The organism is Bradyrhizobium sp. 23AC, assembly GCF_054863025.1.
This window is the reverse complement of sequence record NZ_JAVAYN010000015.1, coordinates 35,001-147,215: the sequence shown is the minus strand read 5'-3', so window position 1 is coordinate 147,215 and position 112,215 is coordinate 35,001. Positions and strand designations below refer to the sequence as shown.

At 64.9% G+C, this 112,215-nt stretch carries 107 protein-coding genes, 1 tRNA gene and 2 pseudogenes (2 of these 110 running past the window's edge); 48 read left to right on the top strand and 62 right to left on the bottom strand.

The genetic code is table 11. From position 1 onward, the window contains the following. Window positions 1-1,306: the 3' portion of an LLM class flavin-dependent oxidoreductase gene (locus RAD10_RS29030; protein WP_461620184.1), read on the top strand. The gene continues 74 nt to the left of window position 1, outside the view; the window shows 1,306 of its 1,380 coding nt (coding positions 75-1,380); the start codon falls outside the window, past its left edge; its stop codon occupies window positions 1,304-1,306. A gap of 164 nt (window positions 1,307-1,470) precedes the next feature. Here RAD10_RS29030 and RAD10_RS29025 read toward each other — a convergent pair whose 3' ends face one another. The 4 genes from RAD10_RS29025 to RAD10_RS29010 all read right to left on the bottom strand — a co-directional run bounded on the left by RAD10_RS29025 (window position 1,471) and on the right by RAD10_RS29010 (window position 6,760). After that, on the bottom strand, window positions 1,471-3,132 hold the full coding sequence (locus RAD10_RS29025) for a thiamine pyrophosphate-binding protein (RefSeq protein ID WP_461620183.1): 1,662 nt from the start codon (window positions 3,130-3,132) through the stop codon (window positions 1,471-1,473). 256 nt (window positions 3,133-3,388) lie between these two features. Beyond that, window positions 3,389-3,892, bottom strand: coding sequence for a GFA family protein (locus tag RAD10_RS29020; RefSeq protein ID WP_461620182.1), 504 nt, complete (start codon window positions 3,890-3,892; stop codon window positions 3,389-3,391). A gap of 125 nt (window positions 3,893-4,017) precedes the next feature. After that, window positions 4,018-5,145 (bottom strand): alkene reductase, encoded by a 1,128-nt coding sequence (locus tag RAD10_RS29015; RefSeq protein ID WP_461620181.1) that lies wholly within the window; start codon window positions 5,143-5,145, stop codon window positions 4,018-4,020. A 118-nt stretch (window positions 5,146-5,263) separates the two neighbouring features. After that, window positions 5,264-6,760, bottom strand: coding sequence for an aldehyde dehydrogenase family protein (locus RAD10_RS29010; protein WP_461620180.1), 1,497 nt, complete (start codon window positions 6,758-6,760; stop codon window positions 5,264-5,266). 182 nt (window positions 6,761-6,942) lie between these two features. Between RAD10_RS29010 and RAD10_RS29005 the strand changes: the two genes are divergently transcribed. Next, window positions 6,943-7,788 (top strand): SDR family NAD(P)-dependent oxidoreductase, encoded by an 846-nt coding sequence (locus RAD10_RS29005; protein WP_461620179.1) that lies wholly within the window; start codon window positions 6,943-6,945, stop codon window positions 7,786-7,788. A 162-nt stretch (window positions 7,789-7,950) separates the two neighbouring features. On the opposite strand, the gene RAD10_RS29000 is transcribed toward RAD10_RS29005, so the two are convergent. From RAD10_RS29000 to RAD10_RS28990, 3 genes are all read right to left on the bottom strand, one after another. After that, window positions 7,951-8,157 (bottom strand): hypothetical protein, encoded by a 207-nt coding sequence (locus tag RAD10_RS29000; protein ID WP_008145196.1) that lies wholly within the window; start codon window positions 8,155-8,157, stop codon window positions 7,951-7,953. Between the two features lie 181 nt (window positions 8,158-8,338). Then, complete coding sequence (locus tag RAD10_RS28995) at window positions 8,339-8,614, bottom strand: YiaA/YiaB family inner membrane protein (protein WP_014491840.1); 276 nt, start codon at window positions 8,612-8,614, stop codon at window positions 8,339-8,341. A gap of 40 nt (window positions 8,615-8,654) precedes the next feature. Further along, window positions 8,655-9,350 carry a PspA/IM30 family protein gene (locus RAD10_RS28990; protein ID WP_461620178.1) on the bottom strand — a complete coding sequence of 232 codons (696 nt, stop codon included), beginning with the start codon at window positions 9,348-9,350 and terminating at the stop codon, window positions 8,655-8,657. Window positions 9,351-9,453: 103 nt separating this feature from the next. On the opposite strand from RAD10_RS28990, the gene RAD10_RS28985 reads away from it, so the two are divergent. The 3 genes from RAD10_RS28985 (at window position 9,454) to RAD10_RS28975 (ending at window position 13,273) form a co-directional block, all read left to right on the top strand. Continuing rightward, entirely contained in the window at window positions 9,454-10,062 is a 609-nt protein-coding gene (locus RAD10_RS28985) for a TetR/AcrR family transcriptional regulator (protein WP_461620177.1), read from the top strand. Between the two features lie 169 nt (window positions 10,063-10,231). Then, window positions 10,232-11,503, top strand: coding sequence for a DUF892 family protein (locus tag RAD10_RS28980; protein WP_461620176.1), 1,272 nt, complete (start codon window positions 10,232-10,234; stop codon window positions 11,501-11,503). Between the two features lie 147 nt (window positions 11,504-11,650). Next, window positions 11,651-13,273 carry an ABC transporter substrate-binding protein gene (locus RAD10_RS28975; protein WP_461620175.1) on the top strand — a complete coding sequence of 541 codons (1,623 nt, stop codon included), beginning with the start codon at window positions 11,651-11,653 and terminating at the stop codon, window positions 13,271-13,273. Here the strand turns inward: RAD10_RS28975 and RAD10_RS28970 are convergent. After that, a complete protein-coding gene (locus RAD10_RS28970) occupies window positions 13,270-14,613 on the bottom strand; it encodes a glycoside hydrolase family 3 N-terminal domain-containing protein (protein WP_461620174.1) in 1,344 nt (447 codons plus the stop codon). The genes RAD10_RS28975 and RAD10_RS28970 overlap by 4 nt on opposite strands. 188 nt (window positions 14,614-14,801) lie before the next feature. Between RAD10_RS28970 and RAD10_RS28965 the strand changes: the two genes are divergently transcribed. From RAD10_RS28965 to RAD10_RS28955, 3 genes are read left to right on the top strand one after another with little or no spacing between them, the layout of a single operon-like run. Beyond that, window positions 14,802-16,307 (top strand): DUF4153 domain-containing protein, encoded by a 1,506-nt coding sequence (locus RAD10_RS28965; protein ID WP_461620173.1) that lies wholly within the window; start codon window positions 14,802-14,804, stop codon window positions 16,305-16,307. Between the two features lie 12 nt (window positions 16,308-16,319). Beyond that, entirely contained in the window at window positions 16,320-17,024 is a 705-nt protein-coding gene (locus RAD10_RS28960) for a response regulator (protein WP_461620172.1), read from the top strand. Further along, on the top strand, window positions 17,021-18,607 hold the full coding sequence (locus RAD10_RS28955; protein ID WP_461620171.1) for an ATP-binding protein: 1,587 nt from the start codon (window positions 17,021-17,023) through the stop codon (window positions 18,605-18,607). Before RAD10_RS28960 ends, RAD10_RS28955 begins: the two co-directional genes overlap by 4 nt. Before the next feature lie 83 nt (window positions 18,608-18,690). On the opposite strand, the gene RAD10_RS28950 is transcribed toward RAD10_RS28955, so the two are convergent. Further along, window positions 18,691-18,831, bottom strand: a complete 141-nt coding sequence (locus RAD10_RS28950; protein ID WP_018321489.1) for a hypothetical protein — start codon at window positions 18,829-18,831, stop codon at window positions 18,691-18,693. Between the two features lie 79 nt (window positions 18,832-18,910). On the opposite strand from RAD10_RS28950, the pseudogene RAD10_RS28945 reads away from it, so the two are divergent. The 4 genes and pseudogenes from RAD10_RS28945 to RAD10_RS28930 all read left to right on the top strand — a co-directional run bounded on the left by RAD10_RS28945 (window position 18,911) and on the right by RAD10_RS28930 (window position 22,640). Next, window positions 18,911-19,469: pseudogene (locus RAD10_RS28945) on the top strand (alpha-ketoglutarate-dependent dioxygenase AlkB). A gap of 205 nt (window positions 19,470-19,674) precedes the next feature. Continuing rightward, window positions 19,675-20,091, top strand: coding sequence for a DUF3606 domain-containing protein (locus RAD10_RS28940; protein WP_461620170.1), 417 nt, complete (start codon window positions 19,675-19,677; stop codon window positions 20,089-20,091). A 243-nt stretch (window positions 20,092-20,334) separates the two neighbouring features. Continuing rightward, window positions 20,335-21,264 carry an alpha/beta hydrolase gene (locus tag RAD10_RS28935; RefSeq protein ID WP_461620169.1) on the top strand — a complete coding sequence of 310 codons (930 nt, stop codon included), beginning with the start codon at window positions 20,335-20,337 and terminating at the stop codon, window positions 21,262-21,264. A gap of 152 nt (window positions 21,265-21,416) precedes the next feature. Continuing rightward, window positions 21,417-22,640, top strand: a complete 1,224-nt coding sequence (locus RAD10_RS28930) for an ABC transporter substrate-binding protein (protein ID WP_461620168.1) — start codon at window positions 21,417-21,419, stop codon at window positions 22,638-22,640. A 261-nt stretch (window positions 22,641-22,901) separates the two neighbouring features. Here RAD10_RS28930 and RAD10_RS28925 read toward each other — a convergent pair whose 3' ends face one another. Continuing rightward, on the bottom strand, window positions 22,902-24,464 hold the full coding sequence (locus tag RAD10_RS28925) for an adenylate/guanylate cyclase domain-containing protein (RefSeq protein WP_461620167.1): 1,563 nt from the start codon (window positions 24,462-24,464) through the stop codon (window positions 22,902-22,904). Between the two features lie 191 nt (window positions 24,465-24,655). Between RAD10_RS28925 and RAD10_RS28920 the strand changes: the two genes are divergently transcribed. Beyond that, on the top strand, window positions 24,656-25,747 hold the full coding sequence (locus RAD10_RS28920) for an enolase C-terminal domain-like protein (RefSeq protein WP_461620166.1): 1,092 nt from the start codon (window positions 24,656-24,658) through the stop codon (window positions 25,745-25,747). Window positions 25,748-25,754: 7 nt separating this feature from the next. On the opposite strand, the gene RAD10_RS28915 is transcribed toward RAD10_RS28920, so the two are convergent. Beyond that, entirely contained in the window at window positions 25,755-26,177 is a 423-nt protein-coding gene (locus RAD10_RS28915; RefSeq protein ID WP_461620165.1) for a RidA family protein, read from the bottom strand. A gap of 212 nt (window positions 26,178-26,389) precedes the next feature. Here RAD10_RS28915 and RAD10_RS28910 point away from each other — a divergent pair, with 212 nt between their 5' ends. Then, window positions 26,390-26,857: an NUDIX hydrolase gene (locus RAD10_RS28910; protein ID WP_461620164.1), complete on the top strand. Its 468-nt coding sequence runs from the start codon at window positions 26,390-26,392 to the stop codon at window positions 26,855-26,857. 12 nt (window positions 26,858-26,869) lie between these two features. Here the strand turns inward: RAD10_RS28910 and RAD10_RS28905 are convergent, their stop codons facing one another. From RAD10_RS28905 to RAD10_RS28895, 3 genes are all read right to left on the bottom strand, one after another. Next, entirely contained in the window at window positions 26,870-27,355 is a 486-nt protein-coding gene (locus RAD10_RS28905; RefSeq protein WP_461620163.1) for an L-2-amino-thiazoline-4-carboxylic acid hydrolase, read from the bottom strand. 73 nt (window positions 27,356-27,428) lie between these two features. Beyond that, window positions 27,429-27,965, bottom strand: coding sequence for a DUF488 domain-containing protein (locus RAD10_RS28900; protein ID WP_461620162.1), 537 nt, complete (start codon window positions 27,963-27,965; stop codon window positions 27,429-27,431). A gap of 32 nt (window positions 27,966-27,997) precedes the next feature. Further along, the gene (locus RAD10_RS28895; RefSeq protein ID WP_038972867.1) at window positions 27,998-28,225 is read right to left on the bottom strand and encodes a hypervirulence associated TUDOR domain-containing protein; all 228 of its coding nucleotides are present in this window, start codon (window positions 28,223-28,225) and stop codon (window positions 27,998-28,000) included. 179 nt (window positions 28,226-28,404) lie between these two features. On the opposite strand from RAD10_RS28895, the gene RAD10_RS28890 reads away from it, so the two are divergent. Beyond that, window positions 28,405-28,932, top strand: a complete 528-nt coding sequence (locus tag RAD10_RS28890; RefSeq protein WP_461620161.1) for a DUF4440 domain-containing protein — start codon at window positions 28,405-28,407, stop codon at window positions 28,930-28,932. A gap of 203 nt (window positions 28,933-29,135) precedes the next feature. Here the strand turns inward: RAD10_RS28890 and RAD10_RS28885 are convergent. Together RAD10_RS28885 and cpdR are read right to left on the bottom strand one after the other, a co-directional pair. Then, window positions 29,136-29,210 (bottom strand) — tRNA-Val (locus RAD10_RS28885). Between the two features lie 75 nt (window positions 29,211-29,285). Next, entirely contained in the window at window positions 29,286-29,645 is a 360-nt protein-coding gene (cpdR, locus tag RAD10_RS28880; protein WP_007597092.1) for a cell cycle two-component system response regulator CpdR, read from the bottom strand. Window positions 29,646-29,971: 326 nt separating this feature from the next. Between cpdR and RAD10_RS28875 the strand changes: the two genes are divergently transcribed. The 3 genes from RAD10_RS28875 to RAD10_RS28865 all read left to right on the top strand — a co-directional run bounded on the left by RAD10_RS28875 (window position 29,972) and on the right by RAD10_RS28865 (window position 33,165). Continuing rightward, window positions 29,972-30,862 carry an N-formylglutamate amidohydrolase gene (locus RAD10_RS28875; protein ID WP_018316156.1) on the top strand — a complete coding sequence of 297 codons (891 nt, stop codon included), beginning with the start codon at window positions 29,972-29,974 and terminating at the stop codon, window positions 30,860-30,862. Window positions 30,863-31,395: 533 nt separating this feature from the next. Then, window positions 31,396-32,178, top strand: coding sequence for a histidinol-phosphatase (gene hisN / locus RAD10_RS28870; protein WP_461620160.1), 783 nt, complete (start codon window positions 31,396-31,398; stop codon window positions 32,176-32,178). Between the two features lie 21 nt (window positions 32,179-32,199). Then, entirely contained in the window at window positions 32,200-33,165 is a 966-nt protein-coding gene (locus RAD10_RS28865; protein ID WP_461620159.1) for a Bug family tripartite tricarboxylate transporter substrate binding protein, read from the top strand. A gap of 19 nt (window positions 33,166-33,184) precedes the next feature. Here the strand turns inward: RAD10_RS28865 and RAD10_RS28860 are convergent, their stop codons facing one another. After that, window positions 33,185-34,075, bottom strand: a complete 891-nt coding sequence (locus RAD10_RS28860) for a LysR substrate-binding domain-containing protein (RefSeq protein ID WP_104464861.1) — start codon at window positions 34,073-34,075, stop codon at window positions 33,185-33,187. Between the two features lie 89 nt (window positions 34,076-34,164). On the opposite strand from RAD10_RS28860, the gene RAD10_RS28855 reads away from it, so the two are divergent. Continuing rightward, window positions 34,165-34,917, top strand: coding sequence for a sulfite exporter TauE/SafE family protein (locus RAD10_RS28855; RefSeq protein ID WP_091967279.1), 753 nt, complete (start codon window positions 34,165-34,167; stop codon window positions 34,915-34,917). An 81-nt stretch (window positions 34,918-34,998) separates the two neighbouring features. Here the strand turns inward: RAD10_RS28855 and RAD10_RS28850 are convergent, their stop codons facing one another. Continuing rightward, window positions 34,999-35,631, bottom strand: a complete 633-nt coding sequence (locus RAD10_RS28850; protein WP_461620158.1) for a LysE family translocator — start codon at window positions 35,629-35,631, stop codon at window positions 34,999-35,001. Window positions 35,632-35,880: 249 nt separating this feature from the next. Here RAD10_RS28850 and RAD10_RS28845 point away from each other — a divergent pair, with 249 nt between their 5' ends. Continuing rightward, window positions 35,881-37,677 carry an adenylate/guanylate cyclase domain-containing protein gene (locus RAD10_RS28845; protein WP_461620157.1) on the top strand — a complete coding sequence of 599 codons (1,797 nt, stop codon included), beginning with the start codon at window positions 35,881-35,883 and terminating at the stop codon, window positions 37,675-37,677. Window positions 37,678-37,870: 193 nt separating this feature from the next. Beyond that, on the top strand, window positions 37,871-40,633 hold the full coding sequence (locus tag RAD10_RS28840; protein ID WP_461620156.1) for a di-heme-cytochrome C peroxidase: 2,763 nt from the start codon (window positions 37,871-37,873) through the stop codon (window positions 40,631-40,633). 132 nt (window positions 40,634-40,765) lie between these two features. On the opposite strand, the gene RAD10_RS28835 is transcribed toward RAD10_RS28840, so the two are convergent. Continuing rightward, window positions 40,766-41,713 carry an alpha/beta fold hydrolase gene (locus RAD10_RS28835; RefSeq protein ID WP_028140009.1) on the bottom strand — a complete coding sequence of 316 codons (948 nt, stop codon included), beginning with the start codon at window positions 41,711-41,713 and terminating at the stop codon, window positions 40,766-40,768. A gap of 221 nt (window positions 41,714-41,934) precedes the next feature. Here RAD10_RS28835 and RAD10_RS28830 point away from each other — a divergent pair, with 221 nt between their 5' ends. Both RAD10_RS28830 and RAD10_RS28825 read left to right on the top strand, forming a co-directional pair. Beyond that, the gene (locus tag RAD10_RS28830; protein ID WP_165637930.1) at window positions 41,935-42,405 is read left to right on the top strand and encodes an Hsp20 family protein; all 471 of its coding nucleotides are present in this window, start codon (window positions 41,935-41,937) and stop codon (window positions 42,403-42,405) included. A gap of 152 nt (window positions 42,406-42,557) precedes the next feature. Beyond that, complete coding sequence (locus RAD10_RS28825; protein WP_461620155.1) at window positions 42,558-43,328, top strand: alpha/beta fold hydrolase; 771 nt, start codon at window positions 42,558-42,560, stop codon at window positions 43,326-43,328. Window positions 43,329-43,412: 84 nt separating this feature from the next. On the opposite strand, the pseudogene RAD10_RS28820 reads toward RAD10_RS28825, so the two are convergent. Beyond that, a pseudogene (locus tag RAD10_RS28820) lies at window positions 43,413-44,195 on the bottom strand (hypothetical protein). Between the two features lie 491 nt (window positions 44,196-44,686). Here RAD10_RS28820 and gltB point away from each other — a divergent pair. Next, entirely contained in the window at window positions 44,687-49,420 is a 4,734-nt protein-coding gene (gltB, locus tag RAD10_RS28815; protein ID WP_461620154.1) for a glutamate synthase large subunit, read from the top strand. Between the two features lie 160 nt (window positions 49,421-49,580). Beyond that, a complete protein-coding gene (locus RAD10_RS28810) occupies window positions 49,581-51,032 on the top strand; it encodes a glutamate synthase subunit beta (RefSeq protein ID WP_461620153.1) in 1,452 nt (483 codons plus the stop codon). 201 nt (window positions 51,033-51,233) lie between these two features. Here RAD10_RS28810 and RAD10_RS28805 read toward each other — a convergent pair whose 3' ends face one another. Next, window positions 51,234-52,991, bottom strand: coding sequence for an outer membrane beta-barrel protein (locus RAD10_RS28805; protein WP_461620152.1), 1,758 nt, complete (start codon window positions 52,989-52,991; stop codon window positions 51,234-51,236). Window positions 52,992-53,183: 192 nt separating this feature from the next. Between RAD10_RS28805 and RAD10_RS28800 the strand changes: the two genes are divergently transcribed. Next, entirely contained in the window at window positions 53,184-54,191 is a 1,008-nt protein-coding gene (locus RAD10_RS28800) for a KpsF/GutQ family sugar-phosphate isomerase (RefSeq protein ID WP_461620151.1), read from the top strand. A 139-nt stretch (window positions 54,192-54,330) separates the two neighbouring features. Here RAD10_RS28800 and RAD10_RS28795 read toward each other — a convergent pair whose 3' ends face one another. Next, window positions 54,331-54,888, bottom strand: a complete 558-nt coding sequence (locus tag RAD10_RS28795) for a carboxymuconolactone decarboxylase family protein (RefSeq protein WP_461620150.1) — start codon at window positions 54,886-54,888, stop codon at window positions 54,331-54,333. Between the two features lie 72 nt (window positions 54,889-54,960). On the opposite strand from RAD10_RS28795, the gene RAD10_RS28790 reads away from it, so the two are divergent. Further along, window positions 54,961-55,281, top strand: a complete 321-nt coding sequence (locus tag RAD10_RS28790) for a winged helix-turn-helix transcriptional regulator (protein WP_461620149.1) — start codon at window positions 54,961-54,963, stop codon at window positions 55,279-55,281. A gap of 198 nt (window positions 55,282-55,479) precedes the next feature. On the opposite strand, the gene RAD10_RS28785 is transcribed toward RAD10_RS28790, so the two are convergent. The 4 genes from RAD10_RS28785 to hemH all read right to left on the bottom strand — a co-directional run bounded on the left by RAD10_RS28785 (window position 55,480) and on the right by hemH (window position 59,231). Then, on the bottom strand, window positions 55,480-55,923 hold the full coding sequence (locus RAD10_RS28785) for an NfeD family protein (RefSeq protein WP_461620148.1): 444 nt from the start codon (window positions 55,921-55,923) through the stop codon (window positions 55,480-55,482). A 55-nt stretch (window positions 55,924-55,978) separates the two neighbouring features. Next, entirely contained in the window at window positions 55,979-56,983 is a 1,005-nt protein-coding gene (locus RAD10_RS28780; protein ID WP_091966789.1) for an SPFH domain-containing protein, read from the bottom strand. A 222-nt stretch (window positions 56,984-57,205) separates the two neighbouring features. Next, window positions 57,206-58,183, bottom strand: coding sequence for an ABC transporter substrate-binding protein (locus tag RAD10_RS28775; protein ID WP_461620147.1), 978 nt, complete (start codon window positions 58,181-58,183; stop codon window positions 57,206-57,208). Between the two features lie 10 nt (window positions 58,184-58,193). Then, a complete protein-coding gene (hemH, locus tag RAD10_RS28770; RefSeq protein ID WP_461620146.1) occupies window positions 58,194-59,231 on the bottom strand; it encodes a ferrochelatase in 1,038 nt (345 codons plus the stop codon). 83 nt (window positions 59,232-59,314) lie between these two features. Here hemH and RAD10_RS28765 point away from each other — a divergent pair, with 83 nt between their 5' ends. Beyond that, the gene (locus RAD10_RS28765) at window positions 59,315-59,713 is read left to right on the top strand and encodes an MAPEG family protein (RefSeq protein ID WP_018316180.1); all 399 of its coding nucleotides are present in this window, start codon (window positions 59,315-59,317) and stop codon (window positions 59,711-59,713) included. Between the two features lie 133 nt (window positions 59,714-59,846). Here RAD10_RS28765 and RAD10_RS28760 read toward each other — a convergent pair whose 3' ends face one another. The 3 genes from RAD10_RS28760 to RAD10_RS28750 are packed head-to-tail and all read right to left on the bottom strand — an operon-like array spanning window position 59,847 to window position 63,693. After that, complete coding sequence (locus RAD10_RS28760) at window positions 59,847-60,977, bottom strand: nickel/cobalt transporter (protein WP_461620145.1); 1,131 nt, start codon at window positions 60,975-60,977, stop codon at window positions 59,847-59,849. Beyond that, window positions 60,974-61,612 carry a DUF1007 family protein gene (locus RAD10_RS28755; protein ID WP_461620144.1) on the bottom strand — a complete coding sequence of 213 codons (639 nt, stop codon included), beginning with the start codon at window positions 61,610-61,612 and terminating at the stop codon, window positions 60,974-60,976. The genes RAD10_RS28760 and RAD10_RS28755 overlap by 4 nt, the downstream gene beginning before the upstream one ends. Next, window positions 61,612-63,693 (bottom strand): M3 family metallopeptidase, encoded by a 2,082-nt coding sequence (locus RAD10_RS28750; RefSeq protein WP_461620143.1) that lies wholly within the window; start codon window positions 63,691-63,693, stop codon window positions 61,612-61,614. The genes RAD10_RS28755 and RAD10_RS28750 overlap by 1 nt, the downstream gene beginning before the upstream one ends. A gap of 137 nt (window positions 63,694-63,830) precedes the next feature. Between RAD10_RS28750 and RAD10_RS28745 the strand changes: the two genes are divergently transcribed. From RAD10_RS28745 to RAD10_RS28725, 5 genes are all read left to right on the top strand, one after another. Then, window positions 63,831-64,085 carry a hypothetical protein gene (locus RAD10_RS28745; protein ID WP_018316184.1) on the top strand — a complete coding sequence of 85 codons (255 nt, stop codon included), beginning with the start codon at window positions 63,831-63,833 and terminating at the stop codon, window positions 64,083-64,085. A 690-nt stretch (window positions 64,086-64,775) separates the two neighbouring features. After that, window positions 64,776-65,918, top strand: coding sequence for a type III PLP-dependent enzyme (locus RAD10_RS28740; RefSeq protein WP_028139993.1), 1,143 nt, complete (start codon window positions 64,776-64,778; stop codon window positions 65,916-65,918). Between the two features lie 129 nt (window positions 65,919-66,047). Continuing rightward, window positions 66,048-66,635 carry a GNAT family N-acetyltransferase gene (locus tag RAD10_RS28735; RefSeq protein ID WP_461620142.1) on the top strand — a complete coding sequence of 196 codons (588 nt, stop codon included), beginning with the start codon at window positions 66,048-66,050 and terminating at the stop codon, window positions 66,633-66,635. Window positions 66,636-66,783: 148 nt separating this feature from the next. Continuing rightward, the gene (locus RAD10_RS28730; RefSeq protein ID WP_461620141.1) at window positions 66,784-67,173 is read left to right on the top strand and encodes a RidA family protein; all 390 of its coding nucleotides are present in this window, start codon (window positions 66,784-66,786) and stop codon (window positions 67,171-67,173) included. A gap of 67 nt (window positions 67,174-67,240) precedes the next feature. Beyond that, window positions 67,241-68,683, top strand: a complete 1,443-nt coding sequence (locus tag RAD10_RS28725; RefSeq protein WP_461620140.1) for a homospermidine synthase — start codon at window positions 67,241-67,243, stop codon at window positions 68,681-68,683. A 152-nt stretch (window positions 68,684-68,835) separates the two neighbouring features. Here the strand turns inward: RAD10_RS28725 and RAD10_RS28720 are convergent, their stop codons facing one another. The 11 genes from RAD10_RS28720 to RAD10_RS28670 form a co-directional block, all read right to left on the bottom strand. Next, entirely contained in the window at window positions 68,836-69,165 is a 330-nt protein-coding gene (locus tag RAD10_RS28720) for a hypothetical protein (protein WP_028139989.1), read from the bottom strand. Window positions 69,166-69,265: 100 nt separating this feature from the next. Beyond that, the gene (locus RAD10_RS28715) at window positions 69,266-69,982 is read right to left on the bottom strand and encodes an MgtC/SapB family protein (protein ID WP_104462706.1); all 717 of its coding nucleotides are present in this window, start codon (window positions 69,980-69,982) and stop codon (window positions 69,266-69,268) included. 121 nt (window positions 69,983-70,103) lie between these two features. Next, the gene (locus tag RAD10_RS28710) at window positions 70,104-71,123 is read right to left on the bottom strand and encodes a WD40 repeat domain-containing protein (protein WP_461620139.1); all 1,020 of its coding nucleotides are present in this window, start codon (window positions 71,121-71,123) and stop codon (window positions 70,104-70,106) included. Beyond that, the gene (locus tag RAD10_RS28705; protein ID WP_461620138.1) at window positions 71,123-72,169 is read right to left on the bottom strand and encodes a CobW family GTP-binding protein; all 1,047 of its coding nucleotides are present in this window, start codon (window positions 72,167-72,169) and stop codon (window positions 71,123-71,125) included. Before RAD10_RS28705 ends, RAD10_RS28710 begins: the two co-directional genes overlap by 1 nt. A 54-nt stretch (window positions 72,170-72,223) precedes the next feature. Beyond that, window positions 72,224-73,087 (bottom strand): metal ABC transporter solute-binding protein, Zn/Mn family, encoded by an 864-nt coding sequence (locus RAD10_RS28700; RefSeq protein ID WP_461620137.1) that lies wholly within the window; start codon window positions 73,085-73,087, stop codon window positions 72,224-72,226. A gap of 5 nt (window positions 73,088-73,092) precedes the next feature. Next, a complete protein-coding gene (locus RAD10_RS28695) occupies window positions 73,093-73,962 on the bottom strand; it encodes a metal ABC transporter permease (protein ID WP_461620136.1) in 870 nt (289 codons plus the stop codon). 6 nt (window positions 73,963-73,968) lie between these two features. Next, on the bottom strand, window positions 73,969-74,724 hold the full coding sequence (locus RAD10_RS28690) for a metal ABC transporter ATP-binding protein (protein ID WP_461620135.1): 756 nt from the start codon (window positions 74,722-74,724) through the stop codon (window positions 73,969-73,971). Window positions 74,725-74,726: 2 nt separating this feature from the next. Further along, window positions 74,727-74,975, bottom strand: a complete 249-nt coding sequence (locus RAD10_RS28685; RefSeq protein WP_461620134.1) for a hypothetical protein — start codon at window positions 74,973-74,975, stop codon at window positions 74,727-74,729. Window positions 74,976-75,019: 44 nt separating this feature from the next. Next, a complete protein-coding gene (locus RAD10_RS28680; protein WP_018316197.1) occupies window positions 75,020-75,520 on the bottom strand; it encodes a hypothetical protein in 501 nt (166 codons plus the stop codon). Beyond that, complete coding sequence (locus RAD10_RS28675; protein WP_461620133.1) at window positions 75,517-76,128, bottom strand: permease; 612 nt, start codon at window positions 76,126-76,128, stop codon at window positions 75,517-75,519. Before RAD10_RS28675 ends, RAD10_RS28680 begins: the two co-directional genes overlap by 4 nt. A 260-nt stretch (window positions 76,129-76,388) precedes the next feature. After that, window positions 76,389-76,985: a superoxide dismutase gene (locus RAD10_RS28670; RefSeq protein WP_007597204.1), complete on the bottom strand. Its 597-nt coding sequence runs from the start codon at window positions 76,983-76,985 to the stop codon at window positions 76,389-76,391. A gap of 243 nt (window positions 76,986-77,228) precedes the next feature. Here RAD10_RS28670 and RAD10_RS28665 point away from each other — a divergent pair, with 243 nt between their 5' ends. The 3 genes from RAD10_RS28665 to RAD10_RS28655 all read left to right on the top strand — a co-directional run bounded on the left by RAD10_RS28665 (window position 77,229) and on the right by RAD10_RS28655 (window position 79,766). Continuing rightward, window positions 77,229-77,756: a GNAT family N-acetyltransferase gene (locus tag RAD10_RS28665; RefSeq protein ID WP_461620132.1), complete on the top strand. Its 528-nt coding sequence runs from the start codon at window positions 77,229-77,231 to the stop codon at window positions 77,754-77,756. 82 nt (window positions 77,757-77,838) lie between these two features. Beyond that, a complete protein-coding gene (locus tag RAD10_RS28660) occupies window positions 77,839-79,224 on the top strand; it encodes an MATE family efflux transporter (protein ID WP_461620131.1) in 1,386 nt (461 codons plus the stop codon). 107 nt (window positions 79,225-79,331) lie between these two features. After that, window positions 79,332-79,766, top strand: a complete 435-nt coding sequence (locus RAD10_RS28655) for a DUF2147 domain-containing protein (RefSeq protein WP_461620130.1) — start codon at window positions 79,332-79,334, stop codon at window positions 79,764-79,766. A 71-nt stretch (window positions 79,767-79,837) separates the two neighbouring features. Here the strand turns inward: RAD10_RS28655 and RAD10_RS28650 are convergent, their stop codons facing one another. Further along, window positions 79,838-80,983, bottom strand: coding sequence for a DUF3095 domain-containing protein (locus RAD10_RS28650; RefSeq protein ID WP_461620129.1), 1,146 nt, complete (start codon window positions 80,981-80,983; stop codon window positions 79,838-79,840). A gap of 225 nt (window positions 80,984-81,208) precedes the next feature. Between RAD10_RS28650 and RAD10_RS28645 the strand changes: the two genes are divergently transcribed. Further along, complete coding sequence (locus RAD10_RS28645; RefSeq protein WP_461620128.1) at window positions 81,209-81,595, top strand: hypothetical protein; 387 nt, start codon at window positions 81,209-81,211, stop codon at window positions 81,593-81,595. Between the two features lie 4 nt (window positions 81,596-81,599). On the opposite strand, the gene RAD10_RS28640 is transcribed toward RAD10_RS28645, so the two are convergent. The 11 genes from RAD10_RS28640 to RAD10_RS28590 all read right to left on the bottom strand — a co-directional run bounded on the left by RAD10_RS28640 (window position 81,600) and on the right by RAD10_RS28590 (window position 91,363). Continuing rightward, entirely contained in the window at window positions 81,600-81,809 is a 210-nt protein-coding gene (locus tag RAD10_RS28640; protein WP_461620127.1) for a hypothetical protein, read from the bottom strand. 126 nt (window positions 81,810-81,935) lie between these two features. After that, complete coding sequence (locus RAD10_RS28635; RefSeq protein ID WP_461620126.1) at window positions 81,936-82,658, bottom strand: SDR family NAD(P)-dependent oxidoreductase; 723 nt, start codon at window positions 82,656-82,658, stop codon at window positions 81,936-81,938. Further along, a complete protein-coding gene (locus RAD10_RS28630) occupies window positions 82,651-84,033 on the bottom strand; it encodes a class I adenylate-forming enzyme family protein (RefSeq protein WP_461620125.1) in 1,383 nt (460 codons plus the stop codon). The genes RAD10_RS28635 and RAD10_RS28630 overlap by 8 nt, the downstream gene beginning before the upstream one ends. Beyond that, on the bottom strand, window positions 84,020-84,265 hold the full coding sequence (locus tag RAD10_RS28625) for an acyl carrier protein (protein WP_008543699.1): 246 nt from the start codon (window positions 84,263-84,265) through the stop codon (window positions 84,020-84,022). The genes RAD10_RS28630 and RAD10_RS28625 overlap by 14 nt, the downstream gene beginning before the upstream one ends. A 141-nt stretch (window positions 84,266-84,406) precedes the next feature. Next, window positions 84,407-86,221: a long-chain-acyl-CoA synthetase gene (locus tag RAD10_RS28620; protein ID WP_461620231.1), complete on the bottom strand. Its 1,815-nt coding sequence runs from the start codon at window positions 86,219-86,221 to the stop codon at window positions 84,407-84,409. A 229-nt stretch (window positions 86,222-86,450) separates the two neighbouring features. After that, window positions 86,451-86,720 carry a DUF3551 domain-containing protein gene (locus RAD10_RS28615; RefSeq protein WP_461620124.1) on the bottom strand — a complete coding sequence of 90 codons (270 nt, stop codon included), beginning with the start codon at window positions 86,718-86,720 and terminating at the stop codon, window positions 86,451-86,453. A gap of 31 nt (window positions 86,721-86,751) precedes the next feature. Next, a complete protein-coding gene (locus RAD10_RS28610; protein ID WP_104462753.1) occupies window positions 86,752-87,036 on the bottom strand; it encodes a DUF3551 domain-containing protein in 285 nt (94 codons plus the stop codon). A gap of 128 nt (window positions 87,037-87,164) precedes the next feature. After that, complete coding sequence (gene htpG / locus RAD10_RS28605; RefSeq protein ID WP_461620123.1) at window positions 87,165-89,042, bottom strand: molecular chaperone HtpG; 1,878 nt, start codon at window positions 89,040-89,042, stop codon at window positions 87,165-87,167. 123 nt (window positions 89,043-89,165) lie between these two features. Continuing rightward, window positions 89,166-89,573: a hypothetical protein gene (locus RAD10_RS28600; RefSeq protein ID WP_461620122.1), complete on the bottom strand. Its 408-nt coding sequence runs from the start codon at window positions 89,571-89,573 to the stop codon at window positions 89,166-89,168. Window positions 89,574-89,823: 250 nt separating this feature from the next. After that, window positions 89,824-90,417 (bottom strand): nuclear transport factor 2 family protein, encoded by a 594-nt coding sequence (locus RAD10_RS28595; protein ID WP_461620121.1) that lies wholly within the window; start codon window positions 90,415-90,417, stop codon window positions 89,824-89,826. A 139-nt stretch (window positions 90,418-90,556) separates the two neighbouring features. Beyond that, a complete protein-coding gene (locus tag RAD10_RS28590) occupies window positions 90,557-91,363 on the bottom strand; it encodes a response regulator (protein WP_177237073.1) in 807 nt (268 codons plus the stop codon). Between the two features lie 219 nt (window positions 91,364-91,582). Here RAD10_RS28590 and RAD10_RS28585 point away from each other — a divergent pair, with 219 nt between their 5' ends. After that, entirely contained in the window at window positions 91,583-91,813 is a 231-nt protein-coding gene (locus tag RAD10_RS28585; RefSeq protein ID WP_026201628.1) for a NepR family anti-sigma factor, read from the top strand. Beyond that, the gene (locus RAD10_RS28580) at window positions 91,813-92,361 is read left to right on the top strand and encodes a sigma-70 family RNA polymerase sigma factor (protein WP_018316216.1); all 549 of its coding nucleotides are present in this window, start codon (window positions 91,813-91,815) and stop codon (window positions 92,359-92,361) included. The genes RAD10_RS28585 and RAD10_RS28580 overlap by 1 nt, the downstream gene beginning before the upstream one ends. Before the next feature lie 101 nt (window positions 92,362-92,462). Here RAD10_RS28580 and RAD10_RS28575 read toward each other — a convergent pair whose 3' ends face one another. The 8 genes from RAD10_RS28575 to RAD10_RS28540 form a co-directional block, all read right to left on the bottom strand. Further along, the gene (locus RAD10_RS28575) at window positions 92,463-93,161 is read right to left on the bottom strand and encodes a nitroreductase (protein WP_461620120.1); all 699 of its coding nucleotides are present in this window, start codon (window positions 93,159-93,161) and stop codon (window positions 92,463-92,465) included. A 137-nt stretch (window positions 93,162-93,298) separates the two neighbouring features. After that, window positions 93,299-94,543 carry an acyl-CoA dehydrogenase gene (locus tag RAD10_RS28570; protein ID WP_461620119.1) on the bottom strand — a complete coding sequence of 415 codons (1,245 nt, stop codon included), beginning with the start codon at window positions 94,541-94,543 and terminating at the stop codon, window positions 93,299-93,301. A 148-nt stretch (window positions 94,544-94,691) separates the two neighbouring features. Then, on the bottom strand, window positions 94,692-95,936 hold the full coding sequence (locus RAD10_RS28565) for an acyl-CoA dehydrogenase (RefSeq protein ID WP_461620230.1): 1,245 nt from the start codon (window positions 95,934-95,936) through the stop codon (window positions 94,692-94,694). A 143-nt stretch (window positions 95,937-96,079) separates the two neighbouring features. Continuing rightward, entirely contained in the window at window positions 96,080-97,207 is a 1,128-nt protein-coding gene (locus RAD10_RS28560; protein ID WP_461620118.1) for an acyl-CoA dehydrogenase family protein, read from the bottom strand. Between the two features lie 112 nt (window positions 97,208-97,319). Further along, window positions 97,320-99,191 carry an AMP-binding protein gene (locus RAD10_RS28555; RefSeq protein ID WP_461620117.1) on the bottom strand — a complete coding sequence of 624 codons (1,872 nt, stop codon included), beginning with the start codon at window positions 99,189-99,191 and terminating at the stop codon, window positions 97,320-97,322. Window positions 99,192-99,234: 43 nt separating this feature from the next. After that, complete coding sequence (locus RAD10_RS28550) at window positions 99,235-100,041, bottom strand: enoyl-CoA hydratase/isomerase family protein (protein WP_461620116.1); 807 nt, start codon at window positions 100,039-100,041, stop codon at window positions 99,235-99,237. A gap of 189 nt (window positions 100,042-100,230) precedes the next feature. Continuing rightward, on the bottom strand, window positions 100,231-100,989 hold the full coding sequence (locus tag RAD10_RS28545; protein WP_461620115.1) for an SDR family NAD(P)-dependent oxidoreductase: 759 nt from the start codon (window positions 100,987-100,989) through the stop codon (window positions 100,231-100,233). A gap of 55 nt (window positions 100,990-101,044) precedes the next feature. After that, window positions 101,045-101,623: a TetR family transcriptional regulator gene (locus tag RAD10_RS28540; RefSeq protein ID WP_461620114.1), complete on the bottom strand. Its 579-nt coding sequence runs from the start codon at window positions 101,621-101,623 to the stop codon at window positions 101,045-101,047. A 230-nt stretch (window positions 101,624-101,853) separates the two neighbouring features. Between RAD10_RS28540 and RAD10_RS28535 the strand changes: the two genes are divergently transcribed. Then, window positions 101,854-103,026, top strand: coding sequence for an acetyl-CoA C-acetyltransferase (locus tag RAD10_RS28535; protein ID WP_461620113.1), 1,173 nt, complete (start codon window positions 101,854-101,856; stop codon window positions 103,024-103,026). A 116-nt stretch (window positions 103,027-103,142) separates the two neighbouring features. After that, window positions 103,143-104,687: an acyl-CoA synthetase gene (locus tag RAD10_RS28530; protein ID WP_461620112.1), complete on the top strand. Its 1,545-nt coding sequence runs from the start codon at window positions 103,143-103,145 to the stop codon at window positions 104,685-104,687. A gap of 119 nt (window positions 104,688-104,806) precedes the next feature. On the opposite strand, the gene RAD10_RS28525 is transcribed toward RAD10_RS28530, so the two are convergent. Further along, window positions 104,807-105,349 carry a methylated-DNA--[protein]-cysteine S-methyltransferase gene (locus RAD10_RS28525; RefSeq protein ID WP_461620111.1) on the bottom strand — a complete coding sequence of 181 codons (543 nt, stop codon included), beginning with the start codon at window positions 105,347-105,349 and terminating at the stop codon, window positions 104,807-104,809. Window positions 105,350-105,485: 136 nt separating this feature from the next. Here RAD10_RS28525 and RAD10_RS28520 point away from each other — a divergent pair, with 136 nt between their 5' ends. Together RAD10_RS28520 and RAD10_RS28515 are read left to right on the top strand one after the other, a co-directional pair. Continuing rightward, window positions 105,486-106,304 (top strand): alpha/beta fold hydrolase, encoded by an 819-nt coding sequence (locus RAD10_RS28520; protein WP_461620110.1) that lies wholly within the window; start codon window positions 105,486-105,488, stop codon window positions 106,302-106,304. 2 nt (window positions 106,305-106,306) lie between these two features. Then, window positions 106,307-107,119 carry an alpha/beta fold hydrolase gene (locus RAD10_RS28515; protein WP_461620109.1) on the top strand — a complete coding sequence of 271 codons (813 nt, stop codon included), beginning with the start codon at window positions 106,307-106,309 and terminating at the stop codon, window positions 107,117-107,119. A gap of 38 nt (window positions 107,120-107,157) precedes the next feature. Here the strand turns inward: RAD10_RS28515 and RAD10_RS28510 are convergent, their stop codons facing one another. Beyond that, window positions 107,158-107,613, bottom strand: coding sequence for a carboxymuconolactone decarboxylase family protein (locus RAD10_RS28510; RefSeq protein ID WP_461620108.1), 456 nt, complete (start codon window positions 107,611-107,613; stop codon window positions 107,158-107,160). Between the two features lie 99 nt (window positions 107,614-107,712). Between RAD10_RS28510 and RAD10_RS28505 the strand changes: the two genes are divergently transcribed. The 5 genes from RAD10_RS28505 to RAD10_RS28485 all read left to right on the top strand — a co-directional run. Continuing rightward, on the top strand, window positions 107,713-108,582 hold the full coding sequence (locus tag RAD10_RS28505) for a sigma-70 family RNA polymerase sigma factor (RefSeq protein WP_461620107.1): 870 nt from the start codon (window positions 107,713-107,715) through the stop codon (window positions 108,580-108,582). 180 nt (window positions 108,583-108,762) lie between these two features. Then, complete coding sequence (locus RAD10_RS28500; protein ID WP_461620106.1) at window positions 108,763-109,440, top strand: GntR family transcriptional regulator; 678 nt, start codon at window positions 108,763-108,765, stop codon at window positions 109,438-109,440. Window positions 109,441-109,606: 166 nt separating this feature from the next. Next, the gene (locus RAD10_RS28495) at window positions 109,607-110,407 is read left to right on the top strand and encodes a phytanoyl-CoA dioxygenase family protein (RefSeq protein ID WP_461620105.1); all 801 of its coding nucleotides are present in this window, start codon (window positions 109,607-109,609) and stop codon (window positions 110,405-110,407) included. A 159-nt stretch (window positions 110,408-110,566) separates the two neighbouring features. Beyond that, complete coding sequence (locus RAD10_RS28490) at window positions 110,567-111,880, top strand: NAD(P)H-dependent oxidoreductase (RefSeq protein WP_461620104.1); 1,314 nt, start codon at window positions 110,567-110,569, stop codon at window positions 111,878-111,880. A gap of 183 nt (window positions 111,881-112,063) precedes the next feature. Beyond that, on the top strand, window positions 112,064-112,215 hold the 5' portion of the coding sequence (locus RAD10_RS28485) for a TRAP transporter substrate-binding protein (RefSeq protein ID WP_461620103.1). Its footprint extends 937 nt past the window's final position; 152 of the gene's 1,089 nt are visible here — the first part of the coding sequence; its start codon is at window positions 112,064-112,066; the stop codon falls past the right edge of the window.

Below are 112,215 nucleotides of genomic sequence, written 5' to 3'. Positions count from 1 at the left end.
TCCGCGCGATCGCACCGCCGAGTATAACCGCCTGCCCTATTGGATCGATCTTGCCAGGACGCTGGAGCGCGGCCGTTTCGACGGATTGTTCCTCGCCGACGTGCTCGGCGTCTACGACGTCTACGGCAACAGCCCTGACGCGGCCTTGCGCAACGCAGCACAGACGCCGTCGAACGAGCCGCTGCTGCTGCTCTCGGCGATGGCCGCGGTGACGAAAGACCTCGGCTTCGGCGTCACCAGCAATCTGTCGTTCGAGCCGCCCTACCCGTTCGCGCGGCGGATGTCGACGCTGGATCATCTCACCGAGGGCCGGATCGGCTGGAATGTCGTCACCGGCTATCTCGACAGTGCCGCGCGTGGCGCCGGCAAGGACAAGCAGACCGGGCATGACGACCGCTACGACATCGCGGACGAATATATGGAGGTGGTCTACAAGTTATGGGAAGGGAGCTGGGAGGACGACGCCGTGCTGCGCGACCGCAAGCGCGGCATCTTCACCGATCCCGCCAAAGTCCATCGCGTCAACCATGAGGGCGCGAACTATCGCATCAACAACACCATTCACCTCAGCGAGCCGTCGCCCCAGCGCACGCCCGTGCTCTACCAGGCCGGCACCTCGCCGCGCGGCCGGCAGTTCGCGGCACGTCATGCCGAATGCGTGTTCATGTCGGGACCGTCGGCCAAGATCATCGAGCCGCGCGTTTCGGCGATCCGCCAGGAGGCCGCCGCGGTCGGCCGCAATCCGGCTGAGATCCTGATGTTCAACATGATGACGATCATCCTCGGCAACACGGAAGCAGAAGCTGCGGCGAAATATGCCGACTACCGATCCCACATCAATCCGGAAGGCGCGCTGGCCCTGATGTCGGGATGGACCGGCATCGACTTCTCCGGCTACGAGCTCGACCAGCAAGTGCGTCACGTCCAGAACGATGCCGGTCGCAGCGCACTCGACAATGTCACCCGGGGCGATCCGGACCGCGTCTGGACCGTGCGCGACGTCATCGAGCATGTCGGCATCGGCGGCGCTGGCCCTGTCGTGGTCGGCACGCCGGAGATGGTCGCGGATAAGATCGAGGACTGGTTCGAGAAGACCGATGTCGACGGCCTCAACGTTGCGTTTGCGGTCTCGCCCGGCGATTTCGAGGATATCGCCGACATGCTGGTGCCGGAGCTGACCAAGCGTGGCCGGTACAAGCCGGAATATGCGAAGGGCACCCTGCGGGAGAAACTGTTCGGCGAAGGCCGCGCAAGGCTCGATGCGCCGCATCCGGCGGCCGCGTATCGCGTGGGGAGGATGGGGTAGTTGCCACACAGTTGCTGTCATACCCCGGCTTGACCGGGGCATCCAGTACGCCGCAGCCTCTCGGCTCAATCGCTGCCGTCTCTGGAATACTGGATCGCCCGATCAAGTCGGGCGATGACAGCGGAGTGCCTGGTGAGCACCAATCACGGTGGACAGAGCCTGCCCTACACCTTCCCGTCCACCATCACCTCGATCAGCTTCGTCCCCGGCCGGCCAAACGCCGATGCCAGCGTCGCCTTCAGTTCGCGGGGATCGCTCACCTTGATCGCCTCGCAGCCGAGCGCCTTGGCGACGCCGGCGAAATCCACGGGCGGATCGACGAAATCCATGCCGACATAATTGTCGTCGCCATGGAAGGCGAGCAGTCGCTGCTTGATGATGCGGTAGCCGCCATTGTTGGCGATGACGACGTTGAGCGGCAGCTTGTGATGCGCCGCGGTCCATAGCGACTGGATCGAATACATCGCACTGCCGTCGCCCGAGAAGCACACGACCGGGCGGTCCGGATTGGCGATGCTGGCGCCGACCGAGGCCGGCAGGCCCCAGCCGATGCCGCCTGAGGCAAGACCGTGATAACCGTAGCGATCGCGATGCGGCCGCAGCGCCGTCACTTGACGGCTGGAGGTGAGGCCTTCGTCGACGAGAATGGCGTTTTCCGGCATGGCCTCGACCATCTGCAGCACTAGAAAATCCGGATCGATCGGCGCACGTCCCCCGCTCTTGCCGATCTGCTCGACAAGCGCCGCGCGGCGTGCGGTCCAGTTCTTCGGCGCGATCTCGGCGAGGCGCTGCTTGGCGCGGCTCGCCAGTGTCGCGCCACCCATCTCCTTCAGCACCGGGATCAGCGCGCGCAGCGTTTCCTTCAGATCCGCCTTCAGGGCGATCTCGACGCCGTAATTCTTGGCGATCTCCCAATCGGCGAGGCCGATCTGCACGATGCCGAGTCCGTCAGGCAGCGCATCGACCTCGCTATAAACAGACATCCGCAACGGATCGCCGCCAAGCGCAATCAGGAGATCGTATGGCGCGAGCGTATCGCGCGCGACCTTCTGCACGCGTGCCAGCGTGCCGACAAAGCTCGGGCTCTCCGACAGGAAGTGCGAGCCATAGGGCGTCGAGGACTGGTAAGCCGCCGCGCCGAGCAGTTCGGCAAGTTCGGCGGCCTCCTTCAGTGCATCGCTCTTGACCACCTCGTCCATGGTGACGATGACGGGGCGCTCCGCCCTCAGCAGCCGCGCGGCAAAAGCCCTGAGCGCTTCGTCCGACGGCCTTGTCCGCGCGTCGATGCGGGTGGAGCGGCCGAGATCGATCCCCGCTTCGCTGTTCAGGATGTCGCCGGGCAGCGAGATGAACACCGGACCGGTCGGCGGCGTCGTCGCGATCTTGGCGGCACGGCGCATGATGCGCGGCAAATCCTCCAGCCGCGTCACCTCCACCGCCCACTTCACCAGCGGCTCGGCCATGCGCACCAGCGGCCCATACAGCACCGGCTCCATCAGGCCGTGGCCCTGCTCCTGCTGGCCGGCGGTCAGGATCATCGGCGTGCCCGTGAAATGGGCGTTGTAGAGCGAGCCCATCGCGTTGCCGAGGCCGGGCGCGACATGAACGTTGCAGGCGACGAGTTTTCCCGAGGCGCGGCTATAGCCATCGGCGATCGCGACCACCAGGCTCTCCTGCATCGCCATCACATAGGTGAGATCGGGATGATCCTTCAGCGCATGCATGATCGGTAGCTCGGTGGTGCCGGGGTTGCCGAACAGATGCGTGATGCCCTCGTCCTTGAGCAGCGCGAGAAAGGCGGAGCGGCCGGTGATCTTGTTCTTCATGTTTCCTCCAGGAGCGGACGTTGCCGCAAGGACGACGCCATGATGGCCGAAGTCGCGGGAGGCGCGCAAGGAAGCGTGGTCATGGCTGCGTTGCGCGGGCGCACAAACCGCGCTCTCGTGTCCCGGACGCGACGCAGCGCGCAGCGGTGCGGCGTGGAGCCGGGACCCAGTTGCTCACCGCATTCTCCGCCGCATGGGCCCCGGCTCAGCAGCGCGGCACTCCGCGCCGCACTGCGTCCGGGGCATGAGAGTGGAGCTACATTTCCTCCCGCCCCAGCTCGAACGGGTCCTCGCCACCTGCCCGCTTCTTCTTTTTCGAGCGCTGCCAGACCACGCCGGGGAAGCCTTTCAGCGGCACCAGCGGCTCGCCGGTATAGGCCCATTCCTGCAGCTCCTCGATCGCGATGTGATAGAGCGGCTGGCGGCCGGTGCGCTCCATGAAGAGCGCACGCGGGATGTTGACCATGTGCGGACCGCGCGGACGTTCATAGGCAATCGGCGTGCCGCAATGCGAGCAGAAGCTGCGTGCGGTCTTGGTGGCCTTGTCCTCGTAGCGCGTGAGCGCCGCCTTGCCTGACGTGATGCGAAAGCGCTTCTTCCAGCTGCCGACATAGGTCGCGTAGGCCGCGCCATGGGCGCGACGGCTGGCGGCGGAGTGATCGTGCCAGGCCCAGCGCGCGGGGATATCGATCTCGAAGGTGACCTTGCCGCAGAGGCATTGGCCGGTGGCGATCCCTGCGGCGGCTGCGGCTTTGGCCATTTGTGTTTTCCCTGCTGTCATTCCGGGATGGTGCGAAGCACCAGACCCGGAATCTCGAGATTCTCCGGTGCGCAATTGCGCACCATAGTTCGATGCTCCGCATCGCCCCGGAATGACGGAAGAGGTCAGGCCGGCGCCAATTCGTCATACACAGGATAATCCGTGTACCCCTTCTCCTCGCCGCCATAGAACGTCGCGCGGTTGTACGGCGTGATCGGATAATCGTGCTGCAGGCGGCGCGGTAGATCGGGATTGGAGATGAAGATGCGGCCGAAAGCGATGATGTCGGCATGGCCGTCGGCGATCGCCGCATTCGCAGTCTCGCCGGTGAAGCCTCCTGCGGTCATCAGCACGCCGCTGTAGAGCGGGCGGAACAGCAGCATCGCCGACGGCACATTCTGCCAGTTGACCTCGGCGCGACCCGAGCCGCTCGATCGTGGCTCGATGAAATGCAGATAGGCGAGACCGAGCTTGTCGAGCGCCTTCACGACATGGGTATAGAGCGGCATCGGATCGGGCTCGCCGGAATCGTTGGCGATGCCATGCGGCGACAGCCGCACGGCGACGCGGTTCGCGCCCCAAACGTCGATCGCGGCCTGCGTCACCTCGAGCAGCAGCCGGGCGCGGTTCTCGATCGATCCGCCATATTGATCGGTGCGCTGGTTGCTGCGTGATTGCAGGAATTGCTCGAGCAGATAGCCGTTGGCACCGTGGATCTCGACACCGTCGAAGCCAGCCGCGAGCGCATTCTTGGCGCCTTGCCTGAAGGCCTCGACGATACCCTTGACCTCGTCCGTCTCCAGCGCGCGCGGCGTCTCATAGTCCGAGATCTTGCCGTCGGCCGTCATCGCCCTCATGCCTTCCGCCTTGATCGGGATCGCCGAGGCCGAGACCGGCAGCTCGCCGCCGTGGAAGGAGGAATGCGAGACGCGGCCGACATGCCAGAGCTGGAGGAAGATGACGCCGCCCTTGGCGTGCACGGCATCCGTCACCTTGCGCCAGCCGGCGATCTGCACCTCCGAATAGATGCCGGGCGTCGCCGGATTGCCGCGGCCGTGCGAGAGCACCGGCGAGGCCTCGGCGATGAGCAGGCCGCCTTGCGTCGCACGCTGGCCGTAATATTCAGCGTTGAGCGGACGCGGTGAAAAGCTCTCGCGCTCGGCCCGCATGCGCGTCAGCGGTGCCATCGCGACGCGATGCGCAAGCTTGTACGGACCGACCTGCAACGGTCTAAACAACGCCTCGAATTTCATGCTGACCCCGAGTTTCTTTGGAAGGATGCGGATCATATAGCGAGGGGCGGCACCCGGAAAAGGCGCCGCCCCATAAAAGCAGATATTCCCTCCCGCGGAAGGCGGGAGAGAACAAGTGCTAGGCCGTCTTGATCCAGACGGACTTCACGTTGAGATATTCCTCGACATGCTGCTTGCCGGACTCGCGGCCATAGCCGCTCATCTTGTAGCCGCCGAAGGGCACGGCCGGGTCCATCGCCTGGTAGCAGTTCACCCACACCGAACCGGCACGCAGCGATTTTGCGACCGCATGCGCCTTGCTGACGTCGCGCGTCCACAGGCCCGAGCCGAGGCCGAAGGTGGTGTTGTTGGCGCGCTTGACCAACTCATCCATGTCCTTGAACGCGATCGCGGAGATGACGGGGCCAAAAATCTCCTCCTGCGCGATGCGCATGTTGTCCTGAACACCCGCGAACACGGTCGGCGAGACGAAGAACCCCTTCGACAGCGCGCCCTCGGTGACGCGGCCGCCGCCGGCGAGCGCTTTCGCGCCTTCCTTCTGGCCGATGTCGAGATAACCGGTGACGCGTTCGAGCTGCTGCTCGGACACCAGCGGCCCGATCTGCACGTTGGGATCGAGGCCGTTGCCGACCTGCAGCTTCTTGCCGAACTCGGCGACGCGACCGACGAACTCCTCGTAGATCGCCTGCTCGACGAACAGCCGCGTGCCGGCGCTGCAGATCTGTCCCGAATTGGCGAACACCGCCATCGCCGCGCCGGGCACGGCAGCATCGAGATCGGCATCCGCGAACACGATGTCCGGCGACTTGCCGCCGAGCTCGAGCGAAACACGCTTGAGGTTGCCGGCGGAGGCGCGGATGATCGACTGACCCGTGACGTGCGAACCGGTGAAGGCGACCTTGTCGACGTCATGATGCGAGGCGAGCGCCGCGCCCGCGGTCTCGCCATAGCCGGGCACGACGTTGACGACGCCGGGGGGAATGCCCGCCTCCATCGCCAGCTCGGCGATGCGCAGCGAGGTCAGCGGCGCCTCTTCGGCGGGCTTGAGCACCACGGTGCAGCCGGTCGCGATCGCGGGACCGATCTTCCAGATCGTCGCGGTGAGCGGCCCGTTCCAGGGAATGATGGCGCCGACGACGCCGATCGGCTCCTTCAGCGTGTAGGAGAAGATCTCGCCGGGCAGCGAGTTCTCGATGGTCTCGCCGTGGATCGCCGTGGTCTGGCCGGCGTAATAGCGCAGCATGCCGACGGCGCGAAGGCGATAGGCGCGGGTGCGGCTGAGCGGCGCACCCATGTCGAGGGTATCAAGCTGCGACAATTCGTCGAAATTCTTCTCGACGAGGTCGGCAAGCTTGAGCAGCAGATTCTGCCGCTCAAACGGTTTCACCTTGCTCCAGGGCCCCTCGAAGGCGCGGCGGGCGGCGGCAACCGCACGATCGATATCTTCCTTGTCGCCCTCGGCGACGGTTGCGAGCAATTCGCCGGTGGCAGGGTTATGAGTCTCGAAGCGCTTGCCTGAGGCTGCGTCGACCCACTTCCCGTCGATCAGCATCTGTTTATAGGACCCATTCGCGAACGGATGGCGCGTGATCGGAATAGCCTGCGACACAGCCATGGCTGCACTCCCTGTCAGGTGATTGATTGGTTCGATCTGCGCGGGATCGTTGGGATGAAGGATACAGCCGTGCCGGATAGGCGTAAAGGCAGCGCCAAACGAAGACCTCCCATGCCAACTTGTGCAGGGTCGGATTGTTGCCATGTTATAGCTCGACGAAGAGTCCTCCCCGGAGATGATCCATGTCCCATCCCGCCATCGTCAAAGACAATGTCGCCGTGATCACAGGCGGCGCATCCGGAATCGGATTTGCCGCCGCTGCGGCCTTCGCGCGCGCCGGCATGAAGGTGTGTATCGCGGACGTGGACCGGGAACGGCTGGCGGACGCCGCAACAAGACTGTCATCCGTCACGTCTGCCACAAACGTGATGACCTTCGCCGTCGACGTCAGCAAGGCCGAGAGCGTAACGGAACTGGAACGCGCCGTGGCCGCGCAGTTCGGCGGAACGGACCTGCTCATGAACAATGCCGGCATCCAGCCGGGCAGCACGCTGTTCGGCGAACCCGACAATTGGCAGCGCGTCATCGCCGTCAACATGTGGGGCATCATCAACGGCTCGCGCATCTTCGCGCCCAGCATGATCGCACGCGGCAAGACCGGCCTCATCATCAACACCGGCTCGAAGCAGGGCATCACCACGCCGCCGGGCGATCCCGCCTACAATGTCTCCAAGGCCGGCGTGAAGGCATTTACCGAAGCGCTCCAGCACGAGCTGCGCAACACGAGAGACTGTCGCGTCACGGCGCATTTGCTGATCCCCGGCTTCGTCTTCACGGGCCTCACCGCGAAGGGACGCACCGAAAAGCCGGCCGGCGCCTGGACGCCGGAGCAGACGGTCGATTTCATGCTGGCACGGCTGGAGGTGGGCGATTTCTACATCCTGTGCCCGGACAACGACGTGCCGCGCGCGCTCGACGAGAAGCGCATGCAATGGGCCGCCGGCGACATCGTGGAGAACCGGCCGCCGCTCTCGCGCTGGCACCCGGAATACGCGGATGCGTTCACGAGGTTCGTGGAGGGGAAGTGACTGTCAGACCCTCATGGTGAGGAGCGCGCCCTTGCGCGCGTCTCGAACCATGCAGGCCCGGCTGCAGCAGCCCGGCCTCGATCCTTCGAGACGCCCGCTTTCAGCGGGCTCCTCAGGATGAGGGTTGGAGTGTTCGCGGCGCGGCAAGTTCGCGCAACCGCCCTACAGCGTCTCTTGCTGGTGCCCGCAATTCTTGCAAGCGAACTTGACCCGGGTCTGGCCTTTCTCCGCCTGGACCCGGTTCGGCGCGCCGCACTTGCCGCAGACGGCCTCGATGCGGGTCGCGCCCTGCTTGACGACGATGGTCTTCTTTTCCATCGATTCGCGGATCAGGCGCTCGGCCTCCTCACGCAGCGATTGTTTCGACAAAGCTCGTCTCCGCCTCTGGAAAGCGCGAGAGCCATAACGCACCTGCGTTCGAAGTACAATGCGGGATGCGGATCGGAAGGCCCGATCAAAACGTCATTCCGGGTGATCGCGGACGCGAGAGCCGCGGAGCGACGCTCCGCGGCTCTCTTGCTCGTCGTCCGATTGGCGCAAGGCACATTTTTCAAGCCGCCTTGGAGACCTCCATCAGCAAACGCTCGGCCTTGGCATCCTCGATGCGGTTCACCAGCCGGCTGCTCTCGTGATTGTCGCGCACGGTCTTGGTCAGGGTGATACAGGTCTGGATCAGCATGACGATGCCCATGGTGAGATAGCCCTTCATCCAGAGGTCGATCGGCAGGAAGAAGATGCCGATCGCGACGAGGAACGCGGAGGCTGCGAAGGATGCGTAAGTGAAGGTCACCCAGGCGCTGCTATGGGGTTGGCCGTTCTGGTTCATGATGGTCTCCTGTTGGTTCGAATGATGATGGGGTTGAGGATCAGGCAGTCGGCGCGCGCTTGGACTTCAACCGGACCAGCACGTCGTCCGCAGTCGTCTTCAACCGTGGGCCAAAACCCTGCTCGGCGAGTCTCTCGGCGGTGGCGAGCGGACCGGTGGCCGCATCGAGCTCGACCAGCGCATCATCGGCGGCCTGGGTTTCCATCTGCCGCTCGCGCAGGCGCCGCAGGGTGCTCTCCGCCTCCGGCAGCGTGGATTCGTAAGGGCGTGCCGCCTCGATGCCGCTGCGGCGGAGCGAACGTACCGCCTCCGAGGCGCGGGCGACGCGGCGGCCGCGATCGAGCTCGGTGATGCGGGCCTGCGCGGTTGCGACGTGCCGCTTCAGCCGGGCGATCTCGGTCGCGAACAAGGCGCGGGCCGTCATCGCCGCATCGCGGTCGGCCTCTAGGCCTGCGATGGCTTCGGCAGCGTCCCTGGCGAGATCCTCGCGGCCGCCGTCGAGCGCCGCAACCGCGCGCGTCTCGAGATCGGCAATGCGGGCGATCGTCGCCTCGAGCTTGCGGCCTTCCTGCTGATCCTGCGCGATCGCCAGCGCCAGCGTCCGCTTGCTGCGTTCGACGGCGGCTGCCGCATCACGCATCTGCTGGTCGAGAATGAGGAGGGCCGTGCGGTCCTCCAGCTCTTCGCCCGCGGCGGCCACGCTGCCGCGGAAAAATGTCACGACGGTCTTGAACATCTGTTGCTCCCTGTTATGAGCGTTGCTCACAAGTACTTTGTAGCAACAACCTTGAACATTGTTCAAGAGAAATTTGAGCGGCGCTCAAGAATTTGACGGACACATGTCTAAAGCCTTGGAACGGCGAGAGAAACTTCGATCCGCGCTCATCCTGGCGGCGGAACGGACGATCGCAGTCCGTGGGTTGTCGGGGCTGAAAACCCGCGATCTCGCCCGCGAGATCGGCTGCGCCAATGGTGCGGTCTATAATCTCGTGGCCGATATGGACGAGCTGATCCTGCGTGTCGGGTCGCGCACGCTGCTCCGGCTCGACGAGGCGCTGAGCGCGGCGGAAAGTGCGGGCGCCCCCTCGCCGCAGGAGGCGCTGGTCCGCATCGCCATCGCCTATTGCGATTTCGCGGCCGAAAATCTCCAGCTCTGGCGCGCGCTGTTCGAGCACCGCATGGAGGCCGACAAGGTCGTCCCCGACTGGTCCGTCGCGGATCAGATGCAGCTATTCCGCCATATCTACCAGCCGCTGGCCGCGCTGTTTCCAAAGCGCGGCCCGGAGGAGCTCGGCATCACCGCGCGCAGCCTGTTCTCGGCGGTCCATGGCATGGTGGCGCTGGGGTTGGAGCAGAAGCTGGTCGCCGTGCCGCTGCCGGCGCTGCGCAAGGAAATCGCAGGCCTCGTGCGCGCGATGATCGACGGACTGATCGCGCGGGCAGCATAGAGCCGCGCAACAGCGCGATCGTAGAGATCTCGCCGGCACCAACGAACCCGTAGACGCGCTCCGCTTCACTCCTTCGCGCAGCACCGCTTCTGAATCTCGACGAGAGTAGGAACGAACATTCCGAGGGTCGGTTGACGCGCATAGTTTCCCTCAGAGCGCGAGCCCTCCCATGTATCACCACGTCAAAAAACTGATGTTCACCGTGCGTGTCGACGAACCCGATCCCCGCTTCGGCAATATGCTGCTCGAGCAGTTCGGCGGCGCCAACGGGGAACTCGCGGCTGCGATGCAATATTCGATTCAAGGTTTGAATTGCGAGGACCCCGACCGCAAGGATCTCTTGATGGATATCGGCACCGAAGAGCTCAGCCATCTCGAAGTCGTCGGTTGTCTCGCGCGGATGCATCTTGCGCCTTCGAAGAACGACCGCCAGGCGGCAGAAGCCGATCCGCTGATTGCGATCGCCGGCGGCGGCGGCGTCAACCTGTTCAATTCGCAAGGCAATCCCTGGACCGCCGACTATCTCAAGATCACCGGTGAGCTCGACGTCGATCTGCGCAGCAACATCGCCGCCGAGGCGCGCGCGAAGATCGTCTATGAACGGCTGATCAATTTCTGCGACGACGCCGGCAGCAAGGACGCGCTCCAGTTCCTGATGACGCGGGAGATCACTCATATGAAGGCGTTCGCGCGAGCGCTCGAAAGCCTGTCGAAGCCGGCCTTCAGCGTCGGCAGGATCGCGCCGACGCCCGGCCTCGTGAACCAGTACTTCAACGACTCCACCGGCAGCGGTGACCACGGCGAAATCGACACCCGCGGCCCCTGGAACGAGGGTGAGGACTGGGTGTTCACGGAATCGCCTGCGCTGCAGTCCGCCGATCTCGGTGCCGGCACGCCGATCGTCACGGAGAGCTCACCGCCCGTCGACGAAGCCGGCCTGACCGATCTCCTGCTCCATGAACTGCGCGACATTCTCCATGCCGAGAAGCAGCTGACCAAGGCGCTTCCCAAGATGGCGCAGGCCGCCCGCTTCGACCAGCTGCGGGAATTGTTCGAGCAGCATCTGGCCGAGACCGAGAATCAGATCGAGCGCATCAACGAATGCTTTGAGCTGCTCGGCGAGAACGCGCGCGCCAAGCCCTGCAAGGGCATGATGGGCCTGATCGAGGAAGGCCAGGAGGTCATGAAGGAAGGCGAGGACAAGGAAGACGCAGCCGCCGACCTCGCGCTGATTTCTGCGGCTCAACGCGTCGAACATTACGAGATGTCCGGTTACACCACCGCGCGCAACCTTGCGCAGCAGCTCCGGCATAGCGCAGTGGTCGCCCTGCTCGCCAAATCCCTCGCCGAAGAGGAAAACGCCGATCTCCTGCTCAATCAGGTCGCGCGATCGCTAATGTCGGTTGCGAAGATGCCTGCCGCACTGGAGCAGGCCGAATAGGAGACGCCTGGCGCGCGCAGACGCACCGAATGAAACCGCCTCGCGCCGTCGCGCGGCGCGGCCGGCCACGGATACGGTACGATCATTCGTGCCGGTGGCACACACCTTGCCTCTCGATACCGGACCATTGCCGGACAGGAGGCCCCCATGAGCAGTTCACCCTTCCATATGAGCCGCCGCAGCGTGGTGCTCGGCGGCGTGGGTGCCGCCGGCATCAGTGCCGTCGCCCCTTCCTTCGCCTGGGCGCAGGGCCGGAGCGAGACGCTGCTGGTGGTGCAGGAGCTGGGTCCGAACTCGCTGGACATGCAGGGCGTCGGCTCCAACCAGACCGTGAACGGCCTGTCCTGGAATTGCTACGACCGCCTGCTCTCCTACGCCTCCAAGACGCTGCCGGACGGAACGCTCTCGTATGATCGCGAGAGGCTCGCACCCGAACTCGCCGAGAGCTGGGAGGTCGCGGCCGACGGCATGTCCTGCACCTTCAAGCTTCGCAAGGAGGCAAAATTCCACGACGGGACGCCGGTGACGGCCAAGGACGTCAAATGGTCGTTCGACCGTGCGGTGAAGGTCGGCGGCTTTCCGACCTTCCAGATGTCCGCGGGATCGCTGGAAAAGCCCGAGCAGTTCGTGGTCGTCGACGATCACACCTTCCGCATCGACTATGTCCGCAAGGACAAGATGCTGCTGTTCAACGTCGCCGTCGTGGTGCCGTTCATCATCAATTCCGAGCTGGCGAAGAAGAATGCGACGGCCGAAGACCCGTGGGCGCTGGCGTGGCTGAAGAACAACGAGGCCGGCGGCGGCGCCTACAGGATCGAGAGCTGGAAGCCCGGCAGCGAGACCGTGCTGGCGCGCTTCGACGACTGGAAGAGCGGACCGTTGCCGAAGATCAGGCGCGTGATCGCACGCGACGTTCCCTCCGGCGGGACCCGCCGCGCCATGCTGGAACGAGGCGATGCGGACTTGTCGAGCGGCTTTGCGCCGCGGGATTTCGACCAGCTCATCAGGGAAGGCAAGGTCAAGGTGTCGGGCGTGCCCATCCCGAATGCGCTCTGGTACGTTGCTCTGAACACCGCAAAGCCGCCGTTCGACAACGTCAAACTGCGGCAGGCCATCGCCTGGGCGATGCCGTATGAGCAGATCAAGAGCAGCGCGTTCTTCGGCCGCGCCGTTCCCATGTATGGCGGCGCCGCCGACGTATCAAAGCCGGTCTGGCCGCAGCCGTTTCCCTATGTCACTGATCTCGACAAGGCCAAGGCGTTGATGAAGGAAGCCGGCTTCGCCTCCGGTCTGGAGACGACGTTGTCGCTCGACACAGGCACCGCGACCGTCGGCGAGCCGACCGCGATCCTTATCCAGGAGAACCTCGCCAAGATCGGGATCAAGGCGGGAATCGAAAAAATCCCCGGCGCGAACTGGCGCACGACGCTGAACAAGAAGGAGCTGCCGCTCGCACTCAACCGCTTCAGCGGCTGGCTCGATTATCCCGAGTATTACTTCTACTGGAATTTCCACGGCAACAACTCGATCTTCAACATCTCCTCCTATCAGAACAAGGAGATGGACGCGCTGATCGACAAGGCCCGCTTCACCGCGGACGCGATCGAGTACGACAAGGCGGTAAAGGATTTCATCGCGCTCTGCATCCGCGACCTGCCGATCGTTCCGCTCAACCAGCCGATCCACGACGTCGCCATGCAGAAGGGCATCAGCGGCTACGAGTTCTGGTTTCACCGCGAGCCGGATTACCGTCAGTATGCGAAAGGCTAGTCCTGACGGGCGAGGCTGATCCCGCCCGAGCCTGCGCGTGCCTGCTCGATCGGAAATCCTCTTTCCAGACGCGTCGCGCTTGCGCGCAGCATCGCCGCATCGAGCCGGCCCTGCCGCATGCCGTCCAGAGCGCAGGCGAACACGCGGTAGAACTGCGTTCCGTCATAGGCGACCAGCAGCAGGTCGACGCCGGCATTGATCGCCTCGACCACGGCCTTGCAGACGTCGTTCTGGTAGATCGCCCCCATCACGAGGTCGTCGGTCATCACCACGCCCCGATAGCCCCATTTGTCACGGATAATGCCGTCGACGACGCGCTTGGAATGCGAGGCGGCGCGGTCGGGATCTACCGCGGTCAGCGTGACATGCCCGACCATCAGCGCGCTGCGCGAATGCGACAGCACCTCGCGGAACGGAAGCCAGTCGGTGGCTTCCAACTCCCCGACCGGTGTATCGAGATTGGCGCTGAAATGATGCGTGTCGGTGCGCACGCGGCCGATGCCCGGGAAATGCTTGAGCGTGGCACCGACGCCGGATTCTTCCAGCCCGCGGACATAGGCGCTTGCGATCGTGCTGACGACAGCAGGATCGGTCGCAATTGCGCGCTGGCCGATCAGCGTGTGGAAATCGAGACGGTTGCGCCTCGCAGGCGGCTTGAGGTCGAGCACCGGCGCGAGATTGAGGTTGACGCCAAGCGCACCGAGCTCGTGTCCGTGAATGCGGCCGAACTCTGCGGCCTTGGCCTGCTGGTCGTCGGGGGCCAGCCCGGTGAGCGTCGCCAGCGCCGGCACCTTGGTGAGCGGCGGGGCAAGATGCCCGACGATGCCGCCTTCCTGGTCGGCAGCGACGACCAGCGGCGGCAGGCCCGCCCCGCGCCGCTTGTCCTGAAGCGCCGAGATTTCAGTCCGCAGGGCCTCGACGCTCCGGCCCCGGATGTTGTGCCGGGTCACATAGACGCCGCCAATCAATCCCTGCTCGGCCAGCCGCGCGACCTCAGGAAACGAGGAATAGCCGACCATGAAATGAGGCCCGAGCTGTCGTGCCTCGGCGGCACTTGCGCCGAGAACGTCGTGCTTGCGCAGCTCGAACTTCAGATGCGCCGCGGACATCAGAACCGGCGGCAGGCACCAGAGCGTGACCAGCAGCTTGCCCCCGATAGTACGCCAACGCCCCCTGCGCAGCAGGAGGAGGACGATCACGATGCTTGCGACGACAAGCGCGATGTTTCCCGCGCCGCGCAACGGGACCAGATAGGGATCGTTCTTGTTCGCGGCCGCGAATGCGACCACAGGCGCGGCAAGCCAGAGCAGGATGAGACCGATACGGCGGAGGAATTGCATGATGCATCACGCGCTGGGAGTGGCGATGCTTCGCACCTATCAAAGCGATTTGCGCCGGGCGAGAGGCAAAAGCGCACCTGCACGAAAACTGCAAAAGACTCCTGAAACTGTGCAGACGATGATCCCGGCTTCTGCACAAGCACCGTTCAGACTTCGTGATGCCACCCATCACGAAAGGTCTTCCGGATATGACGAGCCTGGCTTCGACGATAGCATCGGACCTCCAGCCGCTCGGGCATTCCTCCATTCCGGCCAAGCTCGGCCTCGCGCTGGCGCTGGCCGCACTGGCGGACTGGCTGTTCTATGGCCACCGGATCGGCCTATCGCTGGCCCTCTTTGCCGTCGCCACGGCTTGCGTGTCGGTGCTCTTCAATCAAGCGGCCCTCAACTTGCGGCGCGCCCTGATCGGCACAGCCATTCTCGTCGTCGGCCTCGCACCGGCCGTCGAGGAGGTCAACCCGCTCTCGTTCCTGATCCTCATCGCGTCGCTGGCGATTGCGCTGCTGCTCGTAACCAATGCGGAGACGACCGGGCTCGCCGACCGCGTCCGCGCGCTGCGCAACTTCGTCCTGCTCGGTCCCTTCAGGTTCTTCCTTGATGCGCCCCAGGTATTCAACGCGTCGGCGCTGACCCGCGGCATCGCGCGCTGGCTGCTCCCTGCAGCACTCAGCACGGTCTTCGTCGCGCTGTTCGCCGCGGCCAATCCGGTGATCGAGCAGTGGGTGTTTCTGCTCAATCCGAAACTCATCCTCCAATATATCAGCATCCCGCGCGTACTGTTCTGGGCCTTGATGCTGGCGCTGGTCTGGCCGTTCATCCATGTGCGCTGGCGCAAGACGATCGTCACCACCGCCGTCGCGGACGGACCTGTGCCGCCGCCGCTCCCGCCTGTGGTCTCTGCGGAGTTTCTTGGTCCCTCCACCATCCTGCGCTCGCTGATCCTGTTCAACCTGCTGTTCGCGGCGCAGTCCATTCTCGACGGCATCTATCTCTGGGGCCATATGGCGCTGCCGGACAATCTGACCTATGCGGGCTACGCGCATCGCGGCGCCTATCCGCTGATCGTAACCGCCCTGCTCGCCGCGGCCTTCGTGCTGGTGGCGATGCGCCCGGGCGGGCCGGCCGAGAAATCGCCAGTGATCCGGCCGCTGGTCTATCTCTGGGTCGGGCAGAACGTGCTTCTCGTCGCCTCCTCCATCCTTCGCCTCGACCTCTACGTCGACATCTACATGCTGACTTACTGGCGGATCGCGGCCTTTATCTGGATGGGACTGGTCGCACTCGGACTGGTCCTGATCGTGACCCGCATCGCCCTCAATCGGTCCAACCAATGGCTCGTGGGCGTCAATCTGATCGCGCTCGCGATCGTGCTTTATGGCTGCTCACTCGTGAACTTCGATGCCTTCATTGCCGACTACAATGTCAGCCACAGCCGGGAAGCATCGGGCAACGGCGTGCAGATCGACATCGACTATCTCCTGACGCTCGGACCGCAGGCACTCCCCGCCATCGACAGGGCCATCACGCTCCGGCCCGGCGCCGGCGAGGGCTGTCTTGTGTCCCGACGCGACCGCCTTGTAGAACAGCAGCGCCAGGATCTGGCTTGGCGGAGCTGGGGCTTTCGGAGCTGGCGGCTTCAGCGCAGGCTGGACGCGCAGGCGAAAGATCAGTCCGGCAGCCGGCCGGCAGGGTGAGCGGAGACTTTCTTGGCGCATCGCATTCTCATCGTCGACGACGAAGGCCATATCCGCGAGGTCATCCGCGTTGCGCTGAAGAAGGCCGGCATGGACGTGATCGAGGCCCGCGACGGCAAGGAGGCGCTCAGCCGCTTTGCCGCCGACAGGCCCGATCTGATCGTGCTCGACATCGGCATGCCTGAGTTCGACGGCCTCGATGTCTGCCGCGAGATCCGCAAGACGTCCGACGTGCCGATCCTGTTCCTGTCGGCGCGCGACGAGGAGATCGACCGCATCCTCGGCCTCGAGATCGGCGGCGACGACTACGTGACCAAGCCGTTCAGCCCGCGCGAGCTGGTGGCGCGGGTCAACGTGATCCTGCGCCGGCTCAGTCCGCGCAATGGCGAGATCAAGGCGGGCCCGGCCGCGCTGTCGCAGGGCGGCCTGCTGATCGATCCAGAGCAGCACGTCGCGACCTTCGCCGGCACGCCGCTGAAGCTGACCGCGATCGAGTTCGGCATCCTGCGCGCGTTCCTGACCCGGCCGACCTCGGTCTTCAACCGCGAGCAATTGATGCGGGCGGCCTATCAGCTCAACATCCAGGTCTCCGACCGCACCATCGACAGCCACATCCGCAACATCCGCGCCAAGCTCGCCGCGCTGGCCTGCGACAACGCGATCGAGACCATCCACGGCGTCGGCTTCAAGCTCGGCCGCTGCGAGAAAGCGGCATGAGCGCGGCACCCGACAAATGGCGTCCCTCGCTCGCCCTCGTGATCTTCACGGTGCTGACCACCGTCGGCGTGCTGCCGCTGGTCGGCCTGTTCTTCTTCCGCCTTTACGACAACCAGCTGATCCGCCAGACCCAGGCCGAGCTGATCGCGCAAAGTCGCGTGCTGGCGACGATCTATGCGCAGGAGGTCACGGCCAGGCTCGATAGCGGCCTGACGCTCGGCGCCGAGGTGCCGCCGAACGTGCTGCCCGATCCTGGCGACCAGGTCACCCCGATCCGCCCCGCACTCGACCTCACCGCCAACGATCTGCTGCGGCGGCGACCGGATGCGCAAGCCGCGTCTCATCCGTCGCAGGCGGCCTATGTCGAGATCGGCGCAAGGCTGACGCCGATCATCCGCGAGACCCAGAAGGTGACGCTGGCGGGCTTTCGTATCCTCGATCCGCAAGGCGTCGTCATCGCGGGACGCCAGGAGGTCGGCCAATCGCTCGCCCATATCGAGGAGGTCGCCGACGCGCTGCACGGGCAATATCGCGCCACCTTGCGCAACCGCGTGCCGGACAAGCCGCCGCCGCCGATCTATTCCTTCAGCCGCGGCCTCGGCGTGCACGTGTTCTCGGCAATGCCCGTCATCGTCAACAACCGAGTCGCGGGCGTGATCTACACCACGCGGACGCCGAGCAACATCTTCGACCATCTCTATCAGGAGCGCGCCAAGTTCGTGCTGGCGGGGCTCGCCGTCATCCTCGGCACCATCGCGATCGGCCTCGTATTCTCGCGTACCATCACCCTGCCGATGCGCGAGCTGATCGACCGCGCCGCACGGATCGGCCGCGGCGACCGCGAGGCCTTTCAGCCGCTCCGGCATTACGGCACGCGTGAGTTCGCCCAGCTCTCGCACAGCTTCCTCGGCATGGCCGAGCAGCTGGCGCGGCGCTCCGACTATATCGCGACATTCTCAGCCCATCTCACCCACGAGCTGAAATCGCCGCTGACCTCGATCAAGGGCGCGGCCGAGCTGCTGCAGGATTCTTATCAAGGCAGGTCTGACGGACTGACGCCGGCCGAGCAGAAGACGTTCATCGCCAACATCCTATCGGACACCCAGCGGCTGGAGGCGATGGCGCAGCGGCTACGCGATCTCGCGCGCGCCGAGAGCCTGCCGCAGAACGAGCGTACGGAGCTGGCGCCTGTGATCGCCGACCTCAGAAGCCGGTTTCCGGCAAGCGATATCTCGGTCAGCGGCAGCCTCGACCGCCCCATCGGCATGTCCGCAGAGAAGGCGCTGATCGTGCTGTCGCATCTCGCCGACAACGCGATGCGGCACAAGGCTGGCACAATCAGGCTGGAGGCTGTGGACGAGCGCACGACTTTGCGTCTGACGGTGAGCAATGACGGCGAGCCGATCTCGGCACCGAACCGCGACAGGATTTTTGATGCGTTCTTCACCACCCGCCGCGACCAGGGCGGCACCGGGATGGGGCTTGCGATCGCGCGCGCGGTGATGGCGAGCCATGGCGGCTCGATCAGGCTCAAGCCAACCGACGAGGGCGCGGCCTTCGAGTTGCAATTCCCTGTCGCCTGAGGCGCGATGAGGTCATCGCCCCTCAGCTTTTATTTGGGCATGATCTGTTCGGAAAACCGCTTCACACTTTTCCGGATCATGCCCTAGATCGCAAATACCCAGGCGGCAACGATGGTGCCGATGGTGACCAGACCCGCGATGGTCCAGCCGGCGGCATATTCCAGCTCAGGATGTCCGGTCGCCCGCATGATCTCTGCAGGATCGGCGGTATGCTTGTGTGCCATGACAGCCTCGCACGTTTCTTCCCGCGTCATATGTAAGTCGCATCAGCCGCCATTAGGTTCCATCACGGAAATGCGAGGAATGACGCAGCTTGGCTTGTTCGCCGCCCCTGACGAAGGCCCGACCGGTCTTCGCTACACGGACAATTTTATCGAAGCCGCCGTCGAGCAGCGCTTGATCGGCCGCATCGCAGCATTGCCGCTCGAGCGCTTCCAGTTCGGGGCGTTCGAGGGCAACCGCCGGGTGGCGTCGTTCGGCTATCGCTATGACTACACGCTGCAGCGGCTCACCGAGGCGGAGCCGATCCCGGACTGGCTGTTGCCCATCGCGCGTCAGGCCGAGGCCTGGGGGCGCCAGCGTCCGGCAGGTGCTTTGCACCGAGTATGAGGCCGGCGTCGGCATCGGCTGGCACCGCGACAAGCCGCACTTCGACAAGATCCTCGGCCTGTCGCTCGGCTCGGCCTGCAAATTCCGCTTCCGCCGCCGCAGCGGCGACAAATGGCAGCGCCACACGCTCGAGGCCCAGCCGCGCTCGCTGTACATGATGGAGGGCGAGGCGCGCTCGCAATGGGAGCACAGTATCCCGCCGGTCGAGGCGCGGCGTTACTCCATCACGTTCCGGACGATGAAGCGGGCCTAACGCGGCCGCCCAGACAAAAAATGCGAAAACAACCCCATGCAAAGTAGAACGCCCGTTCTGCCCGAGGCGCGGCCACGCCGCACAAGGGTCTGACACATCGGTGCAAAACCGCCGCCTTGCGCAATCACCGCACGGCTTGCGCCTTGCCTTCCGAATCCGGTTGCATGCTAGATTGGCAGCACGCATTCCGCGGCAGGAGGCAAGCATGGCCGACAACAAGGCAAAGCGCGGCGGGGCCGATCGAGCGCTGATTGCGCTCACCGAAAAATATGAAGTCGCCTACTGGTCGAAGAAGTTCAAGGTGACCCCGGCCAAGCTGAAATACGCCGTCAAGAAGGTCGGCCGTTCCGCCAAGAAGGTCGAGGCGTATATCAAGCTCCAGAAGCACCGCGCCTCCGACAAGAGCCGGATCGCGCTGAGCGAGGCCTATGAGGTCCGTTACTGGTCGAAGAGATTCAAGATCACCCCGGCCAAGCTGAAGGCTGCCGTCGCCGCGGCCGGCCATTCCTCCAGGAAGGTCGAGGCCTATCTCGCCGCCCGGAAGGCGGCAAAGAAGAAATCGGCCAGGAAGACGACAAAGAAGACGACGAAAAAGGCAGCCAAGCGCAAGAGCGCCGCTTGAGACCTCGGAAGCCATGGACGCGGGGGCCCGCAACCTGTCCTCACGTGGGCCACGTCGTCGCCAGTGGCGCTGGCGGCCGGCGCCAACTCTCGCACGCGACGGCGGTGGGGCTTTCCGGGTGATCGCTTTGCTGTCGCCAAACCAAAGGTGCCGTGAAATCGCCTCAAGGCGGACGAATAAGGCGAATTGAAAAGACAGGCCAAACCGGCGAACCAATATGGGGGGCGCAAAGGCCGGCACCAAATGAAGAATTATCTCGCTTTTTTCCTGCTTCTGACCATTACGACAGCCTCTGCGCATGGCCCGTTGCCGGCGCGGCTGGCGGCGCCCTCCGACCTCATCCTGACAGGCCTGACCGATTCCGACACCACCGCCGGCGGCACCGCGCGGCTGTGCGAGCAGGTCACCTTCTCGCGGGGCCTGCGCTACGGCGAAAACGAGGCCAATGTGCTCGACGTCGCCGCCAGCACCACCAAGGCGGATACGCCGCGGCCCGTGCTGCTGTTCGTGACCGGCGACAGTTTCACCGGCGACCGCGCCGCCCCTGAGTTGTCGCGCCAGATTCAGGACCAGGCCATGTGCTTTGCCGCCCGCAACGACATGATCGGAGTGCGCGTCAATTATCGCCTGGCGCCCGCAGCGACCTGGCCGATGGGAGCGACCGACGTGGCGGCCGCGCTGTCCTGGGTTCACGGCAATATCGACCTGTTCAACGGCGACGCCCGCGAGATCGTCGCGGTCGGCTACGGCGCCGGCGCGTTCCATGTCGCGACCCTGCTGGCGCATCCCGAGCTCCAGGCCGACCGTGCCGATGTCGCGGCCGTCGTGCTGGTGTCCGGCATCTACCGCGCCGGCAAGGACGCCAGTGACAGCGAGAAGGCCTATCTCGGCGGCGACGCCAGCCAGTACAACGCGCGCTCGGTATTCCCCGGCATCCTCAATGTCGATGTGCCGATCGTGCTGGCCTGGGCCGCGGACGATTCGCCTGGCCTCGTGACGCAGGGCGAGACCTTGAAGAAGACGCTCTGCGGCGCCGGCCACTGTCCACGCAGTGCGCTGCTGCGCAGCCGCGACGGCATCGCCTCCGCCTTCGGATTGGATGGCTCCGGCGACAGCCTCGCCGAGCCGACCCTGCTGCTGGTGCATCAGCTCGAGGCGCGGGGGCTGCCGTAACGCGTGTCAGCACGCCTGCCATTTCCTGCGGGCCTGCGCTGTATTGAAGCGGGCTGCCAAGTCACACGATTGCCAAACGCCTGATCTAGATCAACTCGCCTTGGTGCGGACTGAGCCGAACCTCGTTGGGGGCCAACGACAAGGTGTCGAGCATGCGCGTCACCGGCAGACTGCTGTTCGTTTTGATCGCCGCACTCGCGTCGCTTGGCGCGATGTCCGAGCAACGCGCGGACCAACCCACAAGCGACAAGGAAATCCGCATCGGCAATGTCATGCCGTATTCGGGAGCGCTCTCTGAATTCGGCGCGATCGGTCAGGCGGAGGCCGCCTATTTCGACATGGTCAACGCGCGCGGCGGCATCAACGGCCGCAAGATCCGCTTCATCACGCGCGACGACAATTCCGATCCCACGACCGCGCTGGAGCTGACGCGCAATCTGGTCGAGAAGGACGACGTGCACCTGATGTTCGGATCGTTCGGCACGCCCGGCAATCTCGCCACGCGCTGGTATCTGAACGAGAAGAAGGTGCCGCAGCTTTTCGTCGCCTCCGGCGACGAGGAGCTGAGCCAGGCCAGGGCTTTCCCCTGGACCATGGGCTGGCAGCCGTCGATCCGGTCGGAGGGGCGCATCTACGCCAACTACATTCAGGCCTATTATCCCAGGAGGAAGATCGTCGTGCTCTGGCAGAACGACCAGTTCGGACGCATGCTCTACAAGGGGATCCAGGACGGACTTGGCGATTTGAACCGCCATGTCCTCGTCGACATCGCCTTTGACATCGGCGACGAGCATCTCGACGGGCACGTCTCGATCCTCAAGCGCGCGGGTGCCGATATCTTCGTCTTTCTCGGCGTGCCGTCGACGGCATCCAAGGTGATCAGGCTCGCGGCTTCGCTCAACTGGCGCCCGGTCTTCATCGTCAACGATACCTCCGCCTCGATCGCCAATGCGATGGCGCCCGCGGGCTTGGAGAATTCGTCCGGCGTGATCTCGGCGGCCTTTTTGAAGGACCCGAGTGATCCCGCATGGAAAGACGACCCTGCCATGAAGGACTGGTTCGCCTTCATGGACAAATATCATCACGTCGAGAGCACCAACAGCAGCGCCGCGCTCTATGGCTACGCCGCGGCCGAGGCGCTGACGCAGGTATTGAAGCAATGCGGCGACGACCTCTCACGCGAGAACATCATGCATCAGGCGGCTTCGCTGAAGGGTTATCAGCCCTCGGTCGCGCTGCCCAACATCAGGATGAACACCTCGCCGACCAGTTATCTGCCGATCAAGCAGATGCGGCTGGTCCAGTTCGACGGCCGCTCGTGGCAGCCCTTTGGGGAGGTGATCGAGACGGCGTTTACGGAAGGCGCGGCGCGGTGAGGCGCACGTAGACCTTTTGGTGGGCCTCCTTCCTCTCTCGTTGCGGGAAGCGCACGCTTACCCTCCCCTGGAGGGGGGAGGGTCGGCTCATGTCGAGCGAAGCGAGACATGAGACGGGGTGGGGTGACGGTCTCTCCTCATCGAACGCTGCCCTTGAGGAGAAATCACCCCACCCCGCTCGCGCTACGCGCGATCGACCCTCCCCCTCCAGGGGAGGGCAAGAGAGCCTGCCCCACGGAAGCTCTCTCAGAACAGCAGCCCTCACGTGGGCTTGAGCGAGGCCAGCGCGCTTTCCAGCAGCGCGCGCACGCGGGCCGCATCGCCGGATTTCACCACCGCGGGATCGAGATAAAGCTCCAGGCCCGGTGCGCGCTCGGTGATGACACCGCTTCGCTCGGCCACCGCGTCGCTCAGCGCGTCGACGGAATAGGGAATGATTTCGCGGCTGATGCCCTTCATGGTGATCGCGGGCAGCGCGTGGGCGCGGACGATGTCGCTGACCAGCGCGAAGGTCTCGTAGCTCAGCACGATGCCGCCGGGCTCGGCGATCGATTGCAGGCGGGCGGCGAGGTTCGCTTCCGCACCGATGATGGTGTAATCCATGCGGTCGCTGCTGCCGAAATTTCCGACATTGCAATAGCCGGAATTGATGCCCATGCGCGAGCGGAACGGCTGCTCGATGCCGGACGCCCGCCATTTCGCGTTGAGCTCGGCAAGACGCTGCTGCATGCGCCAGGCCATCTGGAGACAGGCCTGGGCATCAGTGCGGTCGCCCTTGGTCTCGGGGTCGCCGAAGAAGATCAGCATGGCATCGCCGATGAACTTGTCGATGGTGCCGCCATATTCGTGCGCGATCGCCGACATCTCGGTGAAATATTCGTTGAGGAGCTGGGTCAATTGCTCCGGCTGCAGCCGCTCGGCGGTGGCCGTAAAGTTCTGGATGTCGGAGAAGAAAATGGTGAGCTTCTTGCGCTCGGTGTGGATGGTGACGTCCTTCTGGCCGGAGAAGATGCTCTTGTAGACTTGGGGCGGGATGTAGCGCGAGATCTTCATCGACAGCGAGGCGAGGAAGTCGTTGGCGGATTCGAGCTCCTTGTTCATGCCCTTGATGCGGCTCGCCTGGCGGCGCTGGAGCGAGAGGAACGACAGACCGCTGCCGGCCGCGATCAGGAAATAAGCCAGCAGGAACTTGAACGAGAAGATGTTGGCGGCGATCGGCTGCGCGATGATCACCTCCTGGATGCCCCTGATGTCGCCGACCTTCCAGTCCTTCTTCGGGCTCTCGGGGTGGCTGTTGTGACAGCTCACGCAAGCCGGGCCCATCGTGACGGGGGCGACCAGCCGGACCTTGTCGTTGAACAGCGATGTTTCGGTCTCGACAATTTTCTGCTCGGGATCCCTGCGCAGCGCATCGAGCGCGTCCTTTTCGAACTTGTCGAGCTGGTGCGGAGCGCGGTTCTGGAACGGGAAGTCCGACACGAAGCGATAGGTGATGTTCTCCTGCTGCGCCCCGATCACCCGCCCGAGCTCGAGCGACAGCGTCGCGGGAATCGGGATCGCGCCGGGGACGGATTCGTAATTATGCACGACCTTCGTGGTACCGTTTGGGTTGGCCAGCACGCGCCCGACCACGTTGGAGGCGTAATAGCTGCGCACGCTCGTGATCACCGAATTGAGATCGACTGCCTGCCGGCGTAGCGCCGACTTGCTCAGCTCGGTCAGGTCCAGCCACACCGCAAGCGGCAAAGCGAGCAGGAGGAATGCGATCACGGCGCCGGTGAGCAGGCCGCTCTTGCGCTGTTCTTCGGAGATCTCTTGTTTCACTCGGTGGCTCCGTTGTGAGCGATTTTGCCGCGGTGATCCGGCGCCCGCGATGGAACATGCGGCGGCACAGAGCCCAGAAAAGGAAGGCTGGCGCAACCCCATTTTATGGTGGTCGCAGAACGCGTCTTTTCGTTTCATCACAGTTGTTTAAGATCGACATCGACCTGCATCCGCCCCGCCTGGAGAGACTCATGACCTCGACCATTCGCATCAAACGCTTCCATGCGCGGCCCGTGATCGTGCCGATGAACCTGCCGCTGCAGACCTCGACCGGCGCTGTTGCCAAGGCCCCGCTGGTGCTGATCGACTGCGAGACCGACCAGGGCGCGGTCGGGCACGCCTATCTGTTCTCGATCACGCCGTCGGCATTGAAGCCGCTGACGGCGATGGTCACGGAAATGTCAGACCTGCTTGCCGGCGACGAGCTGCTGCCGTTCGAGATCGAGCGCAAGCTGACCCAGCGCTTCACCCTGCTTGGCCTCGCCGGCCTGCAGCGGCTGGCGCAATCCGGCATCGACATGGCGGCGTGGGATGCGCTTGCCCGCAGCAGAGGCCTGCCGCTGGCACGGCTGCTCGGCGGCGCGCCGAAGCCGGTCAAGGCGTACAATTCGAAGGGGCTCGGCATCATGCCGGCGCGCGCCGCGGTCGAGGAGGCGCACAAGTTGCTGGCCGAGGGGTTTCAGGCCGCCAAGATCCGCGTCGGCCGGCCCGATGCGCGGGAGGATCTCGCCGTCGTCCGCGCGGTGAGAAAGGCCGTCGGCGACGAGGTGACGCTGATGTGCGACTACAACCAGGCACTGACGGTGACCGAGGCCATCCAACGCGGCGAGATGCTCGACGACGAGGGGCTGAGCTGGATCGAGGAGCCGATCCGCCACGACGATTATGCCGGCTGCGCCCGCATTGCCGACGCGCTGCATACGCCCGTCCAGATCGGCGAGAATTTTGACAGCGCCTTTTCGATGCAGACGGCGCTTTCGGCTGAGGCCTGTGACTACGTGATGCCCGACGTGCAGCGCATCGGTGGCGTGACCGGCTGGCTGCGCGCGGCCGCACTCGCGCATGCCGCCGGCATCGAAATGTCGACCCACCTGTTCTCGGAAGTCAGCGCGCATCTGCTCTGCGTGACGCCGACCGCGCATTGGCTGGAATATGTCGACTGGGCCGACGCGGTGCTTTCGACGCGGCTGAAGATCAAGGACGGCTTCGCGCTGCCGAGCGAGGAGCCCGGCAACGGGATTGCGTGGGACGAGGCGGCGGTTGCCAAATATCTCGTGAGATAGGTGCCCGCTATGACCGGACAGCGGCAACCATGTTCAGCTCGACCGGCGCCCCTCGCGGCAACTCGGCGACGCCGACCGACGTACGCGTATGACGACCGCGCTCGCCGAGGCGTTCGATCAGCCGGTCGGAGGCACCGTTCATGACTTGCGACTGCTGGGTAAATCCAGGCGCTGAAGCGACGTATCCAACGAGCTGCAGGACCTGGACGATCCGGTCCTCTCCGCCTGTGGCGTGATTGATGGCGGAAATGCAGAGATCAGCGCAAAGGGCAGCAGCGTCTTGTGCGGCCGCGATATCGACGCCTGCTCCGACCTTGCCCACATAAAGCAGGTCTTCGCCGCGACGCGGCAGCTGGCCACTGACATAAGCGAGTCCACCATGGATGATCACCGGCAAGTAGTTGCCGCCGGGCTTATTCACGCTGCTCATCTCAATAGCCTGCCTTCTCTTCACATCCGGCGAAGCGACGCATTTCGCCGCACGCGATAGCTCGATCGCACCAGCTCGTTGCCGTGGCGAATGAACGGACAATGGCAGGCGGCGAATGATGGATCAAGCCTGCGAAGCTGATCAGGCCTGGCGTGACAAGACCTGGCCTCCCACGCATTGCACGGAGGCGGCGCGCGCGATAACGATCCGCCATGACCATTTGGCGCCCTCATCCCCACATCCGCGTCGTCGCGATCGGCCTGCACTGGCGGGACGGGCGCCTGCTGGCGGCCGAAATTCGCGACGATGCCGGGCGGATCAAGGGCGTTCGGCCGCTCGGCGGCGAGATCGGGTTCGGCGAAAGCTGGCGCGCGGCGCTGATGCGCGAGTTCAACGAGGAGCTCGGCATCGACGTCACCATCACAAGCGAGCCGTTGGTGCTGGAGAACATTTTTGTGCACGAGGGATCGACCGGGCACGAGGTAATGTTCGTCGCGGAGGTCGCGTTTCCGGAGGACGCCTTCGCCGGGCAGGATCGCATCGACTTCCTCGAGGACAATGGAGAGCCGATCGTCGCACGCTGGTTCGACCTTGCCGACCTCGACGTGGATGCCGGACCGAGCCTTTATCCGGCCGGGGTGAAGGATGTGCTGCTGCGAGCAAAAGACGGCGGAACGTGACAGGCGCTCCCCTCACCGGCCCTCGCCACCGTCGCGCCTGTAGCGGAAGTCGCAATGGGACGCGCCTTGCATGATCGTCTGCGTCCGCGTGAGCTTGATGTCGGGACCAAAGCCTTCCGCGGTCGCAAAGTCGGCCGTGCAGATCAGGAGGAAGCCGAGCTCCGGTTCGCCGAGCGCCTTGTAGAAGTCGGCATAGGCGCAGCGCTTGACGTCGAAGGCAAAGGCATCATGCGACTGCTCGATGACGTCATAAGCCAGCGCGTCGTCGCGAGAGTAGGTCTTGAAGGCAGACGATACGGCCTTGCCCAGATCGGCTTCGCTCTCGCCCTGGCTCTTGGCCTTCCAGAAATCCGCGCCGAAGCCGCGATAGAGATCGCCGAGCGCCTTGCGCACCAGCGTGTTGGCGCGCACCTCGCCGAGCTCGGCCTGGAGCGCCTTGACCAGCGGCACCAGCACCTGGGCCTGGATTTTTGCTTGCTCGATGACGGATATGCTCATGGGCGGGCTCGCGTCGGAAGGCCACATCGTAGCCAGGATGGAGCGTAAGCATAATCTCCGCGGCGAGGATTGGCTAACTCTCGGCCGGGTAGGCCAGGCGGCCGTCAGCCATGCCCCTCGCCGCCGGATTCATTTCGGCCGGTTTGACCTGCCCCGGTCCGAGAATATGGAACACCGTCTCGCCGGCGGCGAGCAGATAATCCGTGATGATCCGACGGTGACATCGCCACCACAATGTCTCCGCGCACATGATGGCGCAGCGCTCCATCTGCCCGACGGCGCGCAGATGTGCGAGCCCTTCGTGAAAGGCCGCGCCCATCGCGTGGTCGGCGTAATTGTGAAAGCTGCCGTTCTGCCAGAAGGCATTGGCCTCACGCGGCAACTCGCGCTTGCGGCTGCGCAGGCCGCCGAGCGAGGCAATGTGCTCGTAGCCGATCGAAGCAGCCGCGAGCGATTGCGGCAGGGTCTCGCGATTGTACTGCGGGTTGGTACGGGAGCGGGGCACGGTCCGAACGTCAGCCACGAAGGTGACCGCGCTGTCCTGCAACAATTCGACAAACTCCTCGATCGAACGTGTGGCGTGGCCGATGGTGAAGAACGGATGAGCCATGGTGACACCTCGACCGCTCGGCTCGCCGGCCGTCAGCTTTTCAACGATCGCAATGCGCGGCCCTTGTGCAGGGCGACGTGATCGGTCTTGTCGCTCCTGATCTCGTACTGCGGGTCGTCGGGCGTAGCGTGATGGACGTAGCCCTTGTAATCGACGTCGGCGGTGTGCACGCGCAGGATATGGCCGCGCACCCGGCCGGCCTCGGAATTCCAGCTGACGTGGTCGCCGACGGCAAACCTTTTTCCGGGGTTCTTGGACATGGCGGATCAATGCGCGGCAGCACCGGCCTGTTCCAGGGGGCAGCCCGCGACCGCGCGAGGATCTACCAAGCCGTGGGCAACGAAGACGTGATGCAGCGGCGACCTCGGATCGCGCGATCCTGAAAGGTCGGCGAGGCGATTGATGATATTACGACTATCATTCAAAACGAGAGGTGACCATGCCCCCTTCCGAGATGTCTCGCCGCTCCATCAGGTCACGGCCATTTGCGCGATGCCGTCGTCGTGCTGCGGCAGCGACCGCAGCGCTGCTCCTCGCCGCAACGTTCTGGTCAGCAGGAGGCGCGCAAGCTGCCGCAAATGACGCCGAGGCACGAGCCATCTTCGAAAAATTCATCGCCGCGCAGAATGCGCATGATGCGGACGATGTGAAGGTGATGCTCTGGAATTCGCCCGGCACGCTGTTGTTTGCGAGAGGCATCGAGACGAGAGGCCGCGATGCGGTCGCCACCCGATTCAAGGCGTATTACGAGGGCACCTGGCACCTCGAGCCCGACATGTCGAAATTCCACGTTGCGGTGATCTCGAACGAGGTGATGCAGATCCTCGTTCCCATCGTTTTCACACGCGGCCTTCCGGGCAAGCCGTCGCAACAAAATACGTTTCTGATTAGCCAGACCTACGTCCAGGATGCGACCGGCTGGCACGTCGCCTCCATCCTGCCGGTGGCGAACACGGAACTGAAGTGACGGCGTAGCCCCGGATCGGCGTGGCCGGGACGTTTCCATCAAAGGGGGAGCAAGACGTCCCAGTCCGTCTCCGCTCTTCGAGCTACGCCGGACACGCTTCGCATGGAGATCGTGGCTTGCCGAGCCGAAGCTCGCGGCGGCAGCCCGCCTGCGCCCTTTGGGCTTCGGCGCGGCATCCTTCTCTCGCTATCGCGAGCGAAGGATGGTGGGCACGACAGGGATCGAACCTGTGACCCCTACCATGTCAAGGTAGTGCTCTCCCGCTGAGCTACGTGCCCTAATAGTCCACTTACGTCGGGTGGGGTCCCTATAACGGACGAGGGGACCCTGCGCAAGGACGGAACGGGGCCGATTTAGGCCGCCAGCATCTTGTTCACTTCGCTGACCAATTCGCGCAGATGCACGGGCTTGGACAGCACCTTGGCGTTCTTGGGGGCGTCCGAATCCGAGTTCAGGGCGACCGCGGCGAAGCCGGTGATGAACATGATCTTGATGTCGGGGTCGAGTTCCGAGGCCCGGCGGGCGAGCTCGATGCCGTCCATCTCCGGCATCACGATGTCGGTGAGCAGCATCTCGAACGGCTCTTCCCGCAACCGCTGATAGGCGGCCATGCCGTTGTCATGGGACGAGACCTGAAAACCGGCGTTTTCCAGCGCCTTGACCAGGAAACGGCGCATGTCGTTGTCGTCTTCGGCGAGCAGGATTTTTGGCATGGCAGGAAACGTCGAATCCCCAGAGGATATCAGCAGAGCTTACTAAGCCGGACAGAGGGTAAATTTGGGGTGAAAATCTTAACCCCAAGCCGGCTGCGCTGCCGGCTCCTTGTGAACCGGAATGCCGCTCGAATCAATCGAGCCGCCGGCGCATCCCCGCTTCCCTGCCCACACGGTTAAGACATGTTCCAGCGCCAATCACATCTTTTCGCTTGGCAGAATGGTTGCGATTCCGGACAATGACGACACATAAGAGCCGCATCGATCGGCCGAATCAATTCGATCCGAGGCCCGGATCCTGCCGCTAAGGGACGAAGCCTGAGAAGATGACCCGGTTTGACGGCGAGGTGTCGCCAGCCTTCGAGATCGTTGAGCCCGCGCAATGGCGCGCGCCTGTCATCTTCAACTCGCCCCATTCCGGCTCGACCTATCCGGACGAATTCCTCGCGGCGTCCAGGATCGACCTGCCGACGCTGCGGCGGTCCGAAGATTCCTTCATGGACGAGCTGATCGGCCACTTGAGCGAGCGCGGCTTTCCGACCGTGCGGGTCAACTTTCCCCGCTCCTATGTCGACGTCAATCGCGAGCCCTATGAGCTCGATCCCCGCATGTTCAGCGGACGGCTGCCGAGCTTTGCCAATACCCGCTCGATGCGGGTCGCCGGGGGCCTCGGCACCATTCCGCGCGTGGTCGGCGACGGCCAGGAGATCTACCGCGACCGCATCCTGGTCGACGATGCGCTGGGGCGGATCGAGACGCTGTACAAGCCCTACCACCGCGCGCTGCGCCGGCTGATCAACAAGGTGCACCAGATGTTCGGCACCGTGGTTCTGGTCGACTGCCATTCGATGCCTTCGGTCGGCGTCAGCAGGGACGAGCCGCGCCGGCCCGACGTCGTGATCGGCGACCGCTACGGCACGAGCTGCACCCCGCTTCTGCCCGACCGGGTCGAGGAGACCATGACCGGGCTGGGCTATTCGATCGGCCGCAACAAGCCCTATGCCGGCGGCTTCATCACCGAGCATTACGGCAATCCCGCGAGCGGCCTGCATGCGGTGCAGCTCGAGCTCAACCGCGCGATCTATATGGACGAGCGGCGGCGCGAGCGGAGTGCACGCTTTGCGCAGGTGGCGTCCGACTTCGGCGTTCTCGCCGACGTGCTGGCGACCACGATTCCGTTCGGTGATCTCGGCCCATTCCAGGCCGCGGCGGAATAGGCACCCGCTTTTCTTCGTCAGATCGTATTGTCTGTGATTGGCGCGAGCGCGCCTTCGCCTCGCTTTCGCTGCGCGCTTTGAAACGAAAACAGAGGCGCAAAGAAAAAAGGGCCGCTCGCGAATGACGCAAGCGGCCCAAGTCTAGGGAGGAAACGCCCAAGGAGGGCAGCGGTAACGCCAAGCGCTACCGCACCGCAACAATATGCGACCGCGACGCACAAAGTGCAAGGGCTTTTGAGCCGTTTCCCATGCAATACGCACATGGCTCAATTGCTTCTATGGAAACCCAGATTCAGTTTCTTTGATAAGGAAATTCAATGGGTTGATAGTCATTTGCATACGAACAAGGCATATTCGGAACTAAGTTTTCAACTCTGTGATCGATATTTGGCCAGCAGATGACTTGGATGGGGCAGCGGGCTTCGGCATCCAAAATACCAGGGTGCAAGATCAAGACAGCGCTGCACGCGAGAGGCGAATTGAGCTAGGCAGGAGGGGAGCTCCATTCAACTTTCGCTTTGAGGATTTGGCCTGTGACGGTGATCGACTTTTCCGCCTTCATCGGACGGCTCGCCACCGCCTCCGGCGAAACCATCCTGCCGTTCTTCCGCACCTCGCTGTCGATCGACGACAAGAGCAAGACCAAGGATTTCGACCCCGTCACGGAGGCCGATCGCGCCGCGGAGGCGGTGATGCGGCGGCTGATCAAGGCCAACTTCCCTCAGCACGGCATCGTCGGCGAGGAATTCGGCAACGAGCGCGAGGAGGCCGACTATGTCTGGGTGCTCGACCCCATCGACGGCACCAAATCCTTCATCGGCGGCTTTCCGATCTGGGGGACGCTGATCGCGCTGCTGCACAAGGGCGCGCCGGTCTACGGCATGATGCACCAGCCCTTCATCGGCGAGCGCTTCTCCGGCGACAACGGTTCGGCCAACTACAAGGGCCCGTCCGGCGAGCGCCGGCTCCAGGTTCGCCGCTGCGCCTCGCTTTCGGAAGCCACGACCTACACCACCAGCCCGCTCCTGATGAACGACCGCGACCGCGCCATTTTCAGCCGCATCGAGAAGGGTGCGCGCCTGTCGCGCTATGGCGGCGACTGCTACTCCTACTGCATGCTGGCGGCCGGCCACGTCGATCTCGTGGTCGAGACCGAGCTGAAGCCTTACGACATCGCCGCGCTGATCCCGATCGTGACCGGCGCCGGCGGCGTCGTCACCACCTGGGAAGGCAAACCGGCCCAGGGCGGCGGCCGCATCGTCGCGGCCGGGGATGCCAGGGTTCACGAAGAAGCACTGAAGCTGCTCAACCAATAACAAACGCGAGCGGAGGCTTGCATGACCATCTCACGCAGGCTTCTTCTTGGATTGTTGCTGCTGCTGCCATCAGTGGCGTCCGCGCAGAATTTTCCGGCGAAGCCGATCAAGCTGATCGTGCCGTTCCCGGCCGGCGGTCCCAACGACATCATCGCCCGCGTGATCGGTCAGCGCATGTCGGAGCTGTCAGGGCAGCCGGTGCTGATCGACAATCACGGCGGCCAGGGCGGCGTGCTCGGCACCGATGCGGTCTCCAAGGCCGCCCCCGACGGCTACACCATCGCGATCTCCTCAGCCGGCGCGCTCGCGATCAGCCCGAGCATGGAGAAAGTCGCCTACGACACCTTGAGCGACCTCACGCCGGTGACGCTGGTTGCGACCGTGCCTGAAATGCTCGTGGTCGCCACCAATGTGGAGGCGAAAAACATTGGCGAGCTGATTGCGCTCGCCAAGGCGCAGCCCGGCAAGCTCAACTTCGCCTCCTCCGGCCCCGGCAGCCTGCCGCATCTGGCCGGTGAACTTTTCAAGCTGACGGCCAGGATCGACATCGTTCACGTGCCCTATCGCGGCGCCGCTCCCGCGGTGAACGATCTCTTGGGCCAGCAGGTGCAGATGACGTTCCTGGATCTTCCGGTGCTGCTGCCGCAGGTCAAGGCCGGCGCGCTGCGCCCCATTGCGGTCGGCTCGGCCGCGCGGGCGCCGACCGCGCCCGATGTGCCGACCACCGCGGAAGCAGGTTTTGCCGGCCTCCACATCGAGAACTGGTACGGCATGGTTGCGCCGAAGGGCACATCGAAGGAGATCGTCGCGGCGCTGCATGCTCTCGCCACCAAGGCAATGGCGGATCCGGCGGTGAAGGAGAAGCTTGGCCAGCAGGGTGCGACGCTGGTCGGCGACGAGCCGGAACATTTTCGCCAGTTCATCGCGGACGAGACCGCGAAATGGGCCAAGGTGATCAAGGACGCGGGCGTGGAGACGGCGAAGTAGCTCTTTCTTACCCTCCCCCTCACACCGCCGCCGCCCGTAAATGCTCCACCAGCATCTTGGCCGGCCGCGGCAGCGCCTTGAAGCTGCGCGCGCAGATCACGAGGCGACGGTTGGCGAAGGCATCGCGCAGGCGGACGATGGCGAGCGGCATCAGCTTGGCGCAGCGGCGGGCGGCGGATTCGGGCACGAGGGCAACGCCGACATCGGCGGCGACCATCTGGCAGATCGCGTCGAAATCGCGCAGGCGCGCGCGGAAATGCGGGCGCATGCCGAGCCGCGCCGCGTGCTTCGAAATATGCATCTGGAGCGCGGTGGCGCTGGTCAGGCCGACGAAGTCGCACGCCCCCGCCTCCTGGAAGTCGATCTGACGGCGGCCGGCGAACGGGCCGCGGCGCGAGGTCACCAGTGTCAGGCGATCCTCGCTGAAGACGAAGCGCTCGATATGATCGGGCAGCGCGTGCTCGGCGGCAAAGCCGAGATCGGCGGCACCCGCCGTGATCGCCGCCGCGATGTCGGTGCTCTCGCGTTCCTCGATGTCGATGGCGACGTCGCGGTGCTCGCGCAGGAAGCCGGCGAGCGCCTTCGGCAGATGCTCGGACAGGCCGGAGGTGTTGGCGAGGAAATGCACGCTGGCGCGCACGCCGCTGGCAAAGCCGGCGAGATCGCCGCGCATGGCGTCGATCTGGTGGATGACCAGCCGCGCATGGTCGAGCAGGCTTTCGCCGGCCGCGGTCAGCTCGACGCCACGCCGCCCGCGCTTGAGCAGCGCGACGCCGAGCGCGTCCTCGAGCCCCTTGATGCGCGCGCTGGCCGAAGCCAGCGCCAGATGCGACCGCTCCGCGCCGCGGGTGATGCTGCGCTGGTCGGCGACCGCAATGAAGAGCTGGAGGTCGACGAGGTCGAAACGCATGGCAGGTCTCCCCAGCCTTCGTAGTTCACGAAGGCTGTCTGCGTAACCTCCAGATTGTGCCTGATCGCCGCTTGGGTCAATGTGCCGACATGATCGACCCGCTTCTCATTGTCATCGCCGCCGTCTTCCTGATCGCCGGATTCGTCAAGGGCGTGGTCGGGCTCGGCCTGCCGACCGTGTCCATGGGCCTGCTCGCGGTGAGCATGACGCCCAGCCGCGCGATCGCCATCGTCATCGTGCCTGCCATCGTCACCAACATCTGGCAGACCTTCGTCGGCCCCTATCTGCGCGACATCCTGAAGCGGCTGTGGCCGCTGATGATCGGCACCGTGATCGGCTGCTGGCTCAATGCCGGTGCGCTGACCGGCCCGCATGCGCGCTACGGCACGATCGTGCTCGGCGTCCTGCTCGTCATCTATGCCGTGATCGGTCTGAACAAGTTCCAATTCCGCGTCGCGCCGCAAAACGAGAAATGGGTCGGCGGCGTGGTCGGTGTCGTCACCGGCGTGATCTCGGCCTCGACCGGCGTGCAGGTGATCCCCTCGATGCCGTTCATGCAGGCGATCGGCATGGAGAAGGACGAGCTGGTGCAGGCGCTCGGCGTGTTCTTCACGACGGCGACATTGGCGCTCGCCTTCAACCTGACGGCCGTTGGGCTGTTGACGCCAGCCAATGTCGTGCCGGGCGCGGTGGGCATGGCCATGGCTTTTGCCGGCATGTTCGTGGGACAGTCGGTGCGGGCGCGGATGCCGGCCGAAGCGTTCCGCCGCTGGTTCTTGATCGCGATGATCCTGCTCGGTCTCTATCTCGCCGGCAGCGCGCTCGCGAAAGAATTCGCCTGAGGCAGATCGTAGGGTGGGTTAGCGAAGCGTAACCCACCTCTTCTGCCGCCGCGGATACGAACAGTGGTCCGTTCAAACGAGCTACCGAGTCTCCAGCATGGCGACGCGGATGCCGAGATAGATGAAGAGGCCGCCGAGGGCTCGGTTGACCCAGGCGATCGCACCTTCGGATTCGCGCAGGCGGTGGGCGGCTTTCGCCGCGAACGCGGCCAGCACCAGGCACCACAGCGTCCCCGTAAAGATGAAGATCAGGCCGAGCGTCAGGAAGGCGAGCGGCTTGTGCGGTGAATCGGTCGCAACGAATTGCGGCAGGAAGGCCAGGAAGAACAGCGCGACCTTGGGATTGAGCGCGTTGGTGAAGACCCCTTGGAGGAAGACCCGCCGCAGCGAGCTCCGCACCGGCTCGTCGATCGACGCCGCCAGCACAGGACGCGACCACAGCATCTGAAGCCCGGTGAACACAAGATAGGCCGCGCCGACCAGCTTCAGGATCGAAAAGGCGGTCGACGAGGCCATCAGCAGGGCCGAAAGGCCGATCGCGGCGGCCGCGACATGGACGAAACAGCCGCAACTGATGCCGAATGCGGCCGCGGCGCCGCCCCGCCAGCCCATCTGCATGCTGCGACCGATGACGTAGACGGAGTCAGGCCCCGGCGTGATGTTGAGCAGTATGCCCGACAGGATGAAGAGCCCGATTTCGTGAATGCCCAGCATGCAAAAGGCGCCCCCTGCCGCCCGTTCCGGCGGCCGCAATTCCGCTTAGTCGGTTCGGCCGCCGCCGTCCACCGCCGGGATTGCGGAGGATTTACCTCGAATTTGCAATGCGGATCATGCTTCCGCTGGGCCACATCTGCTTTATAAAGGCGAGGTTCTTGAAATGCGGGATTCGGGTCGACTTGCCACGCCGTGGCCAGTCCCAGATCCCTTCACGATCCCTTCACGATCCCTTGGAGCTTCCGGGATATGGAAAGACGTCTGGCAGCCATCGTCTGCGCCGATGTCGCCGGCTATTCGCGCATGATGGGCAGCGACGAGGCCGGCACCCATGCCGCCTTCAAGGCCCATCGTAGCGCGATCCACCCGATCATCCTCAATCACGGCGGCCGCGTCGTGAAGAACACCGGCGATGGCTTCCTGCTGGAGTTCCCCTCGATCGTCGGCGCCACCGAAGCCGCGATCGCGATGCAGACGCTGATGGCGGAGCGCAACCACCATCTGCCGGCCGACCGTGCCATGCAGTTCCGCCTCGGCATCCACATGGGCGACGTCATCGCCGATGAGGACGAGGTATTCGGTGACGATGTCAACATTGCCGTCCGCCTGGAATCGGTCGCGAGCCCCGGCGGCTTTGCGATCTCGGCCAAGGCCTACAAGGAGGCGAGCAAGCATCTCAGCGTGCCGCTGGTCGATGCCGGCAATCATCGCTTCAAGAACATCAAGGATGCGGTCGGGGTCTGGACCTGGACACCGGAGGGTGCACCGGCGCTCGCCCCCGAGCTCCGGGAGGCGTCCGCCCTCTCGCAACAGTACCGCACCGCGATCGTCGGCGTGCTGCCCTTCGCCAATCTCAGCGATGCCCAGGACGAATATTTCTCCGACGGCCTCACCGAGGATCTGATCCACGCGCTGTCACTGCAATCCTTCTATCGCGTGCTGAGCCGCAACTCGACGTTCGCCTTCAAGGGCAGGAACACCAGCACCCGCCTGATCGCGCGCGAGATCGACGCCACCTATTTGATCCAGGGTTCGGTGCGGCGCGCCGGAGCCAAGATCCGCGTCACCGCCGAGCTGATCGCGCCGGAGACCGGCGAGCAGCTCTGGACCGGCCGTTACGACCGCGACATCGGCGACTTCTTCGCGATGCAGGACGAGATCACGACCAACCTGTCCGCCGCCATCGCCACCGAGATCGTCCGTGCGGAAGCCTCGGCGCCCGCGCGGCTTTCGACCGACGTCACCGCTTGGGATCGCTTCCTCAAGGGGCTGTCGCATTACTACCGGCAGACCAAGGAGGACCTGACTGCCGCCGTCGACCTGTTCCGGGAAGCCATCCGGGTCGATCCCAAACTGTCGATCGCGCACGCCTATCTCGCCACGATCCAGATCCAGAGCATCCAGTTCGGCTGGGTCAAGGGCACGCGCGAGATGTGGGCCGAGGCGATGAACCTCGCCGAAACCAGCGTCCGGCTCGACCCGCGCTCGTCCTTTGCGTTCTCGATCCTGTCCTGGGCGCACGCCATGGAAGGGCATTACGAGGCGGCGATGGACGCTGCCAAGCGCGCGGTCGCGCTCAATCCCTACGACATGGGCGCGCGCGGCGTGCTCGGCATCTGCCATTTCGTCATCGGCGAGCACCGTGAGGCGATCGAGCTGTTCTCGATGGCGGCGCAGCGCGACAACAGCGACCCGCGCTACCAATGGGCGGCGCTGAACGCCTTCAGTCATTATCTGTTGCGCCAATATGACGCGACCCTGTCATGGGCGCGCGAGCAGCTTTACATCAACCCCAACCACATGCAGGCGCTGGCGATCCGCGCCGCGGCCCTGGCACAATCGGGTCGGACTGCCGAGGCGAGCGAAGCGACCTCCGTGCTGATGGGCAACTACCCGACCCTCAATGTCGATCGTCACTTGCGTAACTTCCACTGGAAGCGGCCCGAGGATCTCGCCCACTATCGCGAGGGGCTGCTGAAGGCCGGCGTGCCGCTCGGCAAGCTGACCTTGGTTCAGAGCGACGTCAAACGCGTCGCCGAGTCCTGACCGGCAGGCCGCGGTCCCCCCAGCCGTTCCCTGAGTCTTTAGCCAGAACCCGCCTGCTCTTGTTGACAGGACAGTGAAATCGGCCACACTTCGCCACACGCTGAAGTAGTATAGTCTGATGTCGGTTTGTTAGGACTTTCCGCGCTTGATCGGCGCCTCATTTCACGATTCGCTGTTTTCAGGATTTTGGGCCATGCATGACCCCGCTTCGAAACCGCCGTTCGACCCGTCGATCCAGGTCTCGCCGAACAATCCCTGCCCATTCCTGCGCGGCCTCGTCGGCGAGGGCTTCGTCGAGGGCGGCACTGTCCCGCTCGGCAAGCTGTCGGAGACGATCGCGAATGCGACCGGCGAAACCGGGCTGAAGAAGGCGTCTGCCCGGCTCCAGGTCCGCGGCGTGGCGCTCATCGCCAACGGTCTCGGTCACATCCTCAAGAGCATCTTTTCGGGCGCGCAGCTCGATGCGCTGCGCGGCGGCCCGCTGGACAAGCGCGGTGCCGGCTCACGCATCCTCGGCGTCGACGGCAAGGTCAACGAGGACGAGATCGCGCGGTTCGCGAGTTTCGGCCGGACTTACACCGATCCGAACGGCGGCTCCGAGCAGGGCCTCAACGCCTCGGAAATCGACATCTTCATGCGCGACAACCTCAAGCGCGCCGGCAGCGCCGCGCGCTGGTACTACCCGCTGCTGATGAAGTTCGAATGGCCGATCCTCCTGAAGATCATCGGCAAGGGCACGGGCGAGGATCGCTATCTCGGCGTTGCCGACGTGCGCACACTGTTCAACGAGCGCCAATTCCCTGCGCGCATCAACCAGCGGCTGGTCCCGCCGGTGCTATCGACCTGTCAGCGCGTGGTGCGGGGCGCCCTCAAGCTTGCGGCCTTGCTGATCGCCGTCGGTCTCGTTGCCCTCGTCGCGGTTGCCGAATTCCCCAATCAGATCCGTGCCGTGCTGCCGCAGAAGGGAATTCTCGTAAATCTCTTGCCGCCGCCCTTGCCTGCGGTCCCGGAGACGAAGGCCGCCTTCTGGCTCGAGCAGAACTGGTCGCTGAAGGATCGGCACTGGTTCCATCATGCCAGCCAGGGCACCGCGACCTTCCCCGTACCCTATGAATGGTTCATGGCGCTGGAGCAGCCGCGGCTCCATCTGTTCTCGAAGCCCGGCATGATGAAGGAGAGCGCCTATCTCGAAGGCTTCGGCTTCATCCCGAGCCCGCAATCGATCCAGACCGACACGACGACGTTGCGTCGCTTCGGTTACGCCAACGTCTATGAGACGACGCAGGCGCCGGACTGGTCGACCAGATGGACGCCGGTGGAGAACGTCGACGGCCTGCCGGTCGGCTTCGCGCGGATGACCGGCGTCGTCGATCCCGCGACCGGCCGTCGCGAGGAAGACAAGATCGGGCTGACCTGCGCGGCCTGCCACACCGGCCAGATCCATTACCAGGGCGTGGACGTGCGCTTCGACGGCGGCCCGGCCATGACCGACCTGAAGAAGCTGGAGCTCTCGACCGGCCTGTCGATCGCCTACACCCTGTATGTCCCGTTCCGCTTCCAGCGCTTTGCCGATCGCGTGCTTGGCCCCGATGCCAGCAAGACGGACCGCGCCGCGCTCAAGCAGAAGCTCAGCGCGATCGGCACGTTCCTGATCGACTGGGCGAAAACCCAGCAAAAGACGGTTGAGAGCAAGAAGACCTGGAACGGCAGGCAGCAGCAGGACACGGAGGAAGGGTTCGGCCGCCTCGACGCTCTCAACCGCATCGGCAACCAGGTCTTCTCGCAGGATCTCGCGCTGAGCGGGATCAAGGGCTTCGAGAAGAACCTGCACGCCCAGGACGCCCCGGTCAGCTACCCCGCGATCTGGACCGTGCCCTGGTTCAAATTCGCCCAGTACGACGCGTCAATCGAGCAGCCGTTGATCCGCAACGCCGGCGAAGCGCTCGGCGTGACCGCACTGCTCAACCTGTCCGACGCCTACCCGGAGGACCGGCTGTGGCGGTCCTCGGTGAACATCAGGACGCTCGGCTGGATCGAGGACATGCTGAGAGGCCCCGATCCATTCAAGCCGGCCGATCCCTCTGCCGATCCGAAATTCGGCGGCCTGCTGGCGCCGCAATGGCCCTCGCAGATCCTCGGCGACGCATGGAGGATCGATCAGACCAAGGTCGAGAACGGCCGCAAGATCTACACCGAGATGTGCTCCGGATGTCACCTGCCGGCCGTCAACACCAAGGCTTTCTGGTCCTCGACACATTGGGAGCCGAACGGCGACAGCAAGGTCCTGAACGCTGTCACGATTCCCCTCAAGGAGATCAATACGGATCCCGAACAATCTCTTGTTCTCAGCAACAGGATCGTCGATGTGCCCGGCTTCCTGAAGGTGAATACGGCTGACCTCCAGAAATGGTGGCAATGCGACATCCCCACCGCGAGCAAATCACCCAATGAGATGGTCTATGCGCTCGGCCTCATGACGGTGGTCGACCTCGTGGCCCGTAAATGGATGGACGACGAGAAGGTCCCGGAGGGGGAACGGGCGAAAATGTGGAATCTCGCGCGCAAGAACTGTCTCAATCCGGCGCCGGATCCACGCTATCGCGCGCGGCCGCTGAACGGCATCTGGGCAACTGCGCCTTACCTGCACAACGGTTCGGTGCCTTCGCTGTACTGGTTGCTGAAGCCGGCGAACGAGCGCCCAACCAAATTCTGCATGGGCCGCCGCGACTATGATCCCGTCACCGTCGGCTTTGCGGTGACCGCGGATGAGAAATGCAAGACGGGCGAAACGCAGTTCTCGGCGGGATCGGAGAAGGACCCGATCCAGGGCAACAGCGTGCTCGGCCATTCCTTCGAGCGCAAGGAAGGCGAACCGAAGCGCGATGGCGTCATCGGCCGCATGTTCAAGGACGATAACGAGCGCTACGATCTGATCGAGTATTTGAAGACGCTGTAGCGCGACCAGAGTTCTTCGTCATGGCCGGGCTTGTCCCGGCCATCCACGTCTTGCCACCCGGCGCGAAGACCGTGGATGCCCGGGACAAGCCCGGGCATGACGGAGTTTGTGGCGCAATGACGCGCTCTCTCCTCACTTAAACAACGGCGTGCCCGGCACGAAGGCGTCGAAGGCGGCCCAGAACTGGGAGCGGTAGCGGTCCTGCTCCTGGAGGATCTCGTGCTTGGCGCCGGCGATCACGAGGTGGGAGCCGGCGCGTAGATGATAGGCGAACTCCTCGATCGCCGCGGTCGAGACCACCGCGTCGTTGGAGGCCGCCAGCATCAGGATCGGCTGGCGGATCTGCGAGGGGTAGTTCTTGCCCTTGAAGGTGTTCATGGCGCGGAAGGCGGTATCGGCCCAGGCCACGGTCGGTGATGCCAGCCCGAGCGTCGGATCCTCCTCCAGGATCGCGGCATTGCGCGCATAGCGCACCGGATCGCTGGTCACGGGATTGTTGATGAAGGGATCGAGCCCGGTGAGACGGTCGCTGCCGCCGGGGACATAACGCCCCCCCTGCCCGAGCAGGCGCATGGTCTTGAGCAGCGCACGCACCGGAAGCGAGGTGGTGCGCCCGGGCAGGTCGATCATCGGCGCCGACAACACCATGCGGTCGAACCAGCGCTTGCCCGCATGCGCCACCCGCAGCATCACCGTGCCGCCCATGGAATGGGCCAGCGCGAAGAACGGCGGCGGGCAATCCGGCAGCACGACCTGCTGCACGAACGCCTCCACGTCGACCTCGAAATCGGAGAAGTCGCGCACATAGCCCTTGCGCGGGTCGCGCAGGCGGCGCGAGGAATGGCCCTGCCCGCGCCAGTCGATCATTGCCACTGCAAAGCCGCGGTCGCGCAAATCGCGCACGGTCTCGAAATATTTCTCGATCTGCTCGCTGCGTCCGGTGAAGACGCAGACGGTGCCCTTGCGGTTCGCCGGCGGCGCCCAGCGCGCAAAGCGCAGCTCGGCGCCATCGGGCGTCTTGATGGTACCGCTGACGACGTCTTCGGGGACGGGATTGGACGGGATCGAGACCAGCGTCATGATTGGAAGTGCTTGGGCGCGAAGTGCTGCAAATCAAGGGGCGGGAGCGCCGAAAAGGCGCTGATTGCCGCCCTCTTGAACGCCGTCTCGTTCCACCCATATCATCTTCGTGCAGGCCGCTACCAGTGTTTCGGAACCGGAACATCAGGCTGCACACAGACTAAAGCCCGGCCCGATTGGCGGGCGGGTTACCAAACAGTCGCTCAATGGAGGACTTGACCATGCGTAGCTACGACCTCACCCCCTTCTATCGTTCCACCGTCGGCTTCGACCGCCTCTTCAGCCTGCTCGACCAGGCCAGCTCCGACGGCAGCCCCGGTTATCCCCCCTACAACATCGAGCGTACCGGCGAGAACGCGTACCGCATCACCGTTGCGGTCTCGGGCTTCGCCAGGGATGAGCTGTCCATCGTCGCGAAGGAAAACACGCTGACGATCAAGGGCGAGAAAGTCGCCAACGAGAACAGCAAGTCCGAAGTGCTCTACCGCGGCATCGCCGCGCGTGCCTTCGAGCGCGCCTTCCAGCTCGCCGACTTCGTGCAGGTGAAGGACGCCTCGCTCGAGAACGGGCTGCTTCACGTCGACCTCGTCCGTGAGATTCCCGAGGCGAAGAAACCGCGCCAGATCGCGATCAACACCAGCGCACCGAAGGCGCAGGTGATCGAGAACTCGGCCGCGCAAGCCGCCGCGTAAATCACGTCGACAGCCACCAAGCTGCGAAAACGCCCCGGTGCCCCGGGGCGTTTTCATTTTGCGTTGCATCACAGAGTGGTGAGAATGCGTAACACCGCCGCCGCGCGCTCCGTCCCTTTGGCATCGAACCCAAAACAAGCCGGAGAAAGATCATGTCACCCTGGCGCAGCCTTTTTGTCGCCGCGAGCCTTCTGGCGGCTCCCCTCAGCCTTGCTCATGCGCAGACGCCGCAAACGGTGAAGGCGAAAAACGTCGTGCTGGTGCACGGTGCCTGGGCCGACGGCTCGAGCTGGTCGGAGGTGATCCCGACCCTCCAGGCCGCGGGCCTGCATGTCACTGCTGTACAGAATCCGCTGTCGTCGCTTGCGGACTCCGTCGAGGCGACCAAGCGCGCGCTGGCCGAGCAGGACGGACCGACGGTGCTGGTCGCCCATTCCTGGGGCGGCACCGTGATCAGCCAGGTCGGCACCGATCCAAAAGTCACCGGCCTCGTCTATGTCGCCGCACGCGCGCCCGATGCGAACGAGGATTTCGTCGCGCTGTCGAAGCAGTTTCCGACCGGCGCGGTGCGTGCAGGCGTCGTCGAGCGCGACGGCTACACAAAACTGTCGGAAGACGCCTTCCTGAAATATTTCGCCAATGGCGTGAAGCCGGAACAGGCCAGGGAGCTTTATGCCGTGCAATGGCCCACCGCATCGTCGATCTTCGCCGGCCGCACCACGGAAGCGGCGTGGCATTCGAAGCCGAGCTGGTACGCGGTGTCGAAGAACGACTACACCATCAATCCCGATTTCGAGCGCTTCCTCGCCAAGCGCATGAACGCCATCACGATCGAGCTCGATGCCGGCCATCTCTCGCTGGTGTCGCATCCGAAGGAGGTGGCGGATTTGATCCTGGAGGCGGCGGGATATCCGCGGAGCTGAAGCGATCGCTGAAATGCGGAAGGCGCCTGAATTGCTCAGGCGCCTTTTGTTTTGCCCGGCTGCTGCCGCACCAAACTCGCGACGCTAATCCAGCCCCTGGGCCGCCGGCATCTCCTGCGTCGGCAGGATCGTTGGGGCCGGCTTGGCCTGACCGACGGTTGGCGCAATGGCTTGTGGCGCGGCCTCGGCAGGCTTGGCCTGCGCGGCAGCGGTCTGCTGCGGTGCCTGTGCCTGCGGCGCTTGAGCCTGCTGCGTCACAGGCTCGGCCGGCTTGGCGGCGACCGGCGTCTCGCCGCGTCGCGGGGCGGCCCTCGGAAGCGGCACGGCGCGGCTCGCCACGTGCGGGATCAAGGCCGGCGGCCGCGGCGGGCCGCTGCGGATCACGGTCGGCGGCGGCAGCGCGCTTTGCGGACCGTAAGGCGTGGCTGCGCGCTCGTCATAGGCGGGCGCCATGCCGTAGGCATCGGCGGCGGGCATGAAACGGATGATCCGTCCGTCGCGGGCATCGATCACGAGCCGGCCGTCATCGCCGCGGCGGTCGATCACTGCGATGGTGTAGACGCTGCCGCGCAGGCGCGGGATGCCGAGCGGCGAGAAGCCGTTTTCGCGCAAGACCGCGTAGACCTCGGTCGACGGCAGCAACGCCGGACCGCGCTCTTCATAGCCGTAACCTTAGCCTTGGCCGTAACGCGGCGGCGGTGGCGGGGCGGCTTCGGGGGGCGCATAGGGTCCGTCGAAATCCGACACCGCGATGGCCGCCCCTCTCGCGATACCGTTCGCGGGAACTTGCGCCAAAACCTGCCCATGCCCGGCGCTCATGGCGAGCGCCAGCGTGGCAGCAGCCACACATCCTGTGAAAAACTTCATCGTCGACACGCTCCTGTCAGGCCCCCGAATGCCTCGCGCTCTTTCGCTTCTTGCGGCGTGGCGCGCCTTTCGAAGGGTTGATCTGAAGCTTCATTCGGGATTTCGGCGCCCACAGGGCCGGATCGGGGCGCGTTTGCTTCAAAACCGGGGCCGCGCAACTTTCGGAAAGCGATTGATTGACATATCGGGAATCGGGACTTCCACGCGCTTGTGTGATAGACAAAAATTTGGCAAGGTGACGGTTAGGACAGGAAGACTGTCTCAATTTTGCTTGCGGTTCCGGCATAGGGATTGCAACGAAAGTCGGTGCTTTCGAGCACCATAAGGCAACAGGCAAAGCCGTTCTCGGGGACGAAGAACGCCTAGGCCTGAATTTAAGAAAATGCGGCTCGCAGCGGACGAGCGGTGACCCAGAGGCGGGTGCCGCGGAACGCCCAAGGTGCGCCGAAGATGGCGGTGAGGCAGCTTGCCGCACGGAGAGGATTGGAACAATGAACGGGTCGCAATTCGAGAGCGCAAACATCGTGGCAGAAGAGCTGTCGGCGACGGTCGCCTCGAAAACGACCGATCCGATTCAGGAACACAATTCGCGCCCGCCGGCCGTTGGCCTCTACGATCCGAGCCTGGAAAAGGATTCCTGCGGCGTCGGCTTCATTGCCAATATCAAGGGCAAGAAGTCGCACGAGATCGTCGCGGACGCGCTTAGCATCCTCTGCAATCTCGAGCATCGCGGTGCCGTCGGCGCCGACCCGCGCGCCGGTGACGGCGCCGGCATCCTGGTGCAGATCCCGCACGCCTTCTTCAGCCGCAAGGCGAAGGAGCTCGGCTTCGCATTGCCCGCCCCCGGGGAATACGCCATCGGCGCGCTGTTCATGCCGCGCGACACCGCCTGGCGCAACGTCATCAAGAGCATCATCGCCGACCAGATCAAGGAGGAGGGCCTGACCCTGCTCGGTTGGCGCGACGTGCCGACCGACAATTCCTCGCTCGGCGTCACCGTGAAGCCGACCGAGCCGGCCTGCATGCAGGTGTTCATCGGCCGCAACGGCACCGCCAAGACCGAGGACGAGTTCGAGCGCCGGCTCTACATCCTGCGCAAGTCGATCTCGCAGGCGATCTATCAGCGCCGCGACCGCGGGCTTGCCGGCTATTACCCCTGCTCGATGTCCTGCCGCACCGTGATCTACAAGGGCATGTTCCTCGCCGACCAACTCGGCAAGTACTATCCCGACCTGCACGAGAAGGATTTCGAGAGCGCGCTCGCCCTGGTGCACCAGCGCTTCTCGACCAACACCTTCCCGGCCTGGTCGCTGGCGCATCCCTATCGCATGATCGCGCATAACGGCGAGATCAATACGCTGCGCGGCAACACCAACTGGATGGCCGCGCGCCAGGCTTCGGTGAGCTCCGAGCTCTACGGCAAGGACATCAACCGGCTCTGGCCCATCTCTTATGAGGGCCAGTCCGACACCGCCTGCTTCGACAACGCGCTCGAATTCCTGGTGCAGGGCGGCTACTCGCTGCCGCACGCCGTCATGATGATGATTCCGGAGGCGTGGGCCGGCAATCCTCTGATGGATGAGAAGCGCCGCGCCTTCTACGAATATCACGCCGCGCTGATGGAGCCGTGGGACGGCCCCGCCGCGATCGCCTTCACCGACGGCCGCCAGATCGGCGCCACGCTCGACCGCAACGGCCTGCGGCCGGCGCGCTATCTCGTGACCAAGGACGACCGCATCGTGATGGCGTCCGAGATGGGCGTGCTGACGATCCCCGAGGACCAGATCATCACCAAGTGGCGCCTGCAGCCCGGCAAGATGCTGCTGGTCGACCTCGAACAGGGTCGTCTCATTCCCGACGACGAGATCAAGGCCGAGCTCGCCAGGAGCCATCCCTACAAGGAGTGGCTGGAGCGGACCCAGATCGTGCTGGAAGAGCTGCCGAAGGTTCCGACCACCGGCGTGCGCTCCAATTTGTCGCTGCTCGATCGCCAGCAGGCGTTCGGCTACAGCCAGGAAGACATCGCCATCCTGATGACGCCGATGGCGGCCACGGGCGAGGAAGCCGCGGGCTCGATGGGCAACGACACGCCGATCTCGGCGCTGTCGGACAAGGCCAAGCCGCTGTTTACCTACTTCAAGCAGAACTTTGCGCAGGTCACCAACCCGCCGATCGACCCGATCCGCGAGGAGCTGGTGATGAGCCTCGTCTCCATCATCGGACCGCGGCCGAACCTGTTCGATCTACAGGGGCTTGCCACCACCAAGCGTCTCGAAGCGCGCCAGCCGATCCTGACCGACGCGGATCTCGAAAAGATCCGCTCGATCTCGGATGTTGCCGAGTCACACTTCAAGTCGCGCACGCTTGACACCACCTTCCACGCCGGTCTCGGCGCGGCGGGCATGGACCAGGTGCTCGACGAGCTCTGCGCGCGCGCCGAAAGCGCGGTGCGCGAGGGCGTCAACATCATCATCCTGTCCGACCGCATGGTCGGCACCGACCGGGTGCCGATTCCGGCACTGCTGGCCTGCGCCGCCGTGCATCATCATCTGATCCGCGTCGGCCTGCGTACCTCGGTCGGTCTCGTCGTCGAATCCGGCGAGCCGCGCGAAGTGCATCACTTTGCCTGCCTGGCCGGCTACGGCGCGGAGGCGATCAATCCCTATCTCGCGTTCGAAACCATCGTCGCGATGAAGGACCGCCTGCCCGGCTCGCTCGACGATTACGAGATCGTCAAGCGCTACATCAAGTCGATCGGCAAGGGCCTTTTGAAGGTGATGTCCAAGATGGGCATCTCGACCTATCAGTCCTATTGCGGAGCGCAGATCTTCGACGCCGTTGGCCTCAAGGCCGACTTCGTCGCAAAGTTCTTCGCCGGCACACATACCCGCGTCGAGGGCGTCGGCCTTGGCGAGATCGCCGAGGAAGCCGTGCGCCGTCATGCCGACGCGTTCGGCGAGGCGCAGGTCTACAAGACCGCGCTCGATGTCGGCGGCGAATACGCCTATCGCAGCCGCGGCGAGGACCATGCATGGACCGCCGAGTCGGTCGGGCTGCTGCAGCACGCCGCGCGCGGCAACTCGCTGGAGCGCTATCGCGCCTTCGCAAAGATCCTCAACGAGCAGTCGGAGCGTCTGCTGACGCTGCGCGGCCTGTTCCGGATCAAGAACGCGGACGAAGAGAAGCGCAAGCCGATCCCGCTCGACCAGGTCGAGCCGGCCAAGGACATCGTCAGGCGCTTCGCCACCGGCGCGATGAGCTTCGGCTCGATCTCGCGCGAGGCTCACACCACGCTCGCGATCGCCATGAACCGGATCGGCGGCAAGTCGAACACCGGCGAAGGTGGCGAGGAAGCCGACCGCTTCAAGCCGATGCCGAACGGCGATTCCATGCGCTCGGCGATCAAGCAGGTGGCCTCGGGCCGCTTCGGCGTCACCACGGAGTATCTCGTCAACTCCGACATGATGCAGATCAAGATGGCGCAGGGCGCCAAGCCCGGCGAAGGCGGTCAGCTGCCCGGCCACAAGGTCGACGCGACCATCGCCAAGGTCCGTCACTCGACGCCGGGTGTCGGCCTGATCTCGCCGCCGCCGCACCACGACATCTACTCGATCGAGGATCTGGCGCAGCTCATCTACGACCTCAAGAACGTCAACCCGACGGGCGACGTCTCGGTCAAGCTCGTCTCCGAAATCGGCGTCGGCACGGTGGCCGCGGGCGTTGCCAAGGCGCGCGCCGACCATGTCACCATCGCGGGCTTCGAAGGCGGCACTGGTGCGTCGCCCCTGACTTCGATCAAGCATGCCGGCTCGCCCTGGGAGATTGGGCTAGCCGAAACCCACCAGACCTTGGTGCGCGAGCGGCTGCGCAGCCGCATCGTGGTCCAGGTCGACGGCGGCTTCCGCACCGGCCGTGACGTCGTGATCGGCGCACTGCTGGGCGCCGACGAGTTCGGCTTCGCCACCGCCCCCTTGATCGCGGCCGGCTGCATCATGATGCGCAAGTGTCATCTCAACACCTGCCCGGTCGGCGTCGCGACCCAGGACCCCGTCCTGCGCAAGCGCTTCACCGGCCAGCCCGAGCACGTGATCAACTACTTCTTCTTTGTCGCCGAGGAAGTCCGCGAGATCATGGCTTCGCTCGGCTTCCGCACCTTCAACGAGATGGTCGGCCAGGTTCAGCTGCTCGACCAGACCAGGCTGGTCGCACACTGGAAGGCCAAGGGCCTCGACTTCTCGAAGCTGTTCGTCAAGCAGAAGGAAGAGAAGGGCCAGAAGATCTATCACTCCGAGCGCCAGAACCATCATCTGGAGGCGGTGCTCGACCGCACGCTGATCGAGAAGGCGACGCCTGCGCTCGACCGCGGCGCGCCGGTGAAGATCGAGGCTGCGATCAACAGCACCAACCGCTCCGCGGGCGCAATGCTGTCCGGCGCGGTCGCCAAGATCTACGGCCATGCCGGCCTGCCGCACGACACCATCCATGTCAGCCTCAAGGGCACCGCGGGCCAGGCCTTCGGCGCGTGGCTCGCCCATGGCGTCACCTTCGAGCTCGAAGGTGAAGGCAACGACTATGTCGGCAAGGGTCTCTCGGGCGGCAAGATCATCGTCAAGCCGCCTGCCAACAGCAGCATCGTGCCGGAAGAAAGCATCATCGTCGGCAACACCGTGATGTATGGCGCGATCCAGGGCGAGTGCTACTTCCGCGGCATCGCCGGCGAGCGTTTCGCCGTGCGCAATTCCGGGGCTGTGGCTGTCGTCGAGGGTGCGGGCGATCATTGCTGCGAATACATGACCGGCGGCATCGTGGTCGTGCTCGGCAAGACCGGGCGCAACTTCGCGGCCGGCATGTCCGGCGGCATCGCCTACGTGCTCGACGAGACCGGCGATTTCGACAGGCTGTGCAACATGGCGATGGTCGACCTCGAGCCCGTGCTGTCGGAGGAGCTGATCAACGCCGGCACCTACCACCACTCCGGTGACCTCGAGGCGCACGGCCGGGTCGACGTGTTCAACAACCTGCTCGCCTCCGACGTCGAGCGGCTGCACGTCTTGATCTCGCGCCATGCGAAAGCCACCGGCTCCAAGCGCGCCGCCGACATCCTTGCCAATTGGAAGGAATGGCTGCCCAAATTCCGCAAGGTGATGCCGGTCGAATACCGGCGCGCGCTGCGCGAAATGGCCGCCAACGCGGACGCCGAGCCGAAAATCGCGATCGGGGCGTAAGAGAAAGCCCTCATGGTGAGGAGGCGCGGAAAGCGCCGCCTCGAACCATGAGACCACCATCCGGGCCTCTATCCTTCGAGACGCGGCGCGAAGAGCGCGCCGCTCCTCAGGATGAGGAGTGAGAGAACAAAGAACTTAAGCGGCAGGGACTTCGGGTTTAATGGGCAAGATCACGGGTTTTCTGGAAATCGAACGGCACGACCGCAAGTACACCCCGGTCGCCGAACGCGTGAAGCATTACAACGAGTTCGTCGTTCCCTTGACCGAGAAGGAAACGCGCGACCAGGCCGCGCGCTGCATGAATTGCGGCATTCCCTATTGCCACGGCACCGGCTCGGTCGCGCCCGGCACGCCCGGCTGCCCGGTCAACAACCAGATCCCCGACTGGAACGACCTCGTCTACCAGGGCAATTGGGAAGAAGCCTCGCGCAATCTGCACTCGACCAACAATTTCCCGGAGTTCACGGGGCGCATCTGTCCGGCGCCGTGCGAAGCGTCCTGCACGCTCAACATCGACGACAACCCCGTCACCATCAAGACCATCGAATGCGCGATCGTCGACCGCGCCTGGGACAATGGCTGGCTGAAGCCCGAGATCGCTGCGGTCAAGACCGGCAAGAAGGTCGCGGTGATCGGCTCGGGTCCGGCCGGCATGGCCTGCGCCCAGCAGCTGGCGCGCGCCGGCCACGACGTGCATCTGTTCGAGAAGTACGCCAAGGCCGGCGGCCTGCTGCGCTACGGCATTCCCGACTTCAAGATGGAGAAGGGCGTCATCGACCGCCGCGTCAAGCAGATGGAAGGCGAAGGCGTCACCTTCCACTACAACAGCCATGTCGGCGTCGACGGCAATGTCGATCCGCGTGAAATGCTCAACGACTACGACGCCGTGGCGCTGACCGGCGGCGCGGAAGCCCCGCGCGACCTGCCGATTCCCGGCCGCGATCTCGCCGGCATCCACTACGCCATGGACTTCCTGCCGCAGCAGAACCGCCGCGTCTCCAGCGAACCTCAGAACGGCGTCCAGGAGATCCTGGCCGGCGGCAAGCACGTCGTCGTCATCGGCGGCGGCGACACCGGATCCGACTGCATCGGCACCTCGCTGCGCCAGGGCGCGCTCTCGGTGACCCAGCTCGAAATCATGCCCGCCCCGCCCGAGCGCGAGAACAAGGGCCTCACCTGGCCGAACTGGCCGCTGAAGATGCGGACGTCCTCGAGCCAGGCCGAAGGCGCCGTGCGCGAATTCGCGGTGCTGACCCAGAAGTTCACTGGCGAGAACGGGCAGGTCAAGAAGCTGCACTGCGTCCACGTCGACGACAAGTTCAAGCCGATCGCCGGCACCGAGTTCGAGCTCGACGCCGAGCTCGTCCTGCTCGCGATGGGCTTCGTGCATCCGGTGCACGAGGGCCTGCTCAAGATGCTCGCGGTCGAGCTCGACCCCCGCGGCAACGTCAAGGCCAACACGCTGGACTACCAGACCTCCCGTCCGAACGTCTTCACCGCCGGCGACATGCGCCGCGGCCAGTCGCTGGTGGTCTGGGCCATCCGCGAGGGCCGGCTGTGTGCAAGGTCGATTGATACGTTCCTGATGGGGAAGACGGATCTGCCGCGCTAGGTGAGGCGCGAGCTAGCAGCCCAACAGAGACTGTCATCGCCCGCGAAAGCGGGCGATCCAGTATTCCAGAGAAGCTAGACGTATACGGATAAGCCGCGGCGTACTGGATGCCCCGGTCAAGCCGGGGCATGACAGCGGAGTAAGTGGCGAGAGCGGAGCCGAACCAAGCCGCATGCGCTCAAACGCGCCTCACCGCAGCTCTCAATTCTGCAACCTCACGCCCACCATCACCACCGTCCCCTGCGAGCTCGAGCCCGGCTGGTTCGAATCCAGGATGTCGTGCCGCAGCGTGCCCTTGACCCAGATGTTGCGGTTGAGCTTGTAGATCAAATTGCTCTCGAACGAGTAGGTCTTGTCGTTGCGGTTCTGGCCCTGGTAGTCGAGCGTGCCGTAGGTAAACTTGCCCACGGCTGTCAGCCAGCGGCGGAAGTCGTGGTCGACTTCGGCCGAATAGGTGCGCACCAGCACGCCGGAGGAGCCGGGGATGGTGGTCTCGGCGATCTGCGTGTCGGTGAAGAATTTCACCGTGGTGAGGCCACTCGCATTCCAGATCAGCGAGCCCGAGGTCAGGAAGCCGGCGAGCTGGCTGAGGCGCGGGTCGGTGTAGTTGCGGGCGGAATAGCCGACCGAGATTTCGCCGGTGAGGATGCGCGAGAATTCGAAGGACGAGCCGACCTTGGCGTAGCCGCCGTTTGAATCGCGGAAATAGCCGTTGCGGTCGGCGGCCTGGTCGTGGACGCGGGTGTCGCCCTGGATCTCGACGAACGGCTTCAGGCCCGGCTTGAGGTCGTAGGAGAAGCGCCCGATGCCGCCATACTGGTTGAAGTCGCGATCGCCGTTGCTGAAGGTCGAGCCGTCGGTGAGCTTGGAGTCCGTGTAGGCGGTGCGATCGACGGTGGCGCCGGCGGCGACCTGGAAGCGATTGAAGGTCTGGTCGAAGCCGACGGTGGTGCCATAGGCGGCGTAAACAGGATATTTCTGCAGGCCGGCCTGTACGTTCGGGCTGCCGGGATTGTCGGTGGCGAGCCGCAGGCGCAGCTGCGAGGTCAGCTTGAGATCGCGGTCGACGTCGAGGCGGCCGTCGACATGGCCGGTGAAGTCAGGGCGATTGATCTCGACCGGCGAAGGCGAAGCAAAGCCGTCGATCGTCGCCGGCATGTTGTTGGTGTAGCCGGAGAACGAGCCGCGCAGATCGGCGACCAGCGCGTGGCGCTCCCAGTCGGACGTCACCAGCAGATCGGGTGCGACGACGTAGACCGGCGAGCCGATCGGCTTGTTGAGACGCGCAGGATTGGTGTCATAGCCGGTGGAGAGCTCGAGCCCGCCCTTGATCAGGAAGCTGCCGGCATAATCGCCGACGGCTCCGAACGCATCGTCATCAGCCCTGAGGCGGCGGCGCAGCGGCTGTCCGGGCACGGTGCCCGCCATCGCCGCCGGCACCGGCGCCTTGTTGGCGGATGCGGATGGCGGCGGCGCGATTCTGGGCAGGCCGAGCGTCGACGGCGGCGGCACCGTGGTCGGCGCCGGCGAGCCGGGACCGGCCGCACGCTTCGGCTTCGGCTGGCCCGGATAGAGCTTGGGTTGCTGTCGCTTGCGATTGAGCGAATCATAGCCGGAGCTGCTCGCGCCGGTGGCGGCGGGCAGTCCGTAGGTCGGGACCTGACCGACGCGCGAGGTCGCCGGCCGCTCGCGGGCCTTGCGCGGATCGGCATTGGGATCGGGCAGCGCCGGCAACGCATCCGACGGCGCCTGCGGCACGCCCGCCGTGCGGCGCGTCGGCAGCGTCTCGGGCGCGGCGAAGCCGCCGCGGTTGGGATTGAACAGATCGGGCGTGAGGCTCTGGCCGGCCGCGGGCGCGCTTGTGAGGGCCGTCAGCGCAAGACCCGGCACAAGGCACGGCAAAGCCGCGCGCAGGAACTGCGCGCGTTTGCTCCGGCCGGTGCCTGGAGACGACCCCACGATGGAAGAACTCCAACGAAATCAAACACTTTCACGGTGGCCTCCGCCGGTTGACGGGAACCATCGTTAATGGAGTTAAAACAATTATGGTTAATGACCGGTTGAGGGCTTAGGCGCGCTCGTCGCCTCCACGGCCGCGGCGTGCTAATGAGGCGCCGACCGTGCGAATGCCCCTTCTCCCTGGAGCAGTACATGCCGAGTTCGAAACCGCTGATGACCGCATCGTCCGGCCCCATCCCCGACAGCGTCGAATCCGCGCTCCGCACGCTGGAGACGGAGAGCGGCGGCATCAACGCGCTCGCAGCCGCCCTGCGCGGCCCGCTCGGCGCGACATTCGCGAAAGCAGTCGACCTGATCCGCAACGCCAAGGGCCGCGTCATCGTCACCGGGCTCGGCAAGTCAGGCCATATGGGGCGGAAGATCGCCGCGACGCTGGCCTCGACCGGCACGCCCGCCTTCTTCGTGCACGCCGCCGAGGCCGGCCATGGCGATCTCGGCATGATCACCACCGACGACGTCATCATGGCGCTGTCCTGGTCCGGCGAGCAGCCGGAGATGAAGAACCTCGTGAACTATTCCGCGCGGTTCGCCATTCCCATGATCGCGGTGACGTCGAACGCGGCGTCCTCGCTGGGACAAGCCGCCGACCTCGTGATCGAGCTGCCGAAGGCGCGCGAGGCCTGCCCGCACAATCTGGCGCCGACCACCTCGACCCTGATGCAGGCCGCGATCGGCGATGCCCTCGCGATCGCGCTGCTCGAAGGCCGCGGCTTCACCGCGCTGGAGTTCGCGCATTTCCACCCGGGCGGCAAGCTGGGCGCGATGCTGAAATTCGTCCGCGACTACATGCGCACCGGCGCCGAGATCCCGGTCAAGCCCCTGGGCACCAAGATGTCGGAGGCCGTGGTCGAGATGTCGGCCAAGGGTCTTGGCTGCGTCTGCATCGTCAACGAAGCGAACGAGGTCGCAGGCATCATTACCGACGGCGACCTGCGCCGCCACATGCGTCCCGACTTGCTGACGGCGTCGGTCGACGAGATCATGACGAAGCAGCCGAAGACCGTTCCGCCGTCCATGCTCGCCACCGAGATGATCGAGGTGCTGAACACAAGCAAGATCACGACGCTGGTCGTGACCGAGGCGGGCAAGGTGGTGGGCATCGTGCATCTGCATGATTTGTTGCGGGCTGGCGTGGCGTAGCGCGCGCTCCCCACTTGTCATTGCGAGCGGCTTGTCCGCCGAAGCTCGAAGAGCGAAGGCGGAAGCGAAGCAATCCAGACTGCCGCCGCGGCGACAGTTTGGATTGCTTCGTCGCAAGGGCTCCTCGCAATGACGGCGGTTAGAGCGGGGCCGGAAACCGCGCCGCGTTCTCCTCCAGCGGCAGCCGCAGCCCGTTCGCCAGATACGACACCGTGCGATAGAAGCCGCACAGCAGCATGATCTCCAGAATCTGCGCCTCGTCGTAATGCGCCGAGAGCGCGGCAAACTCTTCATCGCTGAACGTCGCGCAGTGATGCAGCGCGTCGACTGCTGCGATCAGCGCCTGTTCGGCCGGCGACCAGCACGGTGACATCGCATCGCCCTGCACTGTGGCACGCACCTCGTCTTCGGCGAGCTTCGCCGGCCCGGCGAAGACCGCGACATGTACGCCCCATTCATACTCGCATCTGTTCAGCGCGCAGGTGCGGTCGATGACGATCTCGCGCTGGCGCAGGGAGAGCGGGCCGGGATCGAGCAGGCCGCCGGCGCGAAACTTGTCCCAGGCGCGGCTGTGGCCCGCCATCACCCGGAACAGCACCAGCGGCGGCGCGCCGCGCATGATGCGATCGAACTGCGCCTGGATCTCCGGGGGATAAGGCGGGGTGAGCGGGGCAATGCGCGGCGTGGACTGGGACATCGGCCGCCTCCTTTGCTACATTTATTGTAGCAGCACGCTACACTATCCGTAGCACGACGCAAGAGGGCCGCGATGGCAAAACAGGCAGCATCAGGAAGCGTCCGCGGCTCGCGCACCGGGCGGCCGATCATGGCGCTGCTGGACCTGCTCGGCCGGCGCTGGAGCCTGCGAATATTGTGGGAGTTGCGCGGCGAGCCCCTCACCTCCCGCGCATTACGCACCGCCTGCGACGAGGCCTCACCAACGGTACTGCAGGCGCGACTGACGGAGTTGCGCGAGGCGGGGTTCGTGGAGCTGGGTGAAGGCGGAGGCTATGGGCTGACGCCGCTCGGGCGGGAATTGTGCGAGACGTTCATGCCGCTGCACCGGTTCGCGGAGAGGTGGAAGGGGTAGTGCTTTTTCTTACCCTCCCCTGGAGGGGTCCGGGACGAGCGAAGCTCGCCTGCGGGTCGGCTCACATGGAGCGTAACGAAATGTGAGACGGGGTGGGGTGACGGTCTCTCCACCGCGGCAGCGCCCGTGTTGAGAGATCACCCCACCCCGTTCGCGCCGCGCGCGATCGACCCTCCCCCTCCAGGGGAGGGTAAGAAGCTACGCCGCCGCCACGGTCAGGTTGGCACCGTCGACCTGCACCACCTTCACCCGTGTCCCGGCCGGCGTATCCGGACCTGCAACGCGCCACACGGTGTCGCCGATGCGCACGGTGCCGCTGCCGTCGATGATCGGCTTCTCCAGCGTGAACTCGCGGCCGAGCAGTGCCTCGGTGCGCCTGTTGAGGAACGGGCTGGCGCTTGCATCCGACTTCGGCCGCGCAAGGCGGCGCCATATCGGAACGGCGGCGGCGGCAAACACCGCGAACATCACGAGCTGGATCTGCCACGAAATGACGACGGTGAACGAGATCAGGCCGACGAGCAGCGCGGCGAGCCCGAGCCAGAACAGGAAGATGCCCGGCGCCAGCACCTCCAGCGCCATCAGGATGAAGCCGAAGATGAGCCAATTCCAGGTGCCGAGCGATACGAACATGTCGGTCATGACACGACCTTCCATCATGGTGCATGCCCCCGTTCGGAGGGACACGCGCCGGTGACTATCCCTGCCGCGGCGGCACCGCCGGCGGCGTGCTGCCTGTCGTCGGCACCGAGCCGGTGCGACGGGCGGCGGCGGCCGCAGAGGCTGCGCTTTCGCCGAACGTTGCCTTTGCGATCTCGCCGATGCCGGCGAGCGAGCCCAGCATGGAGGTTGCTTCCACCGGCAGCATGATGATCTTCTGGTTCGGTGCGTCCGCGAACTGGCCGAACGCCTTGATATATTTGTCGGCGATGAAATAGTTCAACGCGGCGACGTCGCCCTTGCCGATGGCTTCCGACACCGCCAGCGTCGCCTTGGCTTCGGCCTCGGCCAGACGCTCGCGCGCCTCGGCGTCGCGGAAGGCGGCCTCGCGGCGGCCTTCGGCCTGGAGGATCTGGCCCTGCTTGGCGCCCTCGGCGCGCAGAATCTCGGACTGGCGCTGGCCTTCGGCGGCGAGAATGTCGGCGCGCTTGACGCGCTCGGCCTTCATCTGCCGGCCCATGGCTTCGACGAGGTCGGCCGGCGGCACGATGTCCTTGATCTCGATGCGGTTGACCTTGACACCCCAAGGCGACACCGCGGCGTCGACGACGCGCAGCAGGCGTTCGTTGATCTCGTCGCGATGCGACAGCACCTGGTCGAGATCCATCGAGCCCATCACCGAGCGGATGTTGGTCATGGTCAGGACCGTGATCGCCTGGGTCAGATTGGCGACCTCGTAGCTCGCCTTCGCGGCGTCGAACACCTGGTAGAAGGCAACGCCGTCCACCGTCACCGTGGCGTTGTCCTTGGTGATGACCTCCTGCTCGGGGATGTCGATCACCTGCTCCATCATGTTGATCTTGCGACCGACGCGATCGAAATAGGGCACGATCAGATTGAGCCCGGGGCTCAGCGTCTGGGTGTATTTGCCGAACCGCTCGATGGTCCAGTCATAGCCCTGCGGCACCGTCTTCACGCCGGCGACCAGCGTGACGATGACGAGCAAAACCAGAACAATCGCGAAAATGTCGAAACCGCTCATATTTCCTCCAAGGCAGGAAAAAGCTCCTTCCCGCGCTGTCATTGGTCGGGAGCGCAACCCTACCGGTTCAGCGGTCGCAATTCACGTCGGTATCGATCCAATTCTGCACAAGTCATCCAAACGGGGAAGGATCAAGATATGTATTTGTAGCGGGCCCTTGAAAGCGTGCAGCGGAAACCTAGCGGCGAAGATTAACGAATCTGAAGGCGCACGTAGACGATTTCATTCGATAACGTCATTCGCGAGGGCGATGAGGCCCGGGTGAAGTGTGACGCCGCACTCTCTGGCGGCCTTGAGGTTGACCGCAAGCTCGAACTTGGTGGGGTTCTGCACTGGCAGGTCGGCTGGCCGCGCGCCGTTCAGGATACGATCGATATAGTCGGCGGCGCGGCGGAGCTGCTCGGCGCTGTCGGTGCTGTAGGACATCAGCCCGCCCTCCTCGACGAAGGTACGGCTCCAGAACACCGCGGGCACGCGCGCCTGCGCGATTGCCGCCAGAAGCTGGCCACGATTGGCCATGGTGAAGAAGTCCGGCAGGATCAGAAAGCCGCCGTCCCTCCGCGAAGCCAGCGCTTCGATGGAGACGGCGTCGTGCACCGGCGCGGGCTCGACCGTCACGTGAAGGGTCCGTGCCGCGTCCTCGATCGTGCGCAGCATCAGCGGCGCGAACGGCGCGGTGGCAGGATTGTAGACGACGAAGACGCGGGACACCTGTGGCGTGACCTGCGTCAGCATCTCCAGCCATTTGCCGGCCAGCGGGCCGTCGTAGTCGGTGAAGCCGGTGACGTTGCCGCCGGGATGCGCGAGGTTTTCGACGAAGCCCTGGCTGACGGGATCGGTGACGACGGCGAACACGATCGGAATCGCCGTGGTGCGCCGGCGCAGCTCCTCGACCGAGGGCGTGCCGACCGCGAGCAGGACGTCGGGCTTGAGCGCGATCAGCTCGTCGGCAAGCTGCGCGATGCGCGCGCGGTCGCCGCCACCGCTGCGCCAGTCGATCTTGAGGTTGTCGCGCTCTTTCAGGCCATGTCCGGCGAGCGCCTCGACCAGGACCATGCTGCGGGTCTGGCCGATCGCATCATCGGCAGCCGTGACCGAGAGCACGCCAAGCCGACGTGCCGCGTTCGGCTGCTGCGCCAGCACCGGGAGCGGCAGCGCGACTACGGTCCCAAGAAGCGCCAGACACTCACGGCGGTTCATGGGACGCCCATCAGATCCAGCCCTGGAGCTCGCGCAGCACCAGGGTGCGGATCACGTCCATGCCCGGGTTACTGTCGTTGAGGCAGGGGATCGCGGAAAATTGCTCGCCGCCATTGTGCTTGAAGATCTCGGCGTTCTCCTGCGCGATCTCCTCGAGCGTCTCCAGGCAGTCGGCGGAAAAGCCCGGCGTCACCACCGCGAGGCGGCGCACGCCTTCCTTCGCGAGCCGCTCCATGGTCTTGTCGGTGTAAGGCTGGAGCCACTCGGCATTGCCGAAGCGCGACTGGAAGGTCAGCAGCAGCTTCGTCTCGTCCATGCCGAGCCGGCGGCGCAGTGCCGCCGTGGTGGCGATGCAGTGCTGCTGATAGGGATCGCCCTTGTCGACATAGGATTTCGGCATGCCGTGGAACGACGCCACGATCAGCTCCGGCTTGAAGGACAGCGTTGCCAGATGGGTCTCGATCGAGACGGCAAGCGCCTCGATATAGGCCGCGTCCTCGTAATAAGGCGGCGTCACCCGCAGCGTCGGCTGGTTACGCAAACGGGCGAGCACGCGGAACACTTCGTCACACACGGTCGCCGAGGTCGAGGCGGAATATTGCGGATAGAGCGGGACCGCCAGGATGCGCTCGCAGCCCTTCGCGATCAGTGCCTCGATGCCCGACTTGATCGAGGGATTGCCGTAGCGCATCGCCCAGTCCACCACGACGTGGGCCCGGTCCGACAGGGCGGCGGCCAGCTTGTCGCTCTGCGACCGCGTGATGGTCTTCAGCGGCGACTCGTTCTTCTCGGTGTTCCAGATCTTCTGGTAATCGAGCGCCTTGGTACGGGGGCGGCTGCGCAGGATGATCCCGTTCAACACGAACTTCCAGACCAGACCCTGATCCTCGATGACGCGGGCGTCCGAGAGGAACTCCTTGAGATAGACCCGCACGCCGGGCGCATCGGCCGTGTCGGGCGTTCCGAGATTGATCAGGAGCACGCCAGCGCGCGGCAGGGCGGATTGGGCGGCCGGTCTCGCGGCCTCGATGGGGACGACACTGGTCATGGCTCTGTGGGTCGCGCGTTGGTCCGAACTTGTCAAGATGAGCCCGTTTTCGCTAGGGTCGCACCCAGGCGGGGGAGGCAAAGATGACACTCGCGGAATGGTGCGTCTTTGGAGCGCTGCTGCTCTATCTGTCGACGATCGGCTCGATCAAATGGATCAGGTTTCGCCGCTTCGACAATTCCCGGCCACGCGACCCCGCCTTCTACGAGGACGCGCTCTCGCAACGCGCGCTCGGCGCGCACCAGAACGGCATCGAGACCTTCCCGTTCTTCGCCTTCGCGGTGCTGCTCGCCGAATTCAGGGATTCGCCGCAGCGGCTGATCGACGAGCTCGCGGCCCTCTTCCTCATCGTCCGCCTCGCCTATGTGCTGACCTATCTCGGCAACCGCCCGACGCTGCGCTCGATCCTCTGGAGCATCGGCTTTGCGATCAATCTCGGGATCTTCTTCATGCCGGCGCTGAAGCGGTTTCTGCCGGTGTGAGCCTCGTGTCCCGGACGCGGTGCAGCGCGCTTGCGCTGCTCCGCAGAGCCGGGACCCAGAAGGCCACAGGCCGTACTAAAAGATAGGCCCGGCTCTGCAGCGCTGCGCTGCGTTCGGGGCACGAGAGCTCGGCTTAGAAACACGTCGTCCGCTCGGCCGCGATGTAGCCGAACAACAGGCCTGCGCCGAACAGCAGCACGACGCCCGCGGCGGCGAATTCGATGCCGCGCATGAACAGCGCGCCGCCGCCGTCGCGCCCGGCACTGAGGCGGGCGGCGATGTCTTTGGCGGAGACGGCGACGACCGCGATGGCCGCGACCGTGATCGCGGTGCCCAATCCCATCAGGAAGGTGGCGGCGATGCCGGCCCAGAACAGGCCTTGGGCGAGCGCGAACACCAGCACGAGGATCGCGCCCGAGCAAGGGCGGATGCCGACGGTCAGGATCGCAGCGAAGCCGCGCCGCCAGCCACCGGGGCCGGCGAGTTCGCTCGGCGTGGGGCCGTGGGAATGGCCGCAATGTTCGTCATGGACGTGGTCATGCCCGTGGTGGGCATGGGCGTGCGCATGGCCATGATCGTGGTGATGGTGATCATGGCCGTGATCGTGATGATCGTGGGCATCATGATGATGGTGATGACCGTGATCATGATCGTGCGGCACGCCGGCGATCGCCGGCACCGGCTGGGCCGCCTGCAGCGCCCGGATGAACGTGCTGCCCTTGACCCAGACGAGACGCAGCCCGAACAGCGCGATCAGGGCGTAACTCGCGATCTCGATCGCCCCTTCCGCCTTGCACATGGTCTTGGCGGTCGCGTTCAGCACCCAGGCCGAGATGCCGACGATGAGGATCGCGACCAGCGACTGCATCAGAGCCGAGGCGAACGACAGCGCGATGCCGCGCCGCGCGGTCTCGTGGTTGGCGACGAGATAGGAGGCGATCACCGCCTTGCCATGGCCGGGGCCGGCGGCGTGGAAGATGCCGTAGGCAAACGAGATGAAGAGCAGCGTCCACACCGCCGAGCCGTCGGACTTGGCGGCGCGAATGGTCGCCGACATCTGGCGATAGAATTCCGACTGTTTTGCCAGCAGCCAGCCGATGAGGCCGCCGGCCTCGGGCTGGGCCGCCTGCGCCGGGCGCGGCGCGCCGAACGGATTTTGCGCGAGGACATCGTGAAGCGCGGCATCAGCCGCGGCCACGACGAGGCAGACGGCGGCGCAGACAAGAAGCCCGCGCGCGAGCGGAGAGTGACGACGATCGATCAAGGGCAATCCACCGTGATCTTGTTGGCGAACATCATGCCGAAATTTGAATTCTCGCCGTTCATGAAGGTCTGCTCGTTGAGCTTCTGCGCGCTCGCGGTGCCGTCGCTCGGGCGCTCCAGCTTCATCTGGCAGCCGGCGGGCGCGCCCACCAGTTTCACCGGGCTTTCCTTGGCCATCTGGAAGTCGATGAAGAAAGAGCGGTCGAACACTTCAAGCACCAGCTGCTTGGACTTGACCGGGTTCTTCAGCGGCAGCGTGAAGTGCAGGGTCAGCACCGTATCCTTGTAGTCGAGGAAATAGTCGACCGGCTCCTGGAATCGCTCCTTCTTGCCGTCGGCTCGCGCGAAGGTGAAGTAAGCGTATTCCTTGAGCGACTCGACGTTGGTCTGCGCCAGCGGCCCGAGCTCCTCGCGCGTATAGGCGCCCTTGGTCTTGCTCTCGAGCCCCTGCACCGCATAGGACGAGAACATGTCATCAAACGTCCATGCGTGGCGGACGCCGGTGATCGAGCCGTCCTCAGCGTAGAGCAATTCGCTGGTCGCGGTGATCCAGACATGCGGATGCGCACGCGCCGTACCCGCCGCGAGTGACAGGCCGGCGGCGAGCAGCAATCCGAACAGGGCGTGCATGCCCATCAGGCGGCCTTCGCGTCGTCGAGCAGGCCGCGCCGGCGCAGCAGCGCGTCGGGCTCCGGCGGGCGGCCGCGGAACGCCTCATAGGCGGCCTCGGGATCGACCGATCCGCCCGAAGCATAGATATCGTCGTGCAGACGCTTGGCGACGGCGGGATCGAAGATGTCGCCGGCCTCCTCGAACGCGCCGAAGGCGTCGGCGTCCATCACCTCCGACCACATGTAGCTGTAATAGCCGGCGGCATAATGATCACCGGTGAAGATGTGACCGAACTGGGTCGGACGGTGGCGCAGTGCGATCTCCTCGGGCATGCCGATCTTCTCCAGCTCGCGTCTCTCGAAGGCGCGCACGTCGCTGGCCGCTTCGGCCGGCTGGGTATGGAATTCGAGGTCGACCAGCGCCGAGGAGACGAACTCGACCGTGGCAAAGCCCTGGTTGAATTTTCGCGCGGCCAGGAACCGTTGCAACAGTTCGTCCGGCAACGGCTCGCCGGTCTGGTAATGGCGGGCGAACTTCTGGAGCACCTCGGGCCGCTCCTGCCAGTGCTCATAGAGCTGCGACGGCAGTTCTACGAAATCGGTGAACACGGAGGTGCCCGACAGCGACGGATAGGTCACGTTTGAGAGCATGCCGTGCAGGCCATGGCCGAACTCGTGGAACAGGGTGCGGGCATCGTCGGGCGACAGCAACGAAGGCTCGCCGCCGGCGCCCTTGGCGAAATTGCAGATATTGAGAACCAGCGGCGCAACATCGCCGTCGAGCTTCTGCTGGTCGCGCAGCGAGGTCATCCAGGCGCCGGAGCGCTTCGACGGCCGGGCGAAGTAGTCGCCATAGAACAGCGCCTTGTGCTTGCCGTCGGGGCCCTTGACCTCCCAGACCCGGACGTCGGGGTGCCAGACCGGAACGTCCTTGCGCTCCTCGAAGGTGATGCCGAACAGGCGCGTGGCGCAGTCGAAGGCGGCGGCGATCATGTGGTCGAGCGAAAGATACGGCTTGATCGCGGCGTCGTCGAAATTGGCGCGCTGAAGGCGCAGCTTCTCGGCGTAGAAGCGCCAGTCCCAGGGAGCGAGTTTGAAATTGCCGCCCTCTTCCGTGATCAGCGCCTGCATGTCGTCGCGGTCGGCAAGCGCTCGTGCCCTGGCCGGCTTCCAGACCCGCTCCAAAAGGCTCCGCACCGCGTCCGGCGTCTTGGCCATGGAGTCCTCCAGCCGATAAGCGGCGAAGGTCGGATAGCCCAGCAGCTTGGCGCTCTCTTCACGCAGCTTGAGGACCTCGACGATGGTTCCATTGTTGTCGTTGGCATTGCCGTTGTCGCCCCGCGCGGTGAAAGCCTTGTAGACCTTCTCGCGCAGATCACGCCGGGCGGAGCTCTTCAGGAACTGTTCGACCGAGGAGCGCGACAGCGTGACGATGGCCTTGCCTTCCATGCCGCGCTCTTCTGCCGCAGCCTTGGCGCTGGCGACGAAGCTCTCCGGCAGGCCCTGGCGGTCGGCCTCCCCCAGCTCCATGACCCAGTCCTGCTCGTCGCCAAGCAGATGATGGCTGAAGCTGGTGCCGAGTTGGGCGAGCCGCTCGTTGATCTCGGCCATCCGCGTCTTGGCCTCGTCGGAGAGCCCGGCACCGGCGCGGTGGAAGCGGGTGTAGGTGCGCTCCAAGAGGCGAAGCTGCTCCGGAGCCAGATCCAGATTGGTGCGGTTCTCGTGCAGCTGGGCGATGCGGCCGAACAGCACAGCGTTCATCATGATCGGATTCCAGTGCCGTGCCATCCGCAAGGAGACCTCCTTGTCGATCTCCAGGATGGACGGGTTGGAGTGCGCCGAGACGAGGTCGTAGAACACCGCCGCCACCTTGCTCAGCAGCTTGCCCGAGCGCTCCAGCGCCGTGATGGTGTTGGCGAAGTCGGGCGCGGCCGGATCGTTGGTGATCGCCGCGATCTCGGCGGAGTGGTCGGCGAAGGCCTGCTCGAAGGCCGGGAGGAAATGCTCCGGCTTGACCTCGTCGAAAGGCGGGGTCGCAAACGGCGTCACCCAGGCCTTCAGCAGCGGGTTGGTCTCGGAGTCCGTAATTTGGCGGGGTTCTGACATCACAAGTCCCGATTTCGTGGCTCAATTGTTGCGGCCAGCTATAGCACGCGATGGGGCTTTTTTGGGCCATTTGGCCTTGCTCCCGGCCGCCTTTTCGGGGAGATTGCGGCCCTCGAAGACTAGGGATCCCTGAGCCCATGAACGCGCCTTCCTCCTCGTCCCGCCAGATCGCCTGGCCAAGCGTCATCACCGTCATCAGCGCCGCCATCCTGATCGGCGCGGAGGTGTTCGGCGCGGCGTTCGCCGGCGGCTGGGCGCTCGCGATCCTGTTCGGGCTCGGCGACCAGGGCACACACATCCTGCAGGCGGTGCTGTTCGCGCTCGGTGTGCTCGTGATGACCGCGTTCATCCGCGCGGCCCAGCGTGTCGAGCCCTTCACGAAGCGCCGCTGACGCTTCTCGCGCGCGAGAGACGCGCGCGCTGCCACAGAAAACTTACCGCGTGTTCATCTTCCGCGCCGCTCGCGCAACACCGCGCAAGCAGATGTTAGGCAATTCTGTTCTCAGCCTAAAAAAATTCTTGCGAAGCTGATTCAAAACGCTTATGTGCGCTCTTGCCCAATTTCGCACGTGCCTGTGGTCGTGTGTCAGTCGGTAGGTATCCGGACAAGAGGCCGGACAGCCGCCAAGGGGTGAAGAAGCCGAGGGGCTCTTCGGAAGTGCGGAAGTCGGAAGACTGAAGGTCACAAGGCCTGAAGGTCGGACGAGGAAGCAAACCCGGAGCGTCCAGCATCTCTCTCAAAGAGATGCCTTGTCGAAGGTGACTTCGCTCTTTGCAACCGTGACTGGCAGCCGGAGGCGAACCGGCGCACCCCGCTCTCAACGGGGGACGCGACTTAAAGCAACGACGGATCGGGCTTTTTTGGTCTCTACCGGCATTCCAACGCCGGCGCGGGCTACTGAAAAGGCTTGTCCTTCATTGCCAGGTGTGCGGGCGGGAAATTCCCAACCAATCCACGGCAGCACAATTCGGTCTAGGGGTCTTTGCCCTGTCGCGTCTCCATCGTGCGGCAGCGGCGTAGCACCCTCGTCCGAGAACCGCTTTGAACGAGCTCCGTCGCTGGGGCCGCTTTGGAGAGTGCTATGACCGAACGTATCCAGGAATTCCTGCGCAACCGCCGCAAGGATGGCCTCGACACCGAGCCGTGCCTCGTCGTCGACCTCGAGGTCGTGCGCGACAATTACCAGACCTTTGCCAAGGCGCTGCCCGACAGCCGCGTGTTCTATGCCGTCAAGGCGAACCCGGCGCCGGAAGTGCTGGCGCTGCTGGCATCCATGGGCTCCTGCTTCGACACCGCGACGGTCGCCGAGATCGAGATGGCGCTGGCCGCGGGTGCGACGCCCGACCGCATCTCCTTCGGCAACACGATCAAGAAGGAGCGCGACATCGCGCGCGCCTTCGCGCTCGGCATCCGGCTGTTCGCCGTGGATTGCGCCGCCGAAGTCGAGAAGGTCGCCCGTGCCGCGCCCGGCGCGAAGGTGTTCTGCCGCATTCTCTATGACTGCGCCGGCGCCGAATGGCCGCTGTCGCGCAAGTTCGGCTGCGACCCGGAAATGGCCGTCGAGGTGCTCGACGTTGCCAAGCGCCTGGGCCTGGAGCCGTGCGGCATCTCGTTCCATGTCGGCTCGCAGCAGCGCAAGGTGAAGGCGTGGGACCGTGCGCTGGCGATGGCCTCGCAGGTGTTCCGCGACTGCGCCGAGCGCGGCATCAACCTGTCCATGGTCAACATGGGCGGCGGCTTTCCGACCAAGTACCTGAAGGACGTGCCGCCGGTCGTGACCTACGGCCGCTCGATCTTCCGCGCGCTGCGCAAGCACTTCGGCAACCAGATTCCGGAGACCATCATCGAGCCGGGCCGCGGCATGGTGGGCAACGCCGGCATCATCGAATCCGAGGTCGTGCTCATCTCGAAGAAGAGCGACGAGGACGAGGTGCGCTGGGTGTACCTGGACATCGGCAAGTTCGGCGGTCTCGCCGAGACGATGGACGAGTCGATCCGCTACGCCATCCGCACCGCCCATGACGGCGCGGACATGACGCCGTGCGTGCTCGCGGGTCCGACCTGCGACAGCGCCGACGTGCTGTACGAGAAGAACCCGTATCCGCTCCCCGTCACGCTCGAGATCGGCGACAAGGTGCTGATCGAAGGCACCGGGGCCTATACGTCGACCTACTCGTCGGTGGCGTTCAACGGCATCCCGCCGCTGAGGACGTACCACATCTGATCCGCCTCTTTCTCTGAGGCCTGACGAACCCGGGAGCCGGCTTGCCGGCTCCTCCCTGACATTTCGATCTGACGACGTCTTGGACAGGAGTGCTGCGCGCACGCCGGTTCAAGCGGGGACTGACGCGCCATGACTGCTTTTCGGAAGCCACAGATCGCCCTCACCTCGAAAGCCGCTCCGTTCGTGATCCGCGCGGAGCGTGCTGCCGACGTCGCTGTGCGTGAAACGCTGCTCGATGCCTGCTTTGGCGAAAACCGCCACGGCCGCACCTGCCAGCGCTTGCGCGACGGACGCGCGCCTGCCGCGGGCCTTGCCCTGTCGGCGGTGCGCGAGGGCAAGCTCGTGGGAACCGTGCGGCTGTGGCACGTCAGCGCCGGAGGCAGGCCCGCTCTGGTCCTCGGACCGCTGGCGGTAGACCCTGCCTGCCGCGAGCTCGGGATCGGCGCCGCGCTGATGCATCAAGCGCTGGCCGCCGCCCGGGCGCGCGGGCATGAAGCCGTCATCCTGCTCGGCGATGCCCCCTATTATGCCCGGTTCGGCTTCTCGGGCGAGAAGACCGCGGAGCTCTCGCTGCCCGGCCCGTTCGAACGCGACCGCCTGCTCGCGATCGAATTCCAGGCGGGTGCGCTCGATGGCGCCGAGGGGATGATCGTCCCGACCGGCGCGCCCCTGTCCAAACGGAGGGTCCTTCGCGCCCTCCATGCGCACGCGGCCTGAGGGATTGCCATGATGGCGACGACCGAAGCCGCGTAAAGCGGCAACGCCCGGCTGCGCCCGCCCTGACGCCGGTTCTTTCGGGGTTGCGCAGGCCCGAGAAACGCCCTTTAACCCCCGCGAAACACCCCTTTCAGTCGAGGTCCGAAGCATGTCCCGTCGCCTGATCTCCACCGGCTCTCCCCTCGAGAAGACCGTCGGCTACAGCCGCGCCGTGATCGACGGCGATTTCGCCTTCGTCGCGGGAACCACGGGCTATGACTACACCACGATGACGATGCCGGCCGATGTCACGAGCCAGTCACGCAACTGCTTCAAGACCATCGAAGCTGCCCTGAAAGAAGGCGGATTCGAGATGGCCGATATCGTCCGTGCGACCTACTACGTCACCGACGCCAGCTACATCGATGCCCACTTCGCCGTCTGCGGCGAGGTTCTCGGTGACATCAGGCCGGCGGCGACGTTGCTGGTCGTCAGCGCCCTCGCCAAGCCCGAGATGAAGATCGAGATCGAAGTCACCGCCAAGTGCCGCAGCATCTGACAAGCGCCGCAGCGCCTGATCCACCCCTCACCATTTGTTTGCCAGCACGTTCCGGAGAAACCATCCCATGAGCCCCGCCTCGCAGATCTACGCGAAGATCACCGGTCCCATCGTCATGGTCGGCTTCGGCTCCATCGGCAAAGGCACGCTGCCGCTGATCGAGCGGCACCTCGACTACGACAAGTCGCGCGTTACCGTGATCGATCCCAAGGACGAGGGCCGCAAGGCACATTGCGAGAAGCAGAATGTGCGCTTCATCCAGAAGGCCGTGACAAAAGACAATTATCGCGAGTTGCTGACGCCGCTGCTCACCGAAGGCGGCGGCCAGGGCTTTTGCGTCAATCTCTCGGTCGATACCGGCTCCACCGACATCATGGAGCTCTGCAACGAGCTCGGCGCGCTCTACATCGACACCGTCAACGAGCCCTGGCTCGGCTTCTATTTCGATTCCTCGAAAGGTCCGGAAGCGCGCTCCAACTACGCCCTGCGCGAAGCCACGCTGGCCGCCAAGCGCGCGCGCCCCGCGGGATCGACGACGGCTGTCTCCTGCTGCGGCGCCAATCCCGGCATGGTCTCCTTTTTCGTCAAGCAGGCGCTGCTCAATGTCGCCGCCGATCTCAAGCTCAATGCCCCCAAGCCGAAGACCAAGGCCGAATGGGCGGATTTGATGCGGCAGGCCGGCATCAAGGGGATCCACATCGCCGAACGCGACACCCAGCGCTCGAAGAAGCCGAAGGAGCCCGACGTCTTCGTCAACACCTGGTCGGTGGAAGGCTTCCTGTCGGAAGGCGTGCAGCCGTCCGAACTCGGCTGGGGCACCCATGAAAAATGGATGCCCGAGAACGCGCGGACCCACGAAGCCGGCTGCGGCGCCGCCATCTACCTGATGCAGCCCGGCGCCAACACGCGCGTGCGCACCTGGTGTCCGACCCGCGGCGCGCAATATGGCTTCCTCGTCACCCACAACGAGTCGATCTCGATCGCCGATTACTTCACGGTGCGCGACGCATCGGGCACCACGGTCTATCGGCCGACCTGCCACTATGCCTATCACCCCGCCGACGATGCCGTGCTGTCGCTGCACGAGATGTTCGGCCGCGCCGCGAAGATGCAGGAGAAGCACCACATCCTCGACGAGAACGAGATCGTCGACGGCATCGACGAGCTCGGCGTGCTGCTGTTCGGCCACGACAACAATGCCTATTGGTACGGCTCGCAGCTCTCCATCGAGGAGACCCGCAAGCTCGCGCCCTACCAGAACGCCACCGGCCTGCAGGTGACCTCCGCCGTGCTCGGCGGCATGGTGTGGGCGCTGGAGAACCCGAACGAAGGTATCGTCGAAGCCGACGAGATGGATTTCGATCGTCTGCTGGAAATCCAGCTGCCCTATCTCGGCCCGGTGAAGGGGTTCTACACCGACTGGACGCCGCTGACGGATCGCCCGGGACTGTTCCCGGAAGACATCGACACCAGCGATCCCTGGCAGTTCAAGAACGTTCTGGTGCGGTAAGGGCGGTCGACGCCTCAAGCCGCACACTACTGTCATGCCCCGCGAAGGCGGGGCATCCAGTACGCCGCGGCGTCTCGATTCAATCACTGCGGTCTCTGGAATACTGGATCGTCCGCCTTCGCGGACGATGACACCGTTGGTCTATCAGCCAGCTACTTCTTCTCGATCGGCGGCGCGATCTTCTCCGCCGGTGCCGGCGGCAGTGCCGGCTTGGTCGCCGCGCCTTGTGTCTGCGGCTCGGGGCGTGCAGGCTCGGGGGCCGGCGTGGTCGGCCGGTCGCCGCCCGGCTTGGCTTCCGCGGGCACCTTGCTCTGCTCGTCAGAGGGCGTGCCCTGAAGCGGCGGTGTCGCCTGCGCCAGCTGCATCCGGCTCTCGGCGCGGATCTGCGCGATCGATATGCCTGATATCACGACACCTGCTGCGAACAGCGAACAGGCGATCACCAGGTCGAGTTTCAGTCTGCGCTTGTCATTGACTGTCATGTCGATCACCGCCTTTGTCCGCAGGATCAACGAAATTGCCCGACCAGGGTTCCGTTCCCGGCAAGGCGGAACTGCACGCCTGCGCGCCAAAACGCCGCGCTTACTCCGTCGTGCTGACTTCCCAGGTCGCGTGGCGGATGCCCGGCAGATGCTGGAGATCGGTCGCAACGGTGTTCAGCTCATTCGGATCGACCGCGCTCGCGACCAGCTTGGCGACGATCTCCAGCATGTCCTCGCCGATCTCGACGACCTCGATACCCGCCACCGGATATTTCGCGGCTTCGAGCTTGTCGACGAGGCGATCACGCATGTCGGGCAGGGCGTCGGCGGTAACCGCGAGCTTGAAATAATAGGTCGCCTCCAGCGCCTTCTCGTTCAGCGGAATGCGGTTGATGGCATTGACCAGCGGGCGCAGCATGGTGTTGCCGGCGATCACGAACACGGTCAGGGCGGCCGCCTGCGCGATCATATCGGCACCGGCACAGGAGCCGACCGCGGCCGAGGCCCACAGCGTCGCGGCGGTGTTGAGCCCGCGGACGTCCATGCCCTGCTTCATGATAACGCCGGCCCCTAAGAAGCCGATGCCGGAGACGACATAGGCGATGACCCGCACCGCGCCGTCGGCGCCGTCCAGCTGCATGGCGAGATCGACGAAGGCGGCGGCGCCGACCGCAACCAGCACATTGGTGCGCAGGCCCGCGGTGCGCTGGCGATATTGCCGCTCGGCGCCGATCAGCGTGCCTAGCACGAAGGCCGTGGTCAGGCTGACCAGCGTGTCGAGGAAATCAGCAAGCTGGAAGGTCGTCAGAAATCGCATGAATGTCAGCTGCCGTAGGGTGGGCAAAGCGAAGCGTGCCCACGGCTCTCGTCAACGCAAAAAGATCGTGGGCACGGCGCAAGAGCGCCTTTGCCCACCCTACGGCCTAAAGGATGACAGTTTAAAGCTCCAGCATTCCGCCATCCCCGTTTTCATCGGCGAAGGCGAGCAGCGTGCCCTTGGCGTTCCAGGCGAGCGCGGCCACGGGCGGGGTGCCGTTGCGGCGGACCAGGATCTCGGCGCCATCCTCCAGCCGCACCATCAGCACGGTGCCGTCGCTGTAGCCGGCGGCGAGGATGTCGTTCTTCGGATGGCAGGCCACCACGGAGACCCGGGCCTGCAGCGGCGCGAGCATCGCAGGCTCCTTGCCCATCGGGCCGTCCTTGCTGGCGAACGGCCACAGGATGATGGTGTCGGCGCCCGAGGTCGCCAGCGCCTTGCCGCCCGCGCTCCAGGACATCGAGCGGACGCGGCCGGGATAGCCGGTCATGCGCATATGCCTGTTGTCGGCGAGCCGCCAGCCATGCAGCGCCGCCTCGTGCATCGTGGTGACCAGGAATTTGTTGTCCGGGCTGAAGGTGACGCCGAGATGCGAGCCGGCCCAGGGCAGGAATTCGGCTGATCCCGCCATGTTCGGAAACCACAGCGTCGCGCCATTGTAATGGGCGATCGCGAGCCGCAGTCCCTTCGGCGCGAAGGCAAGCCCGCCGACGGTGGAGGGCACCTCGAGCGACTTCTCCTCGGTCTTGCCGCTCTTGACGAAAGCCGTCTTGCCGGCCGACCAGGCGTAGGAGCCGTCCGCATGCAGCGCCACCGCATCTATCCAGCGTCGCTTGGGATCGGTGGCGAGCAGCGTCACCTCGCCCTTGGCGTCGAGCGAGACGACCTTGCCGTCGTCGCCGCCCATCACCAGGCGCTTGCCATCGCAGGCGGTGGAGAGAATGCCGCCGCTGTGAACAGTGACCGTGCTGATCTCACCCTTGTCATCGACGAACGCGACATTCTCCTCGCCGCCGACGAAGGCGGCGCGGTCCCTGAGGAAATGCACCGAGGTCACGCCCATGCCGAGCGTAACGGGCTTGACGCGATCGGTGACGGAGACGATCGAGGCGGAATCGGGGGCCGGCGAAAACTCTTTCATCACGAGACGATGCAGCTCTCAAAGCCCTTGCGGATGGTTTCTTCCGGCAGTTCGCGGCCGATGAAGACGAGGCGACTCTCGCGCGGCTCGCCCTCCTTCCACTTCCGCTGGTGGTCACCCTCCAGCATCATGTGGACGCCCTGGAAGACGTAGCGGTCGTCGTCGTCGTGGAAGGCGAGGATGCCCTTCGAGCGCAGGATCTTGCCGCCCTCGACCTGCACCAAATTCTGCAGCCAGGGCATGAACACGTTCGGATCGAGCGGCTTGTCGGTCTTGAGCGACAGCGACTGCATGTCCTCGTCGTGATAGTGCTTCAGGCCGTGACCGTGATCATGGTGGTGATGATCGTGGCCATGATGGTGGTGATCATGGTCGTGGTCATGATCGTCGGCCTCCAGGAAGTCCGGCTCGATGTCGAGGATGCGGTCGAGATCGAAGGCGCCGCGGTCGAGCACGTCGGCCAGGGCCACCGAGCAGCGCTCGGTGCGGTGGAGTTTCGCATAGGGATTGATGCCGCGGATGCGGGCCTCGACCTCGGCAAGCTCGCCCTTGCTGACGAGGTCGGTCTTGTTCAGCACGATGACGTCGGCAAAGGCGATCTGGTTCTTGGCCTCGGGCGCGTCCTTGAGCCGGTCGGACAGCCATTTGGCGTCGGCCACCGTGACCACGGCGTCGAGCCGCGCATTTTTCTGCACGTCCTCGTCGACGAAGAAGGTCTGGGCGACCGGCGCCGGATCGGCAAGGCCGGTGGTCTCGACGATGATGGCGTCGAACTTGCCCTTGCGCTTCATCAGGCCGTCCATGATGCGCACGAGGTCGCCGCGCACGGTGCAGCAGATGCAGCCATTGTTCATCTCGAACACTTCCTCATCGGCGCCGATGATGAGGTCGTTGTCGATGCCGATCTCGCCGAATTCGTTGACGATGACCGCGTATTTCTTGCCGTGGTTCTCGGACAGGATGCGGTTCAAGAGTGTGGTCTTGCCGGCACCGAGATAGCCGGTCAGGACGGTCACAGGGATTTTGTGCGAGGTCGCTTCAGACATAAGAACTCCGACATCAGGCTTTTTCGCGCGACGCGAGGCGGGGTGGCCCCTGCCCTAGTGGTCAAGCGCGCTGGTCAGGGCCTTTATATTGTGCCTGACCATATCAATGTAAGTGGGTGCCGGCCCCTTTTCGCCGGTCAAACTGTCCGAAATCAGGGTCCCGCCGACTTTTGAGCCGGTCTCGGCCGCGATCCGCCGGATCAGCCGGTCGTCGCTGATATTTTCCAGGAACACGGCCGGTATTTTTTGGGCCTTGATCTGACCGATGATGGCCGCGATGTCCCGGGCGCTGGGCTCGGTTTCGGTGGAGACCCCCAGGGGGGCGATGAACTGGATACCGTATTCGGCGGAAAAATAGCCGAAGGCGTCATGGGTCGAGATCACCTTGCGCCGCTCCGGCGGGATTTTCGCCACGGCGTCGCGGACCTCGCGGTCGAGCGTTTCGAGCTTTTCCAGATAGGCTTTTGCCCGGGTACGGAAGAAGTCCGCATCATTCGGGGCGGCCGCGGCCAGCGCATTGGCGATATCGGTCGCGTAGACCTTGGCGTTGGGGACGGACTGCCAGGCGTGGGGGTCGGCGGCCGAGCCGAGCTTCAGCGGCATGATGCCGGCGCTCGCGGTGACCACCACGGCCTTGCTCCCTGCGGACTGCACGAGACGCGGCAGCCAGCCCTCCAGCCCGAGCCCATTGACGATGACGAGCTTCGCCTCCGCCACCCGCTTCGCATCGGCAGGCGCCGGCGTGTAGACGTGAACGTCGCTGTCCGCGCCGACCAGCGTCGTAACGTTGACCCGATCTCCCCCAACGTTACGGACTAAGTCGCCGAGGATCGAGAAGCTCGCAACGACGTTGAGCCGTTCCGCAGCGCGCAGCGGCGAGGCAGCCAGCAACAGCACACAAAGCAGGATGAGCCGCATTGCCGTCATGCTTCCAGATGCCGGCCGGGAAACATCTGCCGGACGATGCCGCCGACGCGGCCGAACAGCACGGAGACAATGTAGAGCACCGTCGCCACGAGAATGACCGCAGGGCCCGAAGGCACGCGGGTCTGGAACGACAGCACGAGGCCGGCATAGCCGGAAACCGCGGCAGCGATCACCGCGATGCAGATCATGACGGTGAGATCGCGTGACCAGAACCGCGCGATACCCGCCGGCAGGATCATCAGGCCGACCGCAAGCAGCGTGCCGAGAGCCTGAAAGCCGTTGACGAGGTTGATCACGACCAGCGCGAGGAAGGCGAGATGCGCGGGACCGCCGGCGCGGCTCACGGTGCGCAAGAACAAGGGATCGACGCTCTCGATCACCAGTGGGCGGTAGATCACGGCGAGCACTAGCAGCGTCACGGTGGCGTTGAAGGCCACCACCAGCAGGGTCTGGTCGTCCATCGCGAGGATGTTGCCGAACAAGACATGGAGCAGGTCGATATTGGTGCCCTTGATCGAGACGATGGTGACGCCGAGCGCCAGCGAGGCCAGATAGAAGGTCGCGAGCGAGGCGTCCTCCTTCAGCCCGGTCGAGCGCGCGACCACGCCGGCGAGGATGGCGACTGCAAAGCCAGCGATCAGGCCGCCGGCCGTCATCGCGAACAGATTGAGACCGGAGAGCAGGAAGCCGACCGCCGCGCCCGGCAGGATCGCGTGCGCCATGGCGTCGCCGACGAGGCTCATCCGCCGCAGCATCAGGAAGACGCCGATCGGCGCGCCCGCCAGCGACAATGCGATCACGGCGGCCAGCGCCCGCCGCATGAATTCGAATTCGGTGAAGGGACCGATCAGCGCGTCATAGACCATCTGCGATCACGCTGCCTGCGAACTGATATCGTCGGCCGCGCAGGCCGTGGCGCTGTCGTCGAAGGCCTCGCACATGCGCATCGCCACCATCAGGTTTTCCGGCGTCAGCACCTCCGCCGTCGGTCCCCACGCCACGGGGCCGCGCGCCAGCACCAGCGTCTCGCTGAAATGGTTGCGCACCATCTCCATGTCGTGCAGCGCGGCGAGCACGGTGCGGCCCTCGCCGTGCCAGTGCTTCACCAGCGCGAGCAGGTCGGCGGTGGTCTTGCTGTCGATGGCGTTGAAGGGCTCGTCGAGCACGATCAGGCTTGCGTCCTGGAGCAGCACGCGCGCAAACAGCACACGCTGCATCTGGCCGCCCGAGAGCGTGCCGATGGGGCGGTTCTCGAAGCCATTGAGGCCGACGGAGGCGATCGCGCGCAAGATCTTCCCGCGCGCGGCCTTGCCGATGCCGCCGAACAGGCCGGTCCCGCGCCACAGCCCGGTGCCGACGAAGTCAAACACCGAGATCGGGAAGCTGCGGTCGATCTCCGCGCTCTGCGGCAGATAGGCGATATCGCGAGAGTCGAGCCCGCCGAGATGAATGCTGCCGTCGAGCGGCCGGAGGATGCCGACGATGCCACGCAGCAGGGTCGACTTGCCCGCGCCATTCGGGCCGATCACGGCGACCAGCGCGCCCCGCGCGACCTCGCCGTTGAGATGGTGCACGGCCGGATGCCGGTCATAGCCGAGCGTGACGTTGTGAAAGTGCAGCGCCGCCATGGTCACCTCATCGCCAGGAAGACCACGCCCCAGAGCACGGCACAGACGGCGAGCGCGGCCAGAAGGCGCGCGGCCATGGTCATGCGCAGGATCGACCAGGGCGCGGCCTGGGCCGGATGCGGCGAGGCCGCGTCGTGGACATGGGCGTGGGTGTGGTCGTGCCCGTGCGAATGGTCATGAGCATGCGAATGGTCATGGGAATGACCGTGAGCATGGTCGTGATGATGGGCGTGGGACGCGGCGGGAACCATGCAGAGACGTTATATTATAACATTACCCCTGTCCACGCCGGGCCTCAGGGCTTGCCGATCACCATTGCAATCGCCGCTGCCACGAAGGGAAACGGCACCGACACGGCGCAGCGGAACCAGACGAAACGGGCCGGCATGAACGGGATTTCCCACAAGATCACCCGCTGGAAGGCGAACAGAGCCCAGGCGACGACATAGGCCACCACCTGCGGCACCCCGCCGCCCGACTTCAGCGCCACCGTGCCGATGGAGAAGCCGATCACGGGGCCGCCGGGGGTGGCGGCGCCGGCGACCACGGCGGTCGCAACCCCGAGCCAGCCGCTGTCCGGGCCGAGCCAGCCGGTGATCACCTCCTGCGGGATGATGGCGGCGATGTAGCCGGAGCCGATCACGCCCAGCGCGATTCGCGGCACGATGTTGATGAAGTCCATCGAGCCTTCGCGCAGCGAGGCCTTGAACACCGGAGGGCCGCGGCGAAAGGCGATCAGCCCGACGCCGAACACCGAGCCCCACAACAGGATGTCGATGAAAAGCGCGGCGCTCATGCCGCGTCCTCGTCGCTCTCGCGCTTCGGATAGAGCCGGACATAGACGAAGCGGCCGAGGGCCCCTGCGAGCACCGGCAGCGGCAGCGAGATCAGAATCCGCCACAGCGTGAAGTCGGTGCCCATGATCGGGATTTCCCAGGCCACCGCCCGGCCGTAGCCGATCAGGGTCCAGCTCACGACCATGGCGATAGTGGCGCCGAAATCGGCGCCGACTGCGAGCAGCGCACTCGCCACGGGATAGGCGGTGAACGGACCGCCGGGCAGGATCGCGCCGAAGGCGGTGCCGATCAGAAGGCCCGTCAGGCCGGATTTCGGCCCGAGCGAGCGCGAGACCTTTTCGTGCGGCAGGATCTCCGAGATGAAGGCGCCGAGCAGGCAGCCGGCGAGCACACGCGGCAGGATGCCTGAGAACAGCGAGAGATCGTGGGTGAGAATATCGAGAACGCCGTCGGTGCCGTCACGGCGCCAGACCAAGGTCGCACTCACCGCGACCAGCGCTGCGATGATGATCGTCGACCAGCCGATCGGCTTGCGCACTCGCCCCGGCCGCGGCTCGGACTCGACGTCCTCGGCAGGCGCCGGGTTCTTCGGGGAAGGCTCTGACAACGGGCTCGGTTGGCTCGAGGGTGATGCCCGTCCTGATTAAGGGCGGTGTTCCCCTGATGCAAACAGTACGATGACAGACCGGTGCGCGCGCCACGCAGGGCAATTCCGCACAGCAAAAAGGCGGCCGCGCGAGCGACCGCCTTTTGTTTCTGTCATTCCGGGGCGCACGAAGTGCGAGCCCGGAATCTCGAGATTCTCAGGTGCGCAACTGCGCACCAAGTTCGATGCTGCGCATCGCCCCGGAATGACCGAGTAAAACCTTACGCCTTGTCGAACAGGGACTCGACGTATTCCCAGTTGACGAGGTTCTCGACGAACGCCTTGAGATAGTCGGGGCGGCGGTTGCGGTAGTCGATGTAGTAGGAGTGCTCCCAGACGTCGCAGCCGAGGATCGGGGTGGCGCCATGCACCAGCGGATTCTCGCCGTTCGGGGTCTTGGAGATCTCGAGCTTGCCGTTCTTGACCTGGAGCCAGCACCAGCCGGAGCCGAACTGGCCGACGCCGGCCGCCTGGAAGTCGGTCTTGAACTTCTCGAAGCCACCGAGGTCCTCGTTGATCTTCTTCTCGATCTTGCCCGGCAGCTTGGTGCCGCCGCCATTAGGCTTCATCCAGCTCCAGAAGTGGATGTGGTTGTAGTGCTGGCCGGCATTGTTGAACACCGCGGGGTTCTTGCCGAACGAGCCCTTGACGATCTCTTCAAGGGACTTGCCTTCCCATTCGGTCCCCTTGAGCGCGTTGTTGCCGTTGGTGACGTAGGCCTGATGATGCTTGTCGTGGTGGAATTCCAGCGTCTCCTTCGACATGAACTGGCCGAGGGCGTCATAGGCGTAAGGGAGGGGGGGCAGCGTAAAGGTCATGGGATGTTGTCCGCGACTGATGGGGAACTGGCTTAACGGGGACACTTATAGAAGGTTCCACCGCCGTTAAATACCGCCAATTTGCGAAAAGGCGCGATGCCAAGGCTTGGCCGGATTGCACAAAAATCGCCGCACCGAGGGACATGCAAACCGGGCCGGTCGCCCGCCGCAAAATATCATTGCCTTTGAACCGGTTATGACAGAACGAATGAACCGCGCAGCCAGGTTGCGAGAGACAGAGCCATGAGCATTGAGATCGACATTTTGAACGGCGACGCCTCGTGGCCGATCGCGGAGCCGCTGCATCAGGCGGTCTGGGGACCGCACTTGGTCGCGGACAAGCCCTGGGCTCACATCAAATGGGCCAATGCGGACTTGCGCGTGCTGATCGAGACGCCGGAGGACGGCCTCGTCTGCCATGTCGGCATCTACTTCCGCACCGTCATCTGGAACGGACAGAAGGTCCATATCGGTGGCATCGGCGGGGTCTGCACCCGCGAGGACCGGCGCGGTCGCGGCTATGCGACCGTGGCGATCGACGCCGCCGTTCACACCATTCGCGCCAACGAGGCGGCTCGCTTCGCCCTCCTGTTCTGCGAACCCCACAATTTTTCGTTCTACGAACACCGCAGTTGGCTGCGCTTCCAGGGCGAGGTCTATTGCGATCAGCCGGAGGGGCGGATCCGCTTCACCGAGATGGCGCCCTACGTCTTCAACATCGTCCGCGCGCCGACGCTGGGCACCATCGACCTATGCGGCCTGCCGTGGTGACCCCTGCGTGGCGTGAGGGCTGCCGCAGGGGCTCCGCCATCCTATAATATGTCGATCATCATCTAAATTCCGCCCGGTGAACATGACGATCGACGCCCCTGCAGACGCCGTCCCGCCGCTTGCGCCGGTCGCCTCCCCGATCGCCAGCCTGCTGACGGCCCCGATCCTGCCGACGCTGCTGCGGCTCGCGATCCCCAACATGATCGCGATGGTCGGCAGCACTTTGGTTGCGATCGCCGAGACCTCCTATATCGGCCGGCTCGGCACCATTCCGCTCGCCGCGATCGCGCTGGTGTTTCCGTTCGCGATGCTGACGCAGATGATGAGCGCGGGCGCGATGGGCGGCGGCGTTTCGTCCGCGATCAGCCGCGCACTCGGCGCCGGGGATCGTGACCGCGCCGCGACGCTGGCGCTGCATGCCGCCATCATCGGCCTCTGCGGCGGGCTGTTCTTCACGGTGATGATGCTTGTCTTCGGCCGCTCGTTCTTCACGCTGCTCGGCGGGCGCGATCGCGTGCTCGAGGAGGCCAGCGGCTATTCGCAGGTGCTGTTCTCCGGCGCGGTCGCGATCTGGCTCGTCAACACGCTGGCCTCGGTGATCCGCGGCACCGGCGACATGCGCCTGCCCTCGATGACGCTGATCGGGGCCAGCGTGCTGCAGATCGCGCTCGGCGGCACGTTGGGGCTCGGCCTGTTCGGCGTGAAGCCCTTCGGCATGCCGGGCGTCGCCAGCGGCCAGCTGATCGCGTTCACGTGCGCCGCGATCTTCTTCCTCCGGTATCTCGCGTCCGGCCGCAGCCGGCTGCCGCTGAATATTCGCGCGTTTCATTTCGAGCGCGCGATGTTCCTGGACATCCTCAAGGTTGGTGCGGTGGCCTGCCTGTCGCCGCTCCAGACCGTGCTCACCATTTTGATCTTCACCAAGATCCTGGCCACGTTCGGCACCGAGATGCTGGCCGGCTACGGCATCGGCTCGCGGCTGGAATTCTTGCTGATCCCGATCACGTTCGCCTTCGGCATCGCATCGGTACCGATGGTCGGCATGGCGATGGGCGCCGGACAGGTGAAGCGCGCCCGGCGTGTGGCCTGGACCGCCGCTGCAGCTTCCGGATTGACGGTCGGCCTGATCGGGCTCGCTGTCGCGCTCGCTCCATCGCTGTGGGTCGGGCTCTTCACGCGCGATGCCGGCGTCACCGCCGCCGCGCACAGCTATTTCCACTGGGCCGGCCCGACCTTCGTGTTCTTCGGCATCGGCGTGTCGCTCTACTTCTCCTCGCAAGGCGCGGCGCGCGTCGGCGGCCCCGTGCTCGCTTCCACCGCGCGGCTTCTGATCGTCGCGGTCGGCGGCGTCGGCCTCATGATGACGCAGGCGCCGGCGTGGACCTTGTTCGCGCTGGTCGGCGGCGCCATGGCGGTGTTCGGCCTGTCGACTGCGGCCGCGGTCGCCTTCGCGCGCTGGGACAAATGATCGCAGGACAATGAACGAAGGCAATGAACGCAGGAATGTGATTCCAGCCTGCGTTGCACTATCCCGCCGGGCTGCTATGGAGGCGCTCCATTTTCGGGGCCTCTTCCATGACTTCCAGATTCGCTGCTCTCATCGTCCTCCTCGCTGCGCTGCTCGGCGCGACAGCCGCGCATGCACAGAGCGCCGATGGGACGTGGCTCACCCAGGCGGGCGATGCGCGCGTCAAGATCAGCAAGTGCGGCGGCGGCATCTGCGGCGTCGTCGCCTGGCTGCGTGAGCCCTACGACACCGCGACCGGCCAGCCCGCCACCGACAGCAAGAACCCCAATCGCGAGCTCGCCAGGCGCCCGATGGTCGGCTTGCCATTGTTCAGCGGCATGCAGCCCTCCGGTCCGAACAAATGGTCCGGCCAGATCTACAACGCCGACGACGGCAGCACTTATGCCAGCAGCATCTCCGTGACGGGAGCGGATTCGCTGCGGGTCGAAGGCTGCGTCGGCGCGCTCTGCGGCGGCGAGACCTGGACGCGGGCGGGGCGGTAACCCCGCTCTCGTGTTCCGGACACGATGCAGCGTGCAACGCTGCTGCGCTGCCTCCGGGGCACGAGACCGTCCTACGCCATCATCGCCTTCAGCGCCGTCGCCGCCGAGGCGTAGCCGCCCCGTGCGCCATCAATGAAGTGGACGTGATCGCTGCGTAGCGCCGACGGCGTGAAGCAGGTCATCATGGCGGCGTCCTGCTGGTAGAGGCCGTAGCGTACGATGCCGTCACGGGCCGCAATCGCCAGTCGGTCGCTCAGCGCGCGCTCGAGCTGCGGCGTGCAGTCGAGGATCATGCGCAGGCCGTCGTCAAATTTCCTGAAGTCCGAGTTCTCGACCACCTGACGCCTGTAGACGTTTGGCACGAAGCCGCCGACCTTGAGGTCGAAACGCATGATCAGATAGACGAACAGCGTATAGGCCAGCACGGTGGCGCGGCGCGCGAGCAGCGGACCACCGCGCCTGGTGCGGGCTTCGTATTCCAGCCCCTGCGGCGGCCATTTCAGCGGCGGCCCCTGCGGCGGCACCGGACGGGCGCCGTCCGGGCTGCGCTCGACGAGGTGGATAATGTCCTCGATCACCTTGCGGAAGGCATGCGGATCGGCGCCCCGCGCCGGCATCACCAGAACCGACAGGATCAGCCCACGTGAGGCCGGTATCACCTCGAAGCGGCAGGACAGGCCCGAGAGATCGGGCTGCGTGCCCGCCGGCGCTGCCGGGACGGCAAACTCCCCGCGCTTCATTGCGGCATCGGCGAAGGCGAGCCCGCCGCCCGAGAACATCGCGTAGGACAGATTGGCCGACGGACCGAACCGCGCGACGCGCACGTCGAGGCCTTGCGCGCGGATGGCGCTGACCGGCACCAGCGCGACCCGCATCGCCAGATCGAGATCTTCCCGCACCCAGGTCGCGGTTGCCGCCAGCGCCTCTCGGGCAGGTTCGAGGTCGCCCGGCGCAACCGCAAAGCTCGCGCCGTCGCCGCCGAACACGAAGGGGAATTCGCGTCCCTCCAACGCGTTCGTCACCGCTGCGATCACGGCGGCGCCGGCCATGTTCACCGCCTTGTAGCGCTGCGCCGCGATCGCCTTGGTGGAATCGACGATATCGGCAACGCCGATGCTCCAATCGTCCGGCAGCGGCGCATAGAGCGCAGGGTCCATCAGGCTGGTGAAGCCGCGGAAGACGGGAATGCCGCCATAGAAGGATTCGCCTGAGGTCATCGGGGATGCCGGATGGTTGGAATGCAAAACAAATACGTGGCAGGATCGATCCGGGTTCGCCGGCCGGCGGCCCCTTTCAATCATTGGCCGAAACGGGCCAGGACAACAAGATACGGCAACAACAAGGTGAGGCCGCGTTGCAATACCGCAGCGGGTCATTGATCGGAATCAAGCGGCCGGCCGGGGAGAACGGCTATCGTTGGCCAGCTCCAACGGTTGCATGGGATGATCCAGGTGTCAGACTTCGGCAGCAAGGATTCCACCTCTCCTGTCCGCCGGCGCACGGGCATTGACCCGATCAGCGCGGTGAAGATGCCCGAAAGACTGACGGCAGCCGTCGATGCCTGGGCTGAAGCCCATCAGCTGACCCGCTCGGATGCGATCTGCAAGCTGATCGAGCTGGGCCTGAAGATCGCGCCCCCGGTCCACTCCTCGGCGCATCCGATCGCATCGGACGCCACCAGGATCGAAGAGATCGCGGTCCACGAGATCGAGACGCTGCTCGATCCGGCATTGCCCGTGGACGAACGCGACCGCCGCATCCGCCGCCTCACCGAAGGGCCGCCGGAATTTTCACACGAACGAATTGACCTGCCGAAAGACCGGACGTGAGCTGCTAGTGCAGCTTCTCGTCCTGACGCTTGCGCAAGCTATCGAGAGACGCATCATGGCAGCCGACCAGGCGCACGAATTGCTGCGGATACATTTCGTGGCCGTGACCGCCGGAATTCTGGTGCGTCATCGGCGGGCAGTGGACATCGTCCGGCTTGGCGCGGGATTGCTCTGTCCGGCCCTGACTTGAAGCGGTCATGTTCGAGGTGGCCATCGACTGCTCCCCTTCGATTAGGGCAGATCGATTGACGTAACCCAATCGATTGCGGGGCATCTTACGACCAAATCCGGCTGGATGTCATTGTGCCGGATCAACGCAATCATGACGGCGGAGTTCCGCCTAGGCCGTATTCCCCGCGTCGACAGTAAACACGGTCCCGGTGACGTTGCGGCCGCCTTCGCCCAAGAGATATTCCACCATGCGCGCGACGTCGTCCGTCTCCGGCAGGCGGCGCAGCGCGCTGCGGCCGGCGATGCGCTTGCGCGCCTCGTCGGACAGATTGTGCGTGAGCTCGGTGTCGATGAAGCCCGGCGCGATCGCGTTCACGGTGATGCCGAGCTTGCCGACCTCGCGCGCCAGCGAGCGGGTGAAACCGGTGGCAGCCGCCTTGGTCGCGCCGTAGACAGACAGGCCGTTGTAGCCGGTGGTCGCGATGATCGAGGAGATGTTGACGATGCGGCCGGCGCCGTCGGCCATCATCTGCCGCGCCACATATTTGGTGAGGATGATCGGCGACAGCACGTTGAGCTGCACCAGCGCCTCGATCTCGGAATTATGCATGGTGGCGAGCAGGCCTTCGGTGCCGAGGCCGGCATTGTTGACGAGGCCGTAGGTCGGGCCGAACTCGTCGCGCACGAGTTTTGCAAAAGCCGGAATGGCGTCGATTACCGCAAGATCGCAGGCGCGGAAATGCAGGCGCCCTTCGGACTCCGCAATCGCGGCCTTGAGCTCCTCGCTCTCGCGCCGGGCGGCCGCGACCACGTTGTAGCCGGCGCCGGCGAGGCGCTTGCCGATCGCAAGGCCGATGCCGCGGCTGCCGCCGGTGACGAGGACATTATGCATCGGTGCGCGCCAGTTTTCCGGCCGGGGTGACGTCGAGCGCCTCGACGAAACGGATCACCGCCGGCACCTTGTGGGACGCGAGCTGCGCGCGGCACCGCTCCAGGATCTGATCGCGGATCTCTTTCGCGCGGGCGGGATCGGTGCCCTCAGTGAGGATCACGTCGGCGACCACGATGCCGCCGGTGATCGGGCTCTTGCGCGATTTGGCCCGCGACATCCGCACGTCCGGATGGCGGTTGATGACCGCCTCGATCTCCTCGGGGTGGACCTTCAACCCGCCGATATTGATGATGCCGCCGCGGCGGCCGACGAAATAGTAGCGCTCGCCGCGCAGCTCGACGATGTCGCCGCTGTCGACAAATCCGTCGTCATCGGTGAGCGCGGCGGCATTGCGGCCGACATAGGCATGCGCGGTACGCGTCGAACGGATACGGAGCGAGCCGTCGACCACTTTCATCTCGACGCCATTGCGATTGCCGAGATAGTCGGCCGGAAAGCCTTCCAGCCCGTCATTGACGGCAAAGCCGACGCCGGCTTCGGTCGAGGCATAGGCATGACCGACGGAGGAATTGGGGAATGCCGCCTTCAGCCCGTCGAGCACCGCCTGGTCGGCGATTTCACCGGAGAGGCGGACATAGCGCGGTGTGAACTGCGCGGCCGAACCGCTCATCAGCAGCTTGCGCCAGTGCGAGGGCGTGCCGGAGATGTGCGAGACGCCGCGCGCCTTCAGCCGCGCGACGTGATCGCCGAGCGCCTCATGCGGGTCGGACAGCACCATCGAGCCGCCTGAAAGGACGGCGCGGAGGAAGATTTGCAGGCCGCCGTAGCGGCGAATGTCGTAAAAGGTCGCCCAGACCGGCGCCGGGCCGCGCGCGGGCCCTTCGGCAACGATCGCACCGGTCAGCGCCTCCAGCGTGTGACCGGCGATCTTCGGCACGCCTGAGGTGCCCGAGGTCAGCATCAGCCATTCCGTCGCGCGTTCGGTCTTGGCCGGCGCGGTGGATACAAGCGGCAATTGCGCGGTGACGATGAGCGCGATGCCTGAGCCGGCCCAACGATCAGGCTCGTCCGTCACGACGGCATCGATCCCGGCATCGGCGATCAGTGCGTCGAGATGCGCCGGGTTGAGATCGGGCGGGCACAGCAGCATGCGACGCGCGATGCCGTCGAGCTCGATCATGGCGAGGCCCGACCGGAGCTGGTCGGACAATTTGAGCAGCACGGAGCGGCCGGACAATTCGCGCAAGCGGCCACCCAGAACCGTCTGCGACAGGATATCGGTCAGCGACACGCAGGTGTGCGCGTCCGACAGCGTACGGCCGGTCAGCTCCGCGCCGAGATGGTCGCGAAGCGCAAAGATCTCACGCGGGGACATTTTCGTAGGCCCGCACGAAATCGCCGACCGTGGCGGGAAACGCTGCGTCCTCGGAGATGGTGAAGGGGTCGACGCCGGTCTCGTCCTCGAGGCGCGCAACCAGGATGGCGAAGGCGAGCGAGTCGAAACCCGTCTCGTGCAGCGACAGATCGTCCGAGAGCGCGGGAAGCGTGACGTGCTGCTCTTTGGCGATCTGCTGGATCGCGTCAATGACCTTAGACCTTACCGACATGGCTGGCTCGCTTTGTTATCGTTGGTGTTGCGGCGGCTCTTGCTGGCCGCCTCCCCATGGCCGCTTGTTTACCCGACAGAAGTAAATGGCTTCTTGGACAATTCAGATAAAATTGGACCTATCTGCGGATTTTGGCGGGATTTACAGCCGGATCGAGCCGTCCACGATTCGCCCATAGGCCTCCGTATCGAGCGCCACATAGCCCCCCGACTTCGCATCGGGCATGAACAGCGGATCGGAGATCGCGGCGGGATCGAAGCCTTCCCGTGCGAGCTCGCCCTTCTTCTGCTTGAACGTCTCGGTCGCATCGATCTCGCTGGAGATGCGAATGAAGACGGGGCGTGCGTAGGCCGGCAGGCGCTGCGCGAGATGTGCGGGCAGTGCCGCGATGTCAAAGCCCTCGTTGACGACGACCGCGCTCATGCCGGCGCGGCCGTCGGCGCCGGGGATGCTGACGCCGTAAGTGGTGGCATCGACCACGCCGGTGAAATCGCGCACGGCGTCGTTCACCTCCGAGGTCGCGACGTTCTCGCCCTTCCAGCGGAAAGTATCCCCGATCCGATCGACGAAATGGAAGAAGCCCTTGTCGTCGATCCGCATCAGATCGCCGGTGCGGAACCAGGCGTCGCCTTTGGCAAAGACATCGCGAAGAACCTTCTTCTCGGTCTCGCCGGTGTCGGTGTAGCCCTCGAACCGGCCGCCGCCTTCATCGGCGGTGCCGATGCGGCCGATGGCTTCGCCGGCCTCGCCGCGGGCGCAGGCGAGGCAAAACCCCTCTTCGTTGCGCAGCGGCACGCCGCTGTCGGGGTCGAGCTTGACGAGATTGGCAGGGAAGCGATGCGCCAGCAGCGGCGGGATGCGACCGATCGCGCCCGGCTGCCCCTCGACGTTGAACAGCGAGAAATTGCCTTCCGTCGCCGCATAGAATTCGAGGATGCGCGGAATGGCAAAACGCGACTGAAAGTCTTCCCAGATGTCGCGGCGCAGGCCGTTGCCGCAGACGAGGCGGAGACGATGCCGGTTCTCATATTCCGACGGCGCCGCCTTGAGCAGATAACGGCAGAGCTCGCCGATATATTGAAACAGCGTGCAGTCATGGCGCACGATGTCGGACCAGAAATGCGAGGCCGAGAATTTCTCCGCGATCAACACCGAGCCGCCGGCAGCGAGCATGCTGCAGGGCGCGACGATGCCGCCGACCGAGTGGAACAGCGGCAGGCAATCGTAGAGCCGGTCTTGCGGGCTCGCGCCGGTGAGGCCGGCGAACCAAAGGCCCCAATTGAGAATGCGGCGGTGGCTGATGCTGGCAGCCTTCGGCAGGCCGGTGGTGCCTGATGTGTAGATCAGCAGCGCTCGGTCGTCGATGGTGACCTCACCGCGCTCCTCCGGCGAAAGGGAAGCATCGTCCAGCGCCGCGAGGGCGACGTCGATGGCGCGCTCGCTGCGGGCATCGCCATGCGTCCAGACCTTGGCCTGCGTCTTCAGATGCGGCGTGGCACTCTCCAGCATCTCCGTCAGCTCATGCGCAACGATGATATGCGAGGGCTCTGCGACATCGAGGCAATGCGCAAGCGAGGGTCCCACCAGCTTGGTGTTGAGCAGCGCCACCACACCGCCGAACCGGCTAATGCCGAGCCAGGCCGCGACATAATCGATGCCGTTCGGCATGATCAAGGCAACTGTATCACCCTTGGCCACGCCGGCCGAGCGCGCCCAGCGCGCGTAGCGGTTGATGCGCTTCGACAGGCCTTCATAGTCGAGGCTTGCGTCGTCGGTGATCAGCGCGACGCGGTCGGGCTGGCGCTGCGCCCAATCGTCGATGACGTCGGCGAACAGACGTCCCGGCAGCGTCTCGATCCGCGCGGTGAGCTCGATGGCCTTTAGCCATATCTTTGAAGCCGAAGGCGCGCGCGCGACGTTTTGTCGTTCGATGACACCGGTGGTCATGCCGTTGATTCTTTCGGGCCGCCTGCTGACATCAGGCAATCTAGCCCCCGCGCCCTGCCCAGGTGTTAAGAGACAAGGTAAAACTCTGTTAGGGCGCGATTAACTCTAGTGATCCTTTACCGCCGCACGGCAACGCCGGTGAGTTCGGCGGCATGGTGACGGCCGAGACCGATCGCGCTGGCGCAAGGTGGTCGAGCTGTGGGGAGCAGGAAGGAGTAGCGCGCAGCACCTGCCGACGCTAGCCGCTACGCCTGTAGCGCAAGTGCGGCGGCGGCGCGTGAACCGGATAATACGGATTGAGATCGCAGATCGCGGATCGGCCATAGGCCGTGGCGCGGCACTGAGGCAACGAGGTGAAGGAGCAGTCGTACCACTCCCCACCTCCCCCGTTCGCACCTGAATAAACGTGCATGCAGACGGGATAGCGCGGATCAAAAGTCTGCGCATGCGACGGCGCGGCTGCGAGCACCGCGCCCACGGTCACGACCATTCCGAACGTGAAGCGCATGAACTGTGTTCCGGTACGAGGCATCGGATCGCTAGTGCACCTTCTTGTGACGCCGGCGCGGCTGCGGCGGCGGCTGGTCGAAGGCGTAGTAGGGGTTGACGTCGCAGCTCGCCGAGCGGCCCGACGCGGTCGCACGGCACTGCGGCAGCGAGGTGAAGGAGCAGTCGAAATAATCGCCTCCGCCACCGCCGAAGCCGCCGCCGGGCGTGTAAACGTGCATGCACACCGGGTAGCGCGGATCATAGGTCTGGGCGCTGGCATCTGCCGCGACGAACAGCGCGGCAATCGCGGTGAGGGTCAAAATCGACAGGCGCATGGACTTAATCCTCGAATCGACGGCGTCGGCGGATCTGATGCCGGCAGCCTCGTATGGCATAACACCAGGCCGGAGGCGACTGTTCCTAGGGACAGATGACGGCAAGGTGAGCGCTGCGGGCTGCGGCGCTAGGCGCCGAGCCCCTGCAGCACGAGCCGGTTCAGCCTTGCGGCAAACGCAGCCGGGTCTTCCGGCAACTCGCCGTCCAGGATCTGCGCCTGCTCGAGCAGGAGCAGGCTGAGATCGTCGACCGCCTTCGAGCCGGCTTGCGCCTTGGTGATCGCGCCCACCATCGGATGGCGCAGATTGATCTCCAGGATCGGCTTGGTCTTCATGCCGCGGTTCTGCTGCGACAGGATGCGTTCGAGTTCGCGGCTCGGGCCCTGGCTGTCGGCGACGAGGCAGGAGGCCGAGCTGGTGAGACGCGTCGAGGCCTTGACGTCGCTGACACGCTCGCCGAGCGCAGCCTTGATCACGGCAATGGTGGCCGCTTCATCCGCCTCGGGCTCGTCCTTCTTTGCCTCGTCCTTGTCGTCGACGCGCGGAATCAGATCGAGATTGAGATCGCCCTGGCTCAGTGACTTCAGCGGCTTGCCGTCGAACTCCGACGGCATCGAGGTCCAGAACGCATCGACGGGATCGGACAGCAGCAGCACCTCGATGCCGCGCGCGGTCGCAGCCTCCAGCCGCGGATTGGATTTCAGCCGCTCGATGCTGTCGCCGACGAGATAATAGATCTCGGTCTGGTTCGGCTTGAAATCGGCGATGACCTGCTTCAGCGACCGCGTCTCGCCCGACGTCGTGGTGAAGCGCGACAGCGCCAGCAGCTTTTCGCGGCGCTCGAAATCCTCGTAAATGCCTTCCTTGAGCACCGCGCCGAAGGCGTCCCAGATCTTGGCAAAGTTCTCCGGATCCTTCTCGGCCAGGCTTTCGAGCTCGGACACGACCCGGGTCGCCACGGCTTTCCGGATCTGCGCCAGCTGCGGATTGTTCTGCAGCATCTCGCGCGAGATGTTGAGCGGGAGATCCTCGCTGTCGACGACACCGCGGATGAAGCGCAGATATCCCGGCAACAGATCGGCATCATCGGTGATGAAGACGCGGCGGACGTAAAGCTTCACCCGGCCCTTGCGGTTCGGCTCGAACAGGTCGAACGGCTTGGTCGAGGGCGCGAACAGCAGCACTGCGTAGGAGTAGCGGCCTTCGGCGCGGTAATGCAGCGTCATCGCGGGATCGTCGAAGGCGGAGGCGATCTGCTGATAGGCCTTCTTGTAGTCCTCCGGCGTCAGCTCGGATTTCGAGCGTTGCCACAGCGCGCTGGCCGAATTGATCTGACGGGGCTCGCCTTCTTCCGGCACCAGCTCGATCGGGAACAGGATGTTGTCGGAATAGGCACCGACGACGCGCTCGATCTCAAAGCTCTCGAGATATTTCTTGGCGTCGTCCTTCAGGTGCAGGACGATCTCGGTGCCGCGCGCCAGGCGCGCCGCCTCCTCGTCGCCGGCACGGGCGATCTCGAAGCCGGAGCCGCCGGAGGACGTCCAGGTCCAGACGTCGCTCTCGCCGGCGCGGCGGCTGACCACGACGATCTTGTCGGCGACCATGAAGGCGGAATAGAAGCCGACGCCGAACTGGCCGATCAGGCCGAGGCCGTCCTTGGCCTCCTTCAGCTTCGACACGAATGCCTTGGTGCCGGAGCGGGCGATGGTGCCGAGATGGTCGATCAGCTCCTGCCGCTCCATGCCGATGCCGTTGTCGGCGATCGTGAGCGTCCCGGCCGCCTTGTTCGGGATGATGCGGATCTTGAGCGCGTCGCCCTCGCCGAGCAGCGAAGGGGTTGCGATCGCCTCATAGCGCAGCTTGTCGCAGGCGTCCGAGGCGTTGGAGACGAGCTCGCGCAGAAAGATGTCGGTCTCCGAATAGACGGAGTGCACCATCAGGTGCAAAAGCTCGGAAACCTCGGCCTGGAAGGGCTGCGTATGCACAGCCGTGTCTGACGTCGTCATGCGTTTACCCGGTCAAAACGAAAGGGAAGAAACCCGGGATATAACGCGAGCGTAGAGGGGATCAAGTGGACGTGAAGAATCGTCCTCCCGGCGGGAGAACGATCTATCCGGCGCCCGGGCGGATCAGGTCACGCAGCGGCCGGGCTGGAGCAGCTTTGCGACCTCGGTCAACGAGCTGACCATCGGCTCGCAGGCGATCGTCGGCCTGTTGCGCACCTTCTTCTGGTTCTGGAGCAGCACCGGCGGCTTGGCATTGCCGGTCTCGATCACCGCGGGGACCCGCAGCAGCACCGAGGTGTCGGCGAGGTCATTCAGCCGCATCGAGACGGTGCGGGTCGGAACTGCTGCCTGCTTGACCTCGGCGAGCCGGTCGGCCTTGCCGGTCCGATTGACATTGTGGCCGGGCTTGTCGGCCTTGTCGGCGACCGCCTGCCAGCGGTCTGCCAGATCATGGCCCGAAGCCAGTTGCACGGCACCGAGTGTCGCAGCAACGGCGACGACGCTCAAAAATACCTTATGAATCTGTGACATGGCTGTCGATCCCTCGCCCCATGGCGATCGCGGGAACAACGCCGGTGAAGGATCAGGGGTTCTTAGCGGTTACGATCACTTAACCGTGTGCGACAAATACGACAGCGTGCGCAAAATATTTCGCGAGGGGTGGAACGACTTTCGCAGACTGGAGTCGTCTCAACAGCCGGCTATTCCCCCCTGCCCCATAAGCCGGTGACGTAGGGCGCGACTGTGGTGATGCCAGTCGCGCCTTACTTTTTTCTGGGGTTCATTTCGCGGCCAGCCAGTCGCGCCCTTCGCCATAGAGCTTCTCGACCTCGGGCCCGATCAGGCCCGGCATGTCGCGCTTGACCTTGTAGCCGATCAGCTCCTGCATATAGGCGAGGTGGCGATAGCCTTCGGGCAATGCGGCCAGCGCTGTCTGGTCGAGGCGGAGCTCTGCTGCGGGATCGACGGGGTCGATCCGGTCCTTTTCATAAATCGGCTGGCGGCGGACGATGCCCCATTTTCCCCGTCGCTTTTCCAGGAAATCGTAGAAGCGGCCGGTGCAGACGACGTCGCAAACGACGTCGTGCACCGGGGCGCGCTGCGAGATCGTCATCTTGGTCTGCGCGATGGCCCGCTCGCCTGCGAGATCGATGCTGGTGCCGCCAAGGAAATGCAGGATGCGAACGCCCCTGGCGAACCCCTCCTGGCTGACGCGCATGAAATCCCGCGCCGGCCCCTGAAACCAGGTGGCGGACATCCAGCCCTCTTCATGCCAGACCGTGGCAAACCGCTCCCAGTCACCGGCATCCCGCCAGACCGCCCAGTTCTCGACGAGGTCGCGAATGGCGAGGCGATCGAGGAGTTGCTGGTCCATGGGCACATCTCCGACTGGGATCAATGCAGGAGGTATGAGCGGCGAAGCCGACGCACGTCAAGCACGGCAGGCGACACGAAAAATCCGGCGTGCCTTGCAGCACGCCGGATCGGATCGTTTGGCCAAATGGCCAGCTCTATTAAGCCGCCGGCGCCTTCGGTGTGCGGTTGCGCGAGTTGCGCTGGAAGAACAGCGCCTGGCTCGCCACCGCCGACACCATCGCGGGCTGGAACGGTTTTGAGATCAGGAACGCCGGCTCGGGCCGCTCGCCGGTGAGGAAGCGCTCCGGGTATGCGGTGATGAACACCACCGGCACCTCGAACGTGCGCAGCAATTCGTTGACGGCGTCGAGGCCCGACGAGCCGTCGGCGAGCTGGATGTCGGCGAGGATCAGGCCGGGCCGCCTGTTCTTGGCCAGCGCCACCGCATCGGCATGCGTGCGCGCGACGCCGACGACGTTGTGGCCGAGATTCTTCACCAGGCTCTCGAGGTCCATGGCGATGAAGGTCTCGTCCTCGATGATCAGCACGTCGGTGGCGATCTCGGCGGCCATCTCGCGTCCGGCGGCATCTGCAAGCCGCCGCGTCTCGGCGACGTCGGTGCCGAGGATGTAGCCGACTTCCTCTTCCGAGAATCCCTCCAGCGAGAGCAGCAGGAAGGCCTGGCGCGGCAGCGGCGTGATGTTCGACAGCCGCCGCTCCGGTGGCATCGGCAAGGTCGTCACCTCGGAATCATCATTGACGGAGACCGAATTCCAGATCTGGGTGAACAGCCGGAACAGGCCCGCGCGCGGCCCATGGCTCTCGTCGAGCACCGAGGGATCCCCCAGCATGGCTTCCAACATGGCTGCGACATAGGCGTCACCGGAGGCCTGGCTGCCCGTCAGGGCGCGTGCGTACCGGCGCAATAAGGGCAAGTGTTCAGCAACAAGCTGTGAACGGGACATCCCCACTCCATTCATCTTCGGGCCAACCTTGACGTCCAGGCAATCCGAGGGGGGCCCGGGTTCCCCTGCTCGGCTGATTACGCCTCAGGCCAAGAAAAGTTCCGTCTGAGCGGGAACTTTTTCTCGAACCTGGAATTGAGCCTATCCAGGGAACGGCTCCCGGTTGAGAAAACCTCTCGATTTTACAGTCACTTAACTCGGGGAAACGTGGAACAGGTCATGAAAGATCTCAAGTCTCAAGCCAGCAGAAGCACGACCCCCGGCAAGGGAGGCCTCACTCCGGAGATACAATCCCGGATCGGGCACCAGTTGCGCGCCATGTATGATGATGTGGTGCGACAAGGGGTTCCAGATCGGTTCGCAGAACTGATCAAGAAGCTTGATGCGCCAGGAGCGACACCCCACGTGGGACATGAAGGCGGATCCAACGACAACAATGGGAGGGATTAATGCCTCTCACGGACTCCCTGCGTAACGACATCCTGGCGGCCGTGCCTAGTCTGCGCGCGTTCGCCATTTCGCTCAGCGGCAATGCGGACCGCGCCGATGATTTGGTCCAGGAGACGCTGCTCCGCGCGCTCGCCAACATCGACTCGTTCCAGCCCGGCTCCAATCTGCCGGCATGGCTGTTCACGATCCTGCGCAACCTTTTCCGCTCCGACTATCGCAAGCGGCGGCGCGAGGTCGAGGATGCCGAAGGCAACTACGCCAAGACGCTGAAGACACAGCCGTCGCAGAACGCGCATCTCGAGTTCGAGGAGTTTCGTACGGCGCTCGACAAGCTTCCGCAGGACCAGCGTGAAGCGCTGATTCTGGTCGGTGCCTCCGGCTTCTCCTACGAAGACGCGGCCTCGATCTGCGGCTGTGCGGTCGGCACGATCAAGAGCCGCGTCAACCGCGCGCGCTCGAAGCTCGCTGCGCTGCTCTATGTCGATGGCGCCGAGGATTTTGGCCCGGACGAGACCGTGCGGGCCGTGATCGGCGGCAGCGGCGGCTGACGGCCGGCGCCAACCCCGAGCTCAGATGAGACGAAGGCGGCCGCTTCCGCGGCCGCCTTCGCGCGCGTCCGATAACGATGGCGCAGAGCTGCGTCGCTTGATCAATCGTCTGCGAACGTCACGGTCTCGGCCACGCTGGCGCGCGAGGTGCGGTAGCTGTTGACCTTGTGGGCGTCGTCGGCATAGCCGAACGAAATGCCGCAGACGACGCGGCGATCGTCGGGCAGATTGAAGTGGCGGCGGATCAGCCCGGAATGCCGCGCGAGCGCCGCCTGGGGAATCGTGCCGAGCCCGAGCGCCTGCGCGGCCAGCATGAAATTGCTGACATAGGCGCCGCAATCGATCGCACCGTAGATGCCGAGCGGCTCATTGGTGTGAATGATGGCGACATGCGGCGCGCCGAAGAAATTGTAGTTCTCCAGCGCCTGCCTGGCGTAGGCGCTTCTGTCGCCGCGGGCGATGCCGAGCGTGTTGTAGAGCTGAAAGCCGCTCTCGCGGCGGCGTTCCAGATAGACACCGACATACTCGCGCGGCGGCGTGAAATCGTAATCGTCGCCGAGACCGCCGGAAGCCTCCGTGTAGATCAGCTGGCGGAAGCGCTCCTTGGCCTCGCCGCTGGCGATGATGACCTGCCAGGGCTGGCTGTTGCACCAGGACGCAGTGCGCTGCGCGGTGGTCAGCACATGCTCGATGGTCGCGCGGTCGACCTCTTTGGGAAGGAAGGCGCGGACGGAGTAGCGCTCGTTGAGCAGCTCTTCGAGCACGCCGATGCGATCGTTTTGTTTGACGGTAGCGTCCATGGTTCAGCTCGCGCTCTTCTCGTAGGGTGGGCAAAGGCGCATCGCGCCGTGCCCACCGACAGACTTGCTCCGGAGCATCTGCATATGGTGGGCACGCTTCGCTTTGCCCACCCTACGAGATGCAGCGAGAAGTGAGATCACCGCCCCTCGGTCGGGATCTTGTTGTACGGCACGTCCTTGTCGACGCGGATGTCGCCGGGCAGTCCCAGCACGCGCTCGGCGATGATGTTGCGCAGGATCTCGTCGGTGCCGCCGGCGATGCGCATCGAGGGCGAGGACAGCAGCATCTGCTGGAACTGGCCCTGCACCGTCTCCTCGTCGCTGCCCGTGAGAACACCGGCCGCGCCTTGCAGGTCCATGGCATAGGTCGCGATGTCCTGCAGCATCATGCCCGACACCAGCTTGCCGATCGAGTTCTCCGGGCCCGGCCGCTCGCCCTTCGACAGCGCCGAGATCGTGCGATAGCTGGTGTATTTCAGCCCGCTCGACTTCGCCGCCCAGCTCGCGAGCTTTGAGCGCACGGCAGGATCGTCGATGGCAAGCCCGTCCTCCAGCATCAGATTGGAGCAAAACTCGAACATCTCAGGCACGCCGGTCGCAAGGCGCGAGCCGATCGACATGCGCTCGTTCATCAGCGTGGTCAGCGAGACGCTCCAGCCCTCGCCGACAGCCCCTAACCGCTGGCTGTCTGGGATCACGACGTCGGTGAAATAGACCTCGTTGAACTCCTGCATGCCATTGGCCTGCCTGATCGGACGCACCTCGACGCCGGGGCTCTTCATGTCCAGGAAGAACATGGTGAGGCCCTTGTGCTTCGGCACGTTCGGATCGGTCCGCGCGATCAGGAGACCGTAGTCGGAGTAATGCGCGCCAGAGGTCCAGATCTTCTGGCCGTTGACGACCCAATTGTCGCCTTTTTTCTCCGCCCGGGTGCGCAAGCCTGCGACGTCCGAACCGGCGGACGGCTCGGAGAACAGCTGGCACCAGATCTCCTCGCCGGAGGCAAGCTTCGGCAGGTACCTGCGCTTGGCATCCTCGCTGCCGAACGCCATCACGGTCGGACCGCACATGCCCTCGCCGATCTGGAACGGCTGCGTCAGCTTGCCGTAGACGCCCTCTTCCTGCTGCCAGATCACCTTCTCGATCGGCGTCGCGCCACGGCCGCCATACTCCTTCGGCCAGTGCAGGCAGGCCCAATTGCCTTCGAACTTCTTCTTCTGCCAGGCCTTGCCGACCTCGACGATATCTTGCTTGGCAAGCCGAATGCGGCCGAGCGAGGATTTTGACAGCTCGACGTGCAGCTCTTTCGGCGCATTGGCGTCGACCCATTGGCGCGCGGTAGCGCGGAATGCGGCTTCCTGCGGGGTGTCATCGAAATTCACGGCGGACCTCTCAATCCTTGCGCGGTGGGTAGGGTGGGTTAGCCGAAGGCGTAACCCACCGCTTCTGTCGAGCGTAGTTGCAGCCGATGGTGGGTTACGCCGAGTGAATGCGCGTTGCGCATCCACCCAGCTAACCCACCCTACGATTCTAGCCTCTTCCCTTCGTCGGGATCTTGTTGAACGGCACGTCCTTGTCGACCCTGATATCGCCGGGCAGGCCCAGCACCCGCTCGGCGATGATGTTGCGCATGATCTCGTCGGTGCCGCCTTCGACACGCGTGCCGGGCGCGCGCAGCAGCATCGCCTGGAAACGGCCGGCGAGCTCGCCATCCTCGCCGCTGATCACCCCGCTCGCGCCTTGCAAATCGAGCGCGTAGGTCGCGACGTCCTGGATCATCGAGCCCGCCACCAGCTTGCCGATGGAATTCTCCGGCCCCGGCCGTTCGCCCTTCGACAGCGCCGAGATCGCGCGCATGCTGGTGTATTTCAGCCCGCTCGCCTTCACTGCCCAGTTCGCCAGCTTCGAGCGCACCGCGCGGTCCTCGATCGCCGGCCCGTCATCGAGCATCAGGCTGGAGCAATATTCGAACAATTCCGGGAAACCGGTCGAGACGGCCGCGCCGATCGCGCTGCGCTCGTTCATCAGCGTGGTCAGCGAGACGTTCCAGCCGTCGCCGACCTCGCCGAGGCGCTGGTGATCGGGAATGCGCACATTGGTGAAATAGACCTCGTTGAAGTCCGACGCGCCGCTTGCCTGCTTGATCGGCCGCACTTCGACGCCGGGGCTCTTCATGTCCAGGAAGAACATGGTGAGGCCCTTGTGTTTGGGCACCGTGGGATCGGTGCGCGTCAGCAGGATGCCGTAGTCGGAATAATGCGCGCCCGAGGTCCAGATCTTCTGGCCGTTGATGACCCAGTCGTCGCCGTCCTTCTCGGCGCGCGTGCGCAGGCCCGCGACGTCGGAGCCGCCGGCCGGCTCGGAGAACAGCTGACACCAGACCTTTTCGCCCGAGGCCAGCGGCGGCAGATAGGTCCGCTTATGCTCCTCGCGCGCGAACGCCATCATGGTCGGCCCGCACATGCCGTGACCGATGATGAACATGCGGGAGAGCTGGCCGAACGGCCCCTCCTCCTGCTGCCAGATCACGCGCTCGATCGGCGATGAGCCGCGGCCGCCATACTCCTTCGGCCAGTGCAGGCAAGCCCAGCCGGCGTCGGCCTTCTTCTTCTGCCACGCCTTTGCGACCTCGAGAATGTCAGCGTTCTTGAGCACGGTGCGGCCGAGCGAGGATTTGCGCAGCTCGTCCTCGTATCGCTTTGGCGCATTCGCACCGATCCAGGCGCGGGCGGTGGCGCGAAATTCGGCTTCCTGCGGGGTGTCGTCGAAGTTCATGGTCTTTTCTCTCGATTTCGTTCCCCGGACGCTGCGCAGCACGAAGTGATGCGCTGCAGATCCGGGGTCCATTTCGGCCTCTAGGTCCCGGCTCTGCGAAGCGGCATTGCATGCCGCATCGCGTCCGGGACACGAGCGGCGGACTAGGCCGCATTCTTCTTCCGCATGCGGTCGATCAACTGATCTTCCCAATAGGTGAGGCTGCCGAGCCCGAGCGCCATCGCGTTGGCGCGGCGGTAGTACATGTGGCAGTCGAACTCCCAGGTGAACCCCATGCCGCCGTGAACCTGGATGTTGTTCTTGGCACAGTGCTGGAACGCCTGCGTCGCGCTGATGCGCGCGGCAGCAGCGGCTTCCGGCAATTCAGCCGCGTTGGTCGAGAGTGCCCAGGCGCCGTAATAGCTGTTGGAGCGCGCCAGAGTCGCCGAAACATACATGTCGGCGAGCATGTGCTTGACCGCCTGGAACGAGCCGATCTGGCGACCGAAGGCGATGCGGTCGAGCGCGTAGTCGCGGCCCATCTCCAGCGCGCGGTCGGAGCCGCCGACCTGCTCGAACGCACAGAGCACCGCGGCGCGATCGAGCACCTGGGTGAGGATGCTCCAGCCTTCGCCCGCAGCTCCCAGTGGCTCAGCCTTGCAGTCTTTGAAGGCGATCTCGGCCTGCCCGCGGGTCGGATCGAGATTGGTGAGGCTTTTCACCTCGACGCCGCCGGCTTTGAGATCAACCAGGAACAGCGAGATGTCGCTGTCGCGACCGCTCGATCCGTTGCGCGCCGCGACCACCGCGAAATCGGCGATGGTGCCATCCGCGACCGGCTTCTTGACGCCGTTGAGCACGCCGTTCGCAGCGGTGAGCTTGACGTTCTTCGGCGACGGATTGCCCTTGCCCTCGAACAGCGCCAGCGTGCCGATCGCCTCGCCCGAGGCAATCGCCGGCAGCCACGTCTTCTTCTGCGCGTCACTGCCGGCAATCAGCAGCGCTTCGGCGGCGAGATAAACGGTCGAGGAGAACGGCACCGGCGCGTTCGCGCGTCCCATCTCCTCCGCGATCACGCAGAGTTCGAGATGGCCGGCGCCGGCACCGCCGAACTCCTCGGGGATCGCGACGCCGAGGAAACCCATCTCCGCGAGGCCCTTCCAGAGCTCCTTGTCGTAGAGAGCCTTGCCGTCGAGCACGATGCGCACCGCTTTGGGCGAGCATTTCTCGGTGAGGAATTTGCGCGCCTGATCGCGGAGCTGCTTCTGGTCGTCGGAGAAATCGAAGTTCATGGCGGGCTACCCTATTATTTGCTGTTCTGTAGGATGGGTGGAGCGAGCGATACCCATCGATTGTCTGAGCAAGAATGATGGGTTTCGCTGCGCTCTACCCATCCTACCGTCTTCATCGCAGCACGATCACATCCTGATCCGGCTTGTCCGCATAGAGCCGCTCCACCAGCGCGGCGCGGCGTTCCAGGCCGGCGCGCTGGTTGATGTAGCCCTTGTCGGTAAGCTCGTTGCCGTCGATCGAGGGCGGCTCGACCATCAACATGGCGCGCGCGATGATGCGGCTGCTGGCGCCTTCACAGTCCCGGTTGTGAGCCTCTAACCCACGCCTGAAGCAGGCGATCACCTCGGGATGCTTCACTGCGTCCTCGAAGCTGAGATCGGCGTTGCCGACAAGTTGCCGGCAGGCGTGCAGGTTTGGCCAGGCGAGCAGGCCGATGAAGGCCCGGTCCTGCCCCGCGACCAGCGCGTCGTGCACGACAGGCGTCGCTGCGGCGATGGCATCGGTGCGGAGTGAGCCGACATGCACGAAGGTGCCGGTGGTCAGTTTGAAGTCTTCGACCACGCGGCCTGCAAAGATGATGCCCTTCACCGGATCGGAATCGTCGACAAAGATGCCGGCATCGCCGATGCAGTAATAGCCCTCCTCGTCGAACATCGTCTTGGTGAGATCGGGCTGGCCGAAATAGCCGGGCGTGACGTTGACGCCGCGCAGACGCAGCTCATATTTCGGGCCGCACGGCACCATCTTCAACTCGACGCCGGGAAATGGCAGGCCGATCAGGCCGACGCGCTCAGTGTCCCAATAAGTGCCGGTCGAGGTCGGCGCGGTCTCGGTCGAGCCCCAGCCGGTGTAGAACACGATGCGCTCGCCGGTGGTCTTCACCGCGAGAGCCTGCATGCGGTCGTAGAGATCGTCAGGCAGCCGTGCACCGCCATAGGCCATGATCGAGAGGTTCTTGAAGAACGAGCGGCAGAGCGCGTCGTCCTTCTCCATGGCGGCCGCAAGCGCCGCATAGCCGGCCGGGACATTGGCGTAATAGGTCGGCGAGATCTCGCGCAGGTTCCGCAGCGTCTCCTCGAATTGGCCCGGCATCGGCCGGCCATCGTCGATATAGAGCGTGCCGCCATCGACCAGGATCGGGTGGAATGCCGCGTTGCCGCCCATGGTATGATTCCACGGCATCCAGTCCAGCATGGTCGCAACAGGGCCATCAGCCGAGCGCGGCCGCACCTGCATCATCATCGCCGCATTGGCGCACATCATCTTCTGCGTGTTGATGACCGCCTTGGGCATGCCGGTCGAGCCTGACGTGAACAGCAGCTTGCCGACGGTGTCGGGCGTGATTTTCGCGATCGACTCCTCGACGTCCCCGGTCACCGGAGTTGCCGCGAGCTCAGCAAAGCTGACGCTCTTGATGCCCTCACATGGCCGCGCGACGTGAACCACGGTGACGCCGGCGAGGTCGATCGCCTTCAGTGCCTTCTCGAACGTCGGCCCGTCCTGCACCATCACCACGGCCGGTTTGATCAGGTCGAACAGGTACTTCAGCTTGACGTGATCGTGGCTCATCAGGGAATAGGCCGGCGACACCGGCGCCGCGGGCGCACGCGCCTGCATCGCGGCCTGCGTCATCAGCGCATGCTCGATCGAATTGCCGGAGAGGATCGCAACGGGACGACCATCGAGAGCGAGATTGAGCAGGCCTTGGGTCAGCGCATCCACGGTGCGCTTGGCTTCGCCATAGGATACCTTGCGCCATGCGCGGTTCGCGCCACCGCGCTGGGCGAGCCAGATGCGCTCGGGCGCTTCCTTCGCCCATTTGGCCAGCGACGCCGGAATGTGCGTCTCGTAAGCTTGCAGCGGAATGCGCGACTTCAGCACCACCGTGCCGTCGTCGCGGCGCTCGACGTCGATGTCGCGCGCAAGCCATTCGATCTTGCGAAAGGCGGGCTTCGTCATCACAGCCGCCGCGCTTCCACTCATTTTGCGTCTCCCGGAATTATCGTCCTTTGCGGATCGTTCTCGTTCAGCGCTTGATATAGACAGGCTTTCGCTTCTCAAGGAAGGCCCTGATGCCTTCCGAAAATTCCTCGGAACGGCTGCACAGGACCTGGTTGCGATCCTCCATGGCGATAACCGCTTCCAGTGATCCCGCATCGACGCTCATGTTGAGGCATTCCTTGGACAGACGCAGGCCCACGGGCGAGGCCGTCATCATCGCCTCGACATAGGGCTCGGCTGCCGCATCGAGCTTGTCTTCGTCGACGACCTCCGAGACCAGCCCGACCGCCAGCGCGCGCTCGGCGCCGATGAACCGGCCCGTGAGGATCAGCTCCGACGCCACGGACACGCCGACCAGCCGCGGCAGGAAATAGCTGGTGCCGATGTCGCAGCCGCCGAGGCCGAGCTTGATGAAGGCGCAATTCATCCGCGCCAACTTCGTCGCGATGCGGATGTCGGAGGCAAGCGCCAGCGCAAAACCGCCGCCGGCGGCCGCGCCCTGCACGAGAGAGATGATTGGTTGCGGACAACGCCGCATCAGCATGACGATGTCGGCGATGCGGCGCTGCGAATCCAGCGACTCAGTGACGCCAGGCGGCTCCTGCTGCCCAGCGCGGCGGGCCATCGCAGCCTTGAGGTCGAGGCCCGCGCAAAAATTCTTGCCTGCGCCCCGGAGCACGACGACGCGCGTGTCACGGTTGCGTTGAAGGCTCTGGAAATAGTCGTTGAGTGCGTCGATCAACGCCGGATCGAGCGCGTTAAGGTGCTCGGGCCGATTGAGCGTCACCCGGTCGACGCCGTCGTCATGCTCGATCAGCAGCGGTTGGGACATGGGGGCCTCGTGCATCCGTCGTGAGCCGGACTGCCACCCTCCCCTGGAGGGGGAGGGTCGATCGCGCGCAGCGCGAGCGGGGTGGGGTGACGGTCTCTCCCCACCGAACAGTGCCCGAGTGGAGAGATCACCCCACCCCGGCGCTTCGCGCCGACCCTCCCCCTCAAGGGGAGGGTCAGAAGCACCGCCCTACCTCGGCGCCATACGGATGGCGCCGTCGAGGCGGATGGTCTCGCCGTTGAGCATCGGATTCTCGACGATGTGCACGGCGAGCGAGCCGTATTCCTTGGCATCGCCGAGACGCGAGGGATGCGGCACCTGCGCGCCCAGGCTCTTGCGGGCTTCCTCGTTCAGGCCCATCAGCAGCGGCGTGAAGAACAGGCCGGGCGCGATGGTGTTGACGCGGATCTTCTGGCTGGCGAGATCGCGCGCAGCCGGCAAAGTCAAACCGACGACGCCGCCCTTCGAGGCCGAATAGGCGATCTGGCCGATCTGGCCCTCGTAAGCGGCAACCGAGGCCGTGTTGACGATGACGCCGCGCTCTTCGCCGACCGGCTCGATCGTGACGAGGCGCTCGGCGAACAGCCGCAGGCAGTTGAAGGTGCCGATCAGATTGACGTTGATGATGCGCGCGAACTTCTCCAGGGGATAGACGCCGTCGCGGCCGACGATGCGCTGCGAGCCGCCGATGCCGGCGCAATTCATCAGCACCCGGGCGACGCCGTGCGCGGCTTCCGCCTTGGCGATCGCGGCCTTGATCTGCTCTTCGCTGGTGACGTCGGCATGGAGCGCGACGCCCTTCACCTCGGCCGCGACCTTCTCGGCATTCTCCTTGTTCTGGTCGATCACGCCGATCTTGGCGCCCTTGGCCGCCATGGCGCGGGCGGTCGCCTCGCCGAGGCCCGAACCACCGCCGGTGATGAGAACGGCTACGTCTTTCAATTCCATGACAGGCTACCTTTCCTTGGACGTTTCTTCTCTAGACTTGAGAGTTGCGGCCGGATCATCCGGCCGCGGCAGCTTCCCCGGCTTGCGTGAGGATGCCGCCGCAGATCAGCGTTTCCATGTGCTTGATATATTGCCGGCAGACATCATCGGTGACCGGGCCGACGCCGGTCGCGCGAGACATCGCGTGCCGGCCGAAGAACAGATGATCGCAGGCGCCGATCAGGCTGGTGTAGAACAGCACCGGATCAGTGGCGCGGAACTCACCGTGGCTGATGCCTTCGGCGAGCAGGCGGCGGTGAAAGTCGAGCAGCGGCGCCACGAAGAATTTCGACACTTCGTCAGCGGAGGCCGTGTTGGTCTCGTGCAGCAGGTAGTGGATCAGCCGGTTCATGTAGGGGAACCGGTGATAGGCGCGGATGATGCCGCCGATATGCAGCTTGAGCTTCGCCGTCGCCGTGATCGGCTGCGCCAGCAGATATTCAAGATTGGACATCTCGGTCGCGGCATCCCGCGCGAGCAGTGCCAGCAACAGGCCGTCCTTGTTGCCGAAGTGATATTTGACCAGCGCGGCGTTGGCGCCCGACTTCTGCGCGATGTCGCTGAGCGAAATCTCGATCGAGGAGCGTTCGATCATCAGCTCGCTCGCGGCCACGAGCAATTTCTCTGCCGTGGAATTTTTTCCGCTGGGGAGCCTGTTCGGTACGCTGGTAGCCACGGAGTTCCCTGAATGCCGTCGAGACGGGCGCAGATAAGCCCAAGCAGCGGCTCATCACAAGAATTAATTGAACGATTGACTAAATCATCTTGCGTCCCTTAAATCCGCCCCGACAACCGACCCAATCAAGAATTCAGGGAGAAACCGACATGGCCGAGGCTTACATCGTCGCCGCTGCGCGTACCGCGGGCGGGCGCAAGGGGGGCCGTCTCGCCGGCTGGCATCCGGCCGATCTCGCCGCAAAGGTGCTGGACGAGTTGGTCGACCGCACCAAGGTCGATCCTGCCCTGGTCGAGGACGTGATCATGGGCTGCGTGATGCAGGTCGGCGAGCAGTCCAACAATGTCGCGCGCAACGCGATCATGGCCTCGAAGCTGCCGGAGAGCGTGCCGGGCACCTCGATCGACCGCCAGTGCGGCTCCTCGCAGCAGGCGCTGCACTTTGCCGCGCAAGCGGTGATGTCCGGCACCATGGACGTCGTGATCGCCGCCGGCGTGGAATCGATGACGCGCGTGCCGATGGGCCTGTCCTCGCAGCTTCCGGCCAAGAACGGCTTCGGCAATTACAAGAGCCCGGGCATCGAGGCGAGATATCCGAACATCGTGTTCAGCCAGTTCACCGGCGCCGAGATGATGGCCGAGAAGTACGGCCTGTCGAAGAATGATCTCGACGAATATTCCTATAACAGCCATCAGCGCGCGATCGCGGCAACTCAAGCCGGCCACTTCAAGAAGGAGATCGTGCCGCTCGAGATCACTCGCGCCGACGGCAGCAAGGACACCCACCACATCGACGAAGGCATCCGCTTCGATGCTACGCTCGAGGGTATCAAGGGCGTCAAGCTGATCGCCGAGAATGGCAAGCTGACCGCGGCCAGCGCCAGCCAGATCTGCGACGGCGCCTCCGGCGTCATGGTGGTCAACGAGCGCGGCCTCAAGCAGCTCGGCGTCACACCGCTGGCGCGCATCCATCACATGACCATGACCGGCGGCGATCCCGTGATCATGCTTGACGCGCCGCTGCACGCCACCAAGCGCGCGCTGGAGAAGGCCGGCATGAAGATCGGCGACATCGACCTGTTCGAGGTCAACGAGGCCTTCGCCTCGGTGCCGACCGGCTGGCTCAAGACCACCGGCGCCGACCCTGACCGCCTCAACGTCAATGGCGGCGCCATCGCACTCGGCCATCCGCTCGGCGGCTCCGGCACCAAGCTGATGACGACGCTGGTTCACGCTCTGCATCAACGCGGCAAGCGCTACGGCCTGCAGACCATGTGCGAAGGCGGCGGCATGGCCAACGTGACGATCGTGGAGCGGCTGTAAGAAGAACAAAAGCGAGTAGTGAGTGGCGAGTAGCGAATGGTGAGTAGGCGAAGAGCGGTTGCCCTTCTCCCCTATTCGCCACTCGTTACTCGCCATTCGCGTTTTGAGGAAACGCCATGACCCACCCCTCCATCCACGCCCGCACCACGCCCGACAAGATCGCCTACCAGATGGCTGGGACCGGCAAGGCGATCACCTATCGCGAGCTCGACGAGCTTTCGAACCAGGGCGCGCATTTGTTCCGCTCGCTCGGCCTCAAGGCCGGCGACCACATCGCGCTGCTGATGGAGAACCGCCTCGCCTTCATGGAGCTCTGCTGGGCCGCGCAGCGGAGCGGGCTCTATTACACCGCGATCAGCCGCTATTTGAAGCAGGACGAGATCGACTACATCATCGCCGATTGCGGCGCCAAGGTCGTGATCACGACGCCGAAATGCGCCGACCAGATCAAGGGCCTGATCAAGGGCGCCGACGGCGAGCCGATCTTCTACATGATGGACGAGCCGATGCCGGGCTTCCGCTCCTACGACAAGGAAGCCGCCGCGCAGCCGATCACGCCGATCGCCGACGAGGTCGCCGGCTACGACATGCTGTATTCGTCCGGCACCACCGGCCGGCCCAAGGGCGTCAAGAAGGCGTTCGAGGGCAAGCCGATCGACGAGCCGAACGCATTCCTGCGCGTGCTCTGCGCCAACATGTGCGGCATGAACGCCGACACAATCTATCTTTCTCCGGCGCCGCTCTATCACGCCGCTCCGTTGCGCTTCAACATGATGGCGACCGTGCTCGGCGGCACCTCCATCATCATGGAGCACTTTGACGCCGAAGAATTCCTGAAGCTGGTCGAGACATACAAGGTGACGCAGTCGCAGCTGGTGCCGACCATGTTCGTGCGCATGCTGAAGCTGCCGGACGAGGTCCGCGCAAAGTACAACGTCGCCACGCTCAAGGGTGCGATCCACGCCGCTGCCCCCTGCCCGGTCGACGTGAAAGCGAAGATGATCGAATGGTGGGGGCCGATCCTGATCGAGTACTATGCTGGCTCGGAAGGCAATGGCGTCACCGTCTGCAGCTCGAAAGAATGGCTGGAGCATCGCGGCAGCGTCGGCCGTGCCGTGGTCGGCAAGATCAAGATCCTCGACGAGAACGACGAGGAGCAACCGCTCGGCGAGATCGGCACGGTCTATTTCGCCGACGCGCCCGCGTTCACCTATCACAACGACCCCGAGAAGACGAAGAAGGCCTACAACGCCAAGGGCTGGTCGACGCTCGGCGATGTCGGCTATCTCGACAAGGAGGGCTTCCTCTATCTCACCGACCGCAAGTCCTACATGATCATCTCGGGCGGCGTGAACATCTACCCGCAGGAGACCGAGGACGTGCTGATCACCCACCCCGACGTCGCCGATGTTGCGGTGTTCGGCGTGCCGAACGAGGAGATGGGTGAAGAGGTGAAGGCAGTGGTGCAGCCGCACGACATGAATCGTGCCGGCAAGGCGCTCGAGGCCGATTTGATCGCCTATTGCAAGGGCCGCCTCTCCGCCATCAAGTGCCCGCGTTCGATCGATTTCGAGCCCGAGCTGCCGCGCACGCCCACAGGCAAACTGGTGAAGCGGCACCTGCGCGATAAGTATTGGCCGAAGACGACGGCGAAGATTTAGCGGAGGACTCGTAGGGTGGGCAAAGGCGCGAAGCGCCGTGCCCACGACCTTTCCATGTTACGACGAGATGGTGGGCACGCTTCCGCTTTGCCCACCCTACGAAGTCAGCGCAAGCCGCCTCAATCAAACAAACTCGGCGTGTGGTTCACCAGCGCGCCTTCGATCTCGAGCATCTTCAGCTTCGTCACCACGCCGCCGTTCGCCGAGAAGCCGCCGGGCTTGTTGCCGGCCGCCAGCACGCGATGGCAGGGCACCACGATCGGGCACGGGTTGTGGCCGAGCGCCTGGCCGACGTCGCGCGAGAGCTGGACGCCGCCGAGCTGCTTGGCGATGTCGCCATAGGTGATGGTCTTGCCGGGCGGGATGGCGCGGGCGATCGCATAGACGCCGCGATTGAAGTCGGGCACGCCGTCGAGATCGAGCTCGATATCGGTGAGGTCATCCGGCTCGCCCGCGAGCAGCTTGACGATGCGGTCGATCGCCTGTTGCACCTCGGCAGTCGGCTCGGCCTCGACGGCGTCACCGTGGCGCTGGCTGATGCGGGTGCGGATCTTCTGCTCGCCGCCCATCGGCAATTGCGTGCCGTTGATGCCGCGCGGGCCCCAGGCGATGGCGCAGAGGCCGATCCTGGTGTCAAACAGGGCGAAATGCTGGTCGGTCATGGCTTGGTTCCTGGCTTGCGTTGCCGTCGCATGCCCCCAATGTGATCTCGGGCTAAATCTAGGCTTGGAAATAGTTGCGATCCACCCGGTTTCCGGGAATCTTGCACAGGAGTTCCAATCCCTTCGCGAGCCCGGAATGCAAAGCCTCCACGTCAACGAATACGACATGCCCTATCTCGATGTGGGCGAGGACCGCGGCCGGCCGCCGCTGATCTGCGTGCACGGTTCGCTCAACGATTTCCGGGTCTGGGGCTGCGTGCTCGGCCCGCTGACCCAGCGGCACCGGGTGATCGCTGTCAGCCTGCGGCACTTCTTCCCGGCGCGATGGGACGGCATCGGCGACACCTACTCGATCGCCCAGCATGTCGACGATGTCATCGCCTTCATCGAGGAGCTCGACCTCGGCCCGGTCGACCTGATGGGCCATTCCCGCGGCGGGCACATCTGTTTCCGCGTGGCGCAGCGGCGGCCGGATCTGCTGCGGCGGCTGATCCTGGCCGAGCCCGGCGGCGAACTCGATGCGAGCCTCGACCCCGATTATGCCGGCGGGCCCTCGCCGCTGCTGGCGCGTTTCACGGCCTCGGCCGAGAAGATCGCCGCCGGCGATGTCGACGGCGGGCTCGCCGTGTTCGTGGACACGCTGGAAGGCCCCGGCACCTGGCCGCGGCTGCCGGCCCTGGTGAAGCAGAATTTGCGCGACAACGCCACTACGCTGATCGGGCAGGTCCGTGATAACCGCCCGCCGTTCTCGAAGGCGGATGCGGAGGCGATCAAAATGCCGACGCTGTTCATCCTGGGGGCGCGGACCAAGGGCCTGCTGCCGAAGGTGCTGCATGCGCTCGCCGCGCACGTGCCCTATTCGAAGACGGCGATCATCCCGAACGCGACGCATCCGATGTTCGAGCAGGCGCCGCAGAAATACTCCGAAGTCGTCCTGGATTTTCTGGCGAGCTGATCATGCAGACATTCCACGTCAACGGTTACGACATGGCCTATCTCGAAGTCGGAGAGGGCCATCCGCTGGTCTGCGTGCACGGCACGCTCGGCGACTTCCGCACCTGGTATTCGGTGCTCGGCCCGCTGTCGAAGGCGCATCGGGTGATCTCAGTCAGCCTGCGGCATTTCTTCCCCGAGCATTGGGACGCCGTCGGCGACGACTACAAGATGGCGCAGCATGTCGCCGATATGATCGCCTTCATCGAGGAGCTCGACCTCGGCCCCGTCGACCTGATGGGCCATTCGCGCGGCGGTCACATCGCGTTTCGCGTGGCGCAGGCGCGGCCTGATCTGGTGCGAAAGCTGGTGCTGGCCGAGCCGGGTGGCGATCTCGACGCATCGCTGCCGGTGCCGGAAGGCACGCCCGCACATCCGCCGCTGGCCGCGCGCACCGCGCGATCGGTCGAGATGATCCGCGCCGGCAATATCGAGGGCGCGCTGCAGAATTTCTACGAGGGCATCGAGGGCGATGGCTCGTGGCGGCGCGTGCCCGCGGCGGCGAAACAGCAGCTGCGCGATAACGCGCTGACGTTCCTCGGCCAAATCAACGAGCAGCGCAGGCCCTACACGCTCAGCGATGCGCAGGCGATCCGCACGCCGACACTGCTGATCGGCGGCGGGGCGACAACGGGAAGCCTCTCGGTGATGTGGCGCGTGCTCGCCGAGCACATCACGGGCAGCCGGACAGCAGTGATTCCGAACGCCGGCCACTGGATGTTCGAGCAGGCCCCGCTGGAGTTCGGCGAGGTGGTGAGCAGGTTCCTGGCGGAGTAAGTGCTCCCTCTCCCCGCAAGCGGGGAGAGGTGAAGACCTCACACCTTCCACACACCCACCGGCATCTTGATCGTTGCGTTCAGCCGGTTCCAGACATTGATGGTGGCAATCGAGAGGATCAGCGTTGCGAGCTCGCGCTCGTCGAAATGCTTGGCGGCCTCATTCCAGATCGCATCCGGTACCGGGTCCTCGCGATCGGCGAGGCGGGTGACGGCCTCGGTCAGCGCCAGCGCGGCGCGCTCGGCGTCCGAGAAATAGGGCGCATCGCGCCAGGCGGACACGGCGAACAGGCGCTCGTCGGTCTCGCCGAGCTTGCGGGCGATCTTGGGATGCATGTCGACGCAGACGCTGCAACCGTTGATCTGGCTGGCGCGCAGGTGCACCAGTTCCAGGAGCTTTTCCGGCAGGCCCTGCTTGGTCAGATTGCCGAGGGACTGCAGGACATTCATGGCGTCGGGGAGGACCATGACAGGGTGATTCATGCGGGCGTGCATCTTTTTCGTCTCCATCGCTCGAATTTCGAAGGTTCCGGTCACATCGGCCGGATTGGCTTCGTCATGGGCATGACGGATCGCGACGAGGGAATGTGACCGATGACCGAAAAAAACTTCGAAGACAATTTTCTCAGCCACCAGTTTGAGGCGAGCAGAGACCATCTGCGCGCGGTCGCCTACCGGATGCTGGGCTCCGGCGCCGAGGTCGACGATGCCGTGCAGGAGGCCTGGCTGCGGGTCAGCCGCTACGACATGTCCGATGTGGCGAATTTGCGCGGCTGGTTGACGACCGTGGTCGCGCGCATCTGCCTCGACATGCTGCGCACGCGGAAGTCGCGCAAGGAAGAGCCGATGGGCCCGCACGTGCCGGAGCCGGTCGACGAGACGCGGGAGCGCGAGGCGGAGATGGCTGACTCCGTCGGCGCAGCGCTGCTCGTCGTGCTCGAGACTTTGCAGCCGGCGGAGCGGCTCGCCTTCGTGCTGCACGACATGTTCGCAGTGCCCTTCGAGGAGATCGCGCCGATCGTCGGCCGCTCGGTCGACGCGTCGCGGCAGCTTGCGAGCCGGGCCCGGCGGCGCGTGCAGGGGGCGCCGGTGCCCGAGACCGACCTGTCGTGCCAGCGCGGAATCGTCGATGCCTTCCTCAAGGCGTCGCGCGAGGGCAATTTCGAGGGGCTGCTCGCCGTGCTCGATCCCGACGTCGTCTTCCGCGCAGATCAGGCCGCGGTGCGGCTCGGCTCGCTGCCTGAGATCCGCGGCGCGGACGCGGTCGCGCAGCTCTACAAGGGCCGCGCCCAGGCCGCGCGGACGGCGCTGGTCGACGGCGAGATCGGCGTTGCCGTCATCCTAGGTGGCCAGCTGCGCATCGCGCTGCGTGTGACGTTCAAGGACGAGCGCATTGCCGGGATCGAGGCGCTGGCCGATGCGGATGGGATCGCCGCGCTGGAGGTGGAGGTGCTGGAGGGTTGAAGCGGACGCTCTTTCCGCGAAAACAACCCCATGCACAGTAGACGGGTACAGCAATATCAAGAGCTTATCGGAGCCCTACCGGGCGACGTGAGCGTGGGCGCGCAGCCCGTCTTGACGTCCTCCCCCTCCCGCGATACCTTCGAATACGGAATTCCGTATTCCCTCGCAGGAGCTGCCGGCGTGATCCCTCTCGACCCGCTCCCGAACCTGATCGACCAGGTCTATGCCCGGATCCTGGAGGCGATCTCCGACCGCACGCTTCAGCCCGGCCAGCGCATCCGCCAGAACGAGCTCGCCGACAAGCTCGGCGTGTCGCGCCAGCCTGTCTCGCATGCGCTGCACCTGCTGCACCGCCAGGGTCTGGTCGCCGAGAGCGGGCGGCGCGGCTTTGAGGTCACCCAGCTCGATCCCGCGCGCATCCGCCAACTCTACGAGGTGCGCGGCGCGATCGACGCGCTGGCCGCGCGGCTTGCGGCGAAGCGCGCCGCCAGCGACGCGGCAGGACGCGCACGGCTGGAGGCCGCGTTCGCCGCGGGGCGCGGCATCGATCGCAACACGACACTCACTGAACTGATCGTGCTCGACGTGGATTTTCATCGCGCGATCTATCAGCTCGCCGGCAATCCCGTGATCGAGGAGACGATCGCGCCGCAATGGCCGCACATGCGCCGCTCGATGGCGACGGTGCTGTCGGAGCTCGACTATCGCGGCAGCGCCTGGGCCGAGCATGCCGACATCGCCGGATACATTCTCGCAGGCGACGTGAAGGCGGCCGAAGCCGCCGCGCTGGCGCATGCGCAGACGGCGGGACGGATGACTGAGGAGAGATTGAGAGCGACGGAGGAAGCGGCGGCGTAGCGATTTGCGCTGTCATTCCGGACGCGCGACGCGCGACTACGGGTGCGCAATTGCGCACCTGAGAATCTCGAGGTTCTCAGGTGCGCAAGTGCGCACCGGAGTTCGGTCCTGCGGACCGCCCGGAACGACGAAACAACAAATAAACAAAACAGGAGGGAAACGACCCATGAAACTGTCTCAGGAGCAATTGGAGTTCTTCCACCGCGAGGGCTGGCTGTTCCTGCCCGAGCTGTTCAATCAGGAGGAGGTCGATCTGCTGGCGCGCGAGGCGGTCGGTATCTACGACGCCAACCGTCCCGAAGTCTGGCGCGAGAAGAGTGGCGCGCCGCGCACGGCTTTCGCCGCGCATCTTTACAATGAGGCGTTCGGCCTCCTTGGCGCGCATCCGCGCATGATCGACCCAGTCGAGCAATTGTTCGGCGAGCCGGTCTACATGCACCAGTTCAAGATCAACGCGAAATCGGCCTTCACCGGCGATGTCTGGCAATGGCACCAGGATTACGGCACCTGGAAGCGCGACGACGGCATGCCGGAGCCGCGCGCCATGAACATCGCGATCTTCCTCGACGAGGTGATGCCGATCAACGGGCCCCTGATGCTGGTGCCGCGCAGCCAGAACGCCGGCGATCTCGAAGCCTCGCACGACCTCGCCACCACCTCCTATCCGCTGTGGACGCTGGACGAGGCGACCGTGACGCGGCTGGTCGCGCAGGGCGGCATCGTGGCGCCGACCGGCAAGCCCGGCGGCATGCTGATGTTCCACGGCAATCTCGTGCACGGCTCGGCCGGCAACATCACGCCCTTCCCGCGCAAGATCGTGTACCTGACCCTGAACGCGGTCTCGAACCACATCCGCACCCCCACGCGGCCGGACTATATCGCGCATCGCGACTTCGCCCCGATCAAGACGGTGGACGACGACGCGCTGCTGAGGCTCGCACGTGCGCCGCGGCAGGCGGCGGAGTAAGTAGGTCTCGTGCCCCGGACGCGGCGCAGCACGTCAGTGATGCGCTGCTGAGCCGGTGCCCACGCCGCACGGATAGCTTTTTTCTCTGGGTCCCGGCTCTGCGGAGCAGCGTTTCACGCTGCACCGCGTCCGGGACACGATACTTGATCGGATAGCAACATGAACCTCTTCCGCCTCCTCCAGGCCCGCGCTTCCGCCGGCAAGCCTGTCCGTGTCGCGCTGATCGGTGCGGGCAAGTTCGGCTCGATGTTTCTGGCGCAGGTGCCGCACACGCCGGGGCTGGAAGTGCCCATCATCGTCGACATCGACCGCGACCGCGCACGCGAGGCCTGCCGCACGGTCGGCTGGAGCGCCGAGCGGATCGCCGCAACCGTCTTCACCGATGACGGCGCGCGCGCCATTGCCGGCGGCGCGATGGACGTGGTGGTGGAGGCGACCGGAAATCCCGCCGTCGGGATCAGGCATGCGCGCGCCGCGATCGCGGCGGGCAAGCATATCGTGATGGTGAATGTCGAGGCCGACGTGCTGGCAGGTCCGCTGCTCGCCGAGGAAGCGCGCAAGGCGGGCGTGGTCTATTCGCTCGCCTATGGCGACCAGCCGGCGCTGACCGCCGAGATGGTCGACTGGGCCCGCGCTACCGGCTTCCGCGTCGTTGCCGCCGGCAAGGGGACCAAATATCTGCCGGCCTATCACGACGTTACACCGGATGGTGTCTGGCAGCATTACGGCCTGACTGCAGGCGAAGCGCAGTCGGCCGGCATGAATCCGCAGATGTTCAACTCCTTCCTCGACGGCACCAAATCGGCGATCGAGATGGCCGCGATCGCCAATGCCTGCGCCCTCGACGTGCCCGCAGACGGCCTGCTGTTTCCGCCCTGCGGCGTCGACGATCTGCCGCATATCATGCGGCCGCGCTCGCGCGGTGGCGTGCTGGATCGGTCGGGCCTGGTGGAAGTCGTCTCCTCGCTCGAGCGCGACGGAAGGCCGGTGTTTCGCGACCTGCGCTGGGGCGTCTATGTCGTGCTGGAGGCGCCCAACGACTACGCCGCCGACTGCTTCAGGCAATACGGCCTCAAGACCGACGCCAGCGGGCGCTTTGCTGCAATGTACAAACCCTATCATTTGATCGGGCTCGAGCTGAACATCTCGGTGCTGTCGGCCGCGCTGCGCGGCGAGCCGACCGGCCAGGCCAGCGGCTTCCGTGGCGACGTCGCGGCGGTCGCCAAGCGCAATCTGCGCGCGGGCGAGATGCTGGACGGCGAAGGCGGCTACACGGTGTGGGGCAAGCTGGTACCGGCAGCGGCCAGCCTGAAGGCCGGCGCGCTGCCGATCGGTCTTGCGCATCGCCTGAAGCTGAAACACGACGTCGCACACGGCGCGGTGGTGCACTGGAACGATGTCGAGTTCGACGCAGACAGTGAGACGGTGAAGGTTCGAAAGGCCATGGAAGCCGCATTCGCAGCGCAGCATTGAACGGCCGCGACGATAGCGCAACCAAAGTGCGCTTGATTTGCGCTCCCCCTTTGGTCATCCTGACCGTGATCCGGGACATCTAAATTTCGGACGCCAAGAAACGTCGGCCAGCGGCGAAGACCAAGCGACGCAAGATCGCGATCCCTCGTCGAGGACTCGACATCACAAGAAGAGGGGAGATGCATGGAACGTCGTAAATTCCTGACGAGAGGCGGGCTGGGCCTGGCCGCGAGTGCCGTTGCCGCACCGGCTATCGCACAATCGATGCCCGAGGTAAAATGGCGGCTGGCGGCGAGTTGGCCGAAATCACTTGATACGCTGTATGGCGGCTGCGA

Coding starts and splice junctions, on each gene's coding strand:
- RAD10_RS28695 (WP_461620136.1), bottom strand. CDS start 73,962: ATGGTCTATGACGCGCTGATCGGTCCCTTCACCGAATTCGAATTCATG.
- RAD10_RS28510 (WP_461620108.1), bottom strand. CDS start 107,613: ATGCACGCCCGCATGAATCACCCTGTCATGGTCCTCCCCGACGCCATG.
- RAD10_RS28790 (WP_461620149.1), top strand. CDS start 54,961: ATGGCAAAACAGGCAGCATCAGGAAGCGTCCGCGGCTCGCGCACCGGG.
- RAD10_RS28670 (WP_007597204.1), bottom strand. CDS start 76,985: ATGACCTTTACGCTGCCCCCCCTCCCTTACGCCTATGACGCCCTCGGC.
- RAD10_RS28935 (WP_461620169.1), top strand. CDS start 20,335: ATGAAGAATTATCTCGCTTTTTTCCTGCTTCTGACCATTACGACAGCC.
- RAD10_RS28640 (WP_461620127.1), bottom strand. CDS start 81,809: ATGGCCACCTCGAACATGACCGCTTCAAGTCAGGGCCGGACAGAGCAA.
- htpG (WP_461620123.1), bottom strand. CDS start 89,042: ATGACGACGTCAGACACGGCTGTGCATACGCAGCCCTTCCAGGCCGAG.
- RAD10_RS28600 (WP_461620122.1), bottom strand. CDS start 89,573: ATGTCACAGATTCATAAGGTATTTTTGAGCGTCGTCGCCGTTGCTGCG.
- RAD10_RS28545 (WP_461620115.1), bottom strand. CDS start 100,989: ATGGAATTGAAAGACGTAGCCGTTCTCATCACCGGCGGTGGTTCGGGC.
- RAD10_RS28905 (WP_461620163.1), bottom strand. CDS start 27,355: ATGAGCATATCCGTCATCGAGCAAGCAAAAATCCAGGCCCAGGTGCTG.
- RAD10_RS28520 (WP_461620110.1), top strand. CDS start 105,486: ATGCAAAGCCTCCACGTCAACGAATACGACATGCCCTATCTCGATGTG.
- RAD10_RS29010 (WP_461620180.1), bottom strand. CDS start 6,760: ATGGCTGTGTCGCAGGCTATTCCGATCACGCGCCATCCGTTCGCGAAT.
- RAD10_RS28645 (WP_461620128.1), top strand. CDS start 81,209: ATGATCCAGGTGTCAGACTTCGGCAGCAAGGATTCCACCTCTCCTGTC.
- RAD10_RS28840 (WP_461620156.1), top strand. CDS start 37,871: ATGCATGACCCCGCTTCGAAACCGCCGTTCGACCCGTCGATCCAGGTC.
- RAD10_RS28915 (WP_461620165.1), bottom strand. CDS start 26,177: ATGAGCAGCGTGAATAAGCCCGGCGGCAACTACTTGCCGGTGATCATC.
- RAD10_RS29025 (WP_461620183.1), bottom strand. CDS start 3,132: ATGAAGAACAAGATCACCGGCCGCTCCGCCTTTCTCGCGCTGCTCAAG.
- RAD10_RS28775 (WP_461620147.1), bottom strand. CDS start 58,183: ATGAACCGCCGTGAGTGTCTGGCGCTTCTTGGGACCGTAGTCGCGCTG.
- RAD10_RS28530 (WP_461620112.1), top strand. CDS start 103,143: ATGACCCACCCCTCCATCCACGCCCGCACCACGCCCGACAAGATCGCC.
- RAD10_RS28895 (WP_038972867.1), bottom strand. CDS start 28,225: ATGTCCAAGAACCCCGGAAAAAGGTTTGCCGTCGGCGACCACGTCAGC.
- RAD10_RS28655 (WP_461620130.1), top strand. CDS start 79,332: ATGACTTCCAGATTCGCTGCTCTCATCGTCCTCCTCGCTGCGCTGCTC.
- RAD10_RS28585 (WP_026201628.1), top strand. CDS start 91,583: ATGAAAGATCTCAAGTCTCAAGCCAGCAGAAGCACGACCCCCGGCAAG.
- RAD10_RS28835 (WP_028140009.1), bottom strand. CDS start 41,713: ATGACGCTGGTCTCGATCCCGTCCAATCCCGTCCCCGAAGACGTCGTC.
- RAD10_RS28615 (WP_461620124.1), bottom strand. CDS start 86,720: ATGCGCTTCACGTTCGGAATGGTCGTGACCGTGGGCGCGGTGCTCGCA.
- RAD10_RS28495 (WP_461620105.1), top strand. CDS start 109,607: ATGAAACTGTCTCAGGAGCAATTGGAGTTCTTCCACCGCGAGGGCTGG.
- RAD10_RS28865 (WP_461620159.1), top strand. CDS start 32,200: ATGACCATCTCACGCAGGCTTCTTCTTGGATTGTTGCTGCTGCTGCCA.
- RAD10_RS28745 (WP_018316184.1), top strand. CDS start 63,831: ATGAACGCGCCTTCCTCCTCGTCCCGCCAGATCGCCTGGCCAAGCGTC.
- RAD10_RS28750 (WP_461620143.1), bottom strand. CDS start 63,693: ATGTCAGAACCCCGCCAAATTACGGACTCCGAGACCAACCCGCTGCTG.
- RAD10_RS28635 (WP_461620126.1), bottom strand. CDS start 82,658: ATGCATAATGTCCTCGTCACCGGCGGCAGCCGCGGCATCGGCCTTGCG.
- RAD10_RS29005 (WP_461620179.1), top strand. CDS start 6,943: ATGTCCCATCCCGCCATCGTCAAAGACAATGTCGCCGTGATCACAGGC.
- hemH (WP_461620146.1), bottom strand. CDS start 59,231: ATGACCAGTGTCGTCCCCATCGAGGCCGCGAGACCGGCCGCCCAATCC.
- RAD10_RS28630 (WP_461620125.1), bottom strand. CDS start 84,033: ATGTCCCCGCGTGAGATCTTTGCGCTTCGCGACCATCTCGGCGCGGAG.
- RAD10_RS28740 (WP_028139993.1), top strand. CDS start 64,776: ATGACCGAACGTATCCAGGAATTCCTGCGCAACCGCCGCAAGGATGGC.
- RAD10_RS28625 (WP_008543699.1), bottom strand. CDS start 84,265: ATGTCGGTAAGGTCTAAGGTCATTGACGCGATCCAGCAGATCGCCAAA.
- RAD10_RS28860 (WP_104464861.1), bottom strand. CDS start 34,075: ATGCGTTTCGACCTCGTCGACCTCCAGCTCTTCATTGCGGTCGCCGAC.
- RAD10_RS28890 (WP_461620161.1), top strand. CDS start 28,405: ATGCCCCCTTCCGAGATGTCTCGCCGCTCCATCAGGTCACGGCCATTT.
- RAD10_RS28725 (WP_461620140.1), top strand. CDS start 67,241: ATGAGCCCCGCCTCGCAGATCTACGCGAAGATCACCGGTCCCATCGTC.
- RAD10_RS28665 (WP_461620132.1), top strand. CDS start 77,229: ATGAGCATTGAGATCGACATTTTGAACGGCGACGCCTCGTGGCCGATC.
- RAD10_RS28660 (WP_461620131.1), top strand. CDS start 77,839: ATGACGATCGACGCCCCTGCAGACGCCGTCCCGCCGCTTGCGCCGGTC.
- RAD10_RS28795 (WP_461620150.1), bottom strand. CDS start 54,888: ATGTCCCAGTCCACGCCGCGCATTGCCCCGCTCACCCCGCCTTATCCC.
- RAD10_RS28855 (WP_091967279.1), top strand. CDS start 34,165: ATGATCGACCCGCTTCTCATTGTCATCGCCGCCGTCTTCCTGATCGCC.
- RAD10_RS28680 (WP_018316197.1), bottom strand. CDS start 75,520: ATGAGCGCCGCGCTTTTCATCGACATCCTGTTGTGGGGCTCGGTGTTC.
- RAD10_RS28700 (WP_461620137.1), bottom strand. CDS start 73,087: ATGCGGCTCATCCTGCTTTGTGTGCTGTTGCTGGCTGCCTCGCCGCTG.
- RAD10_RS28930 (WP_461620168.1), top strand. CDS start 21,417: ATGCGCGTCACCGGCAGACTGCTGTTCGTTTTGATCGCCGCACTCGCG.
- RAD10_RS28910 (WP_461620164.1), top strand. CDS start 26,390: ATGACCATTTGGCGCCCTCATCCCCACATCCGCGTCGTCGCGATCGGC.
- RAD10_RS28560 (WP_461620118.1), bottom strand. CDS start 97,207: ATGAACTTCGATTTCTCCGACGACCAGAAGCAGCTCCGCGATCAGGCG.
- RAD10_RS28765 (WP_018316180.1), top strand. CDS start 59,315: ATGACACTCGCGGAATGGTGCGTCTTTGGAGCGCTGCTGCTCTATCTG.
- RAD10_RS28955 (WP_461620171.1), top strand. CDS start 17,021: ATGAGCGCGGCACCCGACAAATGGCGTCCCTCGCTCGCCCTCGTGATC.
- RAD10_RS28535 (WP_461620113.1), top strand. CDS start 101,854: ATGGCCGAGGCTTACATCGTCGCCGCTGCGCGTACCGCGGGCGGGCGC.
- RAD10_RS28550 (WP_461620116.1), bottom strand. CDS start 100,041: ATGTCCCAACCGCTGCTGATCGAGCATGACGACGGCGTCGACCGGGTG.
- RAD10_RS28555 (WP_461620117.1), bottom strand. CDS start 99,191: ATGAGTGGAAGCGCGGCGGCTGTGATGACGAAGCCCGCCTTTCGCAAG.
- RAD10_RS28565 (WP_461620230.1), bottom strand. CDS start 95,936: ATGAACTTCGACGACACCCCGCAGGAAGCCGAATTTCGCGCCACCGCC.
- RAD10_RS28995 (WP_014491840.1), bottom strand. CDS start 8,614: ATGAACCAGAACGGCCAACCCCATAGCAGCGCCTGGGTGACCTTCACT.
- cpdR (WP_007597092.1), bottom strand. CDS start 29,645: ATGCCAAAAATCCTGCTCGCCGAAGACGACAACGACATGCGCCGTTTC.
- RAD10_RS28690 (WP_461620135.1), bottom strand. CDS start 74,724: ATGGCGGCGCTGCACTTTCACAACGTCACGCTCGGCTATGACCGGCAT.
- RAD10_RS28595 (WP_461620121.1), bottom strand. CDS start 90,417: ATGGACCAGCAACTCCTCGATCGCCTCGCCATTCGCGACCTCGTCGAG.
- RAD10_RS29015 (WP_461620181.1), bottom strand. CDS start 5,145: ATGAAATTCGAGGCGTTGTTTAGACCGTTGCAGGTCGGTCCGTACAAG.
- RAD10_RS28970 (WP_461620174.1), bottom strand. CDS start 14,613: ATGCAATTCCTCCGCCGTATCGGTCTCATCCTGCTCTGGCTTGCCGCG.
- gltB (WP_461620154.1), top strand. CDS start 44,687: ATGAACGGGTCGCAATTCGAGAGCGCAAACATCGTGGCAGAAGAGCTG.
- RAD10_RS28710 (WP_461620139.1), bottom strand. CDS start 71,123: ATGAAAGAGTTTTCGCCGGCCCCCGATTCCGCCTCGATCGTCTCCGTC.
- RAD10_RS29020 (WP_461620182.1), bottom strand. CDS start 3,892: ATGGCCAAAGCCGCAGCCGCCGCAGGGATCGCCACCGGCCAATGCCTC.
- RAD10_RS28875 (WP_018316156.1), top strand. CDS start 29,972: ATGACCCGGTTTGACGGCGAGGTGTCGCCAGCCTTCGAGATCGTTGAG.
- RAD10_RS28650 (WP_461620129.1), bottom strand. CDS start 80,983: ATGACCTCAGGCGAATCCTTCTATGGCGGCATTCCCGTCTTCCGCGGC.
- RAD10_RS28720 (WP_028139989.1), bottom strand. CDS start 69,165: ATGACAGTCAATGACAAGCGCAGACTGAAACTCGACCTGGTGATCGCC.
- RAD10_RS28780 (WP_091966789.1), bottom strand. CDS start 56,983: ATGAGCGGTTTCGACATTTTCGCGATTGTTCTGGTTTTGCTCGTCATC.
- RAD10_RS28685 (WP_461620134.1), bottom strand. CDS start 74,975: ATGGTTCCCGCCGCGTCCCACGCCCATCATCACGACCATGCTCACGGT.
- RAD10_RS28825 (WP_461620155.1), top strand. CDS start 42,558: ATGTCACCCTGGCGCAGCCTTTTTGTCGCCGCGAGCCTTCTGGCGGCT.
- RAD10_RS28950 (WP_018321489.1), bottom strand. CDS start 18,831: ATGGCACACAAGCATACCGCCGATCCTGCAGAGATCATGCGGGCGACC.
- RAD10_RS28515 (WP_461620109.1), top strand. CDS start 106,307: ATGCAGACATTCCACGTCAACGGTTACGACATGGCCTATCTCGAAGTC.
- RAD10_RS28980 (WP_461620176.1), top strand. CDS start 10,232: ATGTATCACCACGTCAAAAAACTGATGTTCACCGTGCGTGTCGACGAA.
- RAD10_RS28755 (WP_461620144.1), bottom strand. CDS start 61,612: ATGGGCATGCACGCCCTGTTCGGATTGCTGCTCGCCGCCGGCCTGTCA.
- RAD10_RS28610 (WP_104462753.1), bottom strand. CDS start 87,036: ATGCGCCTGTCGATTTTGACCCTCACCGCGATTGCCGCGCTGTTCGTC.
- RAD10_RS28940 (WP_461620170.1), top strand. CDS start 19,675: ATGGCCGACAACAAGGCAAAGCGCGGCGGGGCCGATCGAGCGCTGATT.
- RAD10_RS28830 (WP_165637930.1), top strand. CDS start 41,935: ATGCGTAGCTACGACCTCACCCCCTTCTATCGTTCCACCGTCGGCTTC.
- RAD10_RS28505 (WP_461620107.1), top strand. CDS start 107,713: ATGACCGAAAAAAACTTCGAAGACAATTTTCTCAGCCACCAGTTTGAG.
- RAD10_RS28900 (WP_461620162.1), bottom strand. CDS start 27,965: ATGGCTCATCCGTTCTTCACCATCGGCCACGCCACACGTTCGATCGAG.
- RAD10_RS28715 (WP_104462706.1), bottom strand. CDS start 69,982: ATGCGATTTCTGACGACCTTCCAGCTTGCTGATTTCCTCGACACGCTG.
- RAD10_RS28730 (WP_461620141.1), top strand. CDS start 66,784: ATGTCCCGTCGCCTGATCTCCACCGGCTCTCCCCTCGAGAAGACCGTC.
- RAD10_RS28845 (WP_461620157.1), top strand. CDS start 35,881: ATGGAAAGACGTCTGGCAGCCATCGTCTGCGCCGATGTCGCCGGCTAT.
- RAD10_RS28590 (WP_177237073.1), bottom strand. CDS start 91,363: ATGTCCCGTTCACAGCTTGTTGCTGAACACTTGCCCTTATTGCGCCGG.
- RAD10_RS28850 (WP_461620158.1), bottom strand. CDS start 35,631: ATGCTGGGCATTCACGAAATCGGGCTCTTCATCCTGTCGGGCATACTG.
- RAD10_RS28540 (WP_461620114.1), bottom strand. CDS start 101,623: ATGATCGAACGCTCCTCGATCGAGATTTCGCTCAGCGACATCGCGCAG.
- RAD10_RS28985 (WP_461620177.1), top strand. CDS start 9,454: ATGTCTAAAGCCTTGGAACGGCGAGAGAAACTTCGATCCGCGCTCATC.
- RAD10_RS28580 (WP_018316216.1), top strand. CDS start 91,813: ATGCCTCTCACGGACTCCCTGCGTAACGACATCCTGGCGGCCGTGCCT.
- RAD10_RS28735 (WP_461620142.1), top strand. CDS start 66,048: ATGACTGCTTTTCGGAAGCCACAGATCGCCCTCACCTCGAAAGCCGCT.
- RAD10_RS28965 (WP_461620173.1), top strand. CDS start 14,802: ATGACGAGCCTGGCTTCGACGATAGCATCGGACCTCCAGCCGCTCGGG.
- RAD10_RS28785 (WP_461620148.1), bottom strand. CDS start 55,923: ATGACCGACATGTTCGTATCGCTCGGCACCTGGAATTGGCTCATCTTC.
- RAD10_RS28920 (WP_461620166.1), top strand. CDS start 24,656: ATGACCTCGACCATTCGCATCAAACGCTTCCATGCGCGGCCCGTGATC.
- RAD10_RS28975 (WP_461620175.1), top strand. CDS start 11,651: ATGAGCAGTTCACCCTTCCATATGAGCCGCCGCAGCGTGGTGCTCGGC.
- RAD10_RS28990 (WP_461620178.1), bottom strand. CDS start 9,350: ATGTTCAAGACCGTCGTGACATTTTTCCGCGGCAGCGTGGCCGCCGCG.
- RAD10_RS28705 (WP_461620138.1), bottom strand. CDS start 72,169: ATGTCTGAAGCGACCTCGCACAAAATCCCTGTGACCGTCCTGACCGGC.
- RAD10_RS28525 (WP_461620111.1), bottom strand. CDS start 105,349: ATGACCGACCAGCATTTCGCCCTGTTTGACACCAGGATCGGCCTCTGC.
- RAD10_RS28490 (WP_461620104.1), top strand. CDS start 110,567: ATGAACCTCTTCCGCCTCCTCCAGGCCCGCGCTTCCGCCGGCAAGCCT.
- RAD10_RS28810 (WP_461620153.1), top strand. CDS start 49,581: ATGGGCAAGATCACGGGTTTTCTGGAAATCGAACGGCACGACCGCAAG.
- RAD10_RS28800 (WP_461620151.1), top strand. CDS start 53,184: ATGCCGAGTTCGAAACCGCTGATGACCGCATCGTCCGGCCCCATCCCC.
- RAD10_RS28575 (WP_461620120.1), bottom strand. CDS start 93,161: ATGGACGCTACCGTCAAACAAAACGATCGCATCGGCGTGCTCGAAGAG.